At 67.2% G+C, this 115,343-nt stretch carries 100 protein-coding genes (1 of these 100 running past the window's edge); 67 read left to right on the top strand and 33 right to left on the bottom strand.

Features of this window, described 5'->3' with window-relative positions; all coding sequences use genetic code 11:
- The 5 genes from AWC31_RS18975 to AWC31_RS18955 all read left to right on the top strand — a co-directional run.
- Positions 1-10, top strand: the 3' end of a protein-coding gene (locus AWC31_RS18975; RefSeq protein WP_067845336.1) for a DUF58 domain-containing protein. It extends 935 nt beyond the left edge of the window; the window shows 10 of its 945 coding nt (coding positions 936-945); its start codon lies beyond the left edge, outside the window; the stop codon is at positions 8-10.
- Positions 11-59: 49 nt separating this feature from the next.
- Positions 60-1,067 (top strand): VWA domain-containing protein, encoded by a 1,008-nt coding sequence (locus AWC31_RS18970; protein WP_067845337.1) that lies wholly within the window; start codon positions 60-62, stop codon positions 1,065-1,067.
- Positions 1,068-1,221: 154 nt separating this feature from the next.
- The gene (gene fabG1, locus AWC31_RS18965) at positions 1,222-2,016 is read left to right on the top strand and encodes a 3-oxoacyl-ACP reductase FabG1 (RefSeq protein WP_275082528.1); all 795 of its coding nucleotides are present in this window, start codon (positions 1,222-1,224) and stop codon (positions 2,014-2,016) included.
- Positions 2,017-2,035: 19 nt separating this feature from the next.
- Entirely contained in the window at positions 2,036-2,845 is an 810-nt protein-coding gene (inhA, locus tag AWC31_RS18960) for an NADH-dependent enoyl-ACP reductase InhA (protein WP_085145631.1), read from the top strand.
- Between the two features lie 18 nt (positions 2,846-2,863).
- Positions 2,864-3,892: a ferrochelatase gene (locus AWC31_RS18955; RefSeq protein ID WP_085145630.1), complete on the top strand. Its 1,029-nt coding sequence runs from the start codon at positions 2,864-2,866 to the stop codon at positions 3,890-3,892.
- 9 nt (positions 3,893-3,901) lie between these two features.
- On the opposite strand, the gene AWC31_RS18950 is transcribed toward AWC31_RS18955, so the two are convergent.
- Positions 3,902-4,759 carry an Rv1486c family protein gene (locus tag AWC31_RS18950; protein WP_085145629.1) on the bottom strand — a complete coding sequence of 286 codons (858 nt, stop codon included), beginning with the start codon at positions 4,757-4,759 and terminating at the stop codon, positions 3,902-3,904.
- A 57-nt stretch (positions 4,760-4,816) separates the two neighbouring features.
- On the opposite strand from AWC31_RS18950, the gene AWC31_RS18945 reads away from it, so the two are divergent.
- The 3 genes from AWC31_RS18945 to AWC31_RS18935 are packed head-to-tail and all read left to right on the top strand — an operon-like array spanning position 4,817 to position 6,848.
- Positions 4,817-5,251, top strand: coding sequence for an NfeD family protein (locus AWC31_RS18945; RefSeq protein WP_067845342.1), 435 nt, complete (start codon positions 4,817-4,819; stop codon positions 5,249-5,251).
- 18 nt (positions 5,252-5,269) lie between these two features.
- On the top strand, positions 5,270-6,460 hold the full coding sequence (locus tag AWC31_RS18940; protein ID WP_067845343.1) for an SPFH domain-containing protein: 1,191 nt from the start codon (positions 5,270-5,272) through the stop codon (positions 6,458-6,460).
- Between the two features lie 37 nt (positions 6,461-6,497).
- Positions 6,498-6,848, top strand: coding sequence for a DoxX family protein (locus AWC31_RS18935; protein ID WP_085145628.1), 351 nt, complete (start codon positions 6,498-6,500; stop codon positions 6,846-6,848).
- A 1-nt stretch (position 6,849) separates the two neighbouring features.
- Here the strand turns inward: AWC31_RS18935 and AWC31_RS18930 are convergent, their stop codons facing one another.
- Positions 6,850-7,593 (bottom strand): TVP38/TMEM64 family protein, encoded by a 744-nt coding sequence (locus tag AWC31_RS18930; RefSeq protein ID WP_085145627.1) that lies wholly within the window; start codon positions 7,591-7,593, stop codon positions 6,850-6,852.
- A 138-nt stretch (positions 7,594-7,731) separates the two neighbouring features.
- Between AWC31_RS18930 and mutA the strand changes: the two genes are divergently transcribed.
- The 9 genes from mutA to AWC31_RS18890 all read left to right on the top strand — a co-directional run bounded on the left by mutA (position 7,732) and on the right by AWC31_RS18890 (position 26,435).
- Positions 7,732-9,594, top strand: coding sequence for a methylmalonyl-CoA mutase small subunit (mutA, locus tag AWC31_RS18925; protein ID WP_207626384.1), 1,863 nt, complete (start codon positions 7,732-7,734; stop codon positions 9,592-9,594).
- A gap of 1 nt (position 9,595) precedes the next feature.
- Positions 9,596-11,851 carry a methylmalonyl-CoA mutase gene (scpA, locus tag AWC31_RS18920; RefSeq protein ID WP_085145626.1) on the top strand — a complete coding sequence of 752 codons (2,256 nt, stop codon included), beginning with the start codon at positions 9,596-9,598 and terminating at the stop codon, positions 11,849-11,851.
- Positions 11,852-11,855: 4 nt separating this feature from the next.
- Positions 11,856-12,827 (top strand): methylmalonyl Co-A mutase-associated GTPase MeaB, encoded by a 972-nt coding sequence (meaB, locus tag AWC31_RS18915; RefSeq protein WP_085145625.1) that lies wholly within the window; start codon positions 11,856-11,858, stop codon positions 12,825-12,827.
- 69 nt (positions 12,828-12,896) lie between these two features.
- Positions 12,897-13,244, top strand: coding sequence for a DUF4333 domain-containing protein (locus AWC31_RS18910; RefSeq protein WP_085145624.1), 348 nt, complete (start codon positions 12,897-12,899; stop codon positions 13,242-13,244).
- A 74-nt stretch (positions 13,245-13,318) separates the two neighbouring features.
- Positions 13,319-14,584 carry an esterase/beta-lactamase LipL gene (gene lipL, locus AWC31_RS18905; protein ID WP_085145623.1) on the top strand — a complete coding sequence of 422 codons (1,266 nt, stop codon included), beginning with the start codon at positions 13,319-13,321 and terminating at the stop codon, positions 14,582-14,584.
- A gap of 146 nt (positions 14,585-14,730) precedes the next feature.
- Positions 14,731-14,997 carry a hypothetical protein gene (locus tag AWC31_RS37185; protein WP_133060185.1) on the top strand — a complete coding sequence of 89 codons (267 nt, stop codon included), beginning with the start codon at positions 14,731-14,733 and terminating at the stop codon, positions 14,995-14,997.
- Positions 14,998-15,547: 550 nt separating this feature from the next.
- The gene (gene pks2, locus AWC31_RS18900) at positions 15,548-21,826 is read left to right on the top strand and encodes a sulfolipid-1 biosynthesis phthioceranic/hydroxyphthioceranic acid synthase (RefSeq protein ID WP_085145622.1); all 6,279 of its coding nucleotides are present in this window, start codon (positions 15,548-15,550) and stop codon (positions 21,824-21,826) included.
- 61 nt (positions 21,827-21,887) lie between these two features.
- Complete coding sequence (locus AWC31_RS18895) at positions 21,888-23,348, top strand: condensation domain-containing protein (protein WP_085145621.1); 1,461 nt, start codon at positions 21,888-21,890, stop codon at positions 23,346-23,348.
- A gap of 72 nt (positions 23,349-23,420) precedes the next feature.
- Complete coding sequence (locus tag AWC31_RS18890; RefSeq protein ID WP_085145620.1) at positions 23,421-26,435, top strand: MMPL/RND family transporter; 3,015 nt, start codon at positions 23,421-23,423, stop codon at positions 26,433-26,435.
- 22 nt (positions 26,436-26,457) lie between these two features.
- Here the strand turns inward: AWC31_RS18890 and AWC31_RS18885 are convergent, their stop codons facing one another.
- Entirely contained in the window at positions 26,458-27,576 is a 1,119-nt protein-coding gene (locus tag AWC31_RS18885) for a PE-PPE domain-containing protein (protein WP_085145619.1), read from the bottom strand.
- Positions 27,577-27,791: 215 nt separating this feature from the next.
- Positions 27,792-28,505 carry a GAP family protein gene (locus tag AWC31_RS18880; protein ID WP_085145618.1) on the bottom strand — a complete coding sequence of 238 codons (714 nt, stop codon included), beginning with the start codon at positions 28,503-28,505 and terminating at the stop codon, positions 27,792-27,794.
- Positions 28,506-28,999: 494 nt separating this feature from the next.
- Here AWC31_RS18880 and stf0 point away from each other — a divergent pair, with 494 nt between their 5' ends.
- Positions 29,000-29,803, top strand: a complete 804-nt coding sequence (gene stf0, locus AWC31_RS18875) for a trehalose 2-sulfotransferase (protein ID WP_110775166.1) — start codon at positions 29,000-29,002, stop codon at positions 29,801-29,803.
- Between the two features lie 1,303 nt (positions 29,804-31,106).
- Complete coding sequence (locus AWC31_RS18870; protein WP_085145616.1) at positions 31,107-32,525, top strand: condensation domain-containing protein; 1,419 nt, start codon at positions 31,107-31,109, stop codon at positions 32,523-32,525.
- A gap of 1 nt (position 32,526) precedes the next feature.
- Here AWC31_RS18870 and AWC31_RS18865 read toward each other — a convergent pair whose 3' ends face one another.
- From AWC31_RS18865 to AWC31_RS18850, 4 genes are all read right to left on the bottom strand, one after another.
- Entirely contained in the window at positions 32,527-34,257 is a 1,731-nt protein-coding gene (locus tag AWC31_RS18865; RefSeq protein WP_085145615.1) for an AMP-binding protein, read from the bottom strand.
- A gap of 90 nt (positions 34,258-34,347) precedes the next feature.
- On the bottom strand, positions 34,348-34,989 hold the full coding sequence (locus AWC31_RS18860) for a cutinase family protein (protein WP_234816909.1): 642 nt from the start codon (positions 34,987-34,989) through the stop codon (positions 34,348-34,350).
- A gap of 63 nt (positions 34,990-35,052) precedes the next feature.
- A complete protein-coding gene (locus AWC31_RS18855; protein ID WP_067845370.1) occupies positions 35,053-35,787 on the bottom strand; it encodes a hypothetical protein in 735 nt (244 codons plus the stop codon).
- A 44-nt stretch (positions 35,788-35,831) separates the two neighbouring features.
- The gene (locus AWC31_RS18850; protein WP_067845372.1) at positions 35,832-36,188 is read right to left on the bottom strand and encodes a DNA-binding protein; all 357 of its coding nucleotides are present in this window, start codon (positions 36,186-36,188) and stop codon (positions 35,832-35,834) included.
- Positions 36,189-36,324: 136 nt separating this feature from the next.
- On the opposite strand from AWC31_RS18850, the gene AWC31_RS18845 reads away from it, so the two are divergent.
- Positions 36,325-36,885, top strand: a complete 561-nt coding sequence (locus AWC31_RS18845; RefSeq protein ID WP_085145614.1) for a hypothetical protein — start codon at positions 36,325-36,327, stop codon at positions 36,883-36,885.
- A gap of 255 nt (positions 36,886-37,140) precedes the next feature.
- Positions 37,141-40,281: an isoleucine--tRNA ligase gene (gene ileS / locus AWC31_RS18840; protein WP_085145613.1), complete on the top strand. Its 3,141-nt coding sequence runs from the start codon at positions 37,141-37,143 to the stop codon at positions 40,279-40,281.
- 9 nt (positions 40,282-40,290) lie between these two features.
- On the opposite strand, the gene AWC31_RS18835 is transcribed toward ileS, so the two are convergent.
- Complete coding sequence (locus tag AWC31_RS18835) at positions 40,291-40,509, bottom strand: RNA-binding S4 domain-containing protein (protein WP_085145612.1); 219 nt, start codon at positions 40,507-40,509, stop codon at positions 40,291-40,293.
- Between the two features lie 33 nt (positions 40,510-40,542).
- Between AWC31_RS18835 and AWC31_RS18830 the strand changes: the two genes are divergently transcribed.
- Positions 40,543-41,940, top strand: coding sequence for a DNA polymerase IV (locus tag AWC31_RS18830; RefSeq protein ID WP_085145611.1), 1,398 nt, complete (start codon positions 40,543-40,545; stop codon positions 41,938-41,940).
- Here AWC31_RS18830 and AWC31_RS18825 read toward each other — a convergent pair.
- Positions 41,922-42,383, bottom strand: coding sequence for a hypothetical protein (locus AWC31_RS18825; protein WP_085145610.1), 462 nt, complete (start codon positions 42,381-42,383; stop codon positions 41,922-41,924). The two genes, AWC31_RS18830 and AWC31_RS18825, sit on opposite strands and share 19 nt — an antisense overlap.
- A 22-nt stretch (positions 42,384-42,405) precedes the next feature.
- The gene (locus tag AWC31_RS18820) at positions 42,406-43,353 is read right to left on the bottom strand and encodes an asparaginase (RefSeq protein WP_085145609.1); all 948 of its coding nucleotides are present in this window, start codon (positions 43,351-43,353) and stop codon (positions 42,406-42,408) included.
- Positions 43,354-43,395: 42 nt separating this feature from the next.
- On the opposite strand from AWC31_RS18820, the gene lspA reads away from it, so the two are divergent.
- The 5 genes from lspA (at position 43,396) to dnaE (ending at position 50,299) form a co-directional block, all read left to right on the top strand.
- Complete coding sequence (gene lspA / locus AWC31_RS18815; RefSeq protein WP_067845391.1) at positions 43,396-44,067, top strand: signal peptidase II; 672 nt, start codon at positions 43,396-43,398, stop codon at positions 44,065-44,067.
- Between the two features lie 14 nt (positions 44,068-44,081).
- Positions 44,082-44,996 carry an RluA family pseudouridine synthase gene (locus AWC31_RS18810; protein ID WP_198538805.1) on the top strand — a complete coding sequence of 305 codons (915 nt, stop codon included), beginning with the start codon at positions 44,082-44,084 and terminating at the stop codon, positions 44,994-44,996.
- Entirely contained in the window at positions 44,993-45,925 is a 933-nt protein-coding gene (rarD, locus tag AWC31_RS18805) for an EamA family transporter RarD (protein ID WP_085145608.1), read from the top strand. Before AWC31_RS18810 ends, rarD begins: the two co-directional genes overlap by 4 nt.
- A gap of 111 nt (positions 45,926-46,036) precedes the next feature.
- Complete coding sequence (locus AWC31_RS18800; RefSeq protein WP_085145607.1) at positions 46,037-46,678, top strand: TetR/AcrR family transcriptional regulator; 642 nt, start codon at positions 46,037-46,039, stop codon at positions 46,676-46,678.
- A 69-nt stretch (positions 46,679-46,747) separates the two neighbouring features.
- Entirely contained in the window at positions 46,748-50,299 is a 3,552-nt protein-coding gene (dnaE, locus tag AWC31_RS18795) for a DNA polymerase III subunit alpha (protein WP_085145606.1), read from the top strand.
- Positions 50,300-50,373: 74 nt separating this feature from the next.
- Here the strand turns inward: dnaE and AWC31_RS18790 are convergent, their stop codons facing one another.
- Positions 50,374-50,826 (bottom strand): PPOX class F420-dependent oxidoreductase, encoded by a 453-nt coding sequence (locus AWC31_RS18790; RefSeq protein WP_085145605.1) that lies wholly within the window; start codon positions 50,824-50,826, stop codon positions 50,374-50,376.
- A gap of 60 nt (positions 50,827-50,886) precedes the next feature.
- On the opposite strand from AWC31_RS18790, the gene AWC31_RS18785 reads away from it, so the two are divergent.
- A complete protein-coding gene (locus AWC31_RS18785; protein ID WP_085145604.1) occupies positions 50,887-51,276 on the top strand; it encodes a MerR family transcriptional regulator in 390 nt (129 codons plus the stop codon).
- Here AWC31_RS18785 and AWC31_RS18780 read toward each other — a convergent pair.
- The 3 genes from AWC31_RS18780 to AWC31_RS18770 all read right to left on the bottom strand — a co-directional run bounded on the left by AWC31_RS18780 (position 51,255) and on the right by AWC31_RS18770 (position 54,475).
- On the bottom strand, positions 51,255-52,202 hold the full coding sequence (locus tag AWC31_RS18780) for an LLM class flavin-dependent oxidoreductase (protein ID WP_110775150.1): 948 nt from the start codon (positions 52,200-52,202) through the stop codon (positions 51,255-51,257). The genes AWC31_RS18785 and AWC31_RS18780 overlap by 22 nt on opposite strands.
- Positions 52,203-52,268: 66 nt before the next feature.
- Entirely contained in the window at positions 52,269-53,591 is a 1,323-nt protein-coding gene (locus AWC31_RS18775; protein ID WP_085145603.1) for an MFS transporter, read from the bottom strand.
- A 20-nt stretch (positions 53,592-53,611) separates the two neighbouring features.
- Positions 53,612-54,475, bottom strand: coding sequence for an IclR family transcriptional regulator (locus AWC31_RS18770; protein WP_234816908.1), 864 nt, complete (start codon positions 54,473-54,475; stop codon positions 53,612-53,614).
- 21 nt (positions 54,476-54,496) lie between these two features.
- Here AWC31_RS18770 and AWC31_RS18765 point away from each other — a divergent pair, with 21 nt between their 5' ends.
- Both AWC31_RS18765 and AWC31_RS18760 read left to right on the top strand, forming a co-directional pair.
- On the top strand, positions 54,497-55,663 hold the full coding sequence (locus AWC31_RS18765) for a mandelate racemase/muconate lactonizing enzyme family protein (protein WP_085145602.1): 1,167 nt from the start codon (positions 54,497-54,499) through the stop codon (positions 55,661-55,663).
- Between the two features lie 3 nt (positions 55,664-55,666).
- Positions 55,667-56,575 (top strand): dihydrodipicolinate synthase family protein, encoded by a 909-nt coding sequence (locus AWC31_RS18760; protein WP_085145601.1) that lies wholly within the window; start codon positions 55,667-55,669, stop codon positions 56,573-56,575.
- Between the two features lie 17 nt (positions 56,576-56,592).
- On the opposite strand, the gene AWC31_RS18755 is transcribed toward AWC31_RS18760, so the two are convergent.
- The gene (locus AWC31_RS18755; RefSeq protein WP_085145600.1) at positions 56,593-57,426 is read right to left on the bottom strand and encodes a class I SAM-dependent methyltransferase; all 834 of its coding nucleotides are present in this window, start codon (positions 57,424-57,426) and stop codon (positions 56,593-56,595) included.
- A gap of 124 nt (positions 57,427-57,550) precedes the next feature.
- On the opposite strand from AWC31_RS18755, the gene AWC31_RS18750 reads away from it, so the two are divergent.
- Entirely contained in the window at positions 57,551-57,952 is a 402-nt protein-coding gene (locus tag AWC31_RS18750) for a polyketide cyclase (RefSeq protein ID WP_085145599.1), read from the top strand.
- Here AWC31_RS18750 and AWC31_RS18745 read toward each other — a convergent pair.
- Positions 57,949-58,179 carry a hypothetical protein gene (locus AWC31_RS18745; protein ID WP_085145598.1) on the bottom strand — a complete coding sequence of 77 codons (231 nt, stop codon included), beginning with the start codon at positions 58,177-58,179 and terminating at the stop codon, positions 57,949-57,951. The genes AWC31_RS18750 and AWC31_RS18745 overlap by 4 nt on opposite strands.
- Positions 58,180-58,269: 90 nt before the next feature.
- On the opposite strand from AWC31_RS18745, the gene AWC31_RS18740 reads away from it, so the two are divergent.
- Both AWC31_RS18740 and ilvA read left to right on the top strand, forming a co-directional pair.
- Positions 58,270-58,707, top strand: coding sequence for a nitroreductase family deazaflavin-dependent oxidoreductase (locus AWC31_RS18740; RefSeq protein ID WP_085145597.1), 438 nt, complete (start codon positions 58,270-58,272; stop codon positions 58,705-58,707).
- Positions 58,708-58,735: 28 nt separating this feature from the next.
- Positions 58,736-60,016, top strand: a complete 1,281-nt coding sequence (ilvA, locus tag AWC31_RS18735) for a threonine ammonia-lyase IlvA (protein ID WP_067845439.1) — start codon at positions 58,736-58,738, stop codon at positions 60,014-60,016.
- Positions 60,017-60,029: 13 nt separating this feature from the next.
- Here the strand turns inward: ilvA and treZ are convergent, their stop codons facing one another.
- From treZ to AWC31_RS18715, 4 genes are read right to left on the bottom strand one after another with little or no spacing between them, the layout of a single operon-like run.
- A complete protein-coding gene (treZ, locus tag AWC31_RS18730; protein WP_067845442.1) occupies positions 60,030-61,772 on the bottom strand; it encodes a malto-oligosyltrehalose trehalohydrolase in 1,743 nt (580 codons plus the stop codon).
- Positions 61,769-64,033: a malto-oligosyltrehalose synthase gene (gene treY / locus AWC31_RS18725; protein ID WP_085145596.1), complete on the bottom strand. Its 2,265-nt coding sequence runs from the start codon at positions 64,031-64,033 to the stop codon at positions 61,769-61,771. Before treY ends, treZ begins: the two co-directional genes overlap by 4 nt.
- A gap of 3 nt (positions 64,034-64,036) precedes the next feature.
- Complete coding sequence (gene glgX / locus AWC31_RS18720; protein WP_085145714.1) at positions 64,037-66,187, bottom strand: glycogen debranching protein GlgX; 2,151 nt, start codon at positions 66,185-66,187, stop codon at positions 64,037-64,039.
- The gene (locus AWC31_RS18715) at positions 66,184-68,343 is read right to left on the bottom strand and encodes an acetyltransferase SucT (protein ID WP_085145595.1); all 2,160 of its coding nucleotides are present in this window, start codon (positions 68,341-68,343) and stop codon (positions 66,184-66,186) included. Before AWC31_RS18715 ends, glgX begins: the two co-directional genes overlap by 4 nt.
- A 91-nt stretch (positions 68,344-68,434) precedes the next feature.
- Here AWC31_RS18715 and AWC31_RS18710 point away from each other — a divergent pair, with 91 nt between their 5' ends.
- The 5 genes from AWC31_RS18710 to AWC31_RS18690 all read left to right on the top strand — a co-directional run bounded on the left by AWC31_RS18710 (position 68,435) and on the right by AWC31_RS18690 (position 72,923).
- Complete coding sequence (locus AWC31_RS18710) at positions 68,435-69,733, top strand: adenosylmethionine--8-amino-7-oxononanoate transaminase (RefSeq protein ID WP_085145594.1); 1,299 nt, start codon at positions 68,435-68,437, stop codon at positions 69,731-69,733.
- Positions 69,734-69,803: 70 nt separating this feature from the next.
- On the top strand, positions 69,804-70,970 hold the full coding sequence (locus AWC31_RS18705) for an 8-amino-7-oxononanoate synthase (protein ID WP_085145713.1): 1,167 nt from the start codon (positions 69,804-69,806) through the stop codon (positions 70,968-70,970).
- The gene (bioD, locus tag AWC31_RS18700) at positions 70,967-71,644 is read left to right on the top strand and encodes a dethiobiotin synthase (protein ID WP_085145593.1); all 678 of its coding nucleotides are present in this window, start codon (positions 70,967-70,969) and stop codon (positions 71,642-71,644) included. The genes AWC31_RS18705 and bioD overlap by 4 nt, the downstream gene beginning before the upstream one ends.
- Positions 71,645-72,154: a 2'-5' RNA ligase family protein gene (locus AWC31_RS18695; RefSeq protein WP_085145592.1), complete on the top strand. Its 510-nt coding sequence runs from the start codon at positions 71,645-71,647 to the stop codon at positions 72,152-72,154. It begins immediately after the preceding gene.
- Between the two features lie 13 nt (positions 72,155-72,167).
- On the top strand, positions 72,168-72,923 hold the full coding sequence (locus AWC31_RS18690; RefSeq protein WP_085145591.1) for a maleylpyruvate isomerase family mycothiol-dependent enzyme: 756 nt from the start codon (positions 72,168-72,170) through the stop codon (positions 72,921-72,923).
- Positions 72,924-72,935: 12 nt separating this feature from the next.
- On the opposite strand, the gene AWC31_RS18685 is transcribed toward AWC31_RS18690, so the two are convergent.
- Positions 72,936-73,541: a TetR family transcriptional regulator gene (locus AWC31_RS18685; RefSeq protein ID WP_085145590.1), complete on the bottom strand. Its 606-nt coding sequence runs from the start codon at positions 73,539-73,541 to the stop codon at positions 72,936-72,938.
- An 80-nt stretch (positions 73,542-73,621) separates the two neighbouring features.
- Here AWC31_RS18685 and bioB point away from each other — a divergent pair, with 80 nt between their 5' ends.
- From bioB to AWC31_RS18670, 3 genes are all read left to right on the top strand, one after another.
- Positions 73,622-74,629: a biotin synthase BioB gene (gene bioB, locus AWC31_RS18680; RefSeq protein WP_085145589.1), complete on the top strand. Its 1,008-nt coding sequence runs from the start codon at positions 73,622-73,624 to the stop codon at positions 74,627-74,629.
- Between the two features lie 12 nt (positions 74,630-74,641).
- A complete protein-coding gene (gene bsaP / locus AWC31_RS18675; protein ID WP_067845884.1) occupies positions 74,642-74,878 on the top strand; it encodes a biotin synthase auxiliary protein BsaP in 237 nt (78 codons plus the stop codon).
- An 86-nt stretch (positions 74,879-74,964) separates the two neighbouring features.
- Positions 74,965-75,546 (top strand): DUF2567 domain-containing protein, encoded by a 582-nt coding sequence (locus tag AWC31_RS18670; protein ID WP_110775163.1) that lies wholly within the window; start codon positions 74,965-74,967, stop codon positions 75,544-75,546.
- On the opposite strand, the gene AWC31_RS18665 is transcribed toward AWC31_RS18670, so the two are convergent.
- From AWC31_RS18665 to AWC31_RS18650, 4 genes are read right to left on the bottom strand one after another with little or no spacing between them, the layout of a single operon-like run.
- Positions 75,527-75,922 (bottom strand): VOC family protein, encoded by a 396-nt coding sequence (locus AWC31_RS18665; protein ID WP_085145588.1) that lies wholly within the window; start codon positions 75,920-75,922, stop codon positions 75,527-75,529. The genes AWC31_RS18670 and AWC31_RS18665 overlap by 20 nt on opposite strands.
- Positions 75,923-75,971: 49 nt before the next feature.
- A complete protein-coding gene (locus AWC31_RS18660; protein WP_085145587.1) occupies positions 75,972-76,790 on the bottom strand; it encodes an AraC family transcriptional regulator in 819 nt (272 codons plus the stop codon).
- A 32-nt stretch (positions 76,791-76,822) separates the two neighbouring features.
- On the bottom strand, positions 76,823-78,154 hold the full coding sequence (locus tag AWC31_RS18655; protein WP_067845465.1) for a lipase family protein: 1,332 nt from the start codon (positions 78,152-78,154) through the stop codon (positions 76,823-76,825).
- 42 nt (positions 78,155-78,196) lie between these two features.
- Positions 78,197-78,862 carry an NUDIX hydrolase gene (locus AWC31_RS18650; RefSeq protein ID WP_198538813.1) on the bottom strand — a complete coding sequence of 222 codons (666 nt, stop codon included), beginning with the start codon at positions 78,860-78,862 and terminating at the stop codon, positions 78,197-78,199.
- Between the two features lie 90 nt (positions 78,863-78,952).
- Between AWC31_RS18650 and nadA the strand changes: the two genes are divergently transcribed.
- The 3 genes from nadA to nadC are packed head-to-tail and all read left to right on the top strand — an operon-like array spanning position 78,953 to position 82,412.
- Complete coding sequence (gene nadA, locus AWC31_RS18645) at positions 78,953-79,978, top strand: quinolinate synthase NadA (protein WP_165766000.1); 1,026 nt, start codon at positions 78,953-78,955, stop codon at positions 79,976-79,978.
- Positions 79,975-81,555, top strand: coding sequence for an L-aspartate oxidase (locus AWC31_RS18640; RefSeq protein WP_085145585.1), 1,581 nt, complete (start codon positions 79,975-79,977; stop codon positions 81,553-81,555). Before nadA ends, AWC31_RS18640 begins: the two co-directional genes overlap by 4 nt.
- Complete coding sequence (gene nadC / locus AWC31_RS18635) at positions 81,555-82,412, top strand: carboxylating nicotinate-nucleotide diphosphorylase (RefSeq protein ID WP_085145712.1); 858 nt, start codon at positions 81,555-81,557, stop codon at positions 82,410-82,412. Before AWC31_RS18640 ends, nadC begins: the two co-directional genes overlap by 1 nt.
- 10 nt (positions 82,413-82,422) lie before the next feature.
- On the opposite strand, the gene AWC31_RS18630 is transcribed toward nadC, so the two are convergent.
- Together AWC31_RS18630 and AWC31_RS18625 are read right to left on the bottom strand one after the other, a co-directional pair.
- Positions 82,423-83,058, bottom strand: coding sequence for a LysE family transporter (locus tag AWC31_RS18630; RefSeq protein WP_085145584.1), 636 nt, complete (start codon positions 83,056-83,058; stop codon positions 82,423-82,425).
- Positions 83,059-83,079: 21 nt separating this feature from the next.
- Positions 83,080-83,490, bottom strand: a complete 411-nt coding sequence (locus tag AWC31_RS18625) for a nitroreductase family deazaflavin-dependent oxidoreductase (protein WP_067845890.1) — start codon at positions 83,488-83,490, stop codon at positions 83,080-83,082.
- A gap of 94 nt (positions 83,491-83,584) precedes the next feature.
- Between AWC31_RS18625 and hisD the strand changes: the two genes are divergently transcribed.
- The 8 genes from hisD to hisI are packed head-to-tail and all read left to right on the top strand — an operon-like array spanning position 83,585 to position 89,952.
- Complete coding sequence (hisD, locus tag AWC31_RS18620; RefSeq protein ID WP_085145583.1) at positions 83,585-84,913, top strand: histidinol dehydrogenase; 1,329 nt, start codon at positions 83,585-83,587, stop codon at positions 84,911-84,913.
- Complete coding sequence (locus tag AWC31_RS18615) at positions 84,910-86,043, top strand: histidinol-phosphate transaminase (protein ID WP_085145582.1); 1,134 nt, start codon at positions 84,910-84,912, stop codon at positions 86,041-86,043. Before hisD ends, AWC31_RS18615 begins: the two co-directional genes overlap by 4 nt.
- Positions 86,040-86,648, top strand: a complete 609-nt coding sequence (gene hisB / locus AWC31_RS18610; RefSeq protein ID WP_067845475.1) for an imidazoleglycerol-phosphate dehydratase HisB — start codon at positions 86,040-86,042, stop codon at positions 86,646-86,648. The genes AWC31_RS18615 and hisB overlap by 4 nt, the downstream gene beginning before the upstream one ends.
- A complete protein-coding gene (gene hisH / locus AWC31_RS18605) occupies positions 86,645-87,262 on the top strand; it encodes an imidazole glycerol phosphate synthase subunit HisH (RefSeq protein ID WP_085145581.1) in 618 nt (205 codons plus the stop codon). Before hisB ends, hisH begins: the two co-directional genes overlap by 4 nt.
- A complete protein-coding gene (gene priA / locus AWC31_RS18600) occupies positions 87,259-87,993 on the top strand; it encodes a bifunctional 1-(5-phosphoribosyl)-5-((5-phosphoribosylamino)methylideneamino)imidazole-4-carboxamide isomerase/phosphoribosylanthranilate isomerase PriA (protein WP_067845477.1) in 735 nt (244 codons plus the stop codon). Before hisH ends, priA begins: the two co-directional genes overlap by 4 nt.
- A complete protein-coding gene (locus tag AWC31_RS18595; RefSeq protein ID WP_085145580.1) occupies positions 87,990-88,820 on the top strand; it encodes an inositol monophosphatase family protein in 831 nt (276 codons plus the stop codon). The genes priA and AWC31_RS18595 overlap by 4 nt, the downstream gene beginning before the upstream one ends.
- Positions 88,817-89,602: an imidazole glycerol phosphate synthase subunit HisF gene (hisF, locus tag AWC31_RS18590; protein ID WP_067845483.1), complete on the top strand. Its 786-nt coding sequence runs from the start codon at positions 88,817-88,819 to the stop codon at positions 89,600-89,602. Before AWC31_RS18595 ends, hisF begins: the two co-directional genes overlap by 4 nt.
- The gene (hisI, locus tag AWC31_RS18585; RefSeq protein ID WP_085145579.1) at positions 89,599-89,952 is read left to right on the top strand and encodes a phosphoribosyl-AMP cyclohydrolase; all 354 of its coding nucleotides are present in this window, start codon (positions 89,599-89,601) and stop codon (positions 89,950-89,952) included. Before hisF ends, hisI begins: the two co-directional genes overlap by 4 nt.
- Positions 89,953-89,973: 21 nt before the next feature.
- Here hisI and AWC31_RS18580 read toward each other — a convergent pair whose 3' ends face one another.
- Positions 89,974-91,593 (bottom strand): HNH endonuclease signature motif containing protein, encoded by a 1,620-nt coding sequence (locus AWC31_RS18580; RefSeq protein WP_085145578.1) that lies wholly within the window; start codon positions 91,591-91,593, stop codon positions 89,974-89,976.
- 105 nt (positions 91,594-91,698) lie between these two features.
- On the opposite strand from AWC31_RS18580, the gene AWC31_RS18575 reads away from it, so the two are divergent.
- Together AWC31_RS18575 and AWC31_RS18570 are read left to right on the top strand one after the other, a co-directional pair.
- On the top strand, positions 91,699-93,366 hold the full coding sequence (locus AWC31_RS18575; RefSeq protein ID WP_085145577.1) for an N-6 DNA methylase: 1,668 nt from the start codon (positions 91,699-91,701) through the stop codon (positions 93,364-93,366).
- Positions 93,356-94,351, top strand: a complete 996-nt coding sequence (locus AWC31_RS18570; protein ID WP_085145576.1) for a hypothetical protein — start codon at positions 93,356-93,358, stop codon at positions 94,349-94,351. The genes AWC31_RS18575 and AWC31_RS18570 overlap by 11 nt, the downstream gene beginning before the upstream one ends.
- Here AWC31_RS18570 and AWC31_RS18565 read toward each other — a convergent pair.
- Positions 94,348-95,145, bottom strand: coding sequence for an ABC transporter ATP-binding protein (locus tag AWC31_RS18565; RefSeq protein WP_085145575.1), 798 nt, complete (start codon positions 95,143-95,145; stop codon positions 94,348-94,350). The two genes, AWC31_RS18570 and AWC31_RS18565, sit on opposite strands and share 4 nt — an antisense overlap.
- Positions 95,142-95,813, bottom strand: coding sequence for a FadR/GntR family transcriptional regulator (locus AWC31_RS18560; RefSeq protein ID WP_085145574.1), 672 nt, complete (start codon positions 95,811-95,813; stop codon positions 95,142-95,144). The genes AWC31_RS18565 and AWC31_RS18560 overlap by 4 nt, the downstream gene beginning before the upstream one ends.
- 249 nt (positions 95,814-96,062) lie before the next feature.
- Here AWC31_RS18560 and AWC31_RS18555 point away from each other — a divergent pair, with 249 nt between their 5' ends.
- Positions 96,063-97,721: a 2-isopropylmalate synthase gene (locus tag AWC31_RS18555; RefSeq protein ID WP_234816917.1), complete on the top strand. Its 1,659-nt coding sequence runs from the start codon at positions 96,063-96,065 to the stop codon at positions 97,719-97,721.
- Here AWC31_RS18555 and AWC31_RS18550 read toward each other — a convergent pair.
- Positions 97,708-98,172 carry a peroxiredoxin gene (locus AWC31_RS18550; protein WP_085145572.1) on the bottom strand — a complete coding sequence of 155 codons (465 nt, stop codon included), beginning with the start codon at positions 98,170-98,172 and terminating at the stop codon, positions 97,708-97,710. The two genes, AWC31_RS18555 and AWC31_RS18550, sit on opposite strands and share 14 nt — an antisense overlap.
- Before the next feature lie 62 nt (positions 98,173-98,234).
- Here AWC31_RS18550 and AWC31_RS18545 point away from each other — a divergent pair, with 62 nt between their 5' ends.
- The 12 genes from AWC31_RS18545 (at position 98,235) to AWC31_RS18490 (ending at position 114,818) form a co-directional block, all read left to right on the top strand.
- Positions 98,235-99,776, top strand: a complete 1,542-nt coding sequence (locus tag AWC31_RS18545) for an anthranilate synthase component I (protein ID WP_085145571.1) — start codon at positions 98,235-98,237, stop codon at positions 99,774-99,776.
- Positions 99,773-100,378: a TIGR02234 family membrane protein gene (locus AWC31_RS18540; protein WP_085145570.1), complete on the top strand. Its 606-nt coding sequence runs from the start codon at positions 99,773-99,775 to the stop codon at positions 100,376-100,378. The genes AWC31_RS18545 and AWC31_RS18540 overlap by 4 nt, the downstream gene beginning before the upstream one ends.
- Before the next feature lie 83 nt (positions 100,379-100,461).
- Positions 100,462-101,280: an indole-3-glycerol phosphate synthase TrpC gene (trpC, locus tag AWC31_RS18535; protein WP_067845511.1), complete on the top strand. Its 819-nt coding sequence runs from the start codon at positions 100,462-100,464 to the stop codon at positions 101,278-101,280.
- A 35-nt stretch (positions 101,281-101,315) separates the two neighbouring features.
- A complete protein-coding gene (gene trpB, locus AWC31_RS18530; RefSeq protein ID WP_085145569.1) occupies positions 101,316-102,578 on the top strand; it encodes a tryptophan synthase subunit beta in 1,263 nt (420 codons plus the stop codon).
- Positions 102,578-103,366 (top strand): tryptophan synthase subunit alpha, encoded by a 789-nt coding sequence (gene trpA, locus AWC31_RS18525; protein ID WP_085145568.1) that lies wholly within the window; start codon positions 102,578-102,580, stop codon positions 103,364-103,366. Before trpB ends, trpA begins: the two co-directional genes overlap by 1 nt.
- On the top strand, positions 103,363-105,489 hold the full coding sequence (gene lgt / locus AWC31_RS18520) for a prolipoprotein diacylglyceryl transferase (RefSeq protein ID WP_085145567.1): 2,127 nt from the start codon (positions 103,363-103,365) through the stop codon (positions 105,487-105,489). Before trpA ends, lgt begins: the two co-directional genes overlap by 4 nt.
- Before the next feature lie 27 nt (positions 105,490-105,516).
- Complete coding sequence (locus tag AWC31_RS18515) at positions 105,517-105,933, top strand: TM2 domain-containing protein (protein WP_085145566.1); 417 nt, start codon at positions 105,517-105,519, stop codon at positions 105,931-105,933.
- On the top strand, positions 105,923-106,336 hold the full coding sequence (locus tag AWC31_RS18510) for a DUF2752 domain-containing protein (protein WP_085145565.1): 414 nt from the start codon (positions 105,923-105,925) through the stop codon (positions 106,334-106,336). The genes AWC31_RS18515 and AWC31_RS18510 overlap by 11 nt, the downstream gene beginning before the upstream one ends.
- An 84-nt stretch (positions 106,337-106,420) precedes the next feature.
- On the top strand, positions 106,421-110,977 hold the full coding sequence (gltB, locus tag AWC31_RS18505; RefSeq protein WP_085145564.1) for a glutamate synthase large subunit: 4,557 nt from the start codon (positions 106,421-106,423) through the stop codon (positions 110,975-110,977).
- Positions 110,970-112,472: a glutamate synthase subunit beta gene (locus AWC31_RS18500; RefSeq protein ID WP_067845520.1), complete on the top strand. Its 1,503-nt coding sequence runs from the start codon at positions 110,970-110,972 to the stop codon at positions 112,470-112,472. Before gltB ends, AWC31_RS18500 begins: the two co-directional genes overlap by 8 nt.
- 27 nt (positions 112,473-112,499) lie before the next feature.
- Positions 112,500-113,918, top strand: a complete 1,419-nt coding sequence (gene pyk, locus AWC31_RS18495; protein WP_085145563.1) for a pyruvate kinase — start codon at positions 112,500-112,502, stop codon at positions 113,916-113,918.
- 33 nt (positions 113,919-113,951) lie between these two features.
- Positions 113,952-114,818 carry an acyl-CoA thioesterase II gene (locus AWC31_RS18490; RefSeq protein ID WP_085145562.1) on the top strand — a complete coding sequence of 289 codons (867 nt, stop codon included), beginning with the start codon at positions 113,952-113,954 and terminating at the stop codon, positions 114,816-114,818.
- A gap of 6 nt (positions 114,819-114,824) precedes the next feature.
- On the opposite strand, the gene AWC31_RS18485 is transcribed toward AWC31_RS18490, so the two are convergent.
- On the bottom strand, positions 114,825-115,343 hold a 519-nt coding region (locus AWC31_RS18485), incomplete at its 5' end, for a DUF4190 domain-containing protein (RefSeq protein ID WP_110775147.1).

Here is a 115,343-nt window from a genome sequence, read left to right as displayed (position 1 = left end):
CGGTCACTAGGCCGGTCCGTCCGGTGTCGAGGACACGAAACTGAAATGGCAAGTAGCACATGACTTTACCGTTACTCGGTCCGATGAGCCTGTCGGGCTTCGCGCACGCATGGTGGTTCCTGTTCCTCATCGTGGTCGCGGGCCTCGTCGCGCTCTACATCGCCGTGCAGCGTGCGCGCAAGCAGCGCATCCTGCGGTTCGCCAACATGGAGCTGTTGGAGAGCGTGGCGCCCAAGCAGCCGACCCGCTGGCGCCATGTGCCCGCGATCCTGCTGGTGTCGTCGCTCGTCCTGTTCACGATCGCGATGGCCGGTCCCACCAACGACGTCCGGATTCCGCGCAACCGTGCCGTGGTGATGCTGGTGATCGACGTGTCGCAGTCGATGCGCGCGACCGACGTCTCACCCAGCCGCCTGGTCGCCGCGCAGGAGGCCGCCAAGCAGTTCGCCGATCAGCTGACCCCGGGCATCAACCTCGGACTCATCGCCTACGCCGGCACCGCGACCGTGCTCGTGCAGCCGACGACCAACCGCGAGGCCACCAAGAACGGGCTCGACAAGCTGCAGCTGGCCGACCGCACGGCCACCGGTGAGGGCATCTTCACCGCGTTGCAGGCGATCGCGACCGTCGGTGCGGTGATCGGCGGCGGCGACGAACCGCCGCCGGCCCGGATCGTGCTCATGTCGGACGGCAAGGAAACGGTGCCGTCCAACCCGGACAACCCGAAGGGCGCGTTCACCGCCGCCCGGACCGCCCATGACCAGGGTGTGCCGATCTCGACCGTGTCGTTCGGCACCCCGTACGGCTACGTCGAGATCAACGACCAGCGCCAGCCGGTGCCGGTCGACGACGACATGCTCAAGAAGATCGCGCAGCTGTCGGGTGGTGACGCGTTCACCGCGTCGAGCCTCGAACAGCTCAAGGCCGTGTTCACGTCGTTGCAGCAGCAGATCGGCTACGAAACCATCAAGGGTGACGCCAGTGTGGGCTGGCTGCGCCTGGGTGCGCTGGTGCTCGCGTTGGCCGGCGTCGCGGCGTTGCTGATCAACCGCCGGTTGCCCGGATAGGTGGCAGCCGACCGAGTGTGCGCAGGCGGTGGGTCTCCGGCGTAGATCCTGCCACTACGTCACACTCGACGCCGTAACCGCACGGTCGAGCTACGCCGAGCGCGCCCCGGTGTCGATTTCGGGGAACCGCAGGCCGCACGTTAAGTTGACGGTGATGACTGCGGACGCGAGGAGCAGAGAAATTACCGTGACCGACAATCCAGCCGAGACTGCGGGCGAATCCGCCGCGGGCCGTCCCGCTTTCGTATCACGATCCGTGCTGGTCACCGGTGGAAACCGGGGTATCGGCCTGGCGATCGCGCAGCGGCTGGCCGCCGACGGCCACAAGGTGGCCGTGACGCACCGCGGATCCGGGGCACCCGAGGGGTTGTTCGGCGTCGTGTGTGACGTCACCGACAACGAGGCCGTCGACCGTGCGTTCAAGGAGGTCGAAGAGCACCAGGGTCCGGTCGAGGTGTTGGTGTCCAACGCAGGCATCTCCAAAGACGCATTCCTCATGCGGATGACCGAGGACCGGTTCACCGACGTCATCGACGCCAACCTCACCGGAGCGTTCCGGGTGGCCCAGCGCGCGTCGCGCAGCATGCAGCGCAAGCGCTTCGGCCGGATCATCTTCATCGGTTCGGTGTCGGGCATGTGGGGCATCGGCAACCAGGCCAACTATGCGGCGGCGAAGGCAGGCCTGATCGGCATGGCCCGCTCGATCTCGCGCGAACTGTCCAAGGCGGGGGTCACCGCCAACGTCGTGGCACCGGGCTACATCGACACCGAAATGACCCGCGCGCTCGACGAGCGGATCCAGGCGGGCGCCCTGGAGTTCATCCCGGCCAAGCGGGTGGGCACTGCCGAGGAGGTCGCGGGCGCGGTCAGCTTCCTCGCGTCGGAGGACGCGAGCTACATCGCCGGCGCGGTCATCCCGGTCGACGGCGGCATGGGCATGGGCCACTAAGAGAGAGAAGGACTTTCACATGGCAGGCTTTCTAGAAGGCAAGCGCATCCTTGTCACGGGGATCATCACCGATTCCTCGATCGCGTTCCACATCGCCAAGGTCGCGCAGGAGGCCGGCGCCGAACTGGTGCTGACCGGCTTCGACCGGATGAAGCTCATCCAGCGCATCGCCGACCGGCTGCCCGAGAAGGCCCCGCTGCTGGAGCTCGACGTGCAGAACGAGGAGCACCTGGCGACGCTGGCCGACCGCATCACCGAGGTGATCGGCGAGGGCAACAAGATCGACGGCGTCGTGCACTCGATCGGCTTCATGCCGCAGACCGGCATGGGCGTCAACCCGTTCTTCGACGCGCCCTATGAGGACGTCGCCAAGGGCATCCACATCTCGGCGTATTCGTACGCCTCGCTGGCCAAGGCCGTGCTGCCGATCATGAACCCGGGCGGCGGCATCGTCGGCATGGACTTCGACCCGACGCGCGCGATGCCTGCCTACAACTGGATGACGGTGGCCAAGAGCGCCCTCGAATCGGTCAACCGGTTCGTCGCACGTGAGGCGGGCAAGGTCGGCGTTCGGTCGAATCTCGTTGCGGCCGGGCCGATCCGGACGCTGGCGATGAGCGCGATCGTGGGCGGTGCGCTCGGTGACGAGGCCGGGGCGCAGATGCAGCTGCTCGAGGAGGGCTGGGATCAGCGTGCCCCGCTCGGCTGGAACATGAAGGACCCGACGCCGGTCGCCAAGACCGTGTGCGCCCTGCTGTCCGACTGGCTGCCCGCCACGACCGGCACGGTCATCTACGCCGACGGCGGCGCCAGCACGCAGCTGCTCTAGGGCGACAGGCGACAAGGAATGGACTGCTCCACCTTTGATGCCGTTCTGCTGTTGTCCTTCGGCGGTCCGGAGGGCCCCGAGCAGGTGATGCCGTTCCTCGAGAACGTCACGCGCGGCCGGGGCATCTCGACGGAACGACTTGCCGAGGTGGCCGAACACTATCTGCACTTCGGCGGGGTTTCCCCGATCAACGGCATCAACCGCGCGCTGATCGAGCAACTGCGCCTGCAGGTTCCCGACCTGCCCGTCTACTTCGGCAACCGCAACTGGGACCCGTATGTCGAGGACACCGTTGCGGCCATGCGGGACAACGGAATCCGGCGGGCGGCCGTTTTCACCACATCGGCCTGGGGCGGCTACTCGAGCTGCAAGCAGTACGTCGAGGACATCGCAAGGGCCCGCGCAGCGGTCGGCGACGGCGCCCCCGAACTGGTCAAGCTGAGGCAGTACTTCGACCACCCGCTCCTGGTGGAGATGTTCGCCGACGCGATCGGCGCCGCCGCGCGGTCACTGCCGGACGATCTGCGCGACGAGGCCCGGTTGGTGTTCACCGCGCACTCGATCCCGATCGCCGCCGACGAGCGGCACGGCCCGCGGCTGTACAGCCGGCAGGTGGGCTATGCCACCCGGTTGGTGGCGGCCGCGGCGGGCTTCGAGGAGTACGACCAGGTGTGGCAGTCCCGATCGGGCCCGCCGATCATCCCATGGCTGGAGCCCGACGTCGCCGATCACCTGAGCGCGTTGGGCGAGCGGGGGACCCGGGCGGTCATCGTGTGCCCGATCGGCTTTGTCGCCGACCATATCGAGGTGGTGTGGGACCTCGACTACGAACTGCGGTTGCAGGCCGAAGCGGCGGGTATCGCATTCGTGCGGGCCGCCACTCCGAACGCCGATCCGCGGTTCGCCCGGTTGGCGGCTGGACTCATCGACGAACTCCGCAGCGGTGCCGAGCCGCAGCGGGTAGTTGACCCAAACCCGGTGCCGGGCTACGGATTCAGTGTGAACGGGGCGCCTTGCGCGCCGCAGTGCTGCGGCGGTCCGGCCTAGCTCGGCGCCCTAGTCGCGCCAGGCCGACCGCAGTATCGCGTTGAGGGCGGCCAGCCGTGCCGAGCGCACCACAAGTGCCAGCGGCCGCAACGCGTCGCCGGCGATCTGCACCTCCGACGAGCTCTGCAGCCCGATCGGCATCAACCCCGAGCTCACCGCGATGATCGCGTCGACGTGCGCCGCGGTCTCCAGCACGCGGACCGCCCGCGTGGGTGCGTGGTCCGGGATGCGGTGCAGGCGGTTGGCCTCCAGGATCTGCTCGACCATCCCGCGTGGATCCTCGACGTCGATTCCGACGCCCGCGCGTAGTGCACCGAGGGTTTCGGCAGCCGAGCGGACGGCCGCGCGCAACTCGTACTCGGCCTCGCCGAGGTCGAAGTACTCCGCGACGGGCATCGTCGGAACGGAATACACCGTCCACGACAGCGCCCGCGGTTCGGGTTCGAACGCCGACGCCATCTCCACGTCGTCGAGTTCGAAATACTCGAATTCCGGTACGAGCCCGACCCCGTCGAGTTCGTCGTGGGTCACCATCACGGCTTCCCCGACCGCGAGTGCGTCCCGCTGGAACTGCGTACCCGCGGGCAGGCCGCGCACGTCGCCGGGAACCGGCTGGGCAACCGTGATCGCGGGCATCGACGTGCCGCCGCCCACGGCGGTGCGCAGCGTCTGCAGCAGCGACACCGAACCGGAGTCCTCCAGTTCGGGCCACGGCAAACCCGTGCGGGCGGCCGCACCGGAATCGTAGGCGGTCACAGAATGCGTTGGCGCCCATTGCGATAACGCATCCAGAACATCGTCAGGCGCGGCGGCACCCGCGAGCCAGGCGTTGACCCACATCGACAGCGTTGCACTTGGACACCACATGATGCTCGCAGTGTAATTGTCGGCCGCCGATCAGGCCGGATTCGCTAGGGTGGGCGCATGCCCGTTCCGCTGATCTGGCTCATCCTGGCGCTGGTGCTCGCCGGGGCTGAAGCGCTGACCGGCGACATGTTCCTGCTGATGCTGGCGGGCGGCGCATTGGCGGCGACCGGTTCGAGCTGGCTTCTGGATTGGCCGATCTGGGCGGACGGCCTGGTGTTCCTGGTGGTTTCGGTGTTGCTGCTGGTGCTGGTCCGTCCGGCGCTGCGGCGGCGGTTCGAGGCAGGTAAGGGGCTGCCGGAGCCGGTGAAAGCACTTGAGGGCAAATCCGCTCTGGTGCTCGATCGGGTTGCGCAGCACGAGGGTCAGGTCAAGCTCGACGGTGAGATCTGGACCGCCCGGCCGCTCAACGACCACGATGTGTACGAACCGGGTGACCAGGTGACGGTGGTCCGGATCGACGGCGCGACCGCGGTTGTCTTCAAGACGCTTTGACCTCAGGAGGGAATCCCCATGGAAGGTGCAGTAGCGGGCCTGGTCTTGCTGATCGTGCTCGTGGTGTTCGCGATCATCATCGTGGCCAAGTCGGTCGCGCTCATTCCCCAGGCCGAGGCGGCGGTGATCGAGCGACTGGGCCGGTACAGCAAAACCGTGTCGGGCCAGTTGACGCTGCTCGTGCCGTTCATCGACAAGATCAGGGCCCGGGTGGACCTGCGTGAGCGCGTGGTGTCGTTCCCGCCGCAACCGGTGATCACCGAGGACAACCTGACGGTCAACATCGACACGGTCGTCTACTTCCAGGTGACCAATCCGCAAGCGGCCGTGTACCAGATCAGCAACTACATCGTGGGCGTCGAGCAGCTCACCACCACCACACTGCGCAACGTGGTCGGCGGTATGACGCTCGAGCAGACCCTGACGTCGCGCGACCAGATCAACGGCCAGCTGCGCGGTGTGCTCGACGAGGCGACCGGGCGATGGGGTCTGCGGGTTGCTCGCGTGGAACTGCGGGCCATCGATCCGCCGCCGTCGATCCAGGAATCGATGGAGAAGCAGATGAAGGCCGACCGCGAGAAGCGCGCGATGATCCTGACCGCGGAAGGTGTGCGCGAGTCGTCGATCAAGCAGGCCGAGGGCCAGAAGCAGTCGCAGATCCTCGCCGCGGAAGGTGCCAAGCAGGCCGCGATTCTCGCCGCCGAGGCCGACCGCCAGTCGCGCATGTTGCGGGCGCAGGGCGAGCGCGCTGCCCAATATCTGCAGGCGCAGGGCCAGGCCAAGGCCATCGAGAAGACGTTCGCGGCCATCAAGGCCGGCCGGCCCACCCCGGAGATGCTGGCCTACCAGTACCTTCAGACGCTTCCGCAGATGGCCAAGGGCGAGGCCAACAAAGTGTGGCTGGTGCCAAGCGATTTCGGAGCTGCGCTGCAGGGGTTCACCAAGCTGCTGGGCGCGCCCGGCGAGGACGGCGTGTTCCGCTACACGCCGTCGCCGGTGGACGAGGATCTGCCCAAGCCGGAGGACGACAGCGACGAGGTCGCCGACTGGTTCTCCACGGACACCGATCCGGAGATCGCACAGGCGGTCGCCAAGGCGGAGGCCGAAGCGCGCAAACCCACTCCGCCGCTCGGTTCGGCACCGGTTAATCCGTCGCTGGGGGTTCCGCCTTCGCCGGAATTGCCCGGCGGTGCACACCGGGCGGAGTAGGAGTTGACGCGCGGCGCCGTCTGGTTAGCGTGAAACCATGGCTGTCCCCAAGACATATGCTGCGCTGGCCGCGATCCAGGCGGGTGATGCCGCCGCGTGCGCGTTCAAGGCGCCGCCCATCGTCAAGGCCTTCGACGATCTCGGTGTGCCGCCGCGGATCCGGTGGATTTTTCCCGTGATCAAGTCGGCATCGGCGGTGGGTCTGTTGGCCGCCGGGCGCTACCCGGCGCTCGGCCGGCTGACCACGGCGCTGCTGACCGTGTACTTCGTACTCGCCGTGGGAGCCCACATCCGGGCTCATGACAAACCCGTGAACGCGATACCGGCAGCCGGCTTCCTCGCGACCTATGCGGTGCTGACCGCCAAGGGCACCGGCCGGGCCACCTGAATCAGCTGGAGAAGGCCTCTTCGGCCGGAGCGTCGGCCGCCCGGTTCTTGCGCTGCTCGCGCCGGTGACTGCGGATCTCGAAGACCAAACCGGCCACCCCGAGCGCCGCGGTGCACAGCGACACCACGAACAGCATCGGGCTGACATTGCCGGTCAACGCGTCACCCAGGATGACGACGGCGGCCGTGCCGGGCAACAGGCCCACCACCGTGGCGAGGGTGTACGGCAGCACGCGCACCGCCGACGCGCCCGCCGCGTAGTTCAGCACCGAGAACGGCACGGCGGGGATCATCCGCGTCGACAGGACCACCGGCCAGCCACGCTGGCGCAGCCGCGCATCGAGTGACTCCACCCGCGGATGCGATACGAGCCGATTGAGCTGCAGCCCGGCGGCCCGGATCAACAGCAGCGCCAATACCGCGCTGACGGTGCTCGCGACCACCGCGAGCGCGACGCCGGTGGCCGGCCCGAACAGCAGCCCCGCTGCCAGTGTGAAAGCCGTGCGGGGAAACGGGAACACGGTCACCACGATGTGCGCGCCGAGGAACGCGAGCGGGAACCACGGACCGACCGACGTGGACCAGTCCCGCAGCTGCATGGCGGTCGGCAGCGGCACGAGCAGCGCGACTGCGACGAGAATCACAATGCCCGCAAGGAGCGCCAAGATACGCCGCGTCGAGAGCTGCGAAGCCGTCGTGATTACCGCAGCGCGCACGGTACGCAGGGTGCTGACTACGGCTTTCACGCCTACCAAGACTACGGGTCGCGGGCAGGCGCCCCCATCGCGCAGCGCCGTGAGTCCGCTGACCGGCGGTCAGAGCGGTGACGGCGATCATTTAGCCTGAGGGGCAAGTGGGTAGGTCACACGCTGCGACAACAGGAGATGCGGGTGTCTTTACAGGGGTCAAGCGCGATCGAAGCGGATCGCGACCAGTGGCGCACGGCGGTCGCCGGTGTGCTCGCTAAGAGCAGTCGGCGCGAGCCGGCGGACTTGGGGCCGGAGCCCGAACGGCTGCTCGATTCCCCGACCTACGAGGGCTTCGCGATCCGGCCGCTGTACACGAGCCTCGACGAGCATGCCGAGCCCGCGCTGCCCGGCCAATGGCCGTTCATCCGCGGCGGTGACGCACTGCGTGATGTGAAGTCGGGTTGGAAGGTCGTCGAGGGATTCCCGGCCGTCCCCGGCACCGGCGTGGACACCGTCAACGGCGCGGTGCTCGTGGCACTCACCGAGGGGGCGAGCGCGCTCGCCCTGCGGATCGGCGGGGACGACGGCATCGCGCCCGCCGAACTCGACCGCCTCCTCGACGGTGTGTTCCTCGACCTCGTGCCGGTGATCTTCGAGGCCACCGATGAAGACCTGGCCGCGACCGCCGACGCGGTGCTGTCGCTCGTGGCCGGTCTCGACGACGACCAGCGCTCGAGATTGTCGATCGACCTGGGTGCCGACCCGCTGACGGCTCCGCTGTCCGGCCGGCCCGCGGCCGACGACGCCGACGTGCTGGGCACCGCCGCGAAACTCACCGGCTACAGGGGTGGGGTGCGTGCCGTGACAGTCGACGGCCCCGCGTTCCACAACCTCGGCGCCAGCGCCGCGTGGGAACTCGCCGGCTCGGTCGCCGCCGCGGTGGAATACCTGCGACTCCTGACCGACGGCGGGTTGACCACTCCGGATGCGTTGCGGCAGATCAGTTTCCGCTATGCCGCTGACGACGACCAGTTCATGACGATCGCCAAGCTGCGCGTCGCGCGACAGCTGTGGGCGCGGGTCGCCGAGGTGCTGGGTGCCGCCGATGCCGGGGCCGCCCGGGTCCATGCGGTGACCTCGCTGCCGATGATGACACAGCGTGACCCCTGGGTGAACATGCTGCGCACCACGCTGGCGGCGTTCTCGGCGGGGGTCGGGGGAGCCGACACCGTGCAGGTGCATCCGTTCGACGCGGCGATTCCGGGTGGCCTGGACGGGACGTCGACGAGTTTCGCCCGGCGCATCGCCCGCAACACCCAGTTGCTGCTGCTGGAGGAGTCACACATCGGCCAGGTGCTCGACCCGGCGGGTGGCTCGTGGTTCGTCGAGGATCTCACTGCGCAACTGGCCCGGGAGGCGTGGACGCATTTCCAGGACATCGAGGCGCGCGGCGGGTTCGTGGCGGCGCGCGACCACGTAGCGGCCCAGATCGCCGAGATCGCGGCACGGCGCAGCGCCGACATCGCGCACCGCCGTACCGCGATCACCGGTGTCAACGAGTTCCCGAACCTCGCGGAAAAGCCGCTGGCTCAAAGTGATTCAGCTTCTTCGATCGCCCGGTACGCGGCGGGCTTCGAGGCGCTGCGAGACCGCTCCGACGCATTCCTGGCCAAAACCGGGGCGCGGCCACAGGTGCTGTTGCTGCCGCTCGGTCCGCTGGCCGAACACAACATTCGCACCACGTTCGCGTCGAACCTGTTGGCCTCGGGCGGTATCGAAGCGGTCAACCCCGGCACCGTCGACGCGGCCGGAATCGCGGCCGCGGTCGCGGACGCGGGTGCGCCGTCGGTCGCCGTGCTCTGCGGAACCGACACCCGCTACGGCACCGATGCCTCGGCGGTGGTCGCGGCGGCGCGCGCCGCAGGCGTCCGCGAGGTTCTGCTCGCGGGCCCGGAGAAGGCGGTCGCCGAATCCGATGCCAAACCCGACGGATACCTGACCGCCAAAATCGATGCGGTCGAAGCGTTGTCGAACCTGCTCACCGGACTGGGGGCCTGACATGACCGCAACCACGGGATCTGAGATCCGCAGCTTCGCCGACGTACCCCTCGACGGAGACAGCGCGGGTGCGCCCGCGACGCCGGACGCGGTCGACGCGCAGGTGGCCGCGGCGGCCGCCGCGCACGGGTACGCCGCCGAGCAGTTGACGTGGGCCACGCCGGAAGGCATCGACGTCAAGCCGGTGTATGTCGCGGCGGACCGGGACGCCGTCGTCGCGGCGGGCTACCCGCTCGACAGCTTTCCGGGTGCACCGCCGTTCGTCCGCGGGCCCTATCCGACGATGTATGTCAACCAGCCGTGGACCATCCGGCAGTACGCCGGTTTCTCCACCGCGGCGGAGTCCAACGCGTTCTACCGTCGCAACCTCGCCGCGGGACAGAAGGGCCTGTCGGTCGCCTTCGACCTGGCCACCCACCGGGGTTATGACTCCGACCATCCCCGGGTGCAGGGTGACGTCGGAATGGCAGGCGTCGCAATCGATTCCATCCTCGACATGCGTCAGCTCTTCGACGGCATCGACCTGTCGACGGTGTCGGTGTCGATGACCATGAACGGTGCGGTGCTGCCGATTCTGGCGCTGTACGTCGTGGCTGCCGAAGAGCAGGGCGTGCCACCCGAGAAGCTCGCCGGGACCATCCAGAACGACATCCTCAAAGAGTTCATGGTCCGCAACACCTACATCTATCCGCCCCAGGCGTCGATGCGGATCATCTCCGACATCTTCGGCTACACCAGCGCCAGGATGCCGAAGTTCAACTCGATCTCGATTTCCGGCTATCACATCCAAGAGGCCGGGGCCACAGCGGATTTGGAGCTCGCCTACACGCTGGCCGACGGTGTCGAGTACATCAAGGCGGGGCTGGACGCCGGCCTCGACATCGACAAGTTCGCACCGCGACTGTCGTTCTTCTGGGGCATCGGCATGAACTTCTTCATGGAGGTGGCCAAGCTGCGCGCGGGCCGGCTGCTGTGGAGCGAGCTGGTGGCCCAGTTCGACCCGAAGAGCGACAAATCGCTGTCGTTGCGCACCCACTCGCAGACCTCGGGGTGGTCGTTGACGGCCCAGGACGTGTTCAACAACGTCGCCCGCACGTGCATCGAGGCGATGGCCGCCACCCAAGGCCACACCCAGTCGCTGCACACCAACGCCCTCGACGAGGCGCTCGCGTTGCCGACCGATTTCTCAGCCCGCATCGCCCGCAACACCCAGCTGCTGCTGCAGCAGGAATCGGGCACGACCCGACCGATCGATCCGTGGGGCGGCTCGTACTACGTCGAGTGGTTGACGCACCAGCTCGCCGAGCGGGCCCGCGCCCACATCAAGGAGGTCGCCGAGCACGGCGGCATGGCTCAGGCGATCAGCGACGGCATCCCGAAGCTGCGTATCGAGGAGGCCGCCGCCCGCACCCAGGCCCGCATCGACTCCGGTGCCCAGCCGGTGATCGGTGTGAACAAGTATCAGGTTGACGAGGACCAGGAGATCGAGGTCCTCAAGGTCGAGAACAGTCGGGTGCGCGCCGAACAGCTCGCCAAATTGCAGCAGCTGCGCGCCGATCGGGACGAAGCGGCGACGCAGGCCGCGCTCGCCGAGCTGAGTCGGGCCGCCGCGGCCACCGGGATTGCCGGCGAGGACGGATTGGGCAACAACCTGTTGGCGCTCGCCATCGACGCGGCACGGGCCAAGGCGACGGTCGGGGAGATCTCGGACGCGCTGGAGAAGGTGTACGGACGCCACCAGGCGGAGATCCGTACGATCTCGGGGGTCTACCGTGACGAAATCGGGAAGGGCAACAACATCGCAAGCGCGACCGAGCTCGTCGAGAAGTTCGCCGAGGCCGATGGCCGCCGGCCACGAATCCTGGTGGCCAAGATGGGCCAGGACGGGCATGACCGCGGTCAGAAGGTGATCGCGACGGCGTTCGCCGACATCGGCTTCGACGTCGACGTCGGCTCGCTGTTCTCCACCCCGGACGAGGTGGCGCGTCAGGCGGCCGACAACGACGTGCACGTGGTGGGCGTCTCGTCACTCGCCGCCGGACACCTCACGCTGGTACCGGCGCTGCGTGACGCGCTCGCCGAGGTGGGCCGGCCCGACATCATGATCGTCGTCGGCGGCGTGATCCCGCCCGGTGACTTCGACGAGCTGTACGAGGCAGGCGCGACCGCGATCTTCCCGCCCGGCACCGTGATCGCCGATGCGGCGATCGGCCTGCTGCGCAAGTTGGCCGAGCGGCTCGGCTACCAGTTGAGCTAGGGGTATGCCTACCGTCCCCGAACTCGCCGACGCCATCCGTGCGGGTGACCGCGCCGCCCTGGCGCGGGCCATCACGCTCGTCGAATCCACTCGGGTCGACCATCGTGACCAAGCCCAACAGCTTTTGCTGCAGTTGACGGCCGATGCGGGCAAGGCACTGCACGTCGGAATCACCGGGGTGCCCGGCGTCGGTAAGTCGACGACCATCGAAGCGCTCGGCATGTATCTGATCGAGGCCGGGCATCGCGTGGCCGTCCTGGCCGTCGATCCGTCGTCGACCCGCACGGGCGGGTCGATTCTGGGAGACAAGACGCGCATGGCGCGGCTGGCGGTGCACCCCGACGCCTATATCCGCCCCTCACCCACGTCGGGCACGCTCGGCGGGGTCGCCAAGGCGACCCGCGAGACGATCGTGTTGCTCGAGGCGGCCGGCTACGACGTCATCCTGGTCGAGACGGTCGGCGTCGGACAGTCGGAAGTCACGGTGTCGAACATGGTCGACACCTTCGTCTTCCTCACGTTGGCCCGCACCGGAGATCAACTCCAGGGCATCAAGAAGGGCGTGCTGGAACTGGCCGACATCATCGTGGTGAACAAGGCCGACGGTGAGCACGCCATCGAGGCCAAGGGCGCCGCGCGCGAACTCACCGCGGCGATCAGGCTCATCTATCCACGCGAAACACTATGGCGACCACCGGTTCTCACCATGAGTGCGGTCGAGGGCACCGGATTGCCAGAGCTGTGGGACACGGTGCTCAAACACCGTCGGGTGCTCACCGAAGCCGGAGAATTCGACGCTCGCCGCCGTGCGCAGCAGGTCGACTGGACGTGGACGATGGTGCGCGACACCGTTCTGGACCGGTTGATGTCGCACCCCGAGGTCCGCAGTATCCGGGCCGAGGTGGAACGCCGCGTGCGCGAGGGTGAACTCACCCCGGCGCTGGCCGCACAGCAGATTCTGGACGCGGCGAACTGACGAACGCAGGTCTCGACCGCCTACGCTGATCGCAGCGACTGCGCCGAGCGAAAGGCTGGACCAACCCGAATGACGAAGTCGAGATCCCGCTTGCTCATCGTCACCGCGGCAATCGCCGCCGCGGCACTGACCGGCTGCGGCGGTGCGGCGCAGGTCGACAGCCGGCCGACGGTCGCCAAAACGAAACTGCAGTCCCTGGCGAAAGCCGAGCTGGAGGCCGCCGCAGGCAAGAAGGCCAAGTCGGTCGAATGTGAGGACGGCATCGCAGGCGTTGTCGGCACGACCCAGCGCTGCGTGCTGACGGCGAAAGACGGCACCAAGATCGGGCTCACGGCGACGGTCAAGGGCGTGGAAGGCGAGGGCAAGGATGCCAACGTCAACGTCGACTTCAAGGTCGACGACAAGCCGATCGGATGACGCCGTGGCCTAGCGCTTTTAACGGATAGGTAACGCATGGAGAATTTGCCGGGGGTCCAGGTAAATTCAATAGTGTGACCGATCACAATCGGGGGCGCGGCGTGGCACTCCCAGCGGGCGTCGAGGGCGCGGCGGACCGCAGTTTCGCGTGCACCGTCCGCGGATTCGCCCAGTTGTTCCCAGGCCGCCGGTTCGGCGGCGGTGCGTTGGCGATCTATCTCGATGGTGAGCCGGTCCTCGATGTGTGGACGGGTTACTCCGACCGCGCCGGAACACTGCGGTGGACAGCCGACACCGGGGCCATGGTTTTCTCGGCGACCAAGGGTATGGCCTCCACGGTGATACACCGGCTCGTCGATCGCGGGTTGATCGAATACGACACCCCGGTATGTGCGTACTGGCCGGAATTCGCGGCGAACGGCAAGGCCGACATCACGGTGCGGGAGGTCATGCGCCACCGGGCCGGGCTGTCGCAGCTCAACGGTGTGACCAAGGCCGATCTGCTGGACCACCGGACGATGGAAGCGCGCATCGCTGCCACGCCCGTCAATCGCCTGCTATACGGAAAGTCCGCCTATCACGCCCTGACCTACGGGTGGCTGATGTCCGGGCTGGCTCGTGCGGTGACCGGTCAGGACATGCGGGCGCTGTTCCGGACCGAGCTCGCCGAGCCGCTGCGCACCGACGGTCTGCACCTCGGCCGGCCACCGGTCGGTGCGCCGACCCGGGCCGCTCAGATCCTCGCGCCGCAGCGCACCTGGCCCAACCAGGTTTTCGATTTCATCGCGCCGAGGGTCGCCGCGTTGGAGTTCTCCGGGTTTTTCGGGTCGACGTATTTTCCCGGCGTGATGTCGCTGGTGCAGGGGGACACCCCGTTTCTCGACGCCGAGATTCCAGCGGCCAACGGGGTGGCGACCGCTCGTGGTTTGGCCAAGATGTACGGGGCGATCGCCAACCGCGGACGGTTCGGTGGCGCCGAGTATCTCTCGCAGCGCACCGTCGCCGGGCTCACCGGCCGGCCCAGCTTGCGTCCGGATCGAAACCTTGGGGTGCCCTTGGCTTTTCATCTCGGGTACCACTCTGTGCCGTTCAGTGTGATGCCGGGATTCGGTCACGTCGGGCTCGGCGGCTCGGTCGGCTGGGCGGACCCGGCCAGCGGGCTTGCGATCGGCTACGTCCACAACCGCCTGCTGACGCCGATGGTGCTGGACATGGCCGCGTTCGTCGGCCTCAACGCCTTGATCCGAAACGATGTGGCGCGCGCACGCAAGCGGGGATACCTTCCCGTTCCCGAACTCGGCGCGCCCCCGTACGAAGTACCCAGGCCCGCCGCGGGCTGACGCGCGGCAGCGCGTCCAACGGACCGCCCTGCGCTCTCCAGCGAACTAACCCCATGGCCGTCAGCCACCTGATGGGCGGCGTCCCGGCTAGTTAGTGTCCCAAACTAGTGATCTGAGTCACAGCCATTCCCAATTTTGGGAATGGCATGTCGAACGCGGGAGAACTGTCCTTCGTTAACGTGATCCAATTTGCCGTTGGCGTAAATTGTGACGCGCACCACCGTTTCCGTGCGGCCCGAATGTCGCTCGGGATGGCCGGAACCCCCATGGTCGTGACCGTCATCGGCATGGGGTCAACCATTGCGCTCACGATGATTTGTGATGCATCACACCTGTTCAAACCCCTGACTCTCACTGACGCCGTATTAGCTGCAATTGCGGCCCGTTTACCTTTCACAAAAGTAAAGAAATAATGGACAACGGATATAAATGACGATTACTCGACGGGATCCGATGTTTGCGCCGCCTTTGTCAGCTAACTATCTGTGTGAAGGCTATGGATATTCCGAATGATGCCGCGAAATGGTGGTGCGACCTGCTAAGAATGGACGTCATGACAGCATGTATTGTCAGAATTGACGTCGGCTCGCCATGGCCCTAGACATGGTATGCGGGCCTTCCTGCGCTGATGGATCAACGCTACAGTGCTGGGCTACAACGATTTTCGCCCTGGGGGAGACGAGACAGAACGCGTCGTGTGCGGGTGGGGGGTCAACTGGCATACCCGACGGTGTCCGGAAGATGAGCGTGTAGGGGGCGCCTGATCGTCACTTTTGCGATCAGATGTTTCCAACATCGTGGCTGAGCGAAGCGTTACGCTACGCACGCGAGTTGGCAACAACTCCTGACTGGATACGGGCATCCGGTAGCGTGCGTCGATGCAGACGTAGCGAACATTTTTCCGCGTTTTATGTTGTCCATCGATGCTTTGCCCATCGATCACATCGAAAGAGGTGAGCCGACTTGGCCGATACTTCTGTCACCCCGATTGCCGTGATCGGTATGGCCTGTCGGCTGCCGGGTGGGATCGAGTCCCCCGATCAGCTGTGGGAGGCGCTGCTGCGGGGTGAGGACCTCGTCACCGAGGTTCCGTCCGACCGCTGGGACGTCGAGGAGTATTACGACCCCGAACCAGGGGTCGCCGGCCGCTCGGTCTCCAAATGCGGTGCGTTCCTGGACGACGTCGGCGGGTTCGACGCCGACTTCTTCGGCATCAGTGAACGCGAAGCCATCGCCATCGACCCGCAGCACCGGGTGCTGTTGGAGACCGCATGGGAGGCCGTCGAACGGGCCGGGTTCGATCCCGCGTCGCTGGCCGGTTCCAAAACCGGCGTGTTCGCCGGTGTGACGCACAATGACTACGCCTACCTCGCGGCCGACACCGGCTCGCTCGAGGGGCCGTACGGCTTCACCGGCACGAGTTTCTCGCTGGCGTCAGGCCGGATCTCCTATGCGCTCGGTGCGCACGGGCCTGCGGTGAGCGTCGACACCGCGTGTTCATCGGGGCTCACGGCCGTGCACCTGGCCTGTCACAGCCTCCTCGACGGGGAAAGTGACCTCGCCCTGGCCGGCGGCGTGTCGGTGTTGCTTGAGCCGCGTAAGGCGGCGTCCGGTTCAGCGGCGGGGATGCTGTCCCCGAGCGGGCGCTGCCGTGCCTTCGACGTCGGCGCCGACGGATTCGTCTCCGCCGAGGGCTCGGTGGTCGTGGTGCTCAAGCGACTGGCCGACGCACAGCGCGACGGCGACCGCGTGCTCGCCGTGATCCGCGGGGTCGCGAGCAATCAGGACGGCCACACGGTCAACATCGCAACCCCCTCGCGCGATGCGCAGGAGTCGGTCTACCGGGCGGCGCTCGACGTCGCGGGTGTCGACGCGGCGACGATCGGCATGGTCGAGGCTCACGGCACCGGAACCCCCGTCGGCGACCCGCTCGAATACGCCAGTGTCGCGGCGGTGTACGGAACGGCCGGTCCGTGTGCGCTGACCTCGATCAAGACGAACTTCGGGCACCTGCAATCCGCGGCGGGCACGCTCGGTTTGATGAAGGCCGTGCTGGCCGTACAGCACGGCGTCGTTCCGCAGAATCTGCACTTCACCGCGCTGCCCGACGAGATGGCCGCAGTGCAGACACAGCTGTTCGTGCCACAGGAGGCGACGACGTGGCCGACCAACGGCGGTCGGCCACGCCGCGCAGCGGTGTCGTCCTACGGTCTGTCCGGTACGAACGTGCACGCCATCGTCGAGCAGGCGCCCGAGGGTTCCGCGGACGACACCGCTCCCGCGCCGCAGGCACCGGCCGCGCCGATGGTCTTCCCGATCTCGGCGAGCTCGCAGGAGGAACTGCGCCGGACCGCAAGGCAGCTCGCCGAATGGGTGACGGCCAAGCGCGTCGGTACGGCCGACGGGCCCGCGTTGTCAGATTTGGGATACACCCTGTCGCGCAGGCGGGGCCACCGCACGGTCCGAGCGATGCTCACCGCGACCGACGCGAATGAGCTGGTGGCCGCACTCAACGAGGTCGCAGACGGCGACACCGTCAGCGAACCGGCGGTCGGCCAGGGCGACCGGGGGCCGGTCTGGGTCTTCTCCGGCCAGGGTTCGCAATGGGCCGCGATGGGCAGCGAGCTGCTCGCCAAAGAGCCGGTGTTCGCGGCAACGGTCGCGCAGCTGGAGCCGTTGATCGAAGCCGAGTCCGGGTTCTCGGTCACCGAAGCGATGTCGGCCGCCGAGACGGTCACACGAATCGACCGCATCCAGCCCACCATCTTCGCCGTGCAGGTCGCCCTCGCGATGACCATGAAGTCGTACGGTGTCGTGCCGGGCGCGGTCATCGGCCACTCGATGGGCGAGGTCGCGGCTGCCGTGGTGTCCGGTGCACTCTCCCTCGCCGACGGCGTGCGCGTCATCTGCCGTCGCTCCAAGCTGATGCTGCGGCTCGCCGGTGGCGGAGCCATGGCGTCCGTCGAACTTCCTGCCGCGCAAGTGCTTTCGGAACTCGCGGCGCGCGGCATCTCGGACGTCTCCCTGGCGGTGGTCGCCTCTCCGCAGTCGACCGTGCTGGGTGGCGACGCGGAGTCCATCCGCAACCTGGTCGCCTCGTGGGACGAACGCGGTGTCATGGCACGCGAGATCGCGGTCGACGTGGCATCGCACTCGGCGCAGGTCGATCCGATCCTCGACGAATTGGGTGAACAACTCGAAGAGCTCACGCCGAGCGCGCCGACGGTGCCGTATTACTCGGCGACGTCCTACGATCCGCGCGACGTGGTCGAACTCGACAGCTGGTATTGGGCCGACAACCTGCGCCACACGGTGCGATTCGCGGCAGCGGTCCAGGCTGCACTCGAGGACGGTCACCGAGTCTTCGCCGAACTGTCGCCGCATCCGCTGCTCAACCACGCCGTCGACCAGACGGCCCGCAGTCTCGACATTCCGCTCACGGTGCTGGCCGCGATGCGGCGCGAGCAGGAGCTTCCGTTCGGGCTGCGCGGCCTGCTGGCGGACCTGCACTGCGCGGGCGCCGCGGTCGACTTCTCGGTGCTGTATCCCGATGGCCAGGTGACCGACGCGCCGCTGCCGACCTGGACCCATCGCCAGTTGCTGCTCGACCGCGACGGCCATGAGAGCGGTCGAGGGGCCGCCAGCGTCGTGGTTCACCCCTTGCTCGGCTCGCACGTCGTGCTGCCCGAAGAGCCCGAACGCCACGTGTGGCAGGGCGAGGTCGGCATCGACGCGCAGCCATGGCTGGCCGATCACCAGGTGCACAACGTCGCGGTGCTGCCCGGCGCGGCGTACTGCGAGATGGCCCTGGCTGCCGCGCATACCGTGCTCGGTGACGCCGGCGAAGTCCACGACATCACGTTCGAGGAGATGCTGCTGCTCGACGAGGAGACACCCGTGTCCGCGGCGGCCACGGTGATCTCCGAAGGCGTTGTCGACTTCGCCGTGCAGACCTACCGCTCCGGTGAGCTGACCCAGCGGGCCACCGCAACGCTGCATGCGGGTGCCGCGGGCGAAGACGCCCCGGTCCGCGACATCGATGCGCTTCGCGACGCGCATCCCGAACGGGTCGAAGGTGAGGATCTGCGTTCGGCGTTCCAAGCCGCAGGCGTCCATCACGGTGCGGCGTTCGCCGGGCTCGCGGCCGCCCATACCGGCGACGGTGGCACCGTCCTCGCCGAGGTCGCGCTTCCCGGCCCGCTGCGCTCGCAGCAGGGCGGCTACGGCGCCCACCCGGCCGTGCTGGACGCGTGCTTCCAGGCCGTGGTGGCCGATGCCGGCGTGCAGGCCGTGGCCAACGGCAGCCTGCTGCTGCCGCTCGGCGTGCGCCGGTTGCGGTTGCACAACACGACCCGCCACGCGGCGTTCTGTCTGGTGCGCGTCACCGGCACCGACGCGTCCGGCGTCGAGGCGGACCTCGAGGTGCTGGACGAGAACGGCACGGTCCTCGTCGAGGTCGAGGGTCTGCGGCTCGGCACCGGCATGTCGGAGAGCGGCCGCGCCGACCAGGTGCTCAACGAACGGTTGCTGACCATCGACTGGCTGCAGCGTGATCTGAAGGAACCCGAGCACGACCAGCCGGGCGTCTGGTTGGTGATCGACCGGGGTGCCGATCGGGATGCCTTGAGCGCCAACCTCGTCGCGGCCCTGAAGACAAAAGGCGCCGATTGCACCGTGGTGCCCTGGGCAGACGCGGACAAGCAGGCGATCGCGAGCCAGATCGCCGCGCTGCGCGACGAAGCGCTCACCGGTGTCGTGATCGTCGCGGGCCCGGCATCGGCCGAGGTCGACTGGCAGACCTGCCGGCGGGGCGAGCAGTCCGTGCACGATCTGGTGCACATCGCTCAGGCGCTCGTCGACGCGCACGGCGAATTGCCTCGGATGGTCGTGCTGACCCGCAATGCGCAGCAGGTGACGGACGGCGACGTCCTCAACATGGAGCAGGCGGCATTGCGCGGCCTCATGCGAGTCATCGCGATGGAGTATCCGCACAGTCGGGTCACCCAGGTCGACATCGATTCCGAAACCGATGTCGAGTTGGTGGCCAAGCAGGTGCTCAGTGACTCCGCGGAAGACGAAACCGCTTGGCGCCGAGGCAAATCGTATGTGGCGCGGCTGTGCCCGGCGCCACTGCAGGCCGACGAGCGGCTGGGCAAGGTGATCGAAAACGACCGCGAGGGCACGCGCCTGCAGGTACGGAATCCGGGTGACCTGGAATCCCTGGAACTCGTGTCCTTCGATCGGGAAGCACCGGGCCCCGGACAGATCGAGGTTGCGGTCAGCACGTCCAGCATCAACTTCGCCGACGTCCTCGTCGCATTCGGGCAGTGCCCGAGCTTCGAGGGCCGGCTGCCGGAGCTCGGAACGGATTTCGCGGGCGTGGTGACCGCCGTCGGACCGGGCGTGACGCGACACAAGGTCGGCGACCGCGTCGGCGGCGTGTCCGGCAACGGTTGCTGGGGCACGTTCGTCACGTGCGACGCCGACCTGGCCGTCACCCTTCCCGAGGGTATGTCCGAGGCGCAGGCGGCGGCGGTGGCCACGGCCGCGGCGACCGCGTGGTACAGCCTGCACGACCTGGCCCGGATCACGGCAGGCGACAAGGTGCTGATCCACTCGGGCACCGGTGGCGTTGGCCAGGCCGCGATCGCGATCGCCAAGGCCGCAGGCGCCGAGATCTACGCCACCGCAGGCAGCGACCAGCGGCGGCAGCTGTTGCGCGACTGGGGAATCGAGCACGTCTACGATTCGCGTTCGGTGTCGTTCGCCGAGGAGATCCGCCGGGACACCGACGGGTACGGCGTCGACATCGTGCTCAACTCGGTCGTGGGCCCGCTGCAACGCGCCGGCATCGAATTGCTGGCGTTCAACGGGCGATTCGTCGAGATCGGCAAGCGCGACATCTACGGCGACACCAGGGTCGGGCTGTTCCCGTTCCGGCGCAACCTGACCTTCTACGCGGTGGACCTGGCGTTGATGTCGGTGACGCATCCCGGGATCATGCGGTCACTGTTGGAAAAGGTCTTCCAGCTGACCGCCGACGGGTACCTGCCGATGCCGCGCAGCACGCACTACCCGCTGGCCGATGCGGCCACCGCGATCCGGGCGATGGGCGGCGCGCAACACACCGGCAAGCTCCTGCTGGACGTGCCACGTACCGGTCAGAGCACGGTCGTCGTTGCGCCCCAAGATGTTCCGGTGTTCCGGGAGGACGGCTCCTACATCCTCACCGGTGGTCTCGGCGGTCTTGGCCTGTTCCTCGCCGAGAAGATGGCCGCCGCGGGCTGCGGCCGGATCGTGCTCAGCTCCCGCAGCCGGCCGAGCGCGCAGGCGCTCGAGATCATCGAGTTGATCCGTGCCGCGGGTGGCGACATCGTGGTCGAGTCGGGTGACATCGCCGAGGACGGAACAGCCGAGCGGCTGGTCGAGGCCGCGACTGCCACCGGGCTGCCGCTGCGCGGTGTCGTGCACGCTGCTGCCGTCGTCGAGGACGCCACGTTGACGAACATCACCGACGACATCATCCAAAGGGACTGGGCGCCAAAGGTCTACGGCGCCTGGAACCTGCACGAAGCTACGGCGTCGCTACCGCTCGACTGGTTCTGCGTGTTCTCGTCTGCCGCGCCGCTGGTCGGTTCGCCGGGGCAGGGTGCGTACGCCGCGGCCAACAGCTGGCTGGATGCGTTCACCTTCTGGCGGCGGTCGCAGGGGCTGCCCGCCACGACGATCGCGTGGGGCGCCTGGGCCGAGATCGGCCGGGGTGTCGCGATGGCGGCGGGGGACAACTCGATCGCACCCGACGAAGGCGCCTACGCCTTCGAGTCCCTGCTGCGATATGAGCGTGCATACACCGGATACGCACCGATCATGGGCGCGCCGTGGCTGGTGGCGTTCGCCGAACGGACCCCGTTCGCCGAGATGTTCAAGTCGGCCGCGCAAAGTGGGCCGCAGGGATCGAAGTTGCGGGCCGAACTGAACACCCTGCCTGCCGAGGAGTGGCCGACACACCTGCGTCGGATCATCTCCGAGCAGGTGAGCCTGCTGCTTCGCCGTGCGGTCGATCCGGACCGTCCGCTGCCGGAGTACGGACTGGATTCGTTGGGCAACCTCGAACTGCGTACCCGGATCGAGGCGGAGACCGGTGTGCGCATCAACTCGATGGACATCACGACCATCCGGGGCCTCGCCGATCACCTGTGTGAGCGGCTGGCCGGCCAGGAACCTGCCACGGCGGCTTCGTGATCGCCCTCGGCAGTGGGGAATTGGTGAACATTGAGCGGGGGCCGGACATCGGGAGAGAAGAGTGCTGTTAGGTCCAGTAGAGATCGCGTCGATCGACGAATGGACACCTGAGCCGGGTTCGCTGATCTCCTGGCAGCCGACCGAGGCCGCGCTGGCCAAGGCGCGGGAGGCACCGGAAAGTCCGGTGCCAGCCAGCTACATACAGACGCGCCATCTGCGCAGCTTCGTCGAGCAGGGCAGCCGGGGTGTCGACCACTCGCGCTTGTTCATCGCGGCGTGCGACATGCCGGGTCGCTGCGACATCCGCGCGATGACGTATGTCATCAACGCGCACCTGCGCCGGCACAGCACCTATCGGAGCTGGTTCGAATACCGTCGGGCGGATGACCCGGGCACCGCGGACACGGTCGTCCGGCACACGATGACCGACGCCGCCGACATCGAGTTCGTGCCCAAGCGTCACGGTGCGGCCGATGCCGCCAAGCTGCGCAGCCAGGTGGCCTCGACGCCGGATTCCTTGCAGTGGGACAGCTTCCGGTTCGGTGTGATCCAACGCGAAGACAAGTTCACGTTCTGGTCCAGCATCGACCACCTGCACGTCGACGGCCAGTTCGTCGGTGTGGGGCTGCTGGAATTCCAGGCGATGTACTCCACGCTGGTATCCGGTGCCCCGCCCCTGCAATTGCCGGACGCAGGCGGTTACGACGATTACTGCCTGCGCCAGCGCGAGTTCACCTCGTCGCTCACGCTCGATACACCCGAGGTGCAGACCTGGAAGTCCTTCGCCGAGAAGAACAATGGGACGTTTCCGGTGTTCCCGCTGCCGCTCGACGACGGATCGCCGTCGGAAGGCGGTGATCTGGTCGCGGTGAAGCTGATGGATCGGCAGCAGACCGAGCGGTTCGAAGACCTCTGTGTGGCTGCCGGATCCCGTTTCATCGGCGGCCTGTTCGCGGTGGTGGCGCACGCACTCCGCGAACTCACCGGCCTCGAAACCTACTACGGGTTGACGCCGATCGATACCCGCACGCCGGATGAGCTGACGACCCAGGGCTGGTTCACCGGCCTGATACCCGTCGTCGTCCCCGTCGCGGGCGCGTCGTTCGCCGACAGCATCCGCGCCGCCCAACGTGACTTCGACACAGGCAGACCCGCTGCGCTCGTGCCGTTCGAGCGGGTGGTCGAGTTGGCCCCGCACCTGACGCCGCCACAACCGCTGTTCCCGATGCTGAACTTTTTCGACGCCAGTTCCGGCCCGATGGCCCCGTTGCTGACGAATCTGCAGGAGGGCGTCCGGATCGCCACGCTGAGCGATGGCCGTGTGACCTATCCGCTGAGCACTCTCGTCGGGCGGTTCAACGAGACGTTCGCAACCGTCGTGTTCCCGAAGAACCCGGTGGCGCGCCAGTCTGTCGACCGGTACGTGGCTGCGCTGCAAGAGGTCTGTGACCGCGTCACGGGCGGGCGCGACGTGCTGGTCGCGGCAACTCGAAATGAGGCTGAGCGACAGCCCGTGCGCTGACCGAGCAGACGGGATGAACGGACGCGTCAGCGTACTATTTTGAGGGTCAGCAGAGTTATCAGGCGGTTTCGAGTGGCGCGGCGAACGGATCCGGCCGACGCGGAGGTCGGCGTCTTCGCCCGGCTCGGCGACGTCATCGTCCGCTTCCCATGGGCGGTCATCGCGCTGTGGCTGACGCTTGCCGTCTGTCTGCCCGTCGTGTCGCCCACATTGAAGGAGATGGCCGAGCGGCGGCCCGTCGCAATCCTTCCCGAGGACGCTCCGGCGATGGTGGCCAGCAAGCAGATGCTGACGGCCTTCCAGCAAGCCGGTACCGACAGCTTCGTCGTGGTCGTGTTGACCAACGACGACGGTCTGAGCAAGTCCGACGAAGCCGTGTACCGAAAACTCGTGGACGCGCTGCACCGCGACACCGGTGACGTGGCCAAGCTCCAGGACTTCTTGAGCGCACCCCCGCTGCGCGAGGTCATGACGAGCAAGGACAACAAGGCGTGGTTGCTGCCGATCACATTGCCAGGCACCCTCGGAACGCCGCAGTCCAAAGAGGCCTACGCGCGGGTCGCCGAGGTGGTCGAACGTGAAGTCGTCGACACCACCCTGACCCCGCACATGACCGGGCCCGCGGCCACCGTGGCCGATCTGAACGCCGTGGGGGAGCGCGACCTCAAGGTGATCGAGACCGCGATCACCGTCCTCGTGCTGTTCATCCTGCTGATGATCTACCGCAACCCGGTGACCATGGTGGTGCCGCTGGCGTCGATCGGTGTCGCGGTGGTGGTGGCGCAGGCCGTGGTGTCCTGCGCTGCATTGTTGGGCCTCGGTATCGCCAACCAGACGATCGTGTTCATGAGCGGCATGATGGTGGGCGCGGGCATCGACTATGCCGTGTTCCTCATCAGTCGCTACCACGACTACCTGCGCCAGGGTGAGAGCTCGGACGACGCGGTCCGAAAAGCGTTGACCTCCATCGGCAAAGTGATCGCGGCGTCCGCGGCCACCGTCGCCGTGACGTTCCTCGGCATGTCGTTCACCAAGCTCGCACTGTTCTCCTCGGTGGGGCCCGCGCTGGCGATCGCCATCTCGGTGGCGTTCCTCGGTGCGGTCACGCTGCTTCCCGCGGTGTTGACCATCGTGGGGCGGCGAGGCTGGATCGCGCCGCGACGTGATCTCACGACGCGCTTCTGGCGACGCTCGGGGGTACGGATCGTGCGCAGGCCCGTCGCGCATCTCGTCGCGAGCCTGATCATCCTTGCCGTGCTGTCCGGGTTCGTGCTGACGACGAGCTACAACTACGACGATCGCAAGGCATTGCCCGCCAACGCCACCAGTTCGCAGGGATACGCCGCACTGGAACAACACTTCCCGCTGAACTCGATCGTTCCGCAATACCTGGTCATCAGCTCTACGAAAGACCTTCGCGAACCGCAGGCCCTTGCCGATCTCGAACAGATGGCCCAGCGGGTCAGCCAGTTGCCGGGGATGGGACCGGTCCGGGGTATCACTCGGCCCACCGGTGAGCCGCTGGAGCAGGCGAAGATCTCCTACCAGGCCGGCGAGGTGGGAAAACAGCTCGGCGCGGGATCACAGCAGATCGTGGACCGCACAAACGATCTCACGCGGCTGAATTCCGGCGCCGATGCGCTCGCCGACAGCCTTGGCACGGTCCGGGGACAGGTCAGCCAGGCGATCAACCAGGCCAGGGGCATGCTCGACACGCTTGCGGCGGTCCAGAACTCGGTGGGCGGCAGCAAGACGTTGCGTGACCTCGACAACGCGACGAAGTTCGTCAACAACATGCGATCGCTCGGCGAGTCGATCGGGGTGAACGTGACCAACCTGTCCAACAGCTTCGAATGGATCGGGCCGGTTCTCAACGCACTGAACGCGAGCCCGGTATGCGATGCCGATCCCGGTTGCGTCACCGCGCGAAATCAGTTGGTGCGGCTTTCGGTTGCCCGCACCGACGGCACCTTCGACCGGCTCGCCGAGCTGGGCCGGGAGCTGCAATCGACGCAGGCCGCGCAGTCGCTGGCCAGCACGACGGCCAATTTGCGGCGGGCGCTCAACACCGCGTCGAGTGCCATGCGCTCATTGGGATTGAACAATCCGAGCAGTGTGCAGTCCCGGCTCGACAACGTGCAGGACGGGGCCGACAAGCTCGCCGACGCCAGTAGGCAGGTTGCCGACGGCGTGCAGCAGCTGGTGGGCGAGACCTTGAAGATGAGCGGCAGCCTGGCCGAGGCATCGGCATTCCTGATGACGCTCAAGCAGGACGCGGGCACGCCCGCCATGGCCGGATTTTACGTGCCGCCAACAAGTTTCGGGATCGAGGATTTCAAGAAGGCAGCGCAGCTGTTCATCTCACCGGACGGTCACTCGGTCCGGTACCTGCTTCAGACCGATCTGAATCCGTTCAGTGTCGAGGCGATGGACCAGGTGAACGAGATCATGGACACCGCGCGTGGTGCGCAGCCGAACACCGAGCTCGCGGACGCCTCGGTGTCGGTCGTGGGGTTCCCCGTGATCCTTCGAGACACCCGCGACTTCTACAACCACGACATCCGGTTCATCGTCGTGGTGACGATCCTGGTGGTGATGCTGATCCTGGTGGTCCTGCTGCGAGCCGTCGTGGCGCCGATCTATCTGATCCTGTCGGTGGTCGTCTCATACCTGGCGGCCCTCGGCATCGGCACCCTCTTCTTCGAATTCCTGCTCGGGCAGGAATTGCATTGGAGCGTACCGGGTTTGACGTTCATCATTCTGGTGGCCGTCGGAGCCGATTACAATATGCTGCTGATATCGCGGATCCGGGAGGAATCCCAACCTGGTCTGCGGCTCGGTGTGATCCGCACCGTGGGGGCGACCGGCGGGGTGATCACCGCGGCCGGGCTCATCTTCGCCGCCACGATGTTCGGTCTGGTGTTCAGCAGTATCAGCACGATGGTGCAGTCCGGATTCGTCGTCGGGGTGGGCTTGCTGCTCGACACGTTCCTGGTGCGGACCATCACGGTGCCCGCCGCGGCGACCTTGGTCGGAAAGGCCAACTGGTGGCCGTCACGGGCAGACGCCGTGACCCACGGCCACTGACCGGAACTGACCTTTCGGCGCGTCAGCGCTTCTTCTTGCCCTTCGGCAACAGCGGGATGCCCTTCTTCGGAAGCGGTAGGCCGTTCTTCGGAAGCTGAACGCCGTTCTTGGGCAGGAGATTGCGAACCTGGTTGGCGATGTTGACCGCGGTGACGGCGTTGGACGCGACGTTGGTCGCGGTCGAAACGGCGTTGATGGGAACCGAGATCGGAGTCGCGATGTTGCCCGGTGCGATACCGCGGAGGTCGGCGAGCCGCACGCCCGGTTCCACCGGCGGCGGTGGCGGACCGTAGGCGCGATTGACCATCGGCGTCAGGTACCGGTTGAGTTCAGCGGCCATTTCCGGTGACATTCCGCCCTGGCTCAGGTACTCCACGAGCGGAAGCTGCTCTGCCGGAATGAAATAGGTCGTGGTGGTGGCGCCCCGACTGTTGGTGGTCACGGTGACGTTTTGTGCCGGGATGCTCGCGGGATCCGAGAACGCGGTCGCGGTGTGGGACGTACCGCCCGCCACGAGAGCGTTGGCCAATGCCAAGAGGTTTCCGGGCCGATCCAGCGGATCGCTGAAGATGTCGTACTGGGCGACGACTTCCACCGTGTCGTACTGGCTCTCGACCGGCGCGGGGACGGTGTAATCGAGGACCGGCACCGTGGTGCCGGGGCGGAACCACTTGGTGAACAGACGATCGGGATTGCCCGTCTTGACGAAGGTCAGGTTGTCAGGGGCGGGCGCGGTGGGATCGTTCGCGAGGCGCGCCTGCTCGGCGTTGAGGGCCAGCACACCCTGCGACAGCCCGGTCACGGTGACATTCCCGTCGGCGCTGCGAATTCGCGAATCGAGGCTGTTGGTGCCGTCGGCGACCGACTGTGCGAGCGTCGGCGAGTTCTCGCCGGTGAGCGGCCACAGGCTGCCGGGATAGGGAACGACTTCACGTGTCGCGCCGGCACTGTCGTAATAGTTGGCGCCGATCGCGGGTTGCGTTGCGGGGTCGAAGTGATACAACGCGCGTAACGCCGGGTAGGGCGAGGGTGCCGTTCCCGGCACGATGAACGCTGTTTCAGCCGATGCCACACCGCTGCCGAATGCGGTGACCGAGCCGACCAGTCCCGCGGCGACGGCGGCCGCGAACAGTCTGTTCATGCGTCCTCCTGACGGTGGGCAAGAGCGATCGCCCGGCAAATTTGCATCCTTGTGATCGTAACCCGTGTCGTCGGCAGGATCGAGCCCCGTTTGTCATCGGATGTGCCCTTGTGGGCGTAAGCGGAGCGGGTCGCCCGGATCGCACCGGGAATGCGTTCGGTATCCGCGATTGCAGCAAATCCGTTGACGCTGTGGCCGGGATCGGGCCAACGCTGTCACATGTGCGCAAGCCCGATCGCGAGCATCAGGCATCCTCCCGCGGCAACGACTATGGCCATGTCGCGCCGCGGTCGGTTCTGTAACCACTCGTGAAAAGCCGACAGCAGGGCTTGAGTTCTCTTGGGCGCGGCGATGTATCCGATCAGCGGAATCTCGACCAACGTGAACGCAACGACGTTGAACAGCAGCAATGCCTGCGCCTGGGCGATCGGCGCCTCCCCGGAAGCCAGGATCACCGCCATCGCGCCCATGAAATTGGCTGAGGGCAAAGCGGTTCCGAGGCCGCTCACCCATGCGACCCACAGCGAGTCGCCCCCGAGGATCGAGCGCATACGGGTCGACAGCCGATTGCGCCGCCGCGGTGGATCCTCGTCGTACGCGGTTGGTCCGGGGCCGGCCGAGGCCCGTGCCGGGCGCCTGCGCAGCCCGCGCATAGAGATGTCGGTGGCCAGTGCCACCGCGATGACAAGGGCGACGATGCCGACGGTGATCTGTACCGACGGGACGGTGAAACGTCCTGATGCCAGCGGCGTGGAACGGAGGACGAACAACACGATGAGGCCGACGCCCATGCCCATGGTGAATCCGCCGCACAGGAACGCCAGCAGTTGCAGCAGCGGGCGCGGCCGATTGAGCATCAGGACCGCGAGTCCGATCCGGATGGGTTCGACGATCACCGCGAAGGCCATGACCAACACGGTTGCCCACATGACCAAGCACCGTACCCCTCGCGTCGAGTGGCTGCGCCATGTTGCCGCATGGGCCGAATGAAACTGCGTATCCCACCGCAGTTTGCGGGTCTCGCACCCGCATGACGACGCCGTAGGCGCGCGTGGGGTCTGCCCTGGAATGGTTTGTCCAGCGTGTGCGCGCATCCCGGTCATGGCGGAAGTTGTTCGGACAACCTCGAATTCGTTGCGATGCCGACGCAACGGCGATGAAACGCGTCGCGAAGACCGGTTCAAGTGTTTTGGGTATAGGCGAGAATCTGGTTGCTGGCCTAGGGTACTGATTTGAGGTCCGTCGGTCGCGCTTTCCGGGGGGAATCGCGCACGGTGCAGCAGGCGAAGGAGACGAATGTTCGGCGAAGACCTGCGCATACCGCGCGTCGATGATGACGGCGAACGTTCACGTCGCCATCGAAATGTGAAGCCGCGCCGACGTGGAACGCCGGCCATCGGACGCCCCGTCGCGGCGGTTTGACGTGGCGCCTAAGCCGTCGTCATATCTCGTGCTGGCGTCCCAGCGCAGCGGCAGCACCCTGCTGGTCGAATCACTGCGCTCGACAGGACTTGCCGGAAAACCCGAGGAGTTCTTCCAATACCAGCCGTGGACGAGCCGGGCTCCTCAGCCGCGGGAGTGGTTCGCCGGCGTCGAGGATGAGTCGATACTGCGCCTGCTCGACCCGTTCGATCCGGGAACGCCAGACCTTGCCCCAGCGCAGATTTGGCGCGAGTACGTCCGCACCGTGGGCCGGACTCCGAACGGTGTTTGGGGCGGCAAGCTCATGTGGAATCAGACTCCGTTGCTGCTCAACCGTGCCAAAGATCTGCCGGATCGGTCCGGAGACGGGCTGCGAGCAGCGATTCGCGATGTGATCGGCGAAGAGCCCTTGTTCGTCCATGTTCATCGCCCGGACGTGGTCTCACAGGCGGTTTCCTTCTGGCGCGCGGTACAGACGAAGGTGTGGCGCGGCAGGCCGGAGCCCATCCGCGACGCGCACGCGCAATATCACGCCGGGGCGATCGCTCACCTGGTGCGCATGCTGCGCGCGCAGGAGGAAGGTTGGCGCAGCTGGTTCGCCGAGGAGGGCATCACGCCCATCGAAGTCGCGTATCCCGTTCTGTGCAGCGACTTCACCGGCGTGGCGGGTTCCATCATGTCCGCGTTGGGTCTCGATCCAAAGCTGGCACCCGGCCCGGCGTTGGAGCGGAAAGCCGATCGGCGTTCCGACGAGTGGGCGAACCTCTACCGGGACGATGCGTCGAAGCATGGCCTGCCGACCTGATCGCATCGGTCGCGGTGTAGGCGGGTCTCGTGTCAGCCACCGGCAGGTCTTTGCCGGAAAGCCTTGTGGGCGTTGCCAGGACGGTTGTGGCACACCGATTGGCTGCGCACATTAGCGAAGGCGTGCGAAGCATAAATTGACGAAGACGTTATAAAACGCCGGCTCGGTTCACCATTCTTGCGACTTGCCGTGGCCCATTCTCCGAACGCGGCCGCCCCGGCCGCGACGGTGGTACCAGCGGCTTCGGAGTGTTACTCCGGCATGCGCATAATCGTCGTTCTAGATCAAACGACGCGCGCTCTCCGCGAACGGGCGGCCATTGATCATCTTCGCACCGGAGACGGAATCAGCGTGAGTAATTCCCTTGCGGTCCCTCGACAAGCGAGCGGGCCGGTGAGCGGCGCTCGACGCCGCAGGGCCGGATCATCTGGCACAGCGCTCGCCGCGGCAGTGTGCCCCTTGACGCCGTGCGGAGCCTTTGGGGGCGAGGCGCGAGCAAACTTTTCATCGTCGCGGTCCGGCCCGCTGACGAGGTTGGTACGCGCGTGGCATCTCCGCATGCCGAATCAATCATCCGGAATTGCTCAGCGGTCCGCTGTCCACCGCAATTGCGCATTCTCGCGCCAATGCGAATTTGATCATCCGGCAATGTACTGCAACGCCGGAATTGTCATGCGCTCGTTCGGAAACGAATATCGGAGGCATATTCGCGGCTCGGCGAAATCGGCGGGCGATTTGTGATTCGACGGGTGACTAGATCGTCCGACACGCGATAGCGCGATTTGTCCGTGGCAATGTCGGACACCATTAGTGGGTGTGTCGGAATCTTGGGGCTCTCCCGTAACGCCCGTGCTCACAGCCTTGCTTTGCCTGAATCGCGCCGGGGGCGCGGTGGCCGACCACGTGATCAGCGTCAAGATCATCGGAACGCCAACATGAAAACGTCAGTTCCCGGTTTCGGCCGGGCAAACGCCCTTCGGCCCGTACGTCTCCTCTTTTCGCCGGTTCGGCGTTTTGTAACATCGATGCAAGCATGAGCCGGTAGTCTCCCAATTCCTATGGTCCTCTGGTTAGGTGTGACACAGTGAGAACTTCGCGCCACAACGACGTGCGTGAATCCCCGGAAGCAAAACCAGGGCAGGAGAGGCAACGGCCGGCATGTGCCGGTCAGATGGCGAGATGGTGATCCCTGCCTGATGCGCGCGGAGCGAAGCGTGGTCGTGGACCTGTCGCGGCATGAAGGGGGCGCCGGAATCTTCCGGCAAGGGGTCGCTCGATTGAACGCCTGTTCGAAGGAGGCTGTGTGTTCGGGATAGCGACGATCGACGAGTGGGAGCCGAGCAGGGGTTCTGTCGTCTGCTGGCATGCGTCGCCGGCGTCCTGCGCCAAAGCGCTGCAGGCCCCCGTGAATCCCGTGCCGCCCAGCTATCAGCAGACCCAGCACTTGCGCCGCTTCGCCGACCACGCGGCCCGTGGACTCGACATGTCCCGGTTGATGATCTTCACGTGGGACATACCCGGCAAGTGTGACGTCCGGGCCATGACCTATGTCCTGAACGCCCACCTGCGCCGCCATGACACCTATCGCAGCTGGTTCGAGTTCGACGACCCCGACAACATCGTGCGCCACACCATCACCGACCCTGCGGACATCGCCGTGGCACCGCAGCGGCACGGCGAATTGAGTCCCGCCGAATTACGCGAGCACATCCTCACCACACCCGATCCGCGGCACTGGGACGGCTTCCGCTTCGGGGTGATCCAGCGCAAGGACCACTTCACCTTCTACGCGAGCATCGCTCACCTGTACATCGATCCGATGATCATGGGCGTTCTGTTCGGTGAGATCTACATGATGTACGGCGCGCTGGTCCAGGGTGCGGCACCTGTGCAGTTGCCGCAGGCGGGCAGCTATGAGGAGTACTGCCTGCAGCAACGCGAGTACACCGCAGGACTCACCCCGGATTCGCCCGAGATCCGCGCGTGGATCGACTTCGCCGCCGACAACGACGGCACCTTGCCTGCCTTCCCCTTACCGCTCGGCGATCTGTCTGTGCCGTGCGACGGTGACACGATGACCGTCTCGGTGCTCGACTCGCGCCAGACCGAACGCTTCGAATCCGCTTGTGTGGCAGGCGGTGCCCGCTTCAGCGGCGGGGTGTTCGCATGCGCGGGCCTGGCCACGCAAGAACTCACCGGCGCGGATGCTTTTCATGTCATCACACCGACCGACACACGGACGACCCCGACCGAGCTCGTCACCACCGGCTGGTTCACCGGCCTCGTCCCGGTCAGCGTCCCGATGCCGTCGATGTCATTCCCCGAAGCCGCACAGGCAGCGCAGGAATCGTTCGATACGGGCACCTACCTCGCCAAGGTGCCCTTCGACCGGGTCATGCAGCTGGCGCCGCCGAATCGGGGTATCAAGAGCCCGCGGCCGGGCAACTTCGTGATGTCGTTCCTTGATGCCAGTGTGGCGCCGCTGTCGACGGTCGCGAGCTCGGATCTGAACTTTCAGATCTACAACGAAGGCCGTGCGTCGCATCAGGTTTCGATGTGGGTGACCCGGCTCAAGCACGAGACCGTGGTGACAGCGCTGTTCCCGGGTAACTCCGCGGCGCGGAAGTCGGTCGGTCAGTTCATCGAGACCATGCGATCGGTGTACGCCCGCGTCGCCGACGGTCGCCCGACCGCGGCATACGCGCAGAACGTCGCGGTATAGCTCAGGCGTCCAGGCGGGCGAACTGATCCTGGCGGTACTGCTCGACGCAGGACGCCCGCCGCACCTTGCCGCTTGTCGTGATCGGGATCGAGCCGGGCGGGACCATCACCAGGTCGGTGACCTTGAGCCCGTGTGATTTGGAAATCGCCGATGTGACATCGCGTTTCACCGAATCGAGGCGCTGCAGGGCTTCCTCTTCGGAGTCGCCGCGCTTCTTGTGTTCGATGATCACGACCAGACGTTCGGTCCGGTCATCCGGTACCGATATGGCTGCCACCCGGCCCCGGCTGATCTCCTGCACGGTAGCCTCGATGTCGTCGGGGGAGTGGTTGCGGCCGTACACGATCAGCAGATCCTTGATGCGCCCCATGATGTAGAGCTCGCCGTCCGCGATGAAGCCCAGATCACCGGTGCGCAGCCACGGGCCGGCGGGCGTCCCTTCTGAGGGGTTGTCGATCGTGGCCCGGAATACGCGGTCACTGTCCTCGGGGCGCTGCCAATAGCCCAGTGCGACATTGTTGCCGTGCACCCAGATCTCACCTGTGGCGCCATCCGGCCGCTCGGCCCGGGTGTCCGGGTCGACGACACGCACGATGGGCGATGCGGGCAATCCATAGGCGACAAGCGGGCTGCCACTTGAATTTTCGGTGGGAACCGCCTGACCTGCCGACAACTTGTCCGCATCGAAGTTCGTGATGCGTGGCGGTTCACTCGGTACACGCGTCGCGACGTATACCACCGCCTCGGCAAGACCGTATGACGGTTGGATGGCCGCGGCGGGGAAGTTCAGCGGGGCGAAGCGTTCGGTGAACCGCCGCACGGTCGCCGCGTGCACCCGTTCCGCGCCGCTCAGCAGATACATCACATGGCCGAGGTCGAGACCGGCCATGTCCTCGTCCGAGGTGCGTCCGAGCGCGAGTTCGAACGCGAAATTCGGTCCGGCCGAGACGGTTCGGGAATGACTGGCCAGCAGTTGCATCCATCGCGCCGGTCGCTGCAGGAACGCGACCGGGCTGGTCAGCACCGTCCGGATGCCGCCGAGGATGGGCACGCAGATGCCGAGCATCAGTCCCATGTCGTGGTAGAAGGGCAACCACGACACGAACGTGGTGTCGGCAGGCGCGACGTTGCCGTGGTCGCCGAAGAATCCGGCCATCATCTGCTCGAAGTTGGCCGACAGGTTGCCGTGTGAGATCTCGACACCAGCGGGGCGCCGCGTCGATCCCGATGTGTACTGCAGATAGGCGATCTCGGGACGCCGCACGCGAGCGGGGCGCGCCCCTTTCTTGTCGAGGTCGAGAGCGTCCACTTCGATCACGACGGGCCGATTGCCGTTCGCGTTCGCGTATTCGCGGACGGTCGCCGACACCGCCGACGTGGTCAGGACGATGGCCGGGGACGTGTCGTCGAGAACCGAGGTGGTGCGCTCGTCGTGGGCTCCACCGTGCGGCACCGAGAGCGGCACCGCGATGATGCCGGCTTCGAGCGACGCCAGAAACGCGATCAGGTATTCGAGGCTCTGGGGTGCCAGGATCACCGCACGGTCGCCGGCAGTGGCGTTGGCCCCGAGTTCCTGGGCCAGGTTCAGGGTCCGTCGGTACAGCTCGGCCCAGGTCAGTGTGAGCTCGACGCCATTCCAATCCTGCTCGTAGTCCACGAATGTGAAGGCGATGTCGTTGGGTTGGAGACTCGCCCGCTCACGCAACACGGCGGGGATGGATGACTGGCTCATGGGCGCCCTCTCGAAAACTCCTGCCCGGAAACTGACCGGCCGGGCATAGGCACATCGGAGCTTACCGGTTGCCAATGTGCAGGTGGCGTACTACAGGTGGCCGGCGACGAACGAGGCGGCTTCGGCCGTCGCCCCGATCTGGACGTACGCGCCGTGCACCGGCAGGTTGACGCCATTCGAGCACACGGGGTCGCCGATGGCGCACAGGTCGATGCTCTTGTCTCCGTAGCGCGAGTTCGTCTGCGTGAACGAAGCTCTCCCGGATTTCCGGGCCGGGTTGCCGAACAGCGCGACCGCCGCGACGCGATCGGCGACGGCCGGGGGCAAGGGCGCCGCATACCCCCAGGCGGCGCCTTCGGTACCGGTGACGAGTTCGATGACGTTCGCCCCCTGCGAGAAGCCGGCGAGGACGAATTCCGTTCCTGGACAATCGACGACCATCGTCTGCAGGTGTGCGTTCACGTCGTTCGCGCCCAACGTGGAAGAGTTGCCGAAGTCGATTCCTGCGGGGTAGTTCACTGCATACACCCCGATCGTCTTCGTCGGTGCGGTCGCTCTCAGGGAATCGACGAAGGCCTGCCCGACCACGCCGATGCCGGGCGGTGCGCCGGTGCCCCTGGCGAACACGACCTCGACCTCGGGACATGAATCCGCATGCGCCGACGGCTGATTCGCGGTGAGACCGGCCATGAGCAAGCCCACCACGGCAATCTTCGTCAGATTCGTCGACACCCGATGATCGTCACACACGCACATGCCCCGACGAGGGTCAACGTGGCGGTTCGGCCGCTGCGCTCACCGCCTCGCGTCGGTGAAGACCCGTGTCTTCAACCGCCACGAGTGCGCGGCGGACAGCGCGAAGACCGCGCCGCACGTGCACGCGAACAGCCACACCATGCGGCCGTTCTCGATGGGCTGCAATTGCGGCACGAACGCGGTGACGATCCGCACGACGCACGCGAGAATGCCGCTGACCGAAGCGAACAGGTAGATGTTGGCGATCCGCCGGGACCGGGGGTCGCGGCGCAGGATCAGCATCGCGCGGACACCGTAGCCCAGCAGATAGATGAGCATGCCGCAGAGCAGCGCCCAGTAGACGTTGAGCCAGAAATCGGTGGGCACCTGGAAGAAGTCCGGGCGGTACACGGCCGCGCCGTTCCCGAATGTGAACGCGGCGAGCAGCAACGGGATGCACACCGTGGCGGGGCGCTCGACATACTGCTTGAACGAGTGCTGCATCCCGTAGTCGTCCTGCAGCCGGCCCAGTGCGTTGTAGACCACCGCCGATGCCGCGACGATGTAGCAGTCGTGGCCGATGTAGTCCTCGACGTTCCACTTGCCCGTGAGGTGATAGAGCAGCTGTCCGACGGTCTCCGACGCGAACGGCGACATCAGCAGCACGGCCAGCCCCTGAAGCGCGATGTTGAGGGTGGCGGCGACCTCCCACCGGCAGGTCCAGGTGACTCGCCTGATCCACAAGCTCCACATGATGCAGAGCAATGTGATGGCGATGAGTATGGCTACGGACATCAGATTTTGCCTCGGGCGGGTTTGCGTTTCAGCAAATCGTATGGCTAAAGGGGTGGCGCATCCGGACGGGGGGACAGCTCGGAGAGCTTCTTGGGTCGGCTCACCCGAGTCGCGGTCTCGACCGGCGCCACGGTGACGGGCGCTGATTCCATGTAGTGCCAGACCTCCTGCCGGCTCATCAAGCCGAACCGGATCTGCAGGTCGGGGTAGCTCAGGTGGAACCGGTCAGCGACCTGGCGCAACTCCTCGGCGTTCGGATAGTCGGCTTCCTTGATGCGCCGGTAATACGTACTGCTCGACACCCCGAGGGCGGTGTAAATCGCCTTGGCGTCGATCTCGCCGTCCAGCAGGTAGTCCAACAGGGCTTTGAGTTGCCTGCCGTTCTCATCGGTGCGGGGCACTACCACACCATAAACCCCACTGTCGATCTCGGGCATCACGAACCGGAATGTCTGTGGCTGTTCCTTAATTGACAGGCGTGTAAGAGTTCTGGCACTGCTCTCCCATTTTTGGGACAGTATGGCTAGCGTTGACGGCATGGCTGCTCCTCTATTGACCGGCGCGTCGGGCGTGACGTGCTGGATTGCTGATCACGCCACCGCCACGCCACCCCGTCCTGTCGACCGGTCGACGACCTCGAATGTCCTCGACAGCGTCCTCGCCGCCGAACTCCACGGCGCGCAGGCCGCGATGGGATGCGCTGCCGAAGACATCCTGGTGGCGGCATTGGGTCGTACCGTCGCGCGGGTGATCGGTGACGGAATCCTCGTCGTCGATGTCGACACGCACGACGGCGCATCGCGCCGCGTCGCCGTGCCGTGCGTATCGCAACGCGGCCTGTCGGGGTCCGAACTGCTGGCCACGGCTCGCTCGGCGACGACCGGTACCGCCCCCATCGGGGCTGCCGTACGCATCGGTTACGGCGAAGGCGTCTTCGCCGAGCCCGGCGAGTACCTGTTGGAGCTGCGCGTGCACCCCGGTCCGGCCGGTGGGCTCACGGTCGACTGGTCCTTCGACGTCCGCAGTTTCGATGCCTACACCGTCGAGGAGTTGGCCGAACAGTTCCCGTCGGCGCTCATCGAGGTGACGTCCGGTTAGCCCGGGCAACCCGATTTGCGTCGGCCTTTAAACTTGATGCATCGGCGCTGATCCGGCCATCACCGGGGAGCCTTCGGAAGAACGGCCGCGGCGGGATTCGTCCCGCCCGGCCAAGTAGAACCGAACGGGTGGGCCCGTCATCGCCCGACAGTTGAGCGGCGCGCATTCTGCGCGCAAGCGGGGTGGTACCGCGGCGCTCGCGCACCGGCGCGACGTCGTCCCCGTGCCGAACTTCAGGCACAGGAGACGAAGCCAGTGACCGCCTATCCCAAGCCGGCCGCACCCAACTTCCCCGAGCGGGAGCTCGAGGTGCTCGACTACTGGGCCCGCGACGACACCTTCCGGGCGAGTGTCGAGCGGCGCGACGGCGCCGAGGAGTACGTCTTCTATGACGGGCCGCCGTTCGCCAACGGCCTGCCGCACTACGGCCATCTGCTGACCGGTTACGTCAAGGACATCGTGCCGCGCTACCGCACCATGCGCGGCTACAAGGTCGAGCGGCGATTCGGCTGGGACACCCACGGGCTGCCGGCGGAGCTGGAGGTCCAGCGCCAGCTCGGCATCACCGACAAAGCCCAGATCGAAGAGATGGGCATCGAGAAGTTCAACGACGCGTGTCGTGCCTCGGTGCTCAAGTACACCAACGAATGGCAGGCCTACGTGACCCGGCAGGCCCGTTGGGTGGACTTCGACAACGACTACAAGACCCTCGATCCGTCGTTCATGGAATCGGTCATCTGGGCCTTCAAGCAGTTGTGGGACAAGGGTCTGGCCTACGAGGGCAACCGCGTGCTGCCGTACTGCTGGAACGACGAGACCCCGCTGTCCAGCCACGAACTCCGCATGGACGACGACGTCTACCAGAGCCGCCAGGATCCGGCGTTGACCGTCGGCTTCCGGGTCGAAGGCGGCGAGCTGGAAGGCGCCAACCTGCTGATCTGGACCACCACACCGTGGACCTTGCCGTCGAACCAGGCTGTCGCCGTCAACCCCGATGTGACCTATGTGCAGGTCGAGGGTGCCGACGGCCGTCGGTACGTGCTCGCCGAGGCCAGGCTCGCGGCGTATGCCAGGGAGTTGGGTGAGGAGCCCAGGATCGTCGGCACATATTCGGGGCGCGATCTGCTCGGCATCCGCTATCTGCCGCCGTTCCCGTATTTCATGGGCTCGCCCAACGCTTTCCAGGTGTTGCCCGCCGAGTTCGTCAGCACCGAGGACGGTACGGGCATCGTCCACATGTCGCCGGCATACGGCGAGGATGACAAGGCCACGGCCGATGCCGCCGACATCGTTGCCGTCACGCCCGTCGACTCCAAGGGCCGTTTCGACGAAACCGTGCCGGACTACGCGGGACAGCATGTGTTCGACGCCAACCCGCAGATCATCCGTGACCTCAAGAACGGCGACGGGTCCGCGGGAGTCAACGGTGCGGTGCTGCTGCGCCACGAAACCTACGAGCACTCCTATCCGCACTGCTGGCGTTGCCGTAATCCGTTGATCTACCGCGCCGTATCGTCGTGGTTCGTCCGGGTGACCGAGTTCCGGGACCGGATGGTCGAGCTCAACCAACAGATCACTTGGTACCCCGAGCATGTCAAGTACGGCCAGTTCGGCAAGTGGCTGCAGGGCGCCCGGGACTGGTCGATCTCACGAAACCGCTACTGGGGCACCCCGATTCCGGTGTGGAAGTCCGACGATCCGGCCTACCCGCGGATCGATGTGTACGGCAGCCTCGACGAACTCGAACGCGACTTCGGAGTACGGCCGACGAACCTGCACCGGCCCTACATCGACGAGCTGACCCGCCCCAATCCCGATGACCCCACCGGGAAATCGACCATGCGCCGTATCGAGGACGTGCTCGACGTGTGGTTCGACTCCGGTTCGATGCCTTACGCGCAGGTTCACTACCCGTTCGAGAACCAGAAGTGGTTCGACGGCGTCAGCGGCAACGGCGATGCGGCAGGATCAGACGCGCACTTCCCCGGAGACTTCATCGTCGAGTACATCGGCCAGACCCGCGGCTGGTTCTACACCCTGCACGTGCTGGCGACGGCGCTGTTCGACAAGCCGGCTTTCAAAACCTGTGTGTCGCACGGCATCGTGCTCGGCAACGACGGCCAGAAGATGAGCAAGTCGCTGCGCAACTACCCCGACGTCAGCGAGGTGTTCGACCGCGACGGGTCCGACGCCATGCGCTGGTTCCTGATGGCCTCGCCGATCCTGCGCGGCGGCAACCTCATCGTGACCGAGCAGGGCATCCGTGAAGGTGTCCGCCAGGTACTGCTGCCGCTCTGGAACGCCTACAGCTTCCTGGCGCTGTACGCACCCGAAAAGGGCAAGTGGCGTACGGATTCGGCGAATGTGCTCGATCGCTACATCCTCGCCAAGCTCGCGCAGTTGCGCGACGACCTCACCGCCGCGCTGGACGTCTGCGACATCTCGGGGGCCTGTGACGAGCTGCGGCAGTTCACCGAGGCGCTGACGAACTGGTATGTGCGCCGGTCACGTTCGCGCTTCTGGGAAGAAGATGCCGATGCCATCGACACGCTGCACACCGTCCTCGAGGTGACGTGCCGGCTCGCCGCGCCGCTGCTGCCGCTTGCCACGGAAGTGATCTGGCGTGGCCTGACCGGTGAGCGCTCGGTGCACCTGACCGACTGGCCGGAGGCCGGCGTGCTGCCCAAGGACCCGGATCTGGTCGCGGCGATGGACCAGGTGCGCGAGGTGTGCTCGGTCGGGTCCTCGCTGCGCAAGGCCAAGAAACTGCGCGTCCGCCTGCCGCTTCCCAAACTCACTGTGGCGGTGGAGAATCCGGACAGTCTGGCCCCGTTCGCCGAGCTGATCGCCGACGAGCTCAACGTCAAGCAGGTCGAATTGACCGACGATGTCCCGGCCTATGGACGGTTCGACCTGGCGGTCAACGCGCGGGTGGCAGGCCCGCGTATCGGCAAGGACGTCCAGGCTGCGATCAAGGCGGTCAAGGCGGGGGAGGGCGTGGTGAACCCCGACGGCACGCTCACCGCGGGCCCGGTGGTACTGCAGCCCGAGGAGTACACCTCGAAGTTGGTTGCCGCCGATCCGGAGTGGACCGCGGCGTTGCCCGACGGTACGGGCCTGGTGGTGCTGGACGGCACGGTGACCGAGGAACTGGAGGCCGAGGGCTGGGCGAAGGACCGGATCCGCGAACTGCAGGAGCTGCGCAAGTCGACGGGGCTTGAGGTTTCGGACCGGATCTTCGTGCAGATGTCGGTACCGGCGGACTACCTGGCGTGGGCACGCACGCACCGTGACCTCATCGCGGGCGAAATCCTGGCCACCAGTTTCGAATTCACCGATGTCGCCGACGGAGCAGAGATCGGCGACGGTGTCCGGGTGGAGATCACGAAGGCGTGACCGCGGGGGTCAGCCCCGGCTGACGCGCGCTGACCGCGACCCGAGCGACACCTCGTCACCCGGGCGCAGTTGGCGGCCGCGCCGCAGCTCCACGTCGCCGTTGACCGTCACCAAACCATCGGCGATCGCGGCCTTGGCGTCGGCGCCGCTGTCGATCAGCGCTGCGAGTTTGAGGAACTGCCCCAGGCGAATCGACTCGTCGCTGATCGGCACGTCATCCGGCTCCATGCTGGTCAGGCTAACGCCTTAGCATCGGCAGTCATGGAGGGCGCCGCATTCGGGGTTGCGAGCGGACGCTGGGTCCTGCACCTGGACATGGATGCGTTCTTCGCATCGGTCGAGCAGCTGACGCGGCCGACGCTGCGCGGACGGCCCGTGCTGGTCGGCGGCCTGGGCGGGCGTGGCGTCGTGGCCGGCGCGAGCTACGAGGCCCGGCGCTACGGCGCACGCTCGGCGATGCCGATGCACCAGGCCCGCAGACTCGTCGGTGCCCCCGCCGTCGTGCTTCCACCGCGCGGCGCGGTCTACGGCGTGGCCAGCCGTCGGGCGCTCGACACCGTGCGCAGTGTCGTCCCCGTACTCGAACAACTCTCGTTCGACGAAGCGTTCGGCGAACCGGCCGAACTGGTGGGTGCCGGTGCCGCCGATGTCGAGGTGTTCTGCCAGCATCTGCGCGCCAAGGTGCTGGCCGAGACCGGTCTGGTGGCCTCCGTCGGCGCGGGCTCGGGCAAGCAGATCGCCAAGATCGCGTCGGGGCTCGCCAAGCCCGACGGTATCCGCGTCGTGACTCGCGACGAGGAGGCCCTACTGCTCGAAGGCCTTCCGGTGCGCCGGCTGTGGGGGATCGGCCCGGTCGCCGAGGAGAAACTGCACCGGTTGGGCATCGAGACCGTCGGCGCGTTCGCGGCACTGTCGGACACCGAAGCCGCCAGCGTGCTCGGCACGACGATCGGCCCCGCACTGCACCGGCTGGCCCGCGGCATCGATGACCGGCCGGTGGCAGAACGGGCCGAGGCCAAGCAGATCAGCGCGGAATCGACGTTCCCAGAAGATCTCACGACCCTGGCACAGCTGCAGGACGCCATCGGCCCGATCGGTGAGCACGCCCATCGGCGCCTGGAGAAGGACGGCCGCGGGGCGCGCACGGTGACCGTCAAGCTGAAGAAATCCGACATGAGCACGCTGACCCGATCCGCCACGTTGGCGTACGCGACCACCGAGTCGGCCACACTCATCGGTACGGCGCGCCGGCTGCTGCTCGACCCTGTGGAAGTGGGCCCGATTCGCCTTGTCGGCGTTGGCTTTTCGGGATTGACCGACACCAGGCAAGAATCGCTGTTCCCGGATCTGGAGCAGCCGCAGGAGATAGCGGACACGCACCAGCCGGCGTACACGTCCGATCCCGGCGCGCCGGCCGCGCAGCCCGCGTCCGTCTGGCGGATCGGTGACGATGTCAGCCACCCCGACCACGGGCACGGCTGGGTGCAGGGCGCCGGCCACGGCGTGATGACGGTGCGGTTCGAGACCAGGGCGTCCGGACCCGGGCCTGCGCGCACGTTCGCCGATGACACGCCGGGGTTCACGCGCGCCAATCCGGTCGACAGCCTGGACTGGGCCGACTACCTCGATGGCCTTACCGACTACCAGAGCACGCCGTAGCCTGCCGACAGGATGAAGCCGTGCCGGCCGTAGGTCTTGCACGTCACCGTGCCCTGGTAGCCGACACCGCAACTGGCTCCCCAGTTCTCCAGTCGGTGCCCCTCGGGCAGGACGTCGACGTCGCGCGTGAACGACGGGTGGTCGGAGAACCGGTACGTCGCGGCGACGCCGCTGTTGACCACGGTCTGGTTCATGCCGGGCGGCGCGTCGATCGGCACCGCATCGCATCCCACCGGGCCGCCGTTGGGTCCGATGCCACAGGCCCGGCCGTCCGGCGTCTTGAAGAACACGCCGTAGAAGTCGGTGGGCGAGCTGTAGTGCCCTTGCGCGATGGGATAGCGGTCGATGTCGTCGGCGCCGACCGGCGGATCGGCCGCGGCGGCCGGTGCCGCGGCAAGCCCCAACACGCCGATCGCGGCAACTGCGATGAAGTGTTGGCGCATAGCTTTCATTGAACCGGCGACGTCAACCCCAGACATCCACGATCTCGGCAACCGGCCGGCCGGAAGCCAGTGCCGCCATCAATAAGACCCTGGCCTGTGCCGGCCTCAGCCGCGACATCACCACCGCCCCGGCGTCCACCAGGTCCCGGCCAGGCCCGTACTCCGGGCGGACCGGCCCGTCGGGCACGCGGGTGGACACCGCGACGACGACGCCGCCGCGACAGTGCCGTCGAACTCCGTCGATCAGCGACGTGCCGGCATTGCCCGAGCCCATCGCCTCCAGCACGACGCCGCGGGCCCCGGCCGCCACACCGGCGTCCAGTGCGGCGGTGTCTGCGCCGGGGTACGTGGCGACGGTGTCGACGCGCGGCGCATCCGCGGCAACCAGGGCGCCGAGGAAGGGACGCGTCTTCTGCGCGGAAACCTCCAACACGTCGCCATCGACGGTTCCCAGGCGGCTACCGGTGAACGCGGCAAGATCGCTCGTGGACCGCTTGCGCATACCGAGGGGCTGCCACACCGCGCCGGCGAAGCTAACCACGACGCCGAGACCGCGGGCCCGCGGGCTGGACGCCACAACCAGCGCGTCGCGCAGGTTGGCCGGTCCATCGCTGTCCGGCGCGTCGGAGCCGCGCTGGGCGCCGGTCAGGACGACGGGCACACTGCCGGCATAGGTGAGCTCCAGCCACAGCGCGGTCTCTTCCATGGTGTCGGTGCCGTGGGTCACCACGACGCCGTCCGCCGTTTCGGCAGCCGTCGCGACGGCGGCTCGGATACGGTCCCACTCGGCCGGCCCCAGCAGTGCGCTGTCTACCGTCATCAGGTCGATCACCTGCACGTTGCCCGCGGTCGGGAGGCCCGCCATGAGGTCGGCGCCATGGAGCGTCGGACGCCGTACGCCCGCGATGTCGGTGCTGGTCGATATGGTGCCGCCAGTGGTGATCACGACGATGTCAGCAGCCCGGGTCACGGTCGCGATTGTTCCGCACCGGCACTTTGGGATGATGGGGGAGTGACTGATGAAACGTCAGGGCCGGCGGAGCCGGTGACCGACGCACCCGGGGATGCCGAATCCCCTGCACCGCCCAGGCGTCGGCTACGCCTGCTGCTCACGGTCGCCGGAGTGGTGTTGTTCCTCGACGTCGTGACCAAGGTGCTCGCGGTGCGGCTCCTGACGCCCGGTCAGCCGGTGTCGATCATCGGCGACACCGTCACGTGGACCCTGGTGCGCAACTCGGGGGCGGCGTTCTCGATGGCCACCGGCTACACCTGGGTGCTGACGCTCATCGCGACCGGTGTGGTGATCGGAATCGTCTGGATGGGCCGGCGGCTCGTATCGCCATGGTGGGCGATCGGGCTCGGCATGATCCTGGGCGGCGCGACAGGCAATCTGGTCGACCGGTTCTTCCGCTCACCGGGCCCGCTGCGTGGCCATGTCGTCGATTTCTTCTCGGTCGGCTGGTGGCCGGTGTTCAACGTGGCCGACCCGTCGGTGGTGGGTGGCGCGATCCTGCTGGTGGCGCTCTCGCTGTTCGGGTTCGATTTCGACACGGTCGGTCGCCGGCGGCCGGATGCGCCGTCGGGCGCGGATGCGCAGCCCGCCGACCCCCCGGCGAAACCCGCCGGTGAGGTCGCCCAAACCGACGAATCGAGCACGGTCGGCCGCCAGGCCGAGCCCTCATAGTGGCCACCCGGTCGATGCCGGTCCCTGAGGGCCTGGCGGGCATGCGGGTCGACGCGGGCTTGGCCCGGTTGCTCGGCCTGTCCCGAACCGTCGTCGCGGCGCTCGCCGAGGAGGGCGGTGTCGACATCGACGGGGCACCGGCCGGTAAATCGGACAAGCTTGTCGCCGGGGCCTGGCTCGAGGTACGGCTACCGGAAGCGCCTGCACCGGTGGAGAACACCCCGGTCGACATCGAGGGCATGGAGATCCTGTACTCCGACGCCGACATCGTCGCGGTCGACAAACCGCCCGGGGTGGCCGCGCATGCCACGGTCGGCTGGCACGGCCCGACGGTGCTGGGCGGTTTGGCGGCCGCCGGCTTCCGGATCAGCACGTCCGGCATCCACGAGCGCCAAGGCATCGTGCACCGGCTCGATGTCGGCACGTCGGGCGTCATGGTCGTCGCGTTGTCGGAGCGCGCCTACACGGTGCTCAAACGCGCGTTCAAACAGCGCACGGTGGACAAGCGCTACCACGCGTTGGTGCAGGGCCACCCGGATCCGTCGAGCGGGACCATCGACGCGCCCATCGGCCGCCACCGCGGCCACGACTGGAAGTTCGCGGTCGTCGAGGGCGGCAGGCACAGCGTCACCCACTACGACACGCTCGAGGCGTTCCAGGCCGCGAGCCTGCTCGACATCGAACTGGAGACCGGGCGCACCCATCAGATCCGCGTGCACTTCGCGGCGCTGCACCATCCGTGTTGCGGCGACATCACCTACGGCGCCGACCCGACGCTGGCGAAAAAGCTTGGGCTCGAACGACAGTGGCTGCACGCCCGGTCGTTGGCGTTCGCCCACCCCGCCGACGGTCGCCGGATCGAGATCACCAGCCCGTACCCCGCGGACCTCCAGGACGCGCTCGACAAACTACGCAACCACCAGCTGTGAGCGACAGGCGGCGGTCCGGACTCCTGTTCGGCACGGGTGCCTATACCTGGTGGGGCCTGTGCCCGGGATTCTTCCTGCTGCTGCTTCCGGCCGGGCCGCTGGAGATCCTCGCGCACCGCATCGTGTGGAGCGCGGTGTTCCTGTTCCTGGTGGTCGTCGTGGCTCGCCGCCTGGGCGATCTACGCCGGCTCGGCGGGCGGACGTGGTTGCAGCTGGCGCTCGCGTCGGCGCTGGTGTCGGTGAACTGGGGCGTCTACATCTACGCCGTCACGCACGGACATGTGGTGGACGCCGCGCTCGGCTACTTCATCAACCCGTTGCTCAGTGTCGCGCTGGGCGTGCTCGTGTTCCGCGAGCGCATCACGCGCTGGCAGCTCGTCGCGCTGCTGCTGGCGGTCGCGGCCGTGGTGCTGCTGACCGTCGAAGTCGGCGCGCCGCCCTACATCGCGTTCGCGTTGGCGTTCAGCTGGGCTTTCTATGGGTTGGTCAAGAAAGTGGTCGTTGCCGACCCGCGGGTCTCCGTGGCGGTCGAGACGCTGATCGCACTGCCGATCGCCGGGGGCTATCTCGTCGCCCTGCAGGTTCTGGGCCAGGCGAACTTCGTCAACCACGGCACCGGTCACGCGTTGCTGCTGCTGTTGGCCGGACCGGTGACGGCGATTCCGTTGTTGCTGTTCGCGGCCGCCGCACAACGACTGCCGTTGGTCACGCTCGGGCTGTTGTTCTATCTCAACCCGGCGCTGCAGATGGCCTGGGGCGTACTGATCGGGCACGAGCCCATGCCGGTGGGCCGCTGGATCGGTTTCGCGCTGATCTGGCTCGCGTTGGCGATCATGGCGGTCGAGGCGTTGGCCCGGAGATCGCGAAGATCCGAAGACTCCGCGTCCGAGACTGTCGATCGGGTGGAGCCGGAATCGTCATCACGGTGACAGGCCGACAACGACGACCGCCGGCGCGCCCTGTCAGTCGCCGGGATTAGCGCCCAAGTTTGCCGGAAGGTCTATGTTGACGCCTCCGTAGCTATGTCATAGCGTTTGCTCATGACTGAAGCTGGGGGGCTTCGGCCCAGCCGCGGACCCGGTAGGCCGGTGGGTGCGGATTCCGCGCAGACACGGGCGACCATCAAGCGCGCGGGTTGCCAGATCATCAACGAACGCGGTTATGCGGCCTTGACCTTCCAGGAGATCGCCAAGCGCACCGGGCTCAGCAGGCCCACGTTGAACTACTACTTCGCGACCAGGGCGGCGCTGTACGACTCGCTGGTCGAGGATGCCGCGGGTGTCGTCAATCGGTGCATCGACCAGGCCGGAAAACACGACGCGCCGCTGAACCGCTTGGGCGCCTTGGTCGATGCGCTGGTCGACGTGTGGCATCGCGACCCGACGATGGTCGCGTTCCTGGTGAGCGCGCGCCTGGAAGCCGGACGCAATCCCGCTCTGCCGAACGCGTCGGTTTCGGCGATCCGGGGGTTCCTCGACGACGTCGTCGCGCACGCCATCGCGCGCGACGAACTGCCGCCGCACACCCAGCCGGGACCGATCGCCGAACTTCTGCACGCGATCCTGTGGGGTGTCGGCGCCTGGGCGGGATGTGGGCGTGTTCCGAACCCTCGATTGATAACCAGGCAACTTGATCAAGTACTCGGCAGGGGATTGCTGGCAGACGCCGAACGGGGGATCTGAACAGCCGGCAAAGACACGCGATCCGACACGCCCGGATGTGTCGGTGGGGCGCAATAGACTGGCGTGCCTATGAGCGGTTCATCTTCGCGGTCCTTCGTGCACCTGCATAACCACACCGAGTACTCCATGCTGGACGGCGCCGCGAAGATCACCCCGATGCTGGCCGAGGCGCAGCGGTTGGGCATGTCCGCGATCGGCATGACCGACCACGGAAACATGTTCGGCGCCAGCGAGTTCTACAACTCGGCGACCAAGGCCGGGATCAAGCCGATCATCGGTGTCGAGGCCTACATCGCCCCCGGTTCCCGGTTCGACACCAAGCGGGTCCAGTGGGGCGATCCGAGCCAGAAGGGCGACGACGTCTCGGGCAGCGGCGCCTATACGCACATGACGATGGTCGCCGAGAACGCCACGGGCCTGCGCAACCTGTTCAAGCTGTCGTCGCTGGCCTCGTTCGAAGGACAGCTCGGCAAGTGGTCGCGCATGGACGCCGAGCTCATCGCCGAACACGCCGAGGGCATCATCGCCACGACCGGCTGCCCGTCCGGCGAGGTGCAGACGCGGCTGCGGCTCGGCCACCGGCAGGAGGCGCTCGAGGCCGCCGCGAAGTGGCGCGACATCTTCGGCAAGGAGAACTTCTTCCTGGAGTTGATGGACCACGGCCTCGACATCGAGCGCCGGGTCCGCGAGGGCCTGCTGGAGATCGGGCAGAAGCTCGGCATCCCGCCACTGGCGACCAACGACTGCCATTACGTGACGCGCGAAGCATCGCAGAACCACGAAGCCCTGCTGTGCATCCAGACCGGCAAGACGCTGTCGGACCCGAACCGGTTCAAGTTCGACGGCGACGGCTACTACCTCAAATCGGCCGAGGAGATGCGGGCGCTGTGGGACTCCCAGGTGCCGGGCGCGTGCGACGCGACGGTGCTCATCGGCGAACGCGTGCAGTCCTACGCCGAGGTGTGGGAGCCGACCGACCGGATGCCGGTGTTCCCGGTGCCCGACGGGCACGATCAGGCTTCCTGGCTGACGCACGAGGTGACGGCGGGTCTGCAGCGGCGCTTCCGCGGTGACGCGGTGCCTGCCGAGTACACCGAGCGCGCGGCCTACGAGATCAAGGTCATCTGCGACAAGGGCTTCCCGTCGTACTTCCTGATCGTGGCCGACCTGATCAACTACGCGCGTTCGGTGGACATCCGGGTGGGGCCCGGCCGTGGCTCGGCAGCCGGGTCGCTCGTCGCCTACGCGCTGGGCATCACCAACATCGACCCGATCCCGCACGGGCTGCTGTTCGAGCGCTTCCTCAACCCGGAGCGCCCGTCCGCCCCCGATATCGACATCGACTTCGACGACCGCCGCCGCGGCGAGATGCTGCGCTACGCGGCCAACAAGTGGGGCAGCGACCGGGTCGCCCAGGTCATCACGTTCGGCACGATCAAAACCAAAGCGGCGCTGAAGGACTCGGCACGGGTGCACTACGGGCAGCCGGGCTTCGCGATCGCCGACCGGATCACCAAGGCACTGCCGCCGCCGATCATGGCCAAGGACATCCCGGTGTCGGGGATCACCGATCCGAACCACGAGCGGTACAAAGAAGCCGCCGAGGTCCGGGCTCTGATCGACACCGATCCGGATGTGCGCACCATCTTCGAGACGGCACGTGGCCTGGAAGGCCTGGTCCGCAACGCGGGTGTGCACGCGTGCGCGGTGATCATGAGCTCCGAGCCGCTCATCGACGCGATCCCGCTGTGGAAGCGGCCGCAGGACGGCGCCATCATCACCGGCTGGGACTATCCGTCGTGCGAGGCCATCGGCCTGCTCAAGATGGACTTCCTGGGCCTGCGCAACCTGACGATCATCGGTGACTGCATCGAGAACATCAAAGCCAACCGCGGCATCGACCTGGATCTCGAGACGCTGCCGTTCGACGACCCGGCGGCCTACGAACTGCTGGGCCGTGGCGACACCCTCGGCGTGTTCCAGCTCGACGGTGGCCCCATGCGGGACCTGCTGCGCCGTATGCAGCCCACCGGCTTCAACGACATCGTGGCAGTCCTGGCGCTGTACCGCCCCGGCCCGATGGGCATGAACGCCCACAACGACTACGCCGATCGCAAGAACGGCCGACAGGCCATCAAACCGATCCACCCCGAGCTGGAGGAGCCGCTCAAGGACATCCTGGCCGAGACCTACGGCCTGATCGTCTACCAAGAGCAGATCATGTTCATCGCGCAGAAGGTCGCCTCCTACACGATGGGCAAGGCCGACGCGCTGCGTAAGGCCATGGGTAAAAAGAAGCTCGAGGTGCTCGAAGCCGAGTACAAGGGCTTCAAGGAGGGCATGACCGCCAACGGATTCTCCGAAGGCGCGGTGAAAGCACTGTGGGACACCATCCTTCCGTTCGCCGGCTACGCGTTCAACAAATCGCACGCCGCCGGCTACGGTCTGGTGTCCTACTGGACGGCGTACCTCAAGGCGAACTATCCCGCCGAGTACATGGCCGGTCTGCTCACCTCGGTGGGTGACGACAAGGACAAGGCCGCGGTCTACCTGGCCGATTGCCGCCGGCTCGGCATCACCGTGCTGCCGCCCGATGTCAACGAGTCGGTGCAGAACTTCGCCTCGGTGGGCGACGACATCCGGTTCGGGCTCGGCGCCATTCGTAACGTCGGCGCGAACGTCGTTGCGTCGCTTATCAATACCCGCACCGAAAAGGGCAAGTTCACCGACTTCTCGGACTACCTCAACAAGATCGACATCGCCGCCTGCAACAAGAAGGTCACCGAATCGCTGATCAAGGCGGGCGCGTTCGATTCGCTCGGGCATCCGCGCAAGGGCCTGTTCCTGGTGCACACCGACGCCGTCGATTCGGTGCTCGGCACCAAGAAGGCCGAGGCGATGGGTCAGTTCGACCTGTTCGGCGGGGATGGGGCGGACACCGACACCGGGTACTCTGCGTTCGCGATCAAAGTTCCCGAAGAGGAGTGGGAGGACAAGCACAAGCTGGCGCTCGAACGCGAGATGCTCGGCCTGTACGTGTCCGGGCACCCGCTCAACGGCGTCGCGCACCTGCTGGCCAATCAAGTCGACACTCAGATCCCGGCCATCCTCGACGGTGACGTCGCCAATGACGCGCAGGTGCTGGTCGGCGGCATCCTGGCCTCGGTCAACCGACGGGTCAACAAGAACGGGTTGCCCTGGGCCTCAGCGCAACTCGAAGATCTCACCGGTGGCATCGAGGTGCTGTTCTTCCCGCAGACGTACTCGTTGTTCGGCGCCGAGATCGCCGACGACGTCGTGGTTCTGGTCAAGGCGAAGGTCGCCGCACGCGACGACCGGATCGCGTTGATCGCCCACGAACTGGTGGTCCCGGACTTCACGAGCGCCCAGGCGGACCGGCCGCTCGCGGTGAGTCTGCCGACCCGGCAATGCACGATCGACAAGGTGAGTGCGCTCAAACAGGTGCTGGCCAACCACCCGGGCACCGCGCAGGTGCACCTGCGGCTGATCAGTGGCGAGCGGATCACCACGCTCGAGCTCGATCAGTCGCTGCGGGTCACCCCGTCGTCGGCGCTGATGGGCGATCTCAAGGCGCTGTTGGGCCCGGGCTGCCTCGGTTAGGCGGCGCTTGCGCCGACACTACGGCTTATGACGAGAATCCACCGATTTCTGTCTCAGAGCGTAGTTTCGGCGCCTCACCCGTCGAGGTCGATGCGGACGATCGCGCTGTCGGGCCACACGTTCCGATCGTGGGCACGCCGCAGCTTTTCGCGCAGCGGCAGATCGCGGTGCACGTTGGTGACGCCGGGGATCTTCAGCACCGGCACGACGTTCCATTGCCAGCCATAACGGCGATGCAGGGCCCGGTTGCCGCGTTGCGCCTCGGCGCCGGTCAGCACGGTGGCACGTCCGGTCACCCGATCTGTGCCCGTCACGCGGCCCTTGTAGTCGCATGGCACGAGTTCGACATCGGGCCGCGCCGTGATCCGTCGCGTCTTGGGCCCGATCTTGGTGCGGAACAACATCGTTCGGCCCTCCAGTACGAACCAGATCGGGGTGTCGACGGCTGTGCCGTCGCGGCGGTACGTGCGAAGGAGTGCGTAGCGGGACCGGCGCAGGGTGTCGAGCGTGCTTCCAGTGAGTGGCATGTGTCCAAGTCAACGACTTAGAGTTGACTCTAAGTCAAGCCCTGGATCGAGGAGGTCGCGATGACCCAACGCCTGACGATCGGGGAGGTGGCGCGTCGTACGGGCGTCGCGCAGACGACGCTGCGTTACTACGAGCGGGTCGGTCTCATCCCGCCCCCCGAGCGCGCCGGCGGCCAGCGGCGCTACCAAGAATCGGTCCTGGTGCGGCTTGAGGTGATTCGGCTGTGCAAGGCGGCCGGCTTCTCACTCGACGAGATCACCGTGTTGATGGCAGACGTCACCCCGGGCCGGCCGCGGGCGCGGGCCCTGGCGGAGGCGAAGCTCACCGAGATCGATGCGCAGATGCGGTCGCTGGCTCGTGCCAGGGACATCATCGAATGGGGTATGAAGTGCACCTGCCCGTCAATTGACTCGTGCACGTGCGGAATTCACGACGCTGTGCCGGCCTGAGCGCGCATCCCACGGACGACGCTCACAAGCTCGGCAAGCATCGCCGGGTGCGGGTCGGGTGCGCCGATCCGGAGGATGACGTGCCGCGCGCCCGCCTCGACATACCGGTTGAGCCAGTCGGCGCATTCGGCGACCGACCCACCGTGGTACGCCTGAATCTCCCGCATGGCGTCCAACGGCTGACGGTAGTAGGCGCGGGCGTGAGAATCGAGTTCGGTGTGCGCACGGGCCCGGTCGGCGTTGATGTTGACGGTGGCATACAGGGCAGGCGTCACCGATCGCGTGGCCCGCTCGCGGATTCGGTCCCAGGCTCGGGCATACGCGCCGGCATCGGGAAGGTACGGTAGCCAGCCGTCGTAGTGGTCGGCAACGCGCGCGATCACGCCATCGGTGTCACCGCCGGCCCGCCACAGCGGTGGACCACCGGGCCGTGCCGGTGGTAGCGCCCCGTCGAGATCGTCGACCTGCCAGTAGCGGCCGCTGAATCGACCCGTGCCGGTCCATGCCTGCCGCCATAGAGCGACGGCCTCGTCGAGCCGAGCGGCCCGCGCGCTGAACGGCATTGACACCGCATCGAATTCACGTCGGCTCTCGGGAACAGGTGCGCCCGAACCGAGCCCGAGCACCAGACGCCCACCGGACAACTGGTCGACGGTCGCGGCCTGCGCAGCCGTCAACAGCGGCGGACGCAGGGGACCGATCAGCGCCGCAGTACCGAGGGTGATCCGGCTCGTGACCGCACTGACAGCAGCGAGCAGTGACAGCGGTTCGACCCGGGTGCGGGCCAGCAGGGAGTCGCCGGTCCAGACCGAGTCGAAACCGTAATCCTCTGCGGTACGAGCGAATTCCACGAGTCCTGCGGCGTCGTGCCGCCCGGTCATGGCCGTTTCGCGGCTGGGCAGCATGATTCCGATGCGCAAGGTCACGCTTTGACGATCACTCGAGCCCGTTCCGCCGTCGATTACCCCGCGGGTAATGGCAGCATCGCGGCCTCACGCCACCACGTCGACTTGTGCGTTCGGCCCGGTGGTCTCCTTGACCCAGACGATTACCGTCACAAGGGTGATGGCTGCGGCGAGCATCAAATAGAAGGCCGGCGCGGGCGTGTAGCCCGACACCGCCGTGAGCCAGGCTGCGATGTAGGGCGCAGTACCGCCGAGCAGGCTGACCACGATGTTGTACGGGATCGCGATCGCACCGGTGCGGATGCGCGACGGGAAGAGCTCAGCCATGCTGGCGTTGACCGCGCCGTCGTACGCGGCGAGCGGCAGTCCGAGGACCACCATCGCGAGCACCGCCAGCACGGCGTTTCCGAGGGTCATCAGGACGAGTGCGGGCCAGGCCAAGGCGATCAGACCGGCAGCGCCGAGGATCATCACCGGCTTGCGGCCGACCCGGTCCGACAGCAGCCCTGCCACCGGAATGCACAAGGCCACCACCGCCATACAGATCGTCGACGCTGTGAACGACTCGGCCGCGCTGAAGTGAAGAGTGCGGCTGAGGTGGCTGACCATGTACGTCTGCAACACCCAGTGTGCGACGCCTTTGAGGACAATCACCCCACCGAGGATCAGCATCGCCTTGCGGCCGGTTCGAAAGGTCTCCTTCAGCGGTGACGCGGCGACCTCGCCGGATTCTTCGAGCCGGATGAACTCCGGTGTGTCATCGAGTCTCATCCGGAGATAAAGCCCGGCGATCCCGAGCGGAAGGGCGATCAAGAACGGAATGCGCCAGGCGAACTCGGTCAACTGTTCGTCGCCGAAGATCAGGGTCAGAATCAGTGCCAGGCCGGCCCCCGCCACGAATGCGACGAATCCGATGCTCGCCCCGAAGCTCGTGTAGAAGCCGCGCCGGTTTCGGGGCGCGTACTCGAAGAGCAGGCCTACCGAGCTGGACGTTTCACCACCCGCGGCGAATCCCTGTACCAGACGCGCCACGATGAGCAGCATCGGTGCCAGCGCACCGATGCTCGCGTAGGTCGGCAGCACGCCGATCGCGAACGTGGCGACGGAGGTCACGATGACGGTGATCGCGAGGACGCGGTTGCGGCCGATGCGGTCTGCGAGCGGACCGAAGTAGAGGGCGCCGAGCGGCCGGATCGCGAACCCGACGGCAAAGATGGCGAAGGTCGACAGGATGGCCGAGGTCGGGTCGCCCTTCGCGAAGAAGTTGGAGGCGATGACAGATGACAAAGTTCCGTAGATACCGATGTCGAACCACTCGACGAAGTTGCCGATCGTGCCGGCGATCAGTACCCGCCGGGAGGGAGTTGTCGCCGGTGCGGCGTCGGCGTTGAGGTGGGTCGGGGCTGGCATGTGAACTCCGTCGTTCGTTGTCATGGATGTGAGGGGACAGTCGGGGTGTGGCCCAAGTAGCCGAGACTCGCGCTCACGGAGTCAGCGGCCTCGATGACAATTGCGCCGAGGGCCGCCTCGCGCTCGGACAAGCTGATGGCGGACAGGGCGCCCGACACCGAAAGCGCCGCGACGATTTCGCCGGTGTGGTCTCGGACAGGGGCGGCGATACAGGCGCGGCCCAGCGCCAGCTCCTCGACTTCGGTCGCGTAACCGCGTGTGGCACAACGCCGTAGATCGTCGTCGAGCGCATCGTGATCGGTGATCGTGCGGCTGGTGTAGGCCGCCAGTGGCCCGGCGCCGAGTAGCTCAACCCGGTAGGCGCGGGAAAGCTCAAGTATCAGGCACTTGCCCATTGCCGTCGCATGCAACGGATTGCGTTGCCCCAGAAGTGAATAGGACTTGTGCGCAAGCGGCCCTTCCACGTTCTGCAGATAGAAGAGCGAGTCGCCGCGGCGGACCGCGACATTGGCGCCGAGGCCCAGCTCCCAGGCAAGTCGCTGGGTGACGGCCCTGGACTGCCGGTAGACGGGCTCATTGTTGAGCGCAACCCCGGCCATCGCAATCACCGCCGGGCCTAGTTCGTAGAGCTGGCTGACCGGATCGCGCTTGACCAGCTCCACCGTTTCCAGCGTCGCCAGCAGTCGCGATGCTGTCGAGAGCCCGAGGTCCAGCGCGGAGGCAACATCCGAGACCCGGAGGGCCGGGCTTCTTCCGGTGAACAGTCGGAGCACCGCTGCTGCTCGTTCGACGCTCTGGTTTCCACTTTTCTCCACTGCCATGCGCCAAATATTGGCAGTGAGTTGCATCATATGCAAGCCTCTTGCAAAGATGGTGGCTGTCAATGAGATGGAACGGAGTTGCCGGTGCGCATTGCCGAAGTGACCACCTACGTGTTGAAACAGCGAGGTGAGCGGGCCTACCTGGGCGCCATGGACGACGGCGCGGAGCTCACCGCCGAGGAGGGCTACGTGGTGCGCAAACCATGGCGAAGCCTGTATTCCGGCCGGTTCGAGACCATGCTCGTCGCGGTGCGAGCGGACGATGGGCAGGTCGGCTGGGGGGAGGCACTGGCGCCCGTCGGCCCGGAGATCGCGGCCGTGGTCGTCGACCGGTTGATCGCACCACAACTGGTCGGCCAGGACCCACGGCAGGTCCGCCCGATCTGGGAGCGCTTGCGCAACCTGATGCGCGAGCGAGGTCACCTCGGCGGGCACCAGGCCGACGCGCTTGCAGCGGTCGACATCGCGCTGTGGGACCTGCACGGCAAGGTCACCGGGCTCTCAGTCAGCCAGTTGTTGGGCGGGGCGCACCGCGAGCGGGTGCCCGCATACGTCTCCGGCCTACCTGAACCGACGGACGAGGGCCGGGCCGCGCTCGCAGCCCGTTGGGAGCAAGCCGGCGCGCGGATGGTCAAGCTCGCCTTGGGCAAGGGGGTGGGGGCCGACCTCGCGACCTTCGACGCGGTCGCGGCGGCAGCCCCCGGCCTGCGTATCGCCGTGGACGCACACTGGGCGTACCGGATCGGCGAAGCGGTCACCCTCGGACGCGAACTCGACTCGCGGGGCGCGGTGTTCCTCGAGGCGCCGCTGGCCCCGGAAGACGTTGCCGGACACCGCGAGCTGGCTGAGCGGATCACGACGCCGATCGCAGTCGGTGAGTCAATGCGCCATCGCTACGAGTTCGCCGACTGGCTTACTCGCCGTGCGCTGCGCATCGCGCAGCCTGACGTCGCGCGTACCGGAATCACGGAAGCCGTCGCGATCGCCGAGCTCGCATCGGCATTCCATGTTCCGCTCGCATACCACCACTCGGTCGGGTTGGGTATCGCGCTCGCGACCGGAATACATGTCAGCGCCGCCACGCCCGACTGCCCGTACTTCGAATTTCAGCCGGACACCGTGCCCGTCGCGCAGCGGATCCTGCGCACGCCGATAGATGCCGGCCCGACCGGGTTCGCGGTACCCACCGGCCCCGGCTTGGGCATCGACGTCGATGTCGACCTGGTAGCCCATCTCGCAGAGGAGAACTGAGCAGTGCACACATCCCGGCCCGCCCCCACCGGTCTCGTCCCGATTCTGGCGACCCCGTTCGACCCGGACGGACAGCTCGATCTGGCGTCGCTGAGGTCGCTCATCGAGTTTCAGATGCGCTGCGGCGTGGATGGTCTCGCGGTCTTCGGGATGGCCAGCGAAGGGTTCGCCCTCACGCGTGCCGAGCGCGCCGCGATCCTGCGTGAAGTCCGTGCGGTCGCCGGAAGTGAACTTCCGCTCGTCGCCGGGGTGAACGCCACCAGCACCGTCACGGCACTCGAGATGGCCGAAGAGGCCGTCGAAGGGGGAGCCGACCATCTGATGGTGCTTCCGCCGTACCTGGCCAAGCCGTCGCAGGAGCAGGTGTGGGAGTTCGTCACCGAAGTGGCGGCCACCGCGGGCGTTCCCGTCATGGTGCAGGATGCCCCCGGTGTGACGGGGGTCAACATCGGTGTCGCGCAGATCGTCAAGCTCGCCGCGGTTCCGGGAATAGCGTCGGTCAAGGTGGAAGCCCCTCCCACTCCAGTGAAGATCGCCGCAATCGTCGCGGCTACGGCGACGGACTTCGCGGTCCTCGGCGGTCAGAACGCTCAGGACCTGATCGAGGAGTACGACAACGGCGCGGTCGGCACCATGCCGGCCTGCGAGTTCTCCGACCATCTGCGTGCCGTGCTCGACGCTTTCTCGGCCGGCAGGCGCGCCGAGGCTCGTGCCGCGTTCGACCGGCTGCAGCCACTGATTCGGTTAGGCGTGCGCCCTGGTCAGGCATGGTCGGTGCACAAGCACGTTCTGGTGCGGCGGGGGATCATCGCCTCGGAAAGGGTACGGCTGCCCGCCCGGCCACTTGACGCCGTCACCCAGAAGGCGCTCGATGAGGTGCTTGCCGGGCTGACAATCGACGCAGATTGCTGACAGATCACCCGGCCAGATCAGAACCGGTAACGGAGAATTCGCGCCTTGCGGGCCGCCGTTCTGCTTCTCGCGCTGAGCCTGGTGGCCACCCGTAGCCAACCCGGGAACCGATCGACTTCGGGAGCGCGGGTGAGGCTCGCCTCCTCGACCAGGCTCAGTCTCGGGTTCCAGGTCTCCGGGTGGTGTGCATCCTTGAATCCCGGGTAGCCCCACTGGCTTCCGACGTCCTTGAACATCTTCTGCGGATACAGCTTGATGGCCGCACGGCTCACCCAGCCGATGCGTCCGTAGTCGTTGAACGCCAGTTCACCAGAAGCGAAGTGGTCGGTGACGGTCCGCAGGACGCTCACGATGACCGGCTCGCTGAGAAACGCGAACAGGCCGTCGGCCACCACCATGGTGGGGCGGTCGGCCGGGATGCCGGCCGGCCACCGGTTGTCGGCGAGCGACGCGGCTATGCAATGCGAATGCGCATGCAGCGGAAGAACCTGCTCGCGTAACGCGGTGATCCCGGGGAGATCGACGTTGTACCAGTCGACCGTGTCCGGCGGTGATACGCGATACAGACCGCTGTCGAGCCCGCCACCGAGGTCAACCACAACCGCGTCCGGGTGTTCGACGACGAATGCGCGCAACCGGTCGTCGAGCATCTTTGCGCGGAGCGCGGTTTGGCACACCACGCTGGTCTGGACTCCAAGGCCCGCGAAGTCGTAGTCGATCTGACCGACGACGTCGGCGGCGAGCGTATCGCCGAGGATCGGGCGCGCCCACCGGCTGTCGAGTGCGCGGGCATAGACCGTGAGAAATGCCGTCTGCTCGACTGGCGACAAGTGCGCGGTTGCAAGTCCCATAGGTCAGAACCTACACCTCATCGTCGACTGAACGGTGCGCCTAATCTGTTCAGCCCCTTGGGATTCCACGTCCTGCTTGCTTCGGAGGGGATGGAGGAGCACTGGGCTGGCCTACCCTGTACACATGCGGAGCCGACACATAAGCGTGTGGATCGAAGCCTCACCCGATGCGGTTTACGCGTTCGCCGCCGATCCGCACCAGATGACGCGGTGGGCGGCCGGGCTCGCCCAAGGCGGCCTACGCCTCACGGCGGACGGATGGGTCGCCGATTCCCCGATGGGGGAGGTGAGCGTCGAATTCACACCGCCCAACACTTATGGCGTGCTCGACCATGTCGTGCGATTGCCGTCGGGCGAAACGGTCTACAACCCGATGCGGGTGTTGCCTGCCGGTGTGGGGGAGGCGCGGTGCGAGGTCGTGTTCACAGTGCGGCAGCGACCAGGGATGTCCGACGAGGAATTCGACGCGGACGCCGCAGCGGTGGCCGCTGACCTGGAGACGCTGCGCGGCCTGCTCGAAAGTTAGCGGTCCGACGACGAGAAGGTGCCGAGGGCCAGCCACACCACGGTGGCGGCCGCGGCGCCCGACAGAACCGCGGGAGCGGCGCTCAAGGTCGCGAGACCCACGAGAACCAGAACGATGGCGCCGACGGCGAGGGCGATGACCTTGTAGGCAGGCCAGGGCACCCCGGCGATGGAGATCTCGCGGTCGGCCCGGGAGGTGGCGCTGCGAAAGTTCCCGGCTGCGGTCATGTGTACAACGATAGCTCGCAAGAATGATTTCGGCCAGCCGAAACCCTGAATGAGGATCATCACTTCAGGTTGTGAGCCTAGGCTGGCGTCATGCCTCTGACCGGAGAATATGAGCCGAGCACGTCGGATTGGGCCAGGGAGAACGCGGAGACCTACATGGCTTCCGGCGGCACCCAGGGCACCGAATTGCAGGGCAGGCCGGTGATCCTGCTGACCACCGTCGGCGCCAAGACCGGCAAGATCCGCAAGACGCCGCTCATGCGGGTCGAGCACGACGGCCAGTACGCGGTCGTGGCCTCGCTGGGTGGCGCACCGAAGAACCCGGTCTGGTACTACAACGTCAAGAAGAACCCGCACGTAGAACTGCAGGACGGCGCCGCCGTCGGCGACTACGAGGCCCGCGAGGTCTTCGGCGACGAGAAGGCCGTGTGGTGGGAGCGCGCGGTGGCGGCTTTTCCCGACTACGCCGATTACCAAATGAAGACCGAGCGCCAGATTCCGGTGTTTGTCCTGACCCCGATTAAGTGAAAACGCTGGCCAGTGGCACTATTGATCGGTGACTGCCGAACTGAGCAAAGACTCCCGAGTGGCGCCGCTTACCGCGGCTGACATCGACGAGGCTGCTCAGCGAATTTCGGGTGTGGTTACCCGCAGCCCCCTGCAGATCAGCGAGCGGTTGTCGGAGGCCACCGGCGCGACCGTGTACCTCAAGCGCGAGGATCTCCAGGCCGTGCGCTCGTACAAGGTGCGCGGGGCGTTCAACCTGATGGCGCAGCTGTCGGCCGATGAACTCGCCGCAGGCGTCGTGTGTTCATCGGCAGGCAATCACGCGCAGGGCTTCGCGATGGCCTGCCGATCGATGAAGACCCACGGCCGGGTGTATGTGCCGGCCAAGACCCCGAAGCAGAAGCGCGACCGCATCCGCTACCACGGTCGCGAGTTCATCGAGCTCATCGCCGTCGGATCGACCTACGACCTGGCCGCGGCCGCCGCACTCGACGACGTCGCCCGAACCGGCGCGACGCTGGTTCCGCCGTATGACGATGTGCGCACGATGGCCGGCCAGGGCACCATCGCCGCAGAGCTGCTCGACCAGCTCGACGGCGAGCCCGACCTGGTGATCGTGCCGGTCGGTGGCGGCGGCTGCATCGCCGGTATGACGACATACTTGGCCGAGCGCACGACGGGCACCGCGGTGCTGGGGGTGGAACCCGCCGGGGCCGCGTCGATGATCGCCGCACTCTCGGCCGGTGAGCCGGTGACGCTGGAGCATGTCGATCAGTTCGTGGACGGCGCGGCCGTCGCGCGCGCCGGTGCTCTGCCGTACGCCGCTCTCGCCGCGGCCGGAAACATGGTGTCGATCACCACCGTCGACGAGGGCGCGGTCTGCACCGCCATGCTCGACCTGTACCAGAACGAGGGCATCATCGCCGAGCCCGCGGGTGCGCTGTCGGTCGCCGCGTTGTTGGAGGCCGACATCGAACCCGGATCGACGGTCGTGTGCCTGATCTCCGGCGGCAACAACGACGTGACCCGCTACAACGAGGTGCTGGAGCGCTCACTGGTTCATCTGGGCCTCAAGCACTATTTCCTCGTCGATTTCCCTCAGGAGCCTGGGGCGCTGCGTCGCTTCCTCGACGAGATCCTCGGCCCCGGCGACGACGTCACACTGTTCGAGTACGTCAAGCGCAACAACCGGGAGACGGGCGAGGCGCTGTGCGGCATCGAGTTGAGCTCGGCGGCCGATCTGGAAGGTCTGCTTGCGCGCATGGAGGCGTCGGATATCCACGTCGAGCTGCTCGAGCCGGGTTCGCCGACGTACCGCTATCTCACCTGAGGTCAGGTCCCGCTCAGTCGGTCGACAACGGGTTGACCGTTCGCAGAATCGCGAAACTGTGCCCGCCGAGTACCGTCATCCCCGACTCCGTACCGGGTTCGTCCCACGCCAGCACCACCTCGCCGGTGACCGGTATCTTCACGGCCTCGGCGCCGAGGTTGCACGCGATCGACAGGGCCCCGCGCTGCATGACGATCCAGCGCTGTGCCTCGTCGAACTCGATCCGCATGTGATCGAGCCACGGATCGGCCAGATCGGGCTCGGTCTTGCGAAGGGCGATCAGGCGGCGGTAGATGGCGTGCAACCTGCCGTGCTCGCCCTCGCCGACCTCGTCCCAGTTCAGCTTGGACCGTTGGAATGTCGCCGGATCCTGCGGGTCGGGTATCTCGTCGGCATCCCAGCCGTGTTCGGCGAACTCGGCCTTGCGGCCCTCGGCGGTCGCGCGGGCCAGCTCCGGTTCGGGGTGGGAGCTGAAGAACTGGAACGGCGAGGACGAACCCCACTCCTCGCCCATGAAAAGCATCGCGGTGTAAGGCGATCCGAGTGCCAACGCGGCTTTGACGGCGAGCTGACCGAAGGTCAGTCGCTGGGACGGGCGGTCGCCGACCGCGCGGTTGCCCACCTGGTCGTGGGTGAGGGTGTAGGCAAGCAGCCGGGTGGCCGGGATGGTGGTGGTGTCGAGTGGGCGCCCATGTCTGCGGTGCCGGAACGACGAATACGTCCCGGCGTGGAAGTAGCCGTTCTTGAGCGTGGTCGCCAACGTCTGCAGTGAGCCGAAATCGGCGTAATAACCTTGCCGTTCACCCGATACCGCGGTGTGGATGGCGTGGTGGATGTCGTCGTCCCACTGCGCGGTCAAGCCGTATCCGCCGCGGTCGCGCGGCGTGATCAGGCGGGGATCGTTGAGATCGCTCTCCGCGATCAACGACAGCGGTCTGCCGAGTTGCTCGGCGAGCGTGTCGGTTTCGGCGGACAGTTCTTCGAGGATGTGGATCGCGGTGTTGTCCATCAGGGCATGCACGGCGTCCAATCGCAGCCCGTCGGCGTGGAAGTCGCGCATCCAGCGCAACGCGCACTCGATGATGTAGGTGCGCACCTCGTCGGCGTCGGCATCGGACAGGTTGATCGAGCTTCCCCATGGATTCTCACCGGCGGAGAAGTAGGGGCCGAACCGCGGCAGGTAGTTGCCCGACGGGCCCAGATGGTTGAACACCGCGTCGATGAGGACGCCGAGTCCGCGGGCATGGCACGCGTCGATCAACCTGACCAGTCCGTCGGGGCCGCCGTACGGTTCGTGCACCGCGTACCACAGCACCCCGTCGTACCCCCAGCCGTGTGTTCCGCTGAAGGCGTTGACGGGCATCAACTCGACGAAGTCGACGCCCAGATCCACCAGGTAGTCCAGCTTTTCGATCGCGGAGTCGAACGTGCCCTCAGGCGTGAACGTGCCGGTGTGCAGTTCGTAGATCACCGCACCGGCGATGGACTTACCCGCCCACCCCGCGTCGGTCCAGGCGCCGGGGGCGGGCTGCCACAGTTGTGAGCGTTCATGAACGCCGTCGGGTTGCCGTGGTGAGCGCGGGTCGGGGAGCACCTTCGGATCGTCGTCGAGGACGAATCCGTACCGGGCGTCGTCGGGGCAGGTCACCTCGGCCCGCCACCACCCGTCGTCCGACCGGGTCATCTCGTGCATGGTGCCGTCGACGTCGAGCCGGACGATGCGCGGGTTCGGCGCCCACACGGCGAATTCGGTCATGGTTCGCGCTCCAGCAGTGCGACCGGCAGGTTCGCGAACAGGTCGGCGGCGAGTACCGTTCCCGTCCACCGTTGCCCGCTGAGGCGGTCCAGCCAATCTCCGTCAGGAAGAGTCAAAACCGTGTCGCCCCAGCCGGTTTCGGCCAATCCGACGGTCCACCGGCTGACAGCCACGACGACGTCGGCGCCGCGCTGGTAGGACACCAGATGCGGCGCGGCCGTACCGGCGGCCTGCAGCGGCGTGTACCCGGCGGAGCGGAAGATGTCGGGCCGTTCGCGGCGGAGCCGCAGCGCGGCGCTGGTCACCCGGATCTTGGGATCGGTGAACTCCTGCAGTGCGATACGGCGGGCGGCGTAGTCGACCGGACGACGATTGTCCGGGTCGACAAGACTGTCCTCGGCCAGTTCGGTGCCCTGGTAGACATCCGGGATACCGGGAGCGGTCAGTTGGATGAGCTTCTGCGCCAGGCTGTCACTGCGCGCGTGCTCGTCGAGTTGCGCGACGAGTTCGGTCAACCCGGCGGCGACCGGTCCGTCGAGCACCGAGTCCAGCCAGCGGTGAACCTCATCCTCGAATGCCGAATCGGGGTCGTGCCATGACGTTTTGGTGGCAGCCTCGCGCATCGCCTTCTCGGCGTAGGATTGCAGCCTGTCACGCAGCTCGGTGGTGACCTTGCCATCGGTCGGCCACACCCCGAACATGTTCTGCCACAAGAACAACGCGGTCGCGGCATCCGGCGGGGGAGCGAGCGCGGTCCACTGGTCGATCAACTCCGACCACAGCGTCGGGACTTGGGACAGCACGCCGATGCGGGCGCGGACGTCCTCACCGCGCTTGGTGTCGTGAGTGGTCAGCGTCGTCATCGCGGTCGGCCACATGGCCGCGCGGGTGGCGGCCCGCTGGTGGAACTCGGCGGCGGTGACGCCGAATCGTTCGGGCTCACCGCCAACCTCGTTGAGCGACACCAACCGGACATCCCGGTAGAACAGGCAATCTTCGATCGCTTTCGCGGTCGCTGCGCCGCACAATTGGTTGAACCGTGCCGACGCTTCGGCGCTCGTCGACAGTTCGACCGCGATCGCGGTCAGTGACTCGGCGAGTTCCGGTGCCGCCGAGCCGGTTTCCGCGAGTGCGACCGGAAGGACGGCCGACAGTGCCGGATAGTCGGACCGGTACACGCCGATCCGGCCGACGAGCGTGGCGATGGCCTGCGCGAGCGCAGGGTCGTCGTCGGCGGTCTTACCCGAGATGAGCCGGCACAGCCGATTCAGTTCGCTGCGCAGGGTGTTGGTGACCGCAGTCGTCTTGAGCTGCTGTTCGGACCCGGGATCGAGGTCGGCGCAGAGCTCCGTCAGCGCAGGTGCTCCGCTGGGATCGACGAGCAGGCCACCGATTTCACGGAGGGCGTCGTATCCCGTGGTGCCCGCGATCGGCAGTGCGGGATCCAGGGCTTCGTCGGTCGCCAGGATTTTCTCGGCGACGATCCACGCGGACGGGCCGACCAGATCACGCAACCACGTGAGATATCCGGCCGGATCGGTCAAACCGTCGGGATGGTCGATGCGCAGGCCGTCGACCAGTCCTTCGTCGAACCAGCGTTTGACCTCGACGTGGGTCGCGTCGAACACGGCCCGGTCTTCCTGGCGGAGCGCTGCCAGTGAGGTGATCGAGAAGAACCGGCGATATCCGCACACGCCGTGTCGCCATCCGATCAACCGGTAGTGCTGGCGGTCATGCACCTGTTCCCCGGTGCCCGAACCCGTTCCCGGGGCGATCGGCAAGGTCAGGTCGCCCAACCGCAGGACGTCGCCGTCCACGGCGAGATCGGCGACATCGTCGTCGGAACCCAGGATGGGCAACACGATTCGGCCGTTGTCGAGGTTCCAGTCGATATCAAAGTAGGAGCAGTAGGCCGACGCCCGACCATGGGTGAGCAGGTCCCACCACCAGCGGTTCTGCTGCGCATCGGCGACGCCGACGTGGTTGGGCACGATGTCGACGATCAGGCCGATGTTCCTCTTGTGCGCGGCCTCGGAGAGTCGGCGCAGTCCGTCCGGCCCGCCGAGGGCGGCCGAGACCGTCGTGGGGTCCGTGACGTCATAGCCGTGGGTGGAACCGTCGGCGGCGGTCAGGATGGGCGACAGGTACACATGCGATACGCCGAGCTCGTCGAGATAGTCGAGCAGATTCACGGCGTCGTCGAATGTGCAACAGTCCCCACGCATCTGCAGGCGATACGTGGAGAGCACCGGGCGCGTCATCGGTCAGGCCGTCTTACGCAGCACGAGAAGTGACCGGGCCTGCAATGAGATCTTGTCCCCGGCCGCCACGACCAGATCCGAATCACCGGTCGGGTCTGCGGTGTCGAGATCGGCGGTCCACTCCGCGGCATAGTCGCCGTTCGGCGTGATGAAGTCCTGTGCGTGATCATTGGCGTTGAAACACAACAGGAACGAGTCGTCGACCACGCGTTCGCCGCGGGCGTTCGGCGCTTCGATGGCGTCGCCGTTGAGGAACACCGCGACGCAGGTGCCCAGGCCCGTACCCCAGTCCTCGGGCGTCATCTCGGTGCCGGACGGCGTCAACCATGCGATGTCGCGCACCTGGTCTCCGCTGCGGATCGGCTTGCCCTCGAAGAACCGGCGGCGCCGGAACACCGGGTGTCGCTTGCGGAATTCGACCACCTTGCGGGTGAACGCCAGATGGTCGGCGTTGGTCTCACAGAGCGACCAGTCCATCCACGAGATCTCCGAGTCCTGGCAGTACACGTTGTTGTTGCCCAGCTGGGTTCGGCCGATCTCGTCGCCGTGCGCGAGCATCGGCGTGCCCTGCGACAGCATCAGCGTGCCGATGATGTTGCGCATCTGCTTGCCGCGCAGCGCGAGGATGTCGGGGTCGTCGGTCGGCCCCTCCACACCGCAGTTCCAGGAGCGGTTGTGGCTTTCGCCGTCTCGGTTGTCCTCGCCGTTGGCCTCGTTGTGCTTCTCGTTGTACGACACCAGATCGTTGAGCGTGAAGCCGTCGTGACAGGTGACGAAGTTGATGCTCGCACTCGGGCGCCGGCCCGTCGCCTCGTAGAGGTCCGACGATCCCGTCAGCCGGGATGCGAATTCGCCCAGGGTTGCGGGTTCCCCCCGCCAGTAATCGCGCACAGTGTCGCGATATTTCCCGTTCCACTCGGTCCACAAACCTGGGAAGTTGCCGACCTGGTAGCCGCCCTCGCCGACATCCCACGGTTCGGCGATCAATTTCACCTGGCTGACCACCGGATCCTGCTGCACCAGATCGAAGAATGCCGACAGCCGGTCGACGTCGTAGAACTCGCGCGCCAGGGTCGAGGCGAGGTCGAACCGGAAACCGTCGACGTGCATCTCGAGCACCCAGTACCGCAGCGAGTCCATGATGAGTTGCAGGGTGTGCGGGTGGCGCGCGTTGAGGCTGTTGCCGGTGCCCGTGAAGTCCTTGTAGAACTCCGGCTGGCCGTCGAGCAGCCGGTAGTAGGCGGCGTTGTCGATACCACGGAAGTTGATCGTCGGGCCGAGGTGATTGCCTTCGGCGGTGTGGTTGTAGACGACGTCGAGGATGACCTCGATACCCGCGTCGTGGAACGCTTTGACCATGGTCTTGAACTCGGCGACCGCGCCGCCGGCGTGCCGGTTGGCCGCGTACTGGAAGTGCGGTGCGAAGAACCCAACGGTGTTGTAGCCCCAGTAGTTTCGCAGCCCGAGGTCCAGCAGCCGGTGATCGTGCATGAACTGGTGTACGGGCATCAGTTCGATCGCGGTGACGTTGAGCGATTTGAGGTGGTCGATGATCACCGGGTGAGACAGGCCCGCATAGGTGCCGCGCAGTTCCTCGGGGATCCCCGGGTGCGTCTGGGTCATCCCCTTGACGTGCGCCTCGTAGATGACGGTGTCGTGGTAGGGCGTCTTCGGGGCGCGATCGGAACCCCACTGGAAGAACGGGTTGATGACCACGCTCGTCATGGTGTGACCGAGTGAATCGACCCCGGGCGGGGTTCCGGTTCCGGCCGGTTCGGCACTCAAGTCGTAGGAGAACAGCGCCTGACAGAAGTCGAAATCACCGTGGAACGACTTGCCGTACGGGTCGAGCAGTAGCTTGCTCGGATCGCAGCGGTGGCCGGCGCCCGGATCCCACGGGCCGTACACGCGAAAGCCGTAGCGCTGTCCCGGCGTGACCGTCGGCAGATAGGCGTGCCAGACATACCCGTCGACCTCGTCGAGGTTGATGCGCTCCTCGGAGCCGTCCTTGGCGATCAGACACAACTCGACGCGCTCGGCGACCTCGGAGAACAGCGAGAAGTTGGTACCCGCCCCGTCATAGGTGGCGCCGAGCGGATATGCCTCGCCCGGCCACACCGTCGACATGGGCTCGGGTAGGGAAGCCGACGTCATGGCTGCGCCCACCAACCGGTGGCTGCTGCCATCTGGCGACCCAGTTCATTGGTCATGGTGCGCATATAGGTCGTCGAGAGATGGTGAGAATCGTGGTATAGCAACACATTTCCCTCCACCACACGGCAATAGTCCTTACGGCACACCGCATCGCTCATGTCGAGCGGCTTCAGCAGCGGGAACCGCCCGACGAAATCCAGTGTGGGGTTGTGGTCGGAGAGTACCTTGGACCGCTCGATGCCGCAGGAGATGGCGTCGCCGCCGTTGGCCAGGCAGTCCGCCGGGAAATACGGCTCGCCGTTGCGCACGAGCCACGGGGTGTCCCTCATCGCGAGAATCGGAATGTTGTTCTGCGACAACGTCTCCCAGATCCCCACGTATGTGCCGGGCATCACATCGCCCGGCTTGATGTTCCACGGTCGCGTCGAGGTGGTGAACACGAAGTCCGGGTGGTCGGCGATGAGTTTCGCCATCACGCGCTGATTCCATTCACGGCACTTGGGGTAGGGCCGGTTGTCGCCCATCACGAGCGGGTTTTCCTCGGTGGTCAGCGGGCAACCCATCTTGAGGTAGGTGACCACCTTGAAGTTGTGCAACCGGCCGAGCAGGTCGAGCGCGGTGATCCAGTGTTCGGCATGCGAGCCGCCGGCAAGGGCGATGGTGCGGGCCGCATTCTTGTCGCCGTAGGTGCAGTTGATGACACCGATGTTGTTGAAATCGCTGATGCAGCCGTCGTTCGTGGAGGCCGGCAGGTCGTTCTTGGCCTCGAGCACAGTCGGTCGCATCGGCAACTTCGGCACGCGCACGTTGTTGAGCAACGCGCGGGCGCCCGGATAGTCGCGCGCGGACAGGCCCGACAGCTCCTTGCCGTTCGCGCGCTGCACGGTGACGTGTTCGCGCCAGGTGAAGGACGTGGCGGTGAGTGCCACACCGAGCAGCGCGACGATCGAGCCGAGCACGATCGTCGGGCGGAGCAGGCGCGCCCGCAGCGGGATCGCGGGCGCGGGCGCCTTCGCGGTCTGTGCGCGCAGTGGCTCTTCGATATAGCGGGTGGTGAGCCACGCCAGCACGCCCGACACGACCAGCACGATCGTGCCTTCGAGGAAATTGGCGTGCGTATGGCCCGAATACGACAACCAGAAGATCAGCAGCGGCCAGTGCCACAGGTAGAGCGAGTAGGCCATCGCGCCGAGGGACACGAACGGTTTCGTCGCCAGCATTCGGTTGGGAGCGGGCAGCCGGTCGGTGTCCGAGCGGTTCGCGGCTGACAGGATGAACAGCACCGTGGCGCCCACCGGAACGAGCGTCCACGGGCCGGGAAACTCTTTGACGCCGTCGATGAACGCGCCGCACGACACGATCGCGGCGAGCGACACGACGGCGATCACCGTCCGCAGCCACATCGGCCACCGCACGAAACCGACGACGGCGCCGGCGAGCGCACCGAGCAGCAGTTCCCAGGCGCGCGCGAAGCTGTTGTAGTACGCCGTCGCCTGATCGGTGTTGTGCGCGATGATCGCGTACACGAACGACGCGATCGTCAGCGCGGTCAGCACGACGATGAATGCCGTCCGAAGGTGCCGCCCGAACAGCCGGCGGCACAGGAAGGCGAACCCGAAGATCAGCGCGAGGAACGCGATGTAGAACTGTCCCTGGACCGACATCGACCAGATGTGCTGGAGCGGACTGACTGCCTCACCGGCGCGAAGGTAGTCAGCAGCGGTGTTCGCCAGCTCCCAATTCTGGTAGTAGCCGAGGCTTGCCAGGCTTTGGTCAGCAAACGCTTCCCAGCGAGTTTCCGGCTGGATGAGAATCGTCAGAACCGCCGATGCCGCGAGCACGACCACCAATGCGGGCAGCAGTCGCCGCACGAGCCTGACGACCTCCGACATCGGCCAGAGCGAAGCCCCCGGCGTCAGTGCGGTCCGCAGGATCTTGCCGCCGAAAAAGAACCCCGACAACGCCAGGAAAACATCGACACCACCGGAAACCCGGCCGAACCAAACGTGAAACACCGCGACGAGCGCGATGGCGATACCGCGAAGACCGTCGAGATCGTGTCGGTAGAAACCCGACTTCCGGGTGCCCATGGACGCGGGGGTGGCGCGCGATGTTTCGCTGACAGGCGCCGGCCGGGCGGGGGCAAGGGTCATCATGATCGAGGTCAATTTACCTAAGAACAGCCTGCCGCTCATATTTCGGATGCCTGCACCACACTGTGTGAGCAAAGGGATAGGCTCCCGGTCTGTGGCCGACCTGACCCCGGCGCAGATCAGTGCCATCGACAGCGCACATATCTGGCACCCCTACAGCACCATCGGCGCGGAGGCGTTGCCGCCGGTGGTGGCGGTCGGGGCGAAGGGCGCCTGGCTGACGGTGATCGATCCCGACGACGGCCGGCCGATCGACGTGCTCGACGCGATGGCGTCGTGGTGGACTGCCGTACACGGGCACGGTCACCCGGTTCTCGACGGTGCGATCAACCGTCAGATGGCCACCATGAACCACGTCATGTTCGGTGGCCTGACCCACGAACCGGCGGCGCGGTTGGCCCAGCTGTTGGTCGAGCTCACGCCCGCCGGCCTGGAGACCGTGTTCTTCAGTGACTCGGGATCGGTTTCCGTCGAGGTTGCGGTCAAGATGGCGCTGCAGTACTGGCGCAGTCTGGGGAGCGGCGGCAAGCACCGCCTGATGACGTGGCGCGGCGGCTATCACGGCGACACGTTCACGCCGATGAGTGTGTGCGATCCCGACGGCGGCATGCACTCGTTGTGGACCGACGTCTTGGTCGCTCAGGAGTTCGCAGCGCCGGTGCCCGCCGAGTACGACCCGGCCTACATCGCGGCGTTCGAGCGGCAACTCGCCGAACACGCCGACGAACTCGCCGCGGTGATCGTCGAACCCGTCGTTCAGGGCGCCGGCGGGATGCGGTTTCACGATCCGCGCTACCTGTCGGATCTGCGGGCGATCTGCGATCGCCACGACGTCCTGCTGATCTTCGACGAGATCGCCACGGGTTTCGGCCGCACCGGTGAGCTTTTCGCTGCCGAGCACGCCGGGGTCAGCCCGGACATCATGTGTGTCGGTAAGGCGCTGACCGGTGGCTACATCACGTTGGCGGCCACATTGTGCACGGGGCGGATCGCGCAGACCATCAGCTCGGGGCAGCCGGGGGCCCTCATGCACGGCCCGACGTTCATGGCCAACGCGCTGGCCTGCGCGGTGGGAGTGGCCGCGGTCGAGCTTCTGATCCACAGCGACTGGCGTACCCAGGTTCGTGCCATCGAAGCGGGGCTGCGCGACGGTCTGGAACCGGCGCGGGAGTTGGCCGGTGTCGCCGATGTCCGGGTGCTGGGGGCGATCGGCGTCATCGAGATGGCCGAACCCGTCGACATGCGCGTCGCGACCACGGCGGCGTTGCGGCACGGCGTCTGGCTGCGGCCGTTCCGCAACCTCGTCTACGCGATGCCGCCCTACATCTGCACGCCGGCCGAGGTCGAACAGATCACCGCCGCGATGGTCGGCGTCGCCCGTGCATTAACCTGAACGGTGTTCAATGGTCGGCCCGCGGACTGTTTCGCGCGGGTTGTCCGCACTCGGCACTGAGGAGCACCAGGTGACACGCACAGGTCTTTCACCGCTCGCCTGGCTGGCTGACGTCGAACAACAGCGCCGCGAGGCGGGGCTGCGACGTGAGCTTCGGACGCGTCCGCCGGTCGGCGCGGAGCTGGACCTGGCGTCCAACGACTACCTGGGGTTGTCCCAGCATCCCGATGTGCTCGACGGCGGCGTCGAGGCGTTGCGGGTCTGGGGTGCGGGTGCAGGCGGTTCTCGACTCGTCACGGGCAACACCGAGTTGCACGAGGGTTTCGAGACCGCGTTGGCGTCCTTCGTCGGGGCCGAGTCGGCGCTCGTCTTCTCATCGGGCTACACCGCGAACCTCGGTGCCTTGGTCGCGCTGTCCGGTCCCGGGTCGCTCGTGGTCTCCGACGCGCTCAGCCATGCTTCGCTCGTCGACGCCTGCCGGCTGTCGCGCGCCCGGGTGACGGTGTCGGCGCACCGCGATGTCGCCGCCGTCGAGGCGGCGCTCAGCGCACGCACCGAGGAACGCGCCGTGGTGGTGACGGAATCGGTGTTCAGTGCCGACGGGGTCCTCGCGCCGCTGCGTGAGCTGCACACGGTGTGCCGGCGCCATGGGGCCCTGCTGCTCGTCGACGAGGCACACGGTCTCGGTGTGCGCGGTCCCGGTGGGCAGGGCCTGCTCCACGAGGTCGGTCTGGCCGGAGCGCCCGACGTCGTGATGACGACGACGCTGTCCAAGGCGCTCGGTAGTCAGGGTGGGGTCGTGCTCGGTCCGGAGGCCGTGCGCGCGCACCTCATCGACGCGGCGCGACCATTCATCTTCGACACCGGGCTCGCGCCCGCCGCGGTCGGCGCGGCCTGGGCGGCACTGCGCGTGCTCATCGCCGAGCCGCAGCGGGCCCGGGCCGTGCTGACCCATGCCGCCGAACTGGCCCGGATCTCGGATGTGGCGGCGCAGCCCGACTCGGCGGTGGTATCGGTGATCCTGGGGGAGCCCGAGGTCGCGGTCGCGGCAGCCGCGGCGTGTCTGGAACGCGGTGTCAGGGTCGGCTGTTTCCGTCCGCCGACCGTTCCCGCGGGCACCTCCCGGCTGCGATTGACGGCGCGGGCTTCGCTGTCGCGCGAGGAGATGGATCTCGCGGGGCGTGTGCTGACCGAAGTGCTTGCCACCGCGCGGGTGACCGACGAGGAACCGATGTGACCGTCCTGGCGATAACCGGCACCGACACGGGTGTCGGTAAGACCGTGACGACCGCGGCGCTGGCTTGTGCAGCCCGACTCGCCGGTCTCGATGTCGCCGTGGGAAAGCCTGTGCAGACCGGGACGGTCGACGGCGACGACGACCTCGGCGAGGTGCGCAGGCTGTCCGGGGTGACCGAATTGCACGGCGGCTGGCGCTATCCCGAACCGCTGGCTCCGGTGGCCGCCGCCGAGCGGGCCGGGCTGCCGCTGCCGACGCGTGCCGATCTGGTCGCGGGGGTGCGCGCGGTGGACGCTCCCGGGCGTCTGACGCTGGTGGAGGGCGCCGGGGGGCTTCTGGTGGAGCTGGGCGCCGACGGTGTCACGCTGCGCGATCTCGCCGCCGATCTCTCCGCGCCGGTCCTCGTGGTCGTCTCCCCGGGGCTGGGCACCCTCAACCACACCGCATTGACTTTGGAATCCCTTGCCGGGCAGAACATTCCGTGTGCCGGACTGGTGATCGGCGCATGGCCGGCCGACCCCGGCGTCGCCGAGCTCGGCAACCGCGAGGCGCTCGGCGAGCTGGCCCCGGTGCGTGCGGTGTTGCCCGCGGGGGCCGCAGGCCTGAGCCCCGAGGAATTCCCCGCGATGAGTGCAGCGGCTTTCGACCGCTCGTGGATCGAAAGCCTCACGTAGATGGTGCACTCGGTCGAGCTCGTCTTCGACGCGGACACCGAGGCCGCCGTGCGGCACATCTGGGACGTGCTGCGCGATGCCGGTATCCCGAGTCAGGCGCCGGCCGGCCGGCCGCACGCGACGTTGACCGTCGCCCAGCACATCGACGCCGCCGCCGACGCGGTGCTGCGGCCGCTGACCGATCGTTTTCCCATACCGTGCCAGTTGGGCGCCACGCTGATCTTCGGGCGGTCCGCAGGTGTGTTGGCCCGGCTGCTCGTGCCGTCGCCTGCCCTGCTCGACGTCCAGGCCGAGGTCTACCGGGCATGCCTACCGCTCGTGTCGCCCGCCGCGCTGCCGCACACCGAGCCGGGGCAGTGGACGCCGCACGTCACGCTGGCCCGGCGGGTCGCGCCCGCCAAGCTCGCCACGGCGCTGCGCATCGCGGGTGGTCCGGCCGAGATCGTCGGAACCGTCGTGGGGTTGCGGCACTGGGACGGTGACAAGAAGGCAGAGCACCCGATCGGCTGACATCCTGGTTGGCATGGACCGGATTGGCATCATCCGCACCGAGGCGCAGCGCCTGGCCGACGTGCTGTCCGAAACGGACCCCGACGTGCGCTGCCCGACGTGCCCGGATTGGAACGCGGCCGACCTGCTGTGGCACCTCACCGAGGTGCACTATTTCTGGGCCGGGATACTGGCCCGCAACGTCTGCAGCGAAGCCGATCTCGCATCCGTCGAGCAATCCAAACCCGCGCGGCCCGCGACGGTCGCCGATCTCTTGGTATTGCGGGAGAAGGCCACCGCAGCGCTGCTGAGGCAGCTCGAGGAACTCGGCGACGACGCCGTGCGCTGGTCGTGGTGGGAGCCCGATCAAACCGTCGGGTTCACCAGGCGCATGCAGACCTACGAGGCGACGATGCACCGGGTGGACGCGGAATTGGCCGCGGGCCTGCCGATCAGCGCGATCACGGCCGAGGTGGCGGCGGGCGCGGTGGACCACGCGGTCGACGTCATGTGGGGCTGGCAGCCCGCCGACACGACGCATGAGCCGCAGGCCGTGGTCGAATTCCTCGGCTCCGATACCGGCCAGAGATGGCTCGTCGAGGTCGGCCGAGCCGGCGACTGGCCGCGCGCGGTGCGGGCTCGCGACACCGCAACCCCCACCGCGACGGCCCGCGGCCCGGTTGCCGATCTGGCGCTGTGGACGTGGGGACGCGGTGGGTCGGTCGAACTGTCCGGGGCAACGGAATCGTTGACAGCGCTGAGCGCGGTGGTGTCCAACGGCGTGCAGTGACGCGCCGCCAGGTCAGTCGAAGCTGCGCTCGATCACGTCGGCTTCGGTGCCGCCGTGCACGCCGAGACCGTCGACGAGCAGCCGCAACCCGAACGCGAACTGCCGGTTGGCGTCACGGACGAACACGGATTGCTCGTCGGTGAGCGCGCCTGCGGCGTCCCACTGCAGCCGGGACTGTTCGTCGACGGTGAACCCCAGCACGTAGTAGATCACCGTGCGAGCGGCCAGTTCGGCGTCGTCCACGGCCACACCGGCCTCGTGCGCGGCGTCGGTCAGCTGCGCGACGATGCCGGCAGCTGTTGCCGATTGGCCGGCCGCGAAGCTGGACGACACCAATTCCGCGCCGTCGGTGTGGGAGAGCAACGCGTCGCGCAGCGTCGTGCAGATCGCCTGAACCCGATCACGCCAGCCCAGTCCGGCGGCGTCGACCCGCGCGGGTTGCAGGATATGGTCGGCCACCGCGCCGAGCAGTTCCTGTTTGTTGGCGAAGTGCCAGTACAACGCCCCGGGACTGACGCCGAGCTCACGCGCCAGGCGCCGCATCGTCAGATCGCCGATGCCGTAGTTGTCCAGGATGGCCGTCGCCGCGGCGACCACGTCGGGTTTGTGGAGTTGCACACCATTACCCTAACCTGAACGGTGTTCAAGGTCGGCACCGCCGACGTGTTCAAGGTCGACGAACCGCAGGAGGAAAGCCGGTGACGCAGGCAACCGTAGATGTCTTGGGTGTGGCCCGCGAGCAGGTACTGGAGCGCGGCGTAGGCCTCGACCAGGACCAGACGCTGCAGGTGCTGCAACTTTCCGACGATCGGCTCGACGAGCTGCTGTCGCTCGCGCACGAGGTCAGGATGAAGTGGTGCGGCCCCGACGTCGAGGTCGAGGGCATCATCAGCCTCAAGACCGGCGGCTGTCCCGAGGACTGCCACTTCTGTTCGCAGTCCGGGCTTTTCGCCTCGCCCGTGCGCAGCGCGTGGCTCGACATCCCGAGCCTGGTCGAGGCCGCCAAGCAGACCGCCAAGACGGGTGCCACGGAGTTCTGCATCGTGGCCGCGGTTCGCGGGCCCGACGAGCGGCTGCTGTCTCAGGTCGCCGCAGGCATCGAAGCCATCCGCAACGAGGTCGACATCCAGATCGCGTGTTCGCTCGGCATGCTCACCGAAGATCAGGTGCAGCGACTGTCGGACATGGGCGTGCACCGCTACAACCACAACCTGGAGACGGCCCGTTCGTTCTTCACCAATGTGGTGACCACGCACACCTGGGAGGAGCGCTGGGACACCCTGCGCATGGTCCGGGAAGCCGGTATGGAGGTCTGCTGCGGCGGCATCCTCGGCATGGGCGAGACGCTCGAGCAGCGGGCCGAGTTCGCCGCCAACCTCGCCGAGCTGGATCCGCACGAGGTCCCGCTGAACTTCCTCAACCCGCGCCCCGGCACGCCATTCGGCGATCTCGAGGTGCTGCCGGCCTCGGAGGCACTCAAGGCCGTGGCCGCGTTCCGGCTGGCGTTGCCCCGGACCATGCTGCGCTTCGCGGGCGGGCGTGAGATCACCCTCGGCGACCTCGGCGCCAAGCAAGGCATCCTCGGCGGCATCAACGCCGTCATCGTCGGGAACTACCTCACGACGCTCGGCCGTCCGGCCGAAGCTGACCTGGAGCTCCTCGACGATCTGCAGATGCCGATCAAGGCTCTCAACGCCAGCCTGTAGAACAGGGTGGTGATGATCGACGAATCTCCGGCGTTGCCCGCGCCCGTCGGCGCAGGCGTTTACAACGTCTACACCGGTGGCCCGGCGGGCAGCGCGCTGCCCACCACGGCCCAGCTCGGGCTGGAACCGCCGCGGTTCTGCGCCGAATGCGGCCGCCGGATGATCGTTCAGGTGCGGCCGGACGGTTGGTGGGCCAAGTGCTCCCGGCACGGTCAGGTGGATTCGACCGAACTCGAGACACAGCGGTGAGCGTCTCCAACGAGACCCAGAACGCGGCGGTCACCGAACCCGCCGAGGTCACCGACGGCCCGCGTGTCTCGCGCCTTCGCGCGGTCATGATCGTCATCGCGGCCCTGGCGGTGGCCGGCGCGCTGCTCGGTGTGTTGTGGGCGTGGCTTGCGCCCGCGATTCACGGTGTGGTGGCGTTGACTCGCAGTGGCGAGCGGCTACGGGCCTACCTCGGCAGTGAATCCGATCATTTCTTCACCGCGGCGTTCATGTTCTCGGGCTTGCTCGTGGTGCTCGCCGTCGTGTCGGCAGTTGCGTTGTGGCAGTGGCGGGTTCACCGCGGGCCGGTGCTGGTCGGTGCGCTGGCCGCCGGCTGCGCCGCCGCGGCCGCAACGGCCGCCGGCGTCGGGGCTGTACTCGTGCATTGGCGTTACGGCACCGTCGACGTCGCCGCCGCGCCCGTGACACCCGAACATCGCGTGCATTACGTCGTCGAGGCGCCGCCGGTGTTCTTCGGGCACACGCCGTTGCAGATCGCCGCGACCATCCTGTTCCCGGCGGCCATCGCGGCGCTCGTCTACGCGCTGCTGGCGGTGTCGACCCCGCGCGACGATCTGGGCGCGTGGCCGCCCGTCGAGACGCCGCCCTTCCCGGTGCTTCCGCCGCCGGTCACTCCGCAGGCGTCCTGACCGGCGCGGGCTCGAACAGCTCGATCGGGTTTCCGTCCGGATCGCTCAACTGGATCTGCCTGCCACCCGGGCCGACTTCGAGGTCGTTGCGGAATTCGATTCCGCGCCCGTGCAATTCGCCGATCGCCGAATCGAGGTCTTCGACTTCGAGCACGATCCGATTGAATCCGCCAGGAGTCTGAGTCTGACCGTCGGTCAGCGGACGGGCCCCCGAACTCCCCGGCCCACTCAGCCACAGCGTGAGTGAGCCGCTGGCGATCGCCGCGAATGCCGGTGCGGGCTGCCGCAGCAGTTCGAAACCCAGATGCTGGGTGTAGAAGCCGACTGCCCGGTCGACATCGGCGACCAGGTAGCGGACTGCTCCGGTGCTGAACATGCCTGCAGTATCGAACCGATCGCCGGCCGGTGTATTGAACGAAATTGACCTATTGGCGCAGTGCGAGGTGATCGTCCTTGCTCATGAGATTTCGCCCGCGAAAGTGCTGCACAGGGGTGAGGCCGGAGAAGCGGCGGAACTCGCGAATCATGTGGGATTGGTCTGCGTAACCGTGCGCGAGCGCGAACCCCGGCCAGTGCGGCAGCGATTGCGCGGACATCACGTGGTGGTGTGCGTGCCGGAACCGTCGCACCCGCGCGAAGCGCTTCGGGGGTACGCCCACCTGTTGCGTGAACAGCTGGACCAGCCGCCGGTGACTGAACCCCACCTCGCGCGCGAGCGCTGCGATCGGGGGATGAGGCGTGCCGTAGCCGAGTGCATCGACCGTGAACGCCACTTCAGGGGTCAATGTGGTCCGGTTCGCTCGGAGCGTGAGCAACGCCGACTCCAGAATCGCGAAGCGCTCGGCGTCCGATCCTGCCTCGCAGAGTTCGGCGCGAATGGTGTCTGCTGCGCCGTTCCACAACGCATGAAGGTCGACATGGCTGTCGAGCAGGTCGGGTGGCGAAAACCCGAGGACCGTGCGCGCGCCGCCGGGCTTGAAATGCACACCGACCATCGCGGTGTGCCTGCGCGCGTCGATGTCGAACGGGGTGGTATACGGGCCGGCCAGCACGGTGCCCGAAAAGCGTTGGCAACCTTGGTTGTTCGTGATTGCTATGGTGTCCGCGCCGAGGTTGACGACGAGTTCTGTGGTGCCGGTCGGCAGGATTCGCTCGGCCGAATGCCGGGGCCCGTCCGCAATGCACCACAGGTGGTCGACGCTGTCGCGCAGGGCCACCGCCGGAATATGTCGGGTGTAGCGCATCTACCCGCCATTGTGCCAGCGGCCCGCGGAGATCAGAGCGGGCGGCGCCCGATCGCGCGACCGGTGGCCACCTTGAGCGCGATCCGTCCGAGCCGGGCCATCCCGACATATGTCATCGGGTTGAGCAGTGTGGGCCACTTGGTGCGCACGAGGTGCTCGCTGAGCGGACGGTCGGCGAACCGGTCGGTCAGCCACCGCAGGGCCATCGGTGCCGACATCGGGTGCAGCAGCAGGTGCTCGCTGAACAGGTCGCGGTGATACGTCACGTCCGCACCCCCGGCCAGATACGCGTCGGCCAGTTCGTCGATGTCGTCGACCGAGATCAGCTCGTCGTGAACCGCCTGGATGATCAGCACGGGCGGATTCGGGGTGGCGACGCCGAGTTTGATGTCGTCGAACACCTCGGTGACCTCGGCACTGTCGAGGATCTGCTCGAGCGGTAGGTCGACGAGATCATCCATGTCGGTGCGCGCCAACCGCACCACGGCCTCGACGGTGCTCATGTCGTGGAGCCGCCGCAGCAGCTTGCGCCCCTCGGTGGTGGCGTGTTCGGCGATGACGCGGTTGAGGCCCGGGTAGGTGTCGGCGAGCGCGGCCACCACGAGTGCGGGCAGCCCGGAGAACACCGTGCCGTTGAGACGGCGGAACGTGTGTCCGAGATCGCCGACGGGCGAGCCGAGGACGGCCCCGACGATGTTCAGCTCCGGTGCGTACGAGCCGCTCATCTCCGCCGCCCACGCGCTCGCCAGGCCGCCGCCGGAGTAACCCCACAGTCCGATGGGCGACGCGTCGGTCAACGACAGCTGTTCGCAGTTCAGCGCCGCGCGCAGGCCGTCGAGCACGTGGTAGCCGGGTTCGTACGGCGTGCCCCACATGCCGTCGAGACCCTCGTGGTCGGGCACCGAGACAGCCCAGCCTTCGGCGAGCGCCGCGGTGATGAGCAGGAACTCGAGCTGGGCCAGTGAACCGGCTGCCTTGGCGTGCCTGCGCAGGGCATACGACGGGAAGCACCGATTCGAGATCGCGTCGATCGCGCATTGGTAGGACACGATCGGGCAGTCGGGCTTGGCGTCGGGCGGCACGATCACCGTCGTGACGGCCGCTTCCGGAGCGCCATGGCGGTCGGTGGACCGGTAGAGCAGCTGGGTGGCATGAAAACGCTGCGGGATCAGGCCGAGAAACGCCACCTCGACGTCGCGGCTGCGGAGCACGGTGCCGGGCTCGGCGTGATGGAAGCCCGCGGGCGGCAGGTAGAACACGTCGTCGCTGGGCAATTGGGGCCGGGCGGTGCGATCGAGCTCTTCGTGCGGTGCGCAGCCGATCCACTCGGCTCCGGTCGCGTTGGCGGCACTGCCCAAATCCATCCCGGCATTGTTACTTAAGAAGGGTCTAAGAATCCAGTCGACTCACCCGGGCGGACGAAGAGCGGCGAACTCGTCGGTGACGCGGTAGCGCGATTCGGTGAACCCGTAGAGGGCCGCGGGACGCCCGCCGCTGCGCCCGGAGCGCGCGGTGGTGCCGGTGCGGGTGATGACGTTGCGCCGCTCGAGCACCCGCTGCAGGTTGGTCGCGTCCACCTGGTAGCCGAGTGCCGCGCTGTAGATGTCGCGCAGGGTGGATATCGCGAATTCCTTTGGCGCCAAAGCGAAGCCGATGTTCGTGTACGACAGTTTGGCGGCCAGCCGGGTGCGTGCGTGTTCGACCATGGGCGCATGGTCGAAGGCCATCGGCGGAAGGTCGTTGACGTTGTGCCAGCGGGTGTCCGACGGTAGGGCCGGGGTGGCGGGGGAGGGTACGAGCCCAAGGAACGTCGATGCGATCGTGCGGACGCCGGGGATGCGGGCCGGGTCGGAGAACACCGCGAGTTGCTCGAGGTGGGCCAACTCACGGAGGTCGACTTTCTCGGCCAGCTGGCGCCGCACCGAGCTCGTCAGATCCTCGTCGTCGCCGAGCCGTCCGCCGGGCAACGACCACTTTCCGCGCTCCGGTTCGAGTGCCCGTTGCCATAACAGCACGTTAAGCGTGGGTTGCCGGGAGCTGAGGTCGCGAACCTGGAACACGACGGCGAGCACTTCGTGCGCGGTGTTACCATATGGCATGTTTTCGATTATAAGTCGAAAACCTGACTTCATGAGGAGGCCGCGGTGACGGTGCTCAACGGAATGCTCACGACGGACCTCGCGGACCGGATTGTGGATGGCCCCGGCGGCTATTCGGGTGTCGCGGGCGACGAGCAGTGGGCGGCCGAGATTCGCCGGCTGGTGGAGATGCGCGGCGCCACGCTGCTCGCACACAACTACCAGCTGCCCGCGATCCAGGATGTCGCCGATCACGTGGGCGACTCGCTGGCCCTGTCGCGGATCGCCGCCGAGGCACCCGAAGACACCATCGTGTTCTGCGGCGTGCACTTCATGGCGGAGACGGCCAAGATCCTCAGCCCCGACAAGACGGTGCTGATCCCGGATCAGCGCGCGGGCTGCTCGCTGGCCGATTCGATCACCGCCGACGAACTCGCGGCATGGAAGGACGAGCATCCCGGCGCCGTCGTCGTCTCCTACGTCAACACAACCGCTGCCGTGAAGGCGCTCACCGACATCTGCTGCACGTCCTCGAACGCGGTCGAGGTGGTCGCGTCGATCCCCGAGGACCGCGAGGTGCTGTTCTGCCCCGACCAATTCCTCGGGGCGCACGTCCGGCGCGTCACCGGCCGCAAGAACCTGCACGTATGGGCCGGGGAGTGCCACGTGCACGCCGGGATCAACGGCGACGAACTGGCGGCCCAGGCTCGCTCGCACCCCGATGCCGAGCTGTTCGTGCACCCCGAATGCGGCTGCGCGACGTCGGCCCTCTACCTGGCCGGTGAAGGTGCCGTGCCCGAGGAGCGCGTCAAGATCCTGTCCACCGGCGGAATGCTCGACGCCGCTCGCGAGACGCACGCCCGGCAGGTGCTCGTCGCGACCGAGGTCGGGATGCTGCACCAATTGCGCCGGGCCGCACCGGAAGTCGACTTCCTCGCGGTCAACGACCGGGCCTCGTGCACGTACATGAAGATGATCACGCCTGCCGCGTTGCTGCGCTGCCTCATCGAGGGCGCCGACGAGGTGCACGTCGACCCCGAAACCGCCCGGCTGGGCCGTGCCAGCGTGCAGCGCATGATCGCGATCGGGCAGCCCGGCGGCGGAGAATGAACTCCCAGCGATTCGCGTGCGGCACGTCGACGCTGTGGCAGCAGCGGGCCGATGTCGTCGTGATCGGCACCGGTGTCGCGGGGCTCGTCGCGGCGCTGGCCGCGCACCGGCGGGGGCGGCGCGTCGTCGTCCTGAGCAAGGCGCGCGAAACCGCGACCTTCTATGCCCAGGGCGGCATCGCCGTCGTCCTGCCCGGCAACGATGATTCGGTCGACGCGCACGTCGCCGACACCCTCGCTGCCGGTGGCGGACTCTGTGATCCGGATGCGGTGCGGTCCATCGTCGCCGACGGCCATGCCGCCGTCGCCGATCTTGTCGCCGACGGGGCCCGGTTCGACGAAACCGCCCCGGGCCGTTGGGCTTTGACACGCGAGGGCGGGCACACCCGGCGCCGGATCATCCACGCGGGCGGTGACGCGACCGGAGCCGAGGTGCAGCGTGCCCTCGACCTGGCCGCGGCAACGCTCGACATCCGGCGAAACCACGTCGCGATGCAGATCTTGCACGACGACACCGCGGTGACCGGTGTGCTGGTGCGCAACGAGGACGGCCCGGGCATCGTGCACGCCCCGTCGGTCATCCTGGCCAGCGGCGGCCTCGGCCACCTCTACGCGGCCACCACCAACCCCGCCGGTTCGACCGGCGACGGTATCGCGCTGGCACTGTGGGCGGGCGTCGCGGTCAGCGACATCGAGTTCATCCAGTTCCATCCCACGATGTTGTTCGATGCCGACGCCGGTGGCCGACGGCCGCTGATCACCGAGGCGCTGCGCGGTGAGGGCGCGATACTGGTCGACTCTCAAGGGAACTCGGTGACCGAAGGGGTGCACCCCATGGGTGATCTGGCGCCCCGCGACGTCGTTGCCGCCGCGATCGACGCCCGCCTCACCGAAACCGGCGATCCGTGCGTCTACCTCGACGCGCGGCGCGTCGGCGAGTTCGTGCGCCGGTTTCCCACGGTCGCCGCGGCGTGTGCGGCCGCGGGTGTGGACCCGACCCGCGAGCCGATCCCGGTGGTGCCGGGCGCGCATTACAGTTGCGGTGGCGTGGTCACCGATGTCCACGGCCGGACCGAGCTGCCCGGGTTGTTCGCCGCGGGTGAGGTGGGTCGGACGGGCATGCACGGGGCCAATCGGCTGGCCTCGAACAGCCTGCTCGAAGGCCTCGTGGTGGGCCGACGCGCAGGCAGGGCTGCGGCCGACCATGCTGTGCACGCCGGCTCCGTGCGGGCCCGGGCCCCGCAGGACCACCGTCGCGACATCGCCGACCGAACGACCTTGCAACGCGCGATGTCCAAGCATGCCTCGGTGGTCCGCGACGCCGCCGGGCTGAGCCTGCTGAGCGCGACCCTCGACGTCGCGCGGTCGGCAGAACCGCTCAGCCGCAGCAGTTTTGAAGACGCCGCACTCACCACGACGGCACGCGCGGTGGTCGGCGCCGCGTTGGCCCGCACCGAGAGCCGCGGTTGTCACCACCGCGCCGACTTCCCCGGCGCCGATTCGACCCAGGAGCATTCGTTGACGGTTCGCACCGACGGCGGCCAGATCGCCGTCGAGATCCCATCGGGGGTGTGCTGATGGCACTTTCGGAATCTGAGTTCGTCGAAGCCAAGGCGGTGGTCGCCCGGGCACTCGAGGAAGACCTGCGGTACGGCCCGGATGTGACGACGCTGGCCACGGTCGCATCGGACGCGGTGACCACGGCATCGGTCGTGAACCGCGAGCCGGGCGTGATCGCCGGCGTCGACATCGCTCTGCTGGTCCTCGACGAGGTGATCGGGGCCGACGCGTACCGGGTCCTACACCGGGTCGACGACGGCGCGCGGCTGGACGCCAAGTCGCCGATCCTCACCGTCGAGGCACCCACTCGCGAACTCCTGACCGCCGAACGCACGATGCTCAACCTGGTGTCTCACCTGTCCGGTGTCGCGACCGCGACCGCGGCCTGGGTCGACGCGGTGGCCGGCACGAACGCCAAGATCCGCGACACCCGTAAGACGCTTCCCGGCTTGCGAGCGCTGCAGAAGTACGCGGTGCGGGTCGGCGGCGGTGTCAACCACCGGATGGGCCTCGGTGACGCCGCCCTGATCAAGGACAACCACGTCGCCGCGGCGGGGTCGGTGCTGGCGGCGCTCAAGGCCGTCCGCGCCGAAGCGCCCGATCTGCCGTGCGAGGTCGAGGTGGACTCCCTCGAGCAGCTCGACGACGTGCTCTCGGCGGACGTCGAGTTGGTACTGCTCGACAACTTCCCGGTGTGGCAGACCCAGATCGCCGTGCAACGCCGGGATTCGCGGTCACCCAGGACGTTGCTTGAGTCCTCGGGCGGGCTGACCCTGGCCAGTGCTGCGGAGTACGCCGGCACCGGTGTCGATTACCTCGCGATCGGCGCGCTCACCCACTCGGTGCGGGTGCTCGACATCGGGCTCGACATCTGACCGGTTTCGGTTAGGCGGGCGCGCTGCGCCGCACCAGGGACAGGACCACTGCCGCGGTCGCGAACAATCCGGAGAACACGCGGTTGAGCACCGTCTGTTGCCGCGGCGTGTGCAGCCACTGCAGCAAGCGGACCGCCAGCCCGGTGTAGAGGCCCATCACGACGAGGTCGACAACGATCATCGTCACCCCGATCGCCAGATACTGCGGCAGCAGCGGAGCGGTCGGCACGACGAACTGCGGCAGTACCGCGAGGAAGAACACCAGGCCTTTGGGGTTGGTGGCATTGACGAGAAACCCGCGCACGACCAGGGCCAGGCGGCCGCCCTCGGTGGACTTGCCGACCTGCTCACGCAGGTCAAGCGTGGCGGTCCGCCATTGCCGAACGGCCAGGTAGACGAGATAGGCCACCCCGACCCATTTGATGATGTTGAACGCCAGCAGCGAGCCGGCCACCGCCGCGCCGAGGCCGACGGCCACGAGCGTCAGCTGCAGCATCAGGCCGATCTCCAAGCCCAGGATGCTCCAGTACCCGCGGCGTACGCCGTGCGTGAGGCCCGTGGCCATCGACTGGATCGCCCCGGCGCCCGGGGACACGCTGATCACGATCGCCGCGCCGAAGAACGCCAGCCAGACTTGCCACGCCATACGTGCAGTCTGGCAGCGACGTCAAACGATATCGGCGACGAACACCCCGGTCCGGCGGGCGCCGATGCGGGCGATCCGGGGAAGCGACGGATCGTCGGTCCCGGCGGGCAGCACCCTGGGATTGGTGATCTTGACGTCGCCGCGGAACAGGTGGACGTCCGCCTCCCCGGCCGCGAGGACGTTCTTGACCCAGTTGGTCTTGCCGTGGGCGAGCAGGACCGCGAGCACGTTGCCCTTGCGGTAGCTCGTGACGATGGTCTCGTACGGGGTTCCCGACGTGCGACCCCGATGCTTGATGACGGTGAAGCCGGGCAGGCGTTTCGACAGTGGTCGCATGGCCGGATTCATGTACTTGATCTGCAGGCGTTCCAGCCAGGGCGGAACGAGCATCGGCACGCCCGGGGCGTGGTTGGGATGGTCTTTGGCGGACATCGCGGGCTCCATTCGCAGGTCTTGCGGCCACCCTACGGTGGCTGCGGCTCGATGGATTTTTATTCAGGTGGACTGATCAGGGACAATTGACGCGATGGCCGAGTTTCAGATGTCCCGTATCGACCTGCGCAACCGCGCGTTGAATGCAGCCCAACTCCGTGCTGCCCTGCCGCGCGGTGGCGTCGACGTGGACGCCGTGGTGCCCAAGGTCCGCCCGATCGTCGAGGCGGTCGCGCAGCGTGGTGCGGCTGCGGCATTGGAGTACGGCGAGTCCTTCGACGGTGTCCGCCCGGACACCGTGCGGGTGCCGGCCGCGGCCCTCACACAGGCACTTGCCGAACTCGACCCGGCCGTGCGCACCGCGCTTCAGGTGTCGATCGATCGCGCGCGTGCGGTGCACGCCGACCAGCGCCGTACCGACACCACCACGACGCTCGCCCCGGGTGCGACCGTCACCGAGCGTTGGGTTCCGGTCGAGCGGGTCGGGCTCTACGTGCCCGGCGGCAACGCCGTCTACCCGTCGAGCGTCGTGATGAACGTCGTGCCCGCCCAGACCGCAGGGGTGGACTCGCTGGTGATCGCCAGCCCGCCGCAGGCCCAGTTCGGCGGGCTGCCGCACCCGACGATCCTGGCCGCGGCCGCGCTGCTCGGCGTCGACGACGTGTGGGCCGTCGGCGGAGCGCAGGCGGTCGCATTGCTGGCCTATGGTGGCACCGACACCGACGGCACCGAGCTGGCACCTGTCGACATGATCACGGGGCCGGGCAACATCTATGTGACCGCCGCGAAGCGGATCTGCCGCTCCCAGGTGGGCATCGACGCCGAGGCCGGTCCGACGGAGATCGCCATCCTCGCCGACCACACCGCCGATCCGGTGCACGTCGCCGCCGATCTGATCAGCCAGGCCGAGCACGATGAGATGGCGGCCAGCGTGCTGGTCACCGACAGCGTCGCGCTTGCCGAGGCCACCGACCGCGAACTGGCCAACCAGCTCGCCACCACGGTCCACGTCGAACGCGTGACGGCGGCGCTCACCGGCAAGCAGTCGGCGACGGTGCTGGTCGACGACATCGAAGCCGGCATCCGAACCGTGAACGCCTACGCCGCCGAGCACCTCGAGATCCAGACCGCCGATGCCGCCGGTGTCGCGGGCCGGATCCGTTCCGCCGGTGCGATTTTCGTCGGGGCATGGTCGCCGGTGAGCCTCGGCGACTACTGCGCCGGTTCCAATCACGTGCTGCCGACCGCGGGTTGTGCCCGGCATTCCAGCGGGTTGTCGGTGCAGACCTTCCTGCGCGGGATCCACGTCGTCGAGTACGACGAAGCAGCGCTCAAAGACGTGTCCGGGCATGTGATCACGTTGTCCAAGGCCGAGGATCTGCCGGCGCACGGTGAAGCGGTGCGACGGAGGTTCGAGCGGTGACGGGCGCAAAGGATGTGACGCTGGCCGATCTGCCGTTGCGCGACAATCTGCGCGGCAAGTCGCCGTACGGCGCGCCGCAATTGCAGGTTCCGGTGCGGCTCAACACCAATGAGAACCCGCACCCGCCGACTCAGGCGCTCGTCGACGACGTCGCGGCGTCAGTGCGCGAGGCGGCGGCCGAACTGCACCGCTATCCCGACCGGGACGCGGTCGCGTTGCGTACCGATCTGGCGGCATACCTGACCGCGGCGACGGGTACGCATCTGACGGTGGACAACCTGTGGGCGGCCAACGGCTCCAACGAGATCCTGCAGCAGCTGCTGCAGGCGTTCGGCGGCCCGGGCCGCAGCGCGATCGGTTTCGTGCCCTCGTACTCGATGCATCCGATCATCTCCGACGGCACCCAGACCGAGTGGTTGCAGGCCGCGAGGTCAGACGATTTCGGCCTCGACGTCGATGTCGCGATCGCGGCCATCAAGGACCGCAGGCCCGACGTGGTGTTCGTGACCAGCCCGAACAACCCTTCGGGACAGAGCATTCCGCTGGATGACCTGCGCCGGGTCCTCGACGCCATGGCAGGCGGCATCCTGATCGTCGACGAGGCCTACGGCGAGTTCTCCTCGCAACCCAGCGCGGTGGCCCTGCTCGACGAGTACCCGGCCAAGCTCGTCGTCTCCCGCACCATGAGCAAGGCGTTCGCGTTCGCGGGTGGGCGGCTCGGTTACCTTGCCGCCGCGCCCGCGGTGATCGACGCGCTGCTATTGGTGCGGTTGCCCTATCACCTGTCGGTGCTGACGCAGGCAGCGGCGCGCGCCGCACTGCGCCACGCCGACGAGACGCTGGGCAGTGTCGCCAAGCTCGCGGCCGAACGCGACCGGGTCAGCGCCGAGTTGGCGCGGCTGGGGTTCCGGGTGATCCCGAGCGACGCCAATTTCGTCCTGTTCGGTGAATTCACCGATGCCCCCGCCACCTGGCAGCGTTACCTGGACGACGGAGTGCTCATCCGTGACGTCGGGATCCCCGGCTACTTGCGGGTGACCATCGGCCTGGCGGACGAGAACGACGCATTTCTGGCCACCAGTGCCGAAGTGGCCAAGACCGAACTCAACAGCCCGGTAGGAGCATCGTGAGCCGTCGCGCGAAGGTCGAACGCAAGACCAAGGAATCCGACATCGTCGTCGAGCTCGACCTCGACGGCACCGGTGTCGTCGACATCGACACCGGCGTCCCGTTCTTCGACCACATGCTCACGTCGCTCGGCAGCCACGCGAGCTTCGATCTGACCGTGCACGCCAAGGGCGACATCGAGATCGAGGGGCATCACACCGTCGAGGACACCGCGATCGTGCTGGGGCAGGCCCTCGGTGAGGCGCTGGGCGACAAGAAGGGGATCCGCCGGTTCGGCGATGCGTTCATCCCGATGGACGAGACGTTGGCGCATGCCGCTGTCGACGTGTCGGGCCGGCCGTACTTCGTGCACACCGGTGAGCCGGAGTTCATGGTCGAATTCACGATCGCCGGATCGAGCGCGCCGTACCACACCGTGATCAACCGGCATGTGTTCGAGTCGCTGGCCTTCAACGCGCGCATCGCTCTACATGTGCGCACGCTCTACGGCCGCGATCCGCACCACATCACCGAGGCCCAGTACAAGGCGGTCGCGAGGGCGCTGCGGCAGGCCGTGGAGTTCGACCCCCGCGTGACCGGCGTTCCTTCGACCAAAGGCACGCTGTGACAAAGAAACTCGTGGTGCTCGACTACGGCTCGGGCAACCTGCGGTCGGCGCAGCGGGCGCTTGAGCGGGTCGGAGCCGATGTCGAGGTGACCGCCGACCCGGGCGCCGCCGCGGCGGCCGACGGCCTGGTGGTGCCCGGTGTGGGGGCGTTCGAGGCGTGCATGACCGGGCTGCGCTCGATCGGCGGCGAGAAGATCATCGCCGATCGGTTGCAGAACGGCCGTCCGGTGCTCGGGGTGTGCGTGGGTATGCAGATCTTGTTCGCGCGGGGCATCGAGTTCGGGGTGGAATCCGTCGGTTGCGGGCAGTGGCCCGGATCGGTCACCCGGCTGGATGCGCCGGTGGTGCCGCACATGGGTTGGAACGTCGTGGACGCGCCCGACGGCAGCACGCTGTTCAAGGGCCTCGACGCCGCCACCCGCTTCTACTTCGTCCATTCCTACGCCGCACAGGAATGGACGGGACGATCCGAAGCCCTGGTGACGTGGGCTACGCATCACGTGCCGTTCATCGCCGCCGTCGAGGACGGCGCCTTGTCGGCGACACAATTTCATCCGGAGAAGAGTGGCGACGCCGGTGCGACGCTCCTCGCGAATTGGGTTGAGGGACTGTGAGTTTGATTTTGCTCCCCGCTGTCGACGTGGTCGGCGGTCAGGCGGTACGGCTCGTTCAGGGCAAGGCTGGCAGCGAGACCGATTACGGCTCGGCGTTGGAGGCCGCAGAGGCCTGGCAACGCGATGGCGCCGAGTGGATTCACCTGGTCGATCTGGACGCCGCGTTCGGCCGGGGCAGCAACCGTGAACTGCTCGCCGAGGTGGTCGGCAAGCTCGACGTCGACGTGGAGCTGTCCGGCGGTATCCGCGACGACGATTCGCTCAAGGCAGCCCTGGCGACGGGTTGTGCCCGGGTCAACATCGGCACCGCGGCGCTCGAGAACCCGCAGTGGTGTGCGCGGGCCATCGCCGAGTACGGCGACAAGGTGGCGGTCGGACTCGATGTCCAGATCGTCGATGGCGCCCACCGGCTTCGCGGCCGCGGCTGGGAGACCGACGGTGGCGATCTGTGGGAGGTGCTGGAACGTCTTGACCGCGAAGGCTGTTCGCGGTTCGTCGTCACCGACGTGACCAAGGACGGCACGCTGACCGGACCCAATCTGGAGCTGTTGTCGGCGGTCGCCGGCCGTACCGACGCTCCGGTGATCGCGTCGGGCGGCGTTTCGAGCCTCGACGATCTGCGGGCGATTGCGACGCTCACCGGAAGCGGTGTGGAAGGCGCGATCGTCGGCAAGGCGCTCTACGCCGGGCGATTCACGTTGCCGCAGGCGTTGGCCGCGGTCAGCGGATAACGGCGGTGGGGGAACTGGAGACTTCAAAGCTCGCCGCATTGGTCGCCACCGCGGCCGAGATCCTCGACGCCGCTGCGGTTCCGTTCGTCGCCGGGCACCGCGCCGACTCCGCTGTTCGCAAGCAGGGCAACGACTTCGCGACCGAGGTCGATCTCGCGATCGAGCGGCAAGTGGTGCGGGCGCTGACCGAGGCCACCGGAATCGGGGTGCACGGTGAGGAATTCGGCGGCGAGCCGATCGACTCGTCGTTGGTGTGGGTGCTCGACCCGATCGACGGAACGTTCAACTACGCGGCCGGTTCCCCGATGGCTGCGATCCTGCTGGGACTGTTGGCGGAAGGCGAACCCGTCGCCGGCCTGACCTGGCTGCCGTTCATGGGGCAGCGGTACTCGGCAATCGTCGGCGGCCCCTTGGAGGACAACGGCGTGGCGCGGCAGCCGCTCGGCTCGCCCACACTCGCCGATTCCATCATCGGTATCCAGACGTTCAACATCGATTCGCGGGGGCGGTTTCCCGGCCGCTACCGCGCGGCCGTACTCGCCAACCTCAGCCGGGTCTGCTCGCGGGTGCGCATGCACGGGGCCACCGGGGTGGACCTGGCCTATGTGGGTGCCGGAATCCTCGGTGGTGCAATCAGTTTCGGGCACCACATCTGGGACCATGCGGCCGGAGTCGCGCTGGTGCGGGCGGCCGGCGGCATCGTGACCGATCTGGCGGGCGAGCCGTGGACCGTCGAGTCGAAGTCGGCACTGGCCGCCGCGCCCGGCGTGCACGAGAAGATGTTGGAGATCGTGAAATCGGCTGGGAATCCGGAGGACTACCTGTGAGCGTCGTATCCGATGTCGCCACCAGGGTGATCCCGTGCCTGGATGTCGACGCCGGCCGGGTCGTCAAAGGCGTGAACTTCGAGAACCTGCGCGACGCGGGCGATCCCGTCGAACTCGCAGCCGCCTACGACGCCGAGGGTGCCGACGAGCTGACTTTCCTCGACGTGACCGCCTCGTCGTCGGGCCGGGCCACCATGCTCGAAGTGGTGAAACGGACCGCCGAGCAGGTGTTCATCCCGTTGACGGTCGGCGGTGGCGTGCGTTCGGTCGACGACGTCGATGTCCTGCTGCGTGCCGGTGCGGACAAGGTTTCGGTCAACACCGCCGCGATCGCGCGGCCCGAACTGCTCGCCGAGATGGCCCGGCAGTTCGGCTCGCAGTGCATCGTGCTGAGCGTCGACGCCAGGACGGTGCCCGCCGGTGACGCGCCGACCCCGTCCGGCTGGGAGGTCACCACGCACGGCGGCCGCCGCGGTACGGGTATCGACGCGGTCGAGTGGGCCACGCGGGGTGCGGAGCTCGGTGTCGGGGAGATCCTGCTGAACTCGATGGACCGCGACGGCACCAAGGCCGGATTCGATCTGGAGATGCTGCGGGCGGTGCGGGCGGCGGTCGGGGTTCCGGTGATCGCCAGCGGTGGTGCCGGTGCGGTGGCTGATTTCGCGCCCGCTGTGCAGGCCGGCGCCGATGCAGTGCTGGCCGCCAGTGTGTTCCATTTCCGGGAACTGACCATTGCCCAGGTCAAGGCGGCGATGGCGGCGGAAGGGATCATTGTGCGATGAGTCTCGATCCGAAAATCGCCGCTCGGTTGAAGCGGAATGCTGACGGGCTGTTCAGCGCGGTGGCGCAGGAACGTGGCACCGGCAAGGTTTTGATGGTCGCCTGGATGGACGACGACGCATTGGCCCGCACTCTGGAAACCCGTGAGGCCACGTACTTCTCACGGTCCCGCGGTGAGCAGTGGGTCAAGGGCGCGACCTCCGGGCACACGCAGTACGTGCACTCGATTCGTCTGGACTGCGACGGTGACACCGTGCTGCTGGAGGTCGACCAGGTCGGTGCGGCCTGCCACACCGGCGCACACACGTGCTTCGACGCCGACCTGTTGTTGGGTGGCGAACCGACGGGATAGCGGCCCGCAGAATCGAATCGGTCAGAACGGTGGTGGTCTGTCCAGTTCGATGTTCAGTCGGCGTTCGGCATTGATACGTTGATCGCGGGTTTGCCGACGGGTTCGTGCGCGCGTCGGCATCTTGGCCACCCGGTCGGCGTTGGGTGCTGGTGGCGGCCCCGCGGGTGGCGGCGGTGTGTGGGGTTTCCAGTGGGGGAACAGAATTCGGCTGAACGGAGCAGTGTGCGACGTGTGGCCGGTTGGAGCGGTCCAGGTGTGGCTGCCGTCGGGATGTTGCACATCGGTCCAGCCGTCAACGCCGGTGTGAAAGGTCTTCAGCAGGTGATGGTTTCGGCATTTGGCGCCGAGGTTGCCCGGATGGGTGGGACCGGCCGGCCACGCGACGGCATGGTCGAGGTCGCAATACTGCGCCGAGACACCACACCCCGGGAACTGACAGGTCAGGTCCCGCATCCGTACGAACGCCGCCAAACCTGACGAGGGCCGATAGTGCGCCTCGTCGCCAAGTGCGCCGGCATCTTTGAGAGGTTTCACCGCGGCCCCGGTGGCGATCAGCTCGGCCAACACGGGGGCGGGCACGATGCCGCCGCCGAGCAGCACGCCCGGCCCACCCGATACCGCGGGCACGGAATCGGCGGCAAGCTCGGCGACATCGGGTTCGCCGTGTAACAGTGGATCTCGGGGCGCCGCGGGGGCACTGGCAATGTTCTCGGGTTGCGGATCCTCAACGCCGTGTGGTTCCCGCGCGTCACCGTCGTCGCCCGCATTCTCTGTTGGTGAAACGTCAGCCTGTGACGTGCTGTCGTCGCTGCTGGGAGAGGACGTGGGCAACTCGTCGGTGAGCACGTAAATCACCACGCTGTCGGCCCGGGGATCGACCCCGGCCGCGGCGCAGTCAGGGCTGCCACACAGACAGGTCAGCCGATCAGCCCCGGCTCCAAGCGCGCCCAAGGCATCTGACCTGCGCTGGGCCATGGTGCGCGGGTCGCCGTCACATACGCCGCACGCCATGTCGGTGAGCCGCTGTTTCAGAATCGCGCCGTCGATTCTCGACAACCGGCCCCAGATCGACACAGTGCCCGCGGGATCGTCGGTGTCGCCGAAGTTCACGTCGCGGCTGCGAGCCGCAGTGCGTGTCCGGCGTACCGCGGCAGGATCGAACTTCTCCACCCACACATCGATGGCTTGCTCGACCTTGGTGGCCGACAGCGTCCCGTAGCTTGTGGCCGCACCGGCCAACGCGGTATCGATCAACGCGAGGGCTTCGGTGTCGACCACGAGTTGGGTGCGCCAGGTGATCGTGGCCACGACTTTCGCGGAGATATGGCCCTGCCCGAACACCGCCGCCACGTTCGGCAGCCGGTCACGTAGCGCCTCGGCGATGCGCATTTGCGCCGAGGCGGCCCGGCGACCGAGATTGCACGCCGCGCTGACCGCCGCGGTAGCGCACTCCCAGCCATCGATCGCGCGGTGCGCAGAGGCGTCGTCCTCGTCGTCACAATGACGAGCCACGATCTCACCGATGGCTGCCAGCCGCTCTGCGGCCGAAATGGCCTCAGCACGCGTGCGTTGCGCGAGCGCGTCGATCAGCGCCGCGTCGGTGAGGTCACCGAGCGACGGGAGCGTGCGCGATTCGAACACATGTTCGATGATACTCGCGTTTCCACAGCGCAGCAACGCTTTTGCCACAGTGCGCGACTGTCGGCGGCCAGGTGGGCAACAGAAGAGCGGTAGGACCACCGCCACATGTCCTTCCGGGACTTTGTCGGTGCCGTCGGCAACAATGACGGGGTGACTGACACCGCCGACGCTCGCAAGGTACGCGGTGCATTCTTCACGCCCGACGCCATCACGGCCTATCTCGCGCAATGGGCAGTGCGATCGGCCGACGACCGTATCTTCGAGCCGTCGGCCGGTGATGCGGCGTTCCTGGTGGCGGTCACCCACCGATTGCGTGAGCTGGGGGCGCCTGAGCCGGAGGTCGACGGCGTCGAGATCCACCCGGCCAGTGCCGCGACCGCGCGGCGACGGGTGACCGAGGCCGGCGGACGGGCCCGGATCCGCACCGCTGATTTCTTCGGCGTCGATCCGCGTCCGGAATATGCGGCGGTGATCGGCAATCCGCCGTACATCCGGTATCAGGACTTCCGCGGACAGGCTCGTGCACAGTCGCGGCGCGCCGCGCTCAAAGCCGGCGTCACGCTGTCCGGTCTCGCGTCGAGCTGGGCGGCATTCACGGTCCACGCCGCGCTGTTCCTGCGGCCCGGCGGCCGGATGGCGCTCGTGCTGCCTGCGGAGCTACTCAGCGTCAATTACGCGGCGGCCGTGCGGAAATTCCTGTTCGACCGGTTCGCCAGCGTCGAGTTGGTGATGTTCGACGAGCAGGTGTTCCCGGAAGCCGAGGCCGATGTCGTGCTGCTGCTGGCCGACGGTTTCGACGGCGGCCCGTCAGGTCATGCCGTCATCCATCGGGCTCGCAATGCCGAATCGCTGACATCCGAGCTCGTGCAACGGAATTGGTCACCACGCGATCCGGCGGACAAGTGGATCAGCGGCCTCGTCGGCAACGGCCCGGTCGATGCACTCCATGCACTGCACACCGCAGGCGATTTCACGCTGCTCGAACACTGGGCCGACACCACGCTCGGCATGGTCACCGGCAACAATGGCTATTTCGCCCTGTCGCCGGCCCGGGTACGTGAGCTGGGGCTGCGGCCGGCCGATGTGCTGCCGCTGTCTCCGCCGGGCAGCGCGCATCTGCGCGGCCTCACGCTGTCGGCCGACCAGCTGGCACGGCTAGGGGAGGACGGTAAGTCGATCCATCTCTTCCGGCCCACGGGAGCGCTCTCGGCCGCCGCCAAGCGGTATGTGGAGGCCGGGCGTGCTGCCGGGGTGCATCTGGCCTACAAGTGCCGGGTCCGTGAGCCCTGGTATCTGGTGCCGCTGGTCGAGCCGGCCGACCTCTTGCTGACCTGTATGAACGCCGACACCCCACGCCTGGTCACCAACCGGGCCAAAGCGCACCACCTCAACTCTGTGCACGGGGTGTACCTGCGCGACGGACTCAGCGGGTTGGGCCGCGACCTGCTGCCGTTGGCCGCACTGAACTCGGCGACCCTCTTGCATGCCGAGATGGTCGGCCGGTCCTACGGTGGCGGCATCCTGAAAATCGAACCGCGCGAAGCGGATCGATGGCTGGTGCCGGCGCCGCGACTGATCGCCGAGCGCAGCTCGCAGCTGCGGGATGTCAGGCGCCGGATTGCGGCGCTGTTGAGCCGGGGCGAACTGCTCGGTGCGGTCAGGATCGTCGACGATGCGCTGGGCCTGGACAGCCGCGTACCGTTGGAATCGGTTCGCAGCGCCCACGATTCACTGGCCACCCGGCGGGCGGTAAGGTCACGGCGTGCCCGCTGAACCGTCAACCAAGGCGACCGCGTGGGCGATATTCGATCGCATCGTCGCGGATGCCGCACCGGCAGGCCGGCACTCCAGTCCGTGGGTGCACAGCGACGGCGGGCCGGCCTACGTGCCCGACTTCCGGGTACTGCGCAAACTGCTCGGGGTGCCGTTGCACCTCAATGCCCCTTCGACAACCGGGGTGCCGGCGTTGGCGCTCGACGTGTGGCTGTCCTACGAGCTCCGCCGGGCCGGCTTCGAACCCGACGCGGTGTGGCCGCGGCCCACCGATCCACGCATCATGCCGAGTGCCATCGCCAACCTGCTCGACGCCCTGCCGCAGAAGGAACGCGTGCTGATCGAACAACGTCTGCGGCGCTCGATGAAAGGCGTGGCGGGGTCCAGCGCGAGCGTCCTCGGAAAGCACTACATGAAGCAGGTCGACGTGGTGATCTCGGACTGGGACACCGGGCCCGAGCTTCTCATCAGCACGAAACGCATGGATTCGAGCTTCGGCAAGAACGCGGCCAACCGCGTCGAGGAAAGCTACGGCGACGCCAAGAATCTGAGATTGCGGCACCCGCTGGCCGCACTCGGATTCGTCTACGGTCTGCGGTCGACCATCCTCAATACCGAACCCGAGAAGGCCGAATGGCTGATCGACCTCTTGGGCAAGCTCGGTACCGAGGACGACGCGTATCACGCGGTCGCGTTGGTGATGATCGACTACGACGCTGAAGTGCCCCGCGAAGACGACGAGGTCGACAGCATCGAAAAGGCGGAACCCGACACGCTTTTCGAGATCGTCGATGTCGAGACGGCCGCGGTCGATGCGGCGCTGGCGGCATTGCCCGACATCGCCATCCGCCACGACGCCGTCCCGCCGCAGCTACAGCCGGCGCGATTCCTGGCGACCATGGTGTCGCGCGTTCTCGACATCTCACCGGTGACCAGGCATCGGGAAGCGCGCAGGCGCCGCAACACCCCGGGCCAGGCGCCCTAACGGATCCGCGGGCCGGGCTTCGCTCGGGCCGTCCACCGGCCGTCCTGATGGCCGACGGTCACCGGATGCGCGAATGCCGTCGTCACATGATCGGTGGTGACCGTGTCAAGAGCCGGGCCGCTGGCGACCGTTCGCCCATCGGCGATCAGCAGCGCGTGGGTGGTGCTGGTCGGCAGTTCCTCCAGATGATGCGTCACGAGGATCGACGCCATGTCGGGATGCGTATCGTCCAGTGTGTCAAGGGTTTCCAATAGCTGTTCACGGGCGGCGACGTCGAGCCCCGTGGTGGGTTCGTCGAGCAGCAGCAACTGCGGATCCGAGATCAGCGCGCGTGCGATGAGGGCACGCCCGCGTTCGCCCTGCGACAGCGTCGGCCACACCGCATCGACTCGCGCCGACAGCCCTACGGTGTCGATCAGTTCCTCGGCCCGGCGCACCTGGTCGGCGGTCGGTGCCCAGCGCGCCGCGGTGTCGATGGTTGCGGTGATACCGGTCAGCACCACCTCGCGCACGCTCAGCGGATACTGCAGGCGGTGACGCGGGTTGACATGACCGATCGAGCGGCGCAGCACCGTGAGATCCGTGCGGCCCATCTGTCCGCCGAGCACCCGCACGGTGCCGGTCGTCGGAAAGGTCACGGCCGCACAGAATCCCAGCAATGTGCTCTTGCCCGCCCCGTTGGGCCCCAGCAGCGCCCAGTGTTCGCCGGCCTGCACGGTCAACGAGATGCCGTCGATGATCTGTTTGCCGTCGCGACGGAATGTCACGTCGTCGAGTTCGAGGACCGACGTCATGCGAAAGACTCCTTCAATGAGCTCAGGTGGGTTCTGCTGGCCGCGGCGGCGGCTTCGGGATCTCTGGCGACGATCGCGTCGGCCAGCTGCTGGTGCAGGGCGTGATCGCAGGGTTCGGACGCGATGGGTTTGATCTTGAGCATGTCGATCATCGCCAGCCGCAGCCTTGGCAGGAAGGCATCGAACAACTGCGTCAGCACATCGTTGTGGGCGGCGGCGATGACCGCGCGATGGAAGGCCATGTCCGCGTCGACGTGATCGGGTACCGACTGTCCGACCACGCCGCGGGCCACCAGCGTGCGTCTGATGGTGCGCAGGTCCGCGGGGGTCCGCCGGGTCGCGGCCAGGGCCGCCGCCTCGGCCTCGATGGCGATCCGTGCTTCGATCACCGACACGATCGTCGAACGCCGCAGCACGGTGTCCCAATCCTCGGCGACGTCGAGTGCGGTCACGAAAACCCCGGCTCCCTGCCTGCTGTCCAGCACCCCCTTGCCGGAGAGCTCGCGGATCGCTTCGCGCAATGTCGAGCGCCCGACACCGAGCTGGGCGGCCAGCGTGGTCTCACCCGGCAGCCGATGGCCGAGCGGCCACTCGCCGTCACGGATGCGGGCCAGCAGCAGTGACGCGGTTTGCGCTGCCAGTGGATGGCGCTGGACCTGGGCGGTCATGCCTGAACCTCTCTACTTGTCTGAGGAGTTGTGTGTATAGTCTAGCCATCATGACGCGCGTCCTTCTCCTTAGCCGCCGCGGCGGGGCCTGAATCGACCGGCCCCCTGCCGTGGGGCTGTTTCGCGCCGGTCGAACTCCAACCGACCGAAAGCGGCCTCATGACCATTTCTGCTTTTCCCACCATCGACACCCCGGCCGGTGACGTCCCGGCCACCGCGCCGGCGTGGAACCGGCAGCGGCATTCCCAGATGCCCTCGCACCGCTACGCGAGCGTGTACGACCGCGTCGAAGTTCCACTCACCCAACGGGTTTGGCCCACGGCCCGGATCACCGCCGCGCCGTTGTGGGTACCGGTGGATCTGCGCGACGGTAACCAGGCCCTCGCCGAACCGATGGATTCCGCCCGCAAGCGCCGGTTCTTCGAACTGATGGTGGCCATGGGCTACAAGGAGATCGAGGTCGGCTACCCGTCGGCCTCACAGACCGACTTCGACTTCGTCCGGCTGTTGGCCGAATCCGACATCGCGCCGCCCGACGTGACCATTGTCGTGTTCACGCCGGCACGCCGCGATCTGATCGAGCGCACGGTCGAGTCGATCGCAGGCATCCGCAACGACGTCGTCATCCACATGTACACGGCCACCGCCCCGACGTGGCGTGACGTGGTGCTGGGCAAGGATCGCACTCAACTGCGGGAACTGATCCTGGCCGGCGGGCGTGACGTCCTGGAATTCGCCGGTGATCTGCCCAACGTCCGGTTCGAGTTCTCGCCCGAGGTATTCAACCTCACCGAGCCCGATTATGTGCTCGCTCTGTGCGACGCGATGACGGAGCTGTGGCAGGCCACGCCGCAGCGTCCCGTGATCCTGAATCTGCCTGCCACCGTCGAGGTCGCCACCCCCAATGTCTACGCCGACCAGATCGAGTACATGCACCGCAACGTGTCTCGCCGCGACAGCGTGATCCTGTCGGTGCATCCTCACAACGATCGGGGCACCGGGATCGCGTGCGCCGAGCTGGCTGTGTTGGCGGGTGCACAGCGCGTGGAGGGGTGCGTGTTCGGCAACGGTGAACGCACCGGGAACGTCGACATCGCGACCCTGGCGTTGAATCTGCATGCGCAGGGCGTGGATCCGATGATCGACTTCTCCGACATCGACGAGATCGCCAGAACCGTCGCGCACTGCACGCGGATGCCGATCCACGAACGCCATCCCTACGTCGGGGACCTGGTGCACACCGCGTTCTCCGGCACACACCAGGACGCGATCAAGAAGGGAATGGCCGAGCATCGCGAACGCGCTGCGGCAATGGGTCGCGAGGAACGTGAAGTCGATTGGCGCGTACCCTATTTGCCGATCGATCCGGCCGACATCGGGCGTAGTTACGACGCCGTGATCCGGGTGAATTCGCAGTCCGGCAAGGGCGGCATCGCCTATCTGCTGCTCACCGAGTTCGGAATGGACCTGCCCCGGCGGTTGCAGATCGACTTCGCGCGTCATGTGCAGGGGCACGCCGACGAGAGCGGCGCCGAGATCACGGCCGCTGAGCTGTTCGACCTGTTCGAGGCGACCTACCTGGAGTCCGGCGGTCCGGTCGAACTCAAGGATTGGCACACCGGTGGCGACGGCCCCGAGGCCGTCACCGAGCTGACCCTCGTCGCCGACGGCCGCACGGTGTCCAGCACGCACCGCGGGATCGGGCCGGTGGACGCGCTGACGGCCGCGCTGGCCGACATCGGACGGCCGATCGAAGTGCTCAGCCTGACGCAGCAGTCGATCGGCAGCACGGCGGTCACCTACCTGGAATACCGCTCCGACGGTGCCACCGGCTGGGCGTGCGGTCGCAGCGATTCGGTGCTCGCGGCGTCGATGGCCGCGGTGCTGCGCGCCGTCAACGCGCCTTGAGCACCTCCAGTGCCTTGTCGGCGTGGGTGTCCATGCTGATCTCGCTCGAGATCACCTCGAGGACGGTGCGGTCGGTGTCGATGACGAACGTGGTCCGCTTGACCGGCATGAGCTTGCCGAGCAGGCCACGCTTCACGCCGAACTGGCTGGCCACCTTGCCGTCGGCATCAGATAGCAACGGGTAATCGAAGCGCTGGATGTCGGCGAACTTGGCCTGCTTGGCGACCGGGTCGGTGCTGATGCCGACCCGGGTCGCGCCGGCGGCGGCGAACTCCGCGGCCAGATCTCGGAAGTGGCAGGCCTCTTTGGTGCATCCGGGCGTCATCGCCGCCGGATAGAAGAACAGCACGACGGGCCCGTCTGCGAGCAAACTTGTCAAGCTTCGGATTGTGCCGGTCTGATCCGGCAGTTCGAACTCGGCGACGGTGTCACCCGTTCTGATAGGTGTCATGGCCGCCCACGCTACGCCGTCTGGATGCCAGCACGGTGCCGGCGGTCTGGGAGGATTGAACCGTGCAAATCACCGCCAACGGGGCCGCCGGCTCGCTCGCAGTCACCACGTCCCGCGAGGACTTCCGGGCGCTGGCCGCTGAGCACCGGGTCGTGCCCGTCACCCGCAAGGTGCTCGCCGACAGCGAGACGCCGCTGTCGGCCTACCGCAAGCTTGCCGCCAACCGCCCCGGGACCTTCCTGCTGGAATCCGCGGAGAACGGCCGGTCGTGGTCGCGCTGGTCGTTCATCGGTGCCGGCGCGCCGTCGGCGTTGACCGTGCGCGATGATCAGGCGGTATGGCTGGGAACGGCGCCCCAGGGCGCACCCAGCGGCGGCGATCCGCTGCAGGCCCTCGCCGCGACGCTGGAGTTGTTGAAGACCGAGTCCATGGCGGGGCTGCCGCCGCTGTCGTCGGGACTCGTCGGATTCTTCGCCTACGACATGGTGCGCCGGTTGGAGCGGCTGCCGCAGCTCGCCGTCGACGATCTCGGGCTGCCGGACATGGTGCTGCTCCTCGCCACCGACATCGCCGCCGTCGACCACCACGAGGGCACCATCACCCTGATCGCCAACGCGGTCAACTGGAACGGCACCGACGAACGCGTCGACTGGGCCTACGACGATGCCGTCGCGCGTCTCGATGTGATGACCAAGGCGCTCGGCCAGCCACTGCCGTCGGCCGTCGCGACCTTCAGCCGCCCCGCGCCCGCGCATCGCGCCCAACGCACGGTCGAGGAGTACACCGCGATCGTGGAGAAGCTCGTCGGCGACATCGAGGCCGGGGAAGCGTTCCAGGTGGTGCCCTCGCAGCGGTTCGAGATGGATACCGCCGCCGACCCGCTCGACGTCTACCGGATGCTGCGGGTGAGCAACCCCAGCCCCTACATGTACCTGCTGAACGTGCCCGATGCCGATGGGGGACTGGACTTCTCGATTGTGGGCTCCAGCCCCGAGGCGCTCGTCACGGTCAAGGACGGGCGCGCCAGCACGCATCCGATCGCCGGGACCCGGTGGCGCGGGAGCGACGAGGAAGAAGACGTGCTGCTCGAAAAGGAGCTGCTGGCCGACGAGAAGGAACGCGCCGAGCACCTGATGCTCGTCGACTTGGGCCGCAACGACCTCGGCCGGGTGTGCCGGCCGGGCAGCGTGCGGGTCGAGGACTACAGCCACATCGAGCGCTACAGCCACGTCATGCACCTCGTGTCGACCGTGACCGGCGAGCTTGCCGAGGGCAAGACGGCGCTGGACGCGGTGACGGCGTGCTTCCCGGCCGGAACGCTGTCGGGTGCGCCGAAGGTCCGGGCGATGGAGCTCATCGAAGAGGTCGAGAAGACGCGCCGCGGGCTGTACGGCGGTGTGCTCGGCTACCTCGATTTCGCAGGCAACGCCGATTTCGCGATTGCGATCCGCACGGCGTTGATGCGCAACGGCACCGCCTATGTGCAGGCCGGCGGGGGAGTCGTGGCCGATTCCAACGGGCCGTACGAGTACACCGAGGCGTCCAACAAAGCCAAGGCGGTGCTGAACGCGATCGCCGCCGCCGACACCTTGGCCGAACCATGATGCGGATAGCGCAGGTCTTGCTCGTCGTCGCGGCCCTGGGGCTGTGGGTGGCCTCGCGCATGGATTGGGTGCAGGTGAGCTCGTTCGACGGGCTGGGGCAACCCAAGAGCACCGACCTCAACGGCGCGACCTGGTCGACGGCGTTGATCCCACTGGCCCTGCTGGTGCTGGCGGCCGCGGTCGCGGCACTGGCGGTGCGCGGGTGGGCGCTGCGCCTGCTCGCGGTCCTGGTGGCGGCCGCGAGCGCAGGCATGGGTTACCTCGCGATCAGCCTGTGGGTGATCAAGGACGTCGCGGTGCGCGCCGCTGACCTGGCGTTCGTGCCCGTCGCGCAGCTGACCGGGACACAGCGGTACTACGGCGGCGCGGTCATCACGCTGGTCGCGGCGGTGTGCGCGCTCGCGGGTGCGGTGCTGCTCATGCGGTCGGCGAAGGTCGCGCAGCGCCGGGTGTCGACGCGCTACGCCGCGCCCGCCGCCCGCCGGGCCGCGACCCGGCAGGATTCCGACGAACCGCTGTCGGAGCGAATGATCTGGGATGCACTGGACGAAGGTCGCGATCCGACCGGCGACCAGACCGATACGGACAACAAGGGTCGGTGACAGATGAAGGTGCGGCGGCGGTTACCCTTCGAGGGAGGTCAACCGGGATCGTCCCGGTCACACCGGAAAGGAATCGACGGGCGATGAGTTCGGCCACAGTGCTCGACTCCATCATCGAAGGAGTCCGTGCCGATGTTGCCGCCCGCGAGGCCGTGACAAGCCTTGCCGAGATCAAGGAGCGGGCGAAAGCCGCACCGGCACCGTTGAACGTGATGGCCGCGTTGCGCGAGCCGGGCATCGGTGTCATCGCCGAGGTCAAGCGGGCAAGCCCGTCGCGCGGCGAGCTGGCGAACATCGCCGATCCGGCCGAGCTCGCGCAGGCCTACCAGGACGGTGGCGCACGGGTCATCAGCGTGTTGACCGAACAGCGGCGGTTCAACGGCTCACTCGACGACCTCGACGCCGTACGCGCAGCGGTGTCAATTCCGGTGCTGCGCAAGGACTTCATCGTCAAGCCGTATCAGATTCACGAGGCCCGCGCGCACGGCGCCGACATGCTGTTGCTGATCGTGGCGGCGCTGGACCAGTCGGTGCTCGAATCGCTGCTGGAGCGTACCGAGTCGCTCGGGATGACCGCTCTTGTCGAGGTGCACACCGAAGAGGAGGCGGACCGGGCGTTGCAGGCCGGTGCCACCGTCATCGGGGTCAACGCGCGCGACCTCAAGACGCTCGAGGTCGACCGCGATTGCTTCGCACGCATCGCGCCCGGCCTTCCGAGCAACGTCATCCGAATCGCCGAGTCCGGCGTTCGCGGCACCGCCGACCTGTTGGCCTACGCCGGCGCGGGTGCCGATGCCGTGCTCGTCGGCGAAGGTTTGGTGACCAGCGGGGATCCCCGCAGCGCGGTCGCCGATCTGGTCACCGCCGGCACTCACCCGTCCTGCCCGAAACCGGCTCGCTAATCGGCCATGAGCCGCTTGCACGAAGAGACAAACTGATGGCGGATCTCGCCGGCCCTGAACTTCCGCGCTCGAGCGCTGGGGTGGCCGAACGCACTGTCCACGATCCCGACAACCGCGGGCATTTCGGTTCGTATGGCGGCCGACTCGTTCCCGAGGCGCTGATGGCCGTGATCGAAGAAGTCACCGCGGCCTACGAGAAGGCCCGGGGCGACCAGGCTTTCCTCGATGAGCTCGATCGGCTGCAGCGCCACTACAGCGGCCGCCCGTCGCCGCTGTACGAGGCCACCCGGCTGTCCGAGCACGCCGGCGGTGCACGTCTCTTCCTCAAGCGGGAAGACTTGAACCACACCGGATCTCACAAGATCAACAACGTGCTGGGTCAAGCACTGCTGGCCAAGCAGATGGGCAAGACACGCGTCATCGCCGAGACCGGGGCCGGCCAGCACGGGGTGGCCACCGCGACGGCCTGCGCGCTGCTCGGGCTCGAGTGCGTGATCTACATGGGCGCAGTCGACACCGCGCGCCAGGCGCTCAACGTCGCCAGGATGCGTCTGCTCGGCGCAACCGTGGTCGCGGTGCAGGCCGGGTCGAAGACCCTCAAGGACGCCATCAACGAAGCGTTCCGGGACTGGGTGACCAACGCCGACGAGACCTACTACTGCTTCGGCACCGCGGCCGGGCCGCATCCGTTCCCGCTCATGGTGCGTGACTTCCAGCGGGTCATCGGGCTTGAGGTGCGGGCGCAGATCCAGGAGCAGGCCGGCCGGCTTCCCGATGCCGTCACCGCGTGCGTCGGCGGTGGTTCCAACGCGATCGGTGTGTTCCACGCGTTCATCGACGACCCAGGCGTACGGCTGATCGGCTACGAGGCCGCCGGCGACGGCGTCGAAACCGGCCGCCACGCCGCAACTTTCACCGGTGGGACACCCGGCGCGTTCCAGGGATCGTTCTCCTATCTCCTCCAGGACGAGGACGGCCAGACCATCGAATCGCACTCGATCTCGGCCGGTCTCGACTATCCCGGAGTCGGACCCGAGCACGCCTATCTCAAGGACATCGGACGGGCCGAGTACCGGCCCGTCACCGATTCCGAGGCGATGGACGCCTTCTCGTTGCTGTGCCGGACCGAGGGAATCATCCCGGCCATCGAATCGGCGCACGCGCTGGGCGGCGCTCTCAAGCTGGGGCAGGAACTGGGCTCTGGAGCGGTCATCGTGGTGAACCTGTCCGGGCGCGGGGACAAGGACGTCGAAACGGCGGCCAAGTGGTTCGGCTTGCTCGACGAAGGGGAGTCCTGATGAGCCGGCTGGCCGAACTGTTCGACACCTGCCGCGCGGAGGGCCGCGCCGCCCTGATCGGCTATCTGCCCACCGGGTTCCCCGATGTGCCGACCTCGATCGCGGCGATGACCACGATGGTCGAATCCGGTTGCGACCTGGTCGAAGTCGGCGTGCCCTACTCCGATCCCGGCATGGACGGGCCGACGATCGCCGCAGCCACCGAAGCCGCACTGGCCGGCGGTGTCCGGGTGCGCGACACGCTGGCCGCGGTTGAGGCGATCAGCAACGCCGGCGGTCGCGCGGTCGTGATGACCTACTGGAATCCCGTGCTACGCAAGGGAGTTGACACCTTCGCCCGCGACCTGGCCGCGGCAGGCGGCTACGGGTTGATCACCCCGGACCTCATCCCGGAGGAAGCCGACGAGTGGTTCGCGGCCTCCGAGGCGCACAAACTGGACCGCATCTTCCTGGTTGCGCCGTCCTCGACCCCGGAACGGCTCGCCGCCACGGTGCAGGCGTCCCGCGGATTCGTCTACGCCGCATCGACGATGGGCGTCACCGGTGCGCGTGACGCGGTGTCGTCGGCCGCCCCCGAGCTGGTGCGCCGGGTGCGCGAGGTGTCCGACATCCCGGTCGGCGTCGGGCTCGGGGTGCGCTCCGGTGCGCAGGCCGCCCAGATCGGTTCCTACGCCGACGGCGTGATCGTCGGATCCGCCCTCGTCTCGGCATTACAGAGCGGACTCGATTCCGTCCGCGCACTGACCGAGGAACTGGCCAACGGTGTTCGGCAAAGGATTTCGGCTTGACCACAACCGTGCTCGCATACTTGCCCAGCCCCGCACAGGGTGTGTGGCATCTGGGGCCGGTGCCGATCCGCGCGTACGCGCTCTGCATCATCATCGGCATCGTCGCGGCGTTGATCATCGGCGACCGACGCTGGCAGGCCCGCGGCGGCGAACCAGGCGTCATCTACGACATCGCGTTGTGGGCAGTGCCGTTCGGCTTGATCGGCGGCCGGCTCTATCACGTCCTGACCGACTGGAACACCTATTTCGGCCCCACCGGCAAGGGTCTCGGGGCGGCCTTCCAGGTGTGGGAAGGCGGCCTGGGAATCTGGGGCGCGGTGGCGCTGGGTGCCCTGGGCGCCTGGATCGCCTGCCGTTTGCGCGGAATTCCGTTGCCCGCGTTCGGGGACGCGATCGCGCCCGGCATCATCCTGGCCCAGGCGATCGGCCGGCTCGGCAACTATTTCAACCAAGAATTGTTCGGCCGGCCCACGACATTGCCGTGGGGGCTGGAGATCTACGAACGGCTCAACGCCGCCGGGGTCCGTGATGAGCTCAACGGCGTCTCCACCGGCCAGGTCGTCGCCGTGGTCCACCCCACGTTCCTGTACGAACTCCTGTGGAACGTCCTGATTTTCGCCCTGTTGATCTGGGCGGACCGGAAGTTCAACCTCGGCCACGGCCGGTTGTTCGCGCTCTATGTCGCCGGGTACTGCGTCGGCCGGTTCTGGATCGAGTTGATGCGCAGCGACTTCGCGACCGAATTCGCCGGTATCCGGGTCAACACGTTCACGTCGACGTTCGTGTTCATCGGCGCAGTCGTCTACATCATGCTTGCTCCCAAAGGCCGTGAAGAGCCGGCCACCCTGCGCGGCAAGCGCGCCGAGGCCGAGGAATCACCGGTCGACGAGGTCGGCAAGGAATTCGTCACCGCCGCCGCGACGACCGGTGTGGTGGCAGCGGCAGCCGTCGTCGGGAAGAGTGAGGCCGAGGACGCCGCAGCAGTCGGCGACACCGATGCCGACCATATGCACACGGACGAAGTCGTCACGGACGACAGCGTCGACGCCGCGGCGGCAGTCGAGCTCAAGGCCGTCGCCCCCGAGCCCGACCACGAGGATTCAGTCGAGCAACTCGATGAGGACGAGGTCACTGAAGGTGACGCTCTCGAGTCCGACGCGGCTGAGGCGACCGAACTGGACACCGAAGGTGCCCCCGCCAAACCCGAAGCGGAAGAAGAGGACGAAGGAGAGCCTGACTCCGACGAGACGGACGCGACCGAGCCGCCTTCCGAGGGCGACGAAGAACTCAGCGAGGACGGCGAGCCGGAGGTCGAGGGCGCGCCCATTCCAACCGAAGCAGAAGACGAGTCCGCTGAGATCGCCGAGTCCGACACCGAGGCCGACGAGTCCGCACTCGACACCGAGGGCGCACCCGCCGAGCCCGAGGCGGAGGCCGAGGCCGCCGCGTCGCAGGAGTCCGACGTAGAACCCGACGCCGAGGCGACCGAACTCGATACCGAGGACGCAACCGCCGAGCCCGAGGCGGAGGACGAGGCGCCTGAGGCGGCTGAGGCGGCTGAGGCGGCTGAGTCTGTTGAGCCTGATGGTGAGGCCGAGGTTTCCGACGTCGTCGCGGAGTCGTCCACCGAGACCGAAGACGAAGAGCGGACCGACGAGGACGAGGCTGAGGCTGACACTGAGGCACCTGCCGACGGCGAAGCGGAGGGCGAGGCCGCCGCTGACGAGGCCGGCGAGCCCGCAGACGTCACCGAAACCGTCGACGAGCCCGAGCTGACCGAGCCGGAAGACGAAGAGCGGACCGACGAGGACGAGGCTGAGGCCGACACCGAGACACCTGCCGACGGTGAAGCGGAAGACGAGGTCGCCGCTGACGAGGCCGGCGAGCCCGCAGACGTCACCGAAACCGTCGACGAGCCCGAGCAGACCGAGCCGGAAGACGAAGAGCAGGCCGCCGAGGCCGAGGCTGAGCCCACTGAGCCGGCCGCCGAAGCGGCTACATCAGACGAGGTTGAAGCCGAAACCCCCGTCGCGCAGCCTGCTTCCACCGAGGACGTCGCAGCGCCCGAGCAGGTCCAGCCGGAGGGCGGGCGTTTTCGTCGGTGGTTGCGCCGCAACCGATAACGCCCGACGCTCTGGCATGCTGGCAATATGACCGATCCAACGCAGCCCGGTGGCACCGCTGACGGCGCATCGTCGCCGCCTCCATATCCTCCGCCTGCGGGTTACCCGCCGCCGCCACCTCCGGGGTATCAACCACCTCCGGCCGGCTATGCGCCCGGTTTCGGCGACCCCATCGCCCCGTATGGCCGCCATCCCATCACCGGCGAGCCGTACTCCGACAAGTCGAAAGTCACCGCCGGCGTCCTTCAGTTGATCGGGCTGATCGGGTTCGTCGGCTTCGGCCGGATCTATCTCGGCCAGACCGGGTTGGGTATCGCCCAATTGCTGGTCGGCCTGGTCACCTGCGGGATCGGTGCATTCATCTGGGGCATCGTCGACGCGATCCTCATCCTGACCGACAAGGTCCGCGATCCGCAGGGGCGTCCGCTTCGCGATGGAACCTAGTAGCGCCTTCGGGACGAAGTCCGCGCGCTACGGCGCGCTGGGCGCGGGCGCGGTACTCGTCGGAGGGCTCGCCTATATCGGTCTGGGCGATCCCCATCGTCCGGGTTTTCTCTTTCCGCCGTGCCCGTTCAAGGCGCTCACCGGGTGGGACTGTCCGGCCTGTGGCGGCCTGCGGATGACGCACGACCTGCTGCACGGCGACATCGGCGCGGCAGTGGTCGACAACGTGTTCTTGCTGGTCGGGCTGCCGTTGTTGGCGGTATGGATCGCGGCGCGATGGCGCATGGGCCGCAGGCCGTTCCCCGCTCCGGCTGTGGTGGTTCTGGTGCTCGCGATCGTCGCCTGGACCGTCGTGCGAAACGTTCCGGGGTTCCCGTTGGTGCCGACTGTGATTGCGGAGTAGTCGCCGACCTGCGCTGATACACTAGAAATTCGGGCCGGTGCAGTCCCGGGACCAGGAAGTTCCAGACTGCGGAGGTGCGAGCCAGTGCTCTTCTCGGCATTGCCAGACGCGCAGGGTCTCTACGACCCTCACAACGAAGCCGACTCTTGCGGCGTTGCCATGATCACCGATATTCAAGGCCGCCGCTCCCACGGCATCGTGTCCGACGGGTTGATCGCACTCGAACATCTCGAGCACCGCGGCGCGGCCGGAGCCGAACCGAACAGCGGCGACGGCGCCGGAATTCTCATCCAGTTGCCGGTCGAGTTGCTGCGCGAGACCGTCGATTTCGAGCTGCCGCAACCGGCCGCCGACGGCGACAACACGTTCGCCGCCGGTATCTGTTTTCTGCCGCAGGACCCGGTCGCGCGCAACGTGGCCCGCGATCGGATCGAGGCCATTGCCGCCGAGGAAGGCCTGGAGGTACTGGGCTGGCGGGCACTGCCGGTGGACCCGGACGGTGCCGGCATCGGGACGACGGCGCTCGGCTGTATGCCGTACATGGCGCAGTTGTTCGTCGCCGGCCCCGAGGTCGCGGGCAGCCGGCCGGGTGGCATCGAACTGGACCGCCGCGTCTACCCGTTACGCAAGCGGGCCGAACAGTCCGACGTGTACTTCCCGTCGCTGTCGAGCCGCACCATCGTCTACAAGGGCATGTTGACGACCCTGCAACTGCCCCAATACTTTCCGGATCTTCGTGACGAGCGGTGCCAGAGCGCCATCGCCATCGTCCACAGCCGCTTCTCGACCAACACGTTCCCGTCGTGGCCGCTGGCCCACCCGTTCCGGTTCGTCGCCCACAACGGTGAGATCAACACCGTGCGCGGCAATCGCAACCGCATGCATGCCCGCGAGGCCATGCTGGCAAGCGCGCGGATCCCGGGCGATCTGAGCCGCCTGTCGCCGATTTGCACGCCGGACGCGTCCGATTCGGCGTCCTTCGACGAGGTTCTGGAGCTGCTTCATCTCGGCGGCCGCAGCCTGCCGCACGCGGTGCTCATGATGATCCCCGAAGCGTGGGAGAACAACACCACGATGGATCCGGCCGAGCGCGCGTTCTGGCAGTACCACGCGTCGTTGATGGAACCGTGGGACGGGCCCGCCTGTGTCACGTTCACCGACGGAACCGTCGTCGGAGCGGTGTTGGACCGCAACGGTTTACGGCCCGGACGATGGTGGCGCACGGTCGACGACAAGGTCATCCTCGCCAGCGAGAGTGGTGTGCTCGACGTGCCGTCCGGCGAGATCGTCGCCAAGGGCCGGTTGCAGCCCGGCAAGATGTTCCTGGTCGACACCGCGGAAGGTCGCATCGTCTCCGATGACGAGATCAAAGAGCGGCTGTCGTCGGCCGAACCCTACGGGGAGTGGTTGCACGCCGGGCTGCTGGACCTCAAAACCCTGCCCGACCGGGCCAGGGTCCAGCCCAACCACGAATCCGTCGTGCGACGTCAGATCGCGTTCGGCTATACCGAAGAAGAACTGCGGATACTGCTGACCCCCATGGCCGCATCGGGCGGCGAACCGCTCGGTTCGATGGGCACCGACACGCCGACCGCGGTGTTGTCATCACGGTCGCGGCTGCTCTACGACTACTTCGTCGAACTGTTCGCACAGGTGACCAATCCGCCCCTCGACGCCATTCGCGAAGAGGTCGTCACCTCGATGGCGCGCGTGATGGGGCCCGAGGAGAATCTGCTGGAGCCCACGGCCGCTTCGTGTCGGCAGATCGTGCTGCGGTGGCCGGTGCTCGACAACGACGAACTCGGCAAGATCGTCCACATCAACGATGACGGTGAACACCCCGGCCTGCGGACCACCGTGCTGCGTGCGCTTTACGACGTCGAGCGCGGCGGGGAGGGACTGGCCGAGGCGTTGGAGGACCTGCGACTGCGGGCCTGTGAAGCGATCGCCAAAGGTGCTCGCACACTGGTGATCTCCGACCGGGATTCCGATCACACCCGCGCGCCGATTCCGTCGCTGTTGGCCGTCTCTGCCGTGCATCATCACTTGGTGCGCACCAAGGAACGCACCAAGGTGGCGCTGGTGGTGGAGAGCGGGGACGCCCGCGAGGTGCACCACATCGCGATGCTCATCGGATTCGGTGCGGCCGCGGTCAACCCGTACCTGGCATTCGAGTCGATCGAGGACCTCATCCGTGAGGGCGAGCTCACCGGGATCGAATCGGCCACCGCGGTGCGCAATTACGTCAAGGCGCTCGGCAAGGGCGTGGTCAAGGTAATGAGCAAGATGGGCATCTCCACGGTCGCCTCCTACACCGGCGCCCAGGTGTTCGAGGCGATCGGCCTGGACCGCGAGGTCGTCAGCGAGTACTTCGCGGGCACGACGAGCCAACTCGGCGGTGTCGGGCTGGATGTCCTCGCCGAGGAGGTCAAGCTCCGGCATCGGCGCGCCTACCCGGAGAACCCGACCGAACGCGTGCACCGCAGGCTCGAGGTCGGCGGCGAGTACGCGTTCCGGCGCGAAGGTGAGCTTCATCTGTTCACCCCGGAAGTGGTTTTCCTGCTGCAACATTCGACCCGTACCGGGCGTCACGACGTCTTCGCCCAGTACTCAGAGGAGGTCGATCGGCTGGCTCGCGAGGGCGGGGCGCTGCGCGGCCTGTTCGAATTCAAGAAGGGGCTGCGCCCACCGGTCCCACTCGACGAGGTGGAGCCGGTCGAGTCGATAGTCACGCGGTTCAACACGGGAGCCATGAGCTACGGCTCGATCTCGGCCGAAGCCCACGAGACCATGGCCATCGCCATGAACAATCTCGGCGGGCGGTCCAACAGCGGTGAGGGCGGCGAAGACGTCGACCGGCTCTACGATCCGCGCCGCCGCAGCGCCGTCAAGCAGGTGGCGTCGGGACGTTTCGGCGTCACCAGCGATTACCTCGTCAACGCCACCGACATCCAGATCAAGATGGCCCAGGGCGCCAAGCCCGGCGAAGGCGGCCAGCTTCCCGGCTACAAGGTGTATCCCAACATCGCCAAGACCCGGCATTCGACGCCGGGGGTGGGCCTCATCTCGCCGCCGCCGCATCACGACATCTACTCGATCGAGGATCTGGCCCAGCTGATCCACGATTTGAAGAACGCCAACGCCGACGCGCGCATCCACGTCAAGCTTGTCAGCAGCGTTGGCGTCGGAACGGTGGCGGCGGGGGTCTCCAAGGCGCACGCCGACGTGGTGCTCATCTCCGGGTACGACGGGGGCACCGGTGCGGCGCCGCTGACATCGCTCAAGCACGCCGGAGCGCCGTGGGAGATCGGCCTGGCCGACACCCAGCAGACGTTGGTACTCAACGGTTTACGGGACCGCATCACCGTGCAGTGCGACGGCGGCATGCGGACCGCACGCGACGTGATCGTGGCGACGCTGCTCGGCGCGGAGGAATTCGGCTTCGCCACCGCGCCTCTTGTCGTCTCGGGCTGCATCATGATGCGCGTCTGCCATCTGGATACCTGCCCGGTCGGCGTTGCCACGCAGAATCCCGAACTGCGCGCCCGGTTCAACGGAAAGCCGGAGTTCGTGGAGAACTTCTTCACGTTCATCGCCGAGGACATCCGGCGCTACCTCGCCGAGCTCGGTTTCCGCAGCATCGACGAGGCCGTCGGGCATGCCGAGGTCCTCGATACGGCACCGGGCGTGGCGCATTGGAAGAGCCGCGGGCTCGACCTCAGCCCGATCTTTGCGATGCCCACCGATGCGCACGGCGGCAAGCTCACCCAGCGCCGCCGGCTTCGCGCGCAGGACCACGGTCTCGAGCAGGCGCTGGACCGCACTCTGATCCAGCTCGCCGAAGGTGCCCTCGAGGATGCGCATCCGGTTCGCCTGGAATTGCCGGTCCGCAATGTCAACCGCACGGTCGGCACACTGCTGGGCTCTGAGGTCACGCGCCGCTACGGCGCGGCAGGCTTGCCGGACAACACGATTCACATCACCCTGACCGGATCTGCCGGGCAGTCGATCGGGGCGTTTCTGCCGCCCGGGGTCACCATCGAGCTGATCGGCGACGCCAACGACTATGTCGGCAAGGGGCTTTCCGGTGGGCGCGTGATCGTGCGCCCACCCGACGACGTGCTGTTCTTGCCAGAGGACAACGTCATCGCGGGCAACACCTTGCTCTACGGCGCGACGTCGGGGGAGGTGTTCCTGCGCGGCCGCGTCGGGGAACGGTTCTGCGCGCGGAACTCCGGGGCGCTGGCCGTCGTCGAGGGCGTCGGTGACCACGCGTGTGAGTACATGACCGGCGGTCGCGTCGTCATCCTCGGCAAGACCGGGCGCAACATGGCGGCCGGTATGTCGGGTGGCATCGCCTACGTGCTCGGGCTGGATCCGGCGCGGGTCAACCCCGAAATGGTGCAACTGCAGCGGCTGGAGCCAGAGGACCTGGCCTGGCTGCACGACGTCGTCGCCAGACACGCTCAGCACACGGGCAGCACCCTGGCCACCTCGATCCTGTCCGACTGGCCAAGGCGCAGTGCCCAATTCACGAAAGTCATGCCCACCGACTACCAGCGCGTGCTTCAGGCCACCCGGATGGCCAAGGCTGAGGGACGCGACGTAGACAGCGCGATCATGGAGGCCAGCCGTGGCTGATCCGACCGGATTCCTGCGAGTACCCAAGATCGAGGCCGCCAAGCGTCCGGTCGACGAACGCGTCGGCGACTGGCGCGAGGTGTACGAGCGCCAGGACCCACACGAACGTGCCGGGGAGGTGTCGCAGCAGGCGCGCCGATGCATGGACTGCGGAATCCCGTTCTGTCACTCGGGGAGTGCGGGCTGTCCGCTGGGCAACCTGATTCCGGAGTGGAACGACCTGGTGCGCCGGGGACGGTGGGACGCGGCCAGCGATCGCCTGCACGCCACCAACAACTTCCCGGAGTTCACCGGACGGCTGTGTCCGGCGCCGTGTGAGGCGGCCTGTGTGCTGTCGATCGCTGAGGAACAGACCGGCGGCAGCGTGACGATCAAACGCATCGAACAGACCATCGCCGACCAAGCCTGGATGGACGGCACCGTGGAACCGCAACCCGCCGCGATCTCGACGGGGAAGAGCGTCGCGGTGGTGGGATCGGGCCCCGCGGGTCTGGCTGCGGCCCAGCAACTTACGCGTGCGGGTCATGACGTCACGGTCTATGAGCGCGATGACCGGCTCGGCGGCCTGCTGCGCTACGGCATCCCGGAGTACAAACTCGAGAAGTCGGTCCTCAACCAGCGGTTGGCTCAGATGAGGGCGGAGGGCACCCGGTTCGTCACCGAGTGCGAGGTCGGCGTCGACGTGACCGTCGAACAGTTGCGAAACCGCCACCAGGCGGTCGTGCTCGCCGTCGGTGCGTTGCGGGGCCGCGACAACGACGTGCCCGGACGCGAACTCGACGGGGTGCACCTGGCCATGGAGCACCTCGTGCCTGCCAACCGGGAGTGCGAAGGCGATGGCGCCTCACCCATTTCCGCTGCGGGCAAGCATGTGGTGATCATCGGCGGCGGCGACACCGGCGCCGACTGCCTCGGAACCGCCCACCGTCAGGGTGCGGCCTCGGTCACACAGTTGGACTACAACCCCGAACCGCCAGAGGCCCGTGACGAGACACTCAGCCCATGGCCGACCTGGCCGCTGGTGCTCCGGACATCCCCGGCTCACGCGGAGGGCGGCGCGCGGCATTTCGAGGTCGCCGTGCAACGGTTCCTCGGCGACGAGAAGGGCCACGTGCGGGCCGTTGAGATCGCCGAGGTGCGGGTCACGCGCGACGCCGACGGCCGCAGGCAGATCACGCCCGTGGGGGATTCACTGCAGATACCGTGCGATCTCGCGCTGCTCGCGATCGGTTTCGAAGGTGTCGAACACATGGCGCTGATCGATGACCTGGGACTCACGCTCAACCGGCGGGGGGCGTTGAGCTGCGGGTCGGACTGGCAGACCGACGCGCCGGGGGTGTTCGTCTGCGGGGACGCGCACCGCGGAGCGTCACTGGTGGTGTGGGCGATCGCCGAAGGGCGCAGCGCGGCGCACGCGGTCGACGCCTACCTCATGGGCGAGTCCGACCTGCCGTCACCCGTGCGTCCCGGAGCCCTCCCGCTGTCCGTCGTCTGAATCGATCAACGACTATGCTCAGGAGACGTGAGCAGACGCGGAAAGATCGTTTGTACGCTTGGCCCGGCCACCGGCACTGACGAGACCGTCAGTGCCCTGGTCGAAGCCGGGATGGACGTCGCACGGCTGAACTTCAGCCACGGCGACTACACCGACCACGAGGCCGCCTACAAGCGGGTTCGGGCGGCCTCGGACGCCACCGGTCATGCGGTGGGCATCCTGGCCGACCTGCAGGGACCGAAGATCCGGCTGGGCCGATTCAAGGACGGCCCGACGTACTGGGCGACCGGTGAGACCGTGCGCATCACCGTCGACGACTGTGAGGGAACGCACGACCGGGTGTCGACGACCTACAAGCACCTCGCGGCCGACGCCGCGAAGGGTGACCGGCTGCTCGTCGACGACGGCAAGGTCGGCCTCGTCGTCGACCAGATCGACGGCAACGACGTGGTCTGCACCGTCACCGAGGGCGGTCCGGTCAGCAACAACAAGGGGTTGTCGCTGCCGGGCATGAACGTCTCGGTCCCCGCGCTGTCCGAGAAGGACATCGACGACCTCGAGTTCGCGCTGCGGCTGGGCGTCGACCTGATCGCGTTGTCGTTCGTGCGTTCGCCCGCCGACATCGAGCTCGTCCACGAGGTGATGGACCGCGTCGGCCGGCGCGTACCGGTGATCGCGAAGCTCGAGAAACCCGAGGCCGTCGAGAACCTCGAGGCGATCGTGCTGGCCTTCGACGCCGTCATGGTCGCCCGCGGTGACCTGGGCGTCGAGCTGCCGCTGGAGGAGGTGCCGCTCGTGCAGAAGCGGGCCATCCAGATGGCGAGGGAGAACGCCAAGCCGGTCATCGTCGCGACGCAGATGCTGGAGTCGATGCTGGAGAACTCCCGGCCGACCCGCGCGGAGGCCTCCGACGTCGCCAACGCCGTGCTCGACGGCGCCGACGCCGTGATGCTGTCCGGCGAGACCTCGGTGGGCAAGTACCCGCTGGAGGCCGTCAGGACGATGGCCCGCATCATCAAAGCGGTCGAAGCTAACTCCGTGGTGGTGCCGCCGCTGACCCACGTCCCGCGCACCAAGCGCGGCGTGATCTCCTATGCGGCCCGCGACATCGGCGAACGGCTCGACGCCAAGGCGCTCGTCGCGTTCACCCAGTCCGGCGACACCGTGCGCCGGCTCGCGCGCCTGCACACCCCGCTGCCGGTGCTGGCGTTCACCGCACTGCCGGAGGTTCGCAGCCAGCTCGCGCTGACGTGGGGCACTGAGACGTTCATCGTGCCGCAGATGAAAAGCACCGACGACATGATCCGGCAGGTCGACAAGTCGCTTCTGGACCTCGGTCGGTACAAGCGCGGTGAGCTGGTGGTCATCGTCGCGGGTGCGCCTCCTGGCACAGTAGGCTCCACGAATCTGATCCATGTGCACCGCATCGGGGAGGACGACGTCTAGCGCTGCGGCAAGGGGCGCACGAAAAGGAGCTCAGTGTCACACTCGGATTTCGCGGAGCTGCTGGCGGTTCTCGATCTCAATCGCATCGACGACAACCTGTTCATCGGCTCGCATCCGAGTAAGAACCCGGTGCGCACCTTCGGCGGCCAGATGACGGCGCAGGCGTATGTCGCGGGCAGCCGGTCGCTTGACCACAAGCTGGCCCCGAGCGCGTTGTCCGCGCATTTCATCGCAGGGGGCGACCCCGAGAAGGATCTGGAGTTCCACGTCGTCCGGTTGCGAGACGAACGTCGTTTCGCCAACCGGCGCGTGGACGTCATGCAGGACGGACAGCTGCTGACCACCGTGATGTTGTCGTACATGAACGGTGGCCGCGGGCTGGAGCACAGCGTCCCCGCGCCGGACGTGCCGCATCCGGACACCCTGCCCAAGATCGACGAACTGCTGCGCGGCTATGAGAAGACCGTGCCGTTGTTCGTCGAGGCGCTGCGTCCGATCGAATGGCGCTACACCAACGATCCGGCGTGGGTGATGCGCGACAAGGGCGGCAAGCTCGACCACAACCGCGTGTGGCTCAAGACCGAGGGCTCCATGCCCGACGACCCCGTGCTGCACGCGGCCGCGCTGGTGTACTCGTCGGACACCACCGTGCTCGATTCCATCATCACCACCCACGGCCTGTCGTGGGGTTTCGACCGGATCTTCGCGGTGACGATGAACCACTCGGTGTGGTTTCACCGCCCGATCCGATTCGACGAGTGGGTGCTGTACTCGACCGCGTCGCCGGTCGCCGCCGAATCCCGCGGGCTCGGTACGGGGCACTTCTTCGACATATCGGGCGCGCTGTTGGCGACCGTCGTCCAGGAAGGCATCGTCAAGTACTTCCCGGGCGCGAAGTAGCGGCGCTCAGCGCGTAGGCGTCGGGGTGACGCCGAACTCGTCCTCGAGACGATCCTGGAAGGTCTCTTCGCAGCGCTGCTGGGCGGCCTGGTCGTTACCGGCTTCCTGCATGCAGCTGAGGTAGTCCCGGCCGCCGATGTCTTCGAACCAGCGCCCGCCGAGACTCGCCCAGATTCCGATGAACACGAGTGACAGCACGACGGCGATGGCGCCCAGCACGATTCCGGTGATCGCCACGCCACCGTTGGTGGCCTCGCCGCGCTTGGCGCGGCCATGCCCGATGAATCCGAGCACCACCGCGATCGCACCGAGCACCACTCCGCCGACCACCGACCACACGAGGACCAGCCCGATGATCGCGGTGACCAATGCCGCGATGCCCAACCCGTTGCTGGGCCCCGTCGAGGGCCGGTACGGCTGCTGCGGCGGATACGCACCGTACGGCGGTGCAGGCGGATAGCCACCGGGATAGGCGCCGTAGGGGTACTGCGGAGACGGCGGCGGAGGTGGCGGGGGTGGCGTGGG

It is taken from the genome of Mycolicibacterium wolinskyi, assembly GCF_002101965.1.
In the GTDB taxonomy this organism is placed as follows: Bacteria; Actinomycetota; Actinomycetes; order Mycobacteriales; family Mycobacteriaceae; genus Mycobacterium; species Mycobacterium wolinskyi.
Note: the sequence above shows the minus strand (reverse complement) of the source record. Positions and strands in the feature narration are given on the sequence as shown.

Bases quoted from the DNA above. Each gene is read 5' to 3' on its own strand.
- AWC31_RS18560 (WP_085145574.1), bottom strand. From the start codon at position 95,813: ATGACCGCCCAGGTCCAGCGCCATCCACTGGCAGCGCAAACCGCGTCA.
- AWC31_RS18935 (WP_085145628.1), top strand. From the start codon at position 6,498: ATGGCTGTCCCCAAGACATATGCTGCGCTGGCCGCGATCCAGGCGGGT.
- AWC31_RS18955 (WP_085145630.1), top strand. From the start codon at position 2,864: ATGGACTGCTCCACCTTTGATGCCGTTCTGCTGTTGTCCTTCGGCGGT.
- AWC31_RS18660 (WP_085145587.1), bottom strand. From the start codon at position 76,790: ATGCGCTACACCCGACATATTCCGGCGGTGGCCCTGCGCGACAGCGTC.
- inhA (WP_085145631.1), top strand. From the start codon at position 2,036: ATGGCAGGCTTTCTAGAAGGCAAGCGCATCCTTGTCACGGGGATCATC.
- AWC31_RS18830 (WP_085145611.1), top strand. From the start codon at position 40,543: ATGGAGGGCGCCGCATTCGGGGTTGCGAGCGGACGCTGGGTCCTGCAC.
- AWC31_RS18575 (WP_085145577.1), top strand. From the start codon at position 91,699: ATGTCCTTCCGGGACTTTGTCGGTGCCGTCGGCAACAATGACGGGGTG.
- AWC31_RS18855 (WP_067845370.1), bottom strand. From the start codon at position 35,787: ATGTCCGTAGCCATACTCATCGCCATCACATTGCTCTGCATCATGTGG.
- AWC31_RS18625 (WP_067845890.1), bottom strand. From the start codon at position 83,490: ATGTCCGCCAAAGACCATCCCAACCACGCCCCGGGCGTGCCGATGCTC.
- AWC31_RS18550 (WP_085145572.1), bottom strand. From the start codon at position 98,172: ATGACACCTATCAGAACGGGTGACACCGTCGCCGAGTTCGAACTGCCG.
- dnaE (WP_085145606.1), top strand. From the start codon at position 46,748: ATGAGCGGTTCATCTTCGCGGTCCTTCGTGCACCTGCATAACCACACC.
- fabG1 (WP_275082528.1), top strand. From the start codon at position 1,222: ATGACTGCGGACGCGAGGAGCAGAGAAATTACCGTGACCGACAATCCA.
- nadC (WP_085145712.1), top strand. From the start codon at position 81,555: ATGGCACTTTCGGAATCTGAGTTCGTCGAAGCCAAGGCGGTGGTCGCC.
- AWC31_RS18690 (WP_085145591.1), top strand. From the start codon at position 72,168: ATGGACCGGATTGGCATCATCCGCACCGAGGCGCAGCGCCTGGCCGAC.
- AWC31_RS18750 (WP_085145599.1), top strand. From the start codon at position 57,551: ATGCGGAGCCGACACATAAGCGTGTGGATCGAAGCCTCACCCGATGCG.
- AWC31_RS18810 (WP_198538805.1), top strand. From the start codon at position 44,082: ATGCCGGTCCCTGAGGGCCTGGCGGGCATGCGGGTCGACGCGGGCTTG.
- AWC31_RS18845 (WP_085145614.1), top strand. From the start codon at position 36,325: ATGGCTGCTCCTCTATTGACCGGCGCGTCGGGCGTGACGTGCTGGATT.
- AWC31_RS18555 (WP_234816917.1), top strand. From the start codon at position 96,063: ATGCCCTCGCACCGCTACGCGAGCGTGTACGACCGCGTCGAAGTTCCA.
- scpA (WP_085145626.1), top strand. From the start codon at position 9,596: ATGACCGCAACCACGGGATCTGAGATCCGCAGCTTCGCCGACGTACCC.
- AWC31_RS18565 (WP_085145575.1), bottom strand. From the start codon at position 95,145: ATGACGTCGGTCCTCGAACTCGACGACGTGACATTCCGTCGCGACGGC.
- AWC31_RS18880 (WP_085145618.1), bottom strand. From the start codon at position 28,505: ATGTGGGCAACCGTGTTGGTCATGGCCTTCGCGGTGATCGTCGAACCC.
- AWC31_RS18695 (WP_085145592.1), top strand. From the start codon at position 71,645: ATGGTGCACTCGGTCGAGCTCGTCTTCGACGCGGACACCGAGGCCGCC.
- AWC31_RS18940 (WP_067845343.1), top strand. From the start codon at position 5,270: ATGGAAGGTGCAGTAGCGGGCCTGGTCTTGCTGATCGTGCTCGTGGTG.
- AWC31_RS18950 (WP_085145629.1), bottom strand. From the start codon at position 4,759: ATGTGGTGTCCAAGTGCAACGCTGTCGATGTGGGTCAACGCCTGGCTC.
- hisD (WP_085145583.1), top strand. From the start codon at position 83,585: ATGGCCGAGTTTCAGATGTCCCGTATCGACCTGCGCAACCGCGCGTTG.
- AWC31_RS18755 (WP_085145600.1), bottom strand. From the start codon at position 57,426: ATGGGACTTGCAACCGCGCACTTGTCGCCAGTCGAGCAGACGGCATTT.
- trpC (WP_067845511.1), top strand. From the start codon at position 100,462: ATGAGTTCGGCCACAGTGCTCGACTCCATCATCGAAGGAGTCCGTGCC.
- meaB (WP_085145625.1), top strand. From the start codon at position 11,856: ATGCCTACCGTCCCCGAACTCGCCGACGCCATCCGTGCGGGTGACCGC.
- AWC31_RS18865 (WP_085145615.1), bottom strand. From the start codon at position 34,257: ATGAGCCAGTCATCCATCCCCGCCGTGTTGCGTGAGCGGGCGAGTCTC.
- nadA (WP_165766000.1), top strand. From the start codon at position 78,953: ATGCTCACGACGGACCTCGCGGACCGGATTGTGGATGGCCCCGGCGGC.
- AWC31_RS18885 (WP_085145619.1), bottom strand. From the start codon at position 27,576: ATGAACAGACTGTTCGCGGCCGCCGTCGCCGCGGGACTGGTCGGCTCG.
- AWC31_RS18740 (WP_085145597.1), top strand. From the start codon at position 58,270: ATGCCTCTGACCGGAGAATATGAGCCGAGCACGTCGGATTGGGCCAGG.
- AWC31_RS18790 (WP_085145605.1), bottom strand. From the start codon at position 50,826: ATGCCACTCACTGGAAGCACGCTCGACACCCTGCGCCGGTCCCGCTAC.
- AWC31_RS18510 (WP_085145565.1), top strand. From the start codon at position 105,923: ATGGAACCTAGTAGCGCCTTCGGGACGAAGTCCGCGCGCTACGGCGCG.
- AWC31_RS18630 (WP_085145584.1), bottom strand. From the start codon at position 83,058: ATGGCGTGGCAAGTCTGGCTGGCGTTCTTCGGCGCGGCGATCGTGATC.
- AWC31_RS18800 (WP_085145607.1), top strand. From the start codon at position 46,037: ATGACTGAAGCTGGGGGGCTTCGGCCCAGCCGCGGACCCGGTAGGCCG.
- AWC31_RS18640 (WP_085145585.1), top strand. From the start codon at position 79,975: ATGAACTCCCAGCGATTCGCGTGCGGCACGTCGACGCTGTGGCAGCAG.
- mutA (WP_207626384.1), top strand. From the start codon at position 7,732: ATGCGGGTGTCTTTACAGGGGTCAAGCGCGATCGAAGCGGATCGCGAC.
- AWC31_RS18775 (WP_085145603.1), bottom strand. From the start codon at position 53,591: ATGCCAGCCCCGACCCACCTCAACGCCGACGCCGCACCGGCGACAACT.
- AWC31_RS18670 (WP_110775163.1), top strand. From the start codon at position 74,965: ATGATCGTCATCGCGGCCCTGGCGGTGGCCGGCGCGCTGCTCGGTGTG.
- AWC31_RS18945 (WP_067845342.1), top strand. From the start codon at position 4,817: ATGCCCGTTCCGCTGATCTGGCTCATCCTGGCGCTGGTGCTCGCCGGG.
- AWC31_RS18715 (WP_085145595.1), bottom strand. From the start codon at position 68,343: ATGATGACCCTTGCCCCCGCCCGGCCGGCGCCTGTCAGCGAAACATCG.
- AWC31_RS18835 (WP_085145612.1), bottom strand. From the start codon at position 40,509: ATGGAGCCGGATGACGTGCCGATCAGCGACGAGTCGATTCGCCTGGGG.
- trpB (WP_085145569.1), top strand. From the start codon at position 101,316: ATGGCGGATCTCGCCGGCCCTGAACTTCCGCGCTCGAGCGCTGGGGTG.
- AWC31_RS18655 (WP_067845465.1), bottom strand. From the start codon at position 78,154: ATGGATTTGGGCAGTGCCGCCAACGCGACCGGAGCCGAGTGGATCGGC.
- AWC31_RS18910 (WP_085145624.1), top strand. From the start codon at position 12,897: ATGACGAAGTCGAGATCCCGCTTGCTCATCGTCACCGCGGCAATCGCC.
- treZ (WP_067845442.1), bottom strand. From the start codon at position 61,772: ATGACCGAATTCGCCGTGTGGGCGCCGAACCCGCGCATCGTCCGGCTC.
- treY (WP_085145596.1), bottom strand. From the start codon at position 64,033: ATGACGCGCCCGGTGCTCTCCACGTATCGCCTGCAGATGCGTGGGGAC.
- glgX (WP_085145714.1), bottom strand. From the start codon at position 66,187: ATGACGTCGGCTTCCCTACCCGAGCCCATGTCGACGGTGTGGCCGGGC.
- bsaP (WP_067845884.1), top strand. From the start codon at position 74,642: ATGATCGACGAATCTCCGGCGTTGCCCGCGCCCGTCGGCGCAGGCGTT.
- hisI (WP_085145579.1), top strand. From the start codon at position 89,599: ATGAGTCTCGATCCGAAAATCGCCGCTCGGTTGAAGCGGAATGCTGAC.
- AWC31_RS18540 (WP_085145570.1), top strand. From the start codon at position 99,773: ATGATGCGGATAGCGCAGGTCTTGCTCGTCGTCGCGGCCCTGGGGCTG.
- AWC31_RS18785 (WP_085145604.1), top strand. From the start codon at position 50,887: ATGACCCAACGCCTGACGATCGGGGAGGTGGCGCGTCGTACGGGCGTC.
- AWC31_RS18515 (WP_085145566.1), top strand. From the start codon at position 105,517: ATGACCGATCCAACGCAGCCCGGTGGCACCGCTGACGGCGCATCGTCG.
- AWC31_RS18825 (WP_085145610.1), bottom strand. From the start codon at position 42,383: ATGCGCCAACACTTCATCGCAGTTGCCGCGATCGGCGTGTTGGGGCTT.
- AWC31_RS18745 (WP_085145598.1), bottom strand. From the start codon at position 58,179: ATGACCGCAGCCGGGAACTTTCGCAGCGCCACCTCCCGGGCCGACCGC.
- AWC31_RS18665 (WP_085145588.1), bottom strand. From the start codon at position 75,922: ATGTTCAGCACCGGAGCAGTCCGCTACCTGGTCGCCGATGTCGACCGG.
- trpA (WP_085145568.1), top strand. From the start codon at position 102,578: ATGAGCCGGCTGGCCGAACTGTTCGACACCTGCCGCGCGGAGGGCCGC.
- AWC31_RS18970 (WP_067845337.1), top strand. From the start codon at position 60: ATGACTTTACCGTTACTCGGTCCGATGAGCCTGTCGGGCTTCGCGCAC.
- AWC31_RS37185 (WP_133060185.1), top strand. From the start codon at position 14,731: ATGTCGAACGCGGGAGAACTGTCCTTCGTTAACGTGATCCAATTTGCC.